Source organism: Domibacillus indicus, assembly GCF_023715895.1.
In the GTDB taxonomy this organism is placed as follows: domain Bacteria; phylum Bacillota; class Bacilli; order Bacillales; family Domibacillaceae; genus Domibacillus; species Domibacillus indicus_A.
This window is the reverse complement of the sequence record NZ_JAMBOO010000009.1, coordinates 1-115,343: the sequence shown is the minus strand read 5'-3', so window position 1 is coordinate 115,343 and position 115,343 is coordinate 1. Positions and strand designations below refer to the sequence as shown.

112 protein-coding genes, 1 rRNA gene, 4 pseudogenes and 3 riboswitches are annotated in these 115,343 nt (G+C 45.9%); of the genes and pseudogenes, 82 read left to right on the top strand and 35 right to left on the bottom strand.

The genetic code is table 11. The annotated features are described in order from the left end of the window. Positions 1–154 precede the first annotated feature (154 nt). Positions 155–1,957, top strand: coding sequence for an ATP-binding protein (locus tag M3221_RS14740; RefSeq protein WP_251272497.1), 1,803 nt, complete (start codon positions 155–157; stop codon positions 1,955–1,957). Positions 1,958–2,024: 67 nt separating this feature from the next. Here M3221_RS14740 and M3221_RS14735 read toward each other — a convergent pair whose 3' ends face one another. After that, a complete protein-coding gene (locus M3221_RS14735) occupies positions 2,025–2,609 on the bottom strand; it encodes an LOG family protein (RefSeq protein ID WP_251272496.1) in 585 nt (194 codons plus the stop codon). 165 nt (positions 2,610–2,774) lie between these two features. Between M3221_RS14735 and M3221_RS14730 the strand changes: the two genes are divergently transcribed. From M3221_RS14730 to M3221_RS14695, 8 genes are all read left to right on the top strand, one after another. Then, positions 2,775–3,263, top strand: coding sequence for an SRPBCC family protein (locus M3221_RS14730; protein ID WP_251272495.1), 489 nt, complete (start codon positions 2,775–2,777; stop codon positions 3,261–3,263). Positions 3,264–3,445: 182 nt separating this feature from the next. After that, positions 3,446–4,285 carry a KPN_02809 family neutral zinc metallopeptidase gene (gene ypfJ, locus M3221_RS14725; protein WP_251272494.1) on the top strand — a complete coding sequence of 280 codons (840 nt, stop codon included), beginning with the start codon at positions 3,446–3,448 and terminating at the stop codon, positions 4,283–4,285. 223 nt (positions 4,286–4,508) lie between these two features. Then, positions 4,509–4,826: a thioredoxin family protein gene (locus M3221_RS14720; RefSeq protein WP_251272527.1), complete on the top strand. Its 318-nt coding sequence runs from the start codon at positions 4,509–4,511 to the stop codon at positions 4,824–4,826. A 168-nt stretch (positions 4,827–4,994) separates the two neighbouring features. Continuing rightward, positions 4,995–5,429: a MarR family winged helix-turn-helix transcriptional regulator gene (locus M3221_RS14715; RefSeq protein ID WP_251272493.1), complete on the top strand. Its 435-nt coding sequence runs from the start codon at positions 4,995–4,997 to the stop codon at positions 5,427–5,429. 136 nt (positions 5,430–5,565) lie between these two features. Beyond that, the gene (locus M3221_RS14710) at positions 5,566–6,597 is read left to right on the top strand and encodes an NADH:flavin oxidoreductase/NADH oxidase (RefSeq protein WP_251272492.1); all 1,032 of its coding nucleotides are present in this window, start codon (positions 5,566–5,568) and stop codon (positions 6,595–6,597) included. A 128-nt stretch (positions 6,598–6,725) separates the two neighbouring features. Continuing rightward, on the top strand, positions 6,726–7,511 hold the full coding sequence (locus tag M3221_RS14705) for an enoyl-CoA hydratase-related protein (RefSeq protein WP_251272491.1): 786 nt from the start codon (positions 6,726–6,728) through the stop codon (positions 7,509–7,511). A 73-nt stretch (positions 7,512–7,584) separates the two neighbouring features. After that, positions 7,585–8,301 carry a YebC/PmpR family DNA-binding transcriptional regulator gene (locus tag M3221_RS14700; RefSeq protein WP_251272490.1) on the top strand — a complete coding sequence of 239 codons (717 nt, stop codon included), beginning with the start codon at positions 7,585–7,587 and terminating at the stop codon, positions 8,299–8,301. A gap of 135 nt (positions 8,302–8,436) precedes the next feature. Then, entirely contained in the window at positions 8,437–9,066 is a 630-nt protein-coding gene (locus M3221_RS14695) for a LysE family translocator (RefSeq protein ID WP_251272489.1), read from the top strand. 33 nt (positions 9,067–9,099) lie between these two features. On the opposite strand, the gene M3221_RS14690 is transcribed toward M3221_RS14695, so the two are convergent. Further along, positions 9,100–9,396 (bottom strand): hypothetical protein, encoded by a 297-nt coding sequence (locus M3221_RS14690; protein ID WP_251272488.1) that lies wholly within the window; start codon positions 9,394–9,396, stop codon positions 9,100–9,102. Positions 9,397–9,556: 160 nt separating this feature from the next. On the opposite strand from M3221_RS14690, the gene M3221_RS14685 reads away from it, so the two are divergent. Further along, positions 9,557–9,991 (top strand): DnaD domain protein, encoded by a 435-nt coding sequence (locus M3221_RS14685; RefSeq protein WP_251272487.1) that lies wholly within the window; start codon positions 9,557–9,559, stop codon positions 9,989–9,991. Positions 9,992–10,025: 34 nt separating this feature from the next. Here the strand turns inward: M3221_RS14685 and atzF are convergent, their stop codons facing one another. The 5 genes from atzF to M3221_RS14660 all read right to left on the bottom strand — a co-directional run bounded on the left by atzF (position 10,026) and on the right by M3221_RS14660 (position 18,424). Beyond that, positions 10,026–11,771 carry an allophanate hydrolase gene (atzF, locus tag M3221_RS14680; protein WP_251272486.1) on the bottom strand — a complete coding sequence of 582 codons (1,746 nt, stop codon included), beginning with the start codon at positions 11,769–11,771 and terminating at the stop codon, positions 10,026–10,028. Then, positions 11,731–15,387: an urea carboxylase gene (gene uca / locus M3221_RS14675; protein ID WP_251272485.1), complete on the bottom strand. Its 3,657-nt coding sequence runs from the start codon at positions 15,385–15,387 to the stop codon at positions 11,731–11,733. Before uca ends, atzF begins: the two co-directional genes overlap by 41 nt. Before the next feature lie 13 nt (positions 15,388–15,400). Next, complete coding sequence (locus M3221_RS14670) at positions 15,401–16,054, bottom strand: urea amidolyase associated protein UAAP2 (protein WP_251272484.1); 654 nt, start codon at positions 16,052–16,054, stop codon at positions 15,401–15,403. Then, on the bottom strand, positions 16,054–16,782 hold the full coding sequence (locus M3221_RS14665) for an urea amidolyase associated protein UAAP1 (protein WP_251272483.1): 729 nt from the start codon (positions 16,780–16,782) through the stop codon (positions 16,054–16,056). The genes M3221_RS14670 and M3221_RS14665 overlap by 1 nt, the downstream gene beginning before the upstream one ends. 84 nt (positions 16,783–16,866) lie before the next feature. Then, positions 16,867–16,973, bottom strand: a riboswitch (guanidine-I (ykkC/yxkD leader). Positions 16,974–17,062: 89 nt separating this feature from the next. Beyond that, positions 17,063–18,424, bottom strand: a complete 1,362-nt coding sequence (locus tag M3221_RS14660) for an APC family permease (protein ID WP_251272482.1) — start codon at positions 18,422–18,424, stop codon at positions 17,063–17,065. Positions 18,425–18,490: 66 nt separating this feature from the next. Then, positions 18,491–18,586, bottom strand: a riboswitch (guanidine-I (ykkC/yxkD leader). A gap of 184 nt (positions 18,587–18,770) precedes the next feature. Between M3221_RS14660 and M3221_RS14655 the strand changes: the two genes are divergently transcribed. The 3 genes and pseudogenes from M3221_RS14655 (at position 18,771) to M3221_RS14645 (ending at position 21,757) form a co-directional block, all read left to right on the top strand. Then, positions 18,771–19,946, top strand: coding sequence for an MFS transporter (locus M3221_RS14655; protein ID WP_251272481.1), 1,176 nt, complete (start codon positions 18,771–18,773; stop codon positions 19,944–19,946). Further along, positions 19,939–20,354, top strand: a pseudogene (locus M3221_RS14650) (ASCH domain-containing protein). Before M3221_RS14655 ends, M3221_RS14650 begins: the two are co-directional and overlap by 8 nt. 338 nt (positions 20,355–20,692) lie before the next feature. Next, positions 20,693–21,757: an ATP-binding protein gene (locus M3221_RS14645; protein WP_251272480.1), complete on the top strand. Its 1,065-nt coding sequence runs from the start codon at positions 20,693–20,695 to the stop codon at positions 21,755–21,757. 67 nt (positions 21,758–21,824) lie between these two features. On the opposite strand, the gene M3221_RS14640 is transcribed toward M3221_RS14645, so the two are convergent. Both M3221_RS14640 and M3221_RS14635 read right to left on the bottom strand, forming a co-directional pair. Beyond that, the gene (locus tag M3221_RS14640) at positions 21,825–22,475 is read right to left on the bottom strand and encodes a DsbA family oxidoreductase (RefSeq protein ID WP_251272479.1); all 651 of its coding nucleotides are present in this window, start codon (positions 22,473–22,475) and stop codon (positions 21,825–21,827) included. 133 nt (positions 22,476–22,608) lie between these two features. After that, positions 22,609–22,875 (bottom strand): YiaA/YiaB family inner membrane protein, encoded by a 267-nt coding sequence (locus M3221_RS14635; RefSeq protein ID WP_242235144.1) that lies wholly within the window; start codon positions 22,873–22,875, stop codon positions 22,609–22,611. Between the two features lie 160 nt (positions 22,876–23,035). Here M3221_RS14635 and M3221_RS14630 point away from each other — a divergent pair, with 160 nt between their 5' ends. From M3221_RS14630 to M3221_RS14605, 6 genes are all read left to right on the top strand, one after another. Further along, the gene (locus M3221_RS14630) at positions 23,036–23,776 is read left to right on the top strand and encodes a sulfite exporter TauE/SafE family protein (protein WP_251272478.1); all 741 of its coding nucleotides are present in this window, start codon (positions 23,036–23,038) and stop codon (positions 23,774–23,776) included. A 58-nt stretch (positions 23,777–23,834) separates the two neighbouring features. After that, positions 23,835–23,922, top strand: a riboswitch (cyclic di-GMP riboswitch). Between the two features lie 43 nt (positions 23,923–23,965). Then, positions 23,966–24,841, top strand: coding sequence for an amidase (locus tag M3221_RS14625; protein WP_311316146.1), 876 nt, complete (start codon positions 23,966–23,968; stop codon positions 24,839–24,841). Between the two features lie 195 nt (positions 24,842–25,036). After that, positions 25,037–26,218 carry a galactokinase gene (locus M3221_RS14620; protein ID WP_251272477.1) on the top strand — a complete coding sequence of 394 codons (1,182 nt, stop codon included), beginning with the start codon at positions 25,037–25,039 and terminating at the stop codon, positions 26,216–26,218. Further along, positions 26,215–27,216, top strand: a complete 1,002-nt coding sequence (gene galE, locus M3221_RS14615) for a UDP-glucose 4-epimerase GalE (protein WP_251272476.1) — start codon at positions 26,215–26,217, stop codon at positions 27,214–27,216. Before M3221_RS14620 ends, galE begins: the two co-directional genes overlap by 4 nt. Beyond that, positions 27,213–28,691, top strand: a complete 1,479-nt coding sequence (gene galT, locus M3221_RS14610) for a UDP-glucose--hexose-1-phosphate uridylyltransferase (RefSeq protein ID WP_251272475.1) — start codon at positions 27,213–27,215, stop codon at positions 28,689–28,691. The genes galE and galT overlap by 4 nt, the downstream gene beginning before the upstream one ends. Positions 28,692–28,709: 18 nt before the next feature. After that, positions 28,710–29,702 (top strand): LacI family DNA-binding transcriptional regulator, encoded by a 993-nt coding sequence (locus M3221_RS14605; RefSeq protein ID WP_251272474.1) that lies wholly within the window; start codon positions 28,710–28,712, stop codon positions 29,700–29,702. Positions 29,703–29,735: 33 nt separating this feature from the next. On the opposite strand, the gene M3221_RS14600 is transcribed toward M3221_RS14605, so the two are convergent. Further along, positions 29,736–30,257: a type 1 glutamine amidotransferase domain-containing protein gene (locus M3221_RS14600; RefSeq protein WP_251272473.1), complete on the bottom strand. Its 522-nt coding sequence runs from the start codon at positions 30,255–30,257 to the stop codon at positions 29,736–29,738. 217 nt (positions 30,258–30,474) lie between these two features. Beyond that, positions 30,475–30,801, bottom strand: a complete 327-nt coding sequence (locus tag M3221_RS14595; RefSeq protein ID WP_251272472.1) for a winged helix-turn-helix transcriptional regulator — start codon at positions 30,799–30,801, stop codon at positions 30,475–30,477. Positions 30,802–31,051: 250 nt separating this feature from the next. Here M3221_RS14595 and M3221_RS14590 point away from each other — a divergent pair. Both M3221_RS14590 and M3221_RS14585 read left to right on the top strand, forming a co-directional pair. Then, a pseudogene (locus M3221_RS14590) lies at positions 31,052–32,256 on the top strand (MFS transporter). A 103-nt stretch (positions 32,257–32,359) separates the two neighbouring features. Then, a complete protein-coding gene (locus M3221_RS14585) occupies positions 32,360–33,154 on the top strand; it encodes an aldo/keto reductase (RefSeq protein ID WP_251272525.1) in 795 nt (264 codons plus the stop codon). A 54-nt stretch (positions 33,155–33,208) separates the two neighbouring features. On the opposite strand, the gene M3221_RS14580 is transcribed toward M3221_RS14585, so the two are convergent. Beyond that, on the bottom strand, positions 33,209–33,511 hold the full coding sequence (locus M3221_RS14580) for a DUF3817 domain-containing protein (protein WP_251272471.1): 303 nt from the start codon (positions 33,509–33,511) through the stop codon (positions 33,209–33,211). Positions 33,512–33,715: 204 nt separating this feature from the next. Here M3221_RS14580 and M3221_RS14575 point away from each other — a divergent pair, with 204 nt between their 5' ends. Then, positions 33,716–34,765, top strand: coding sequence for an NAD(P)/FAD-dependent oxidoreductase (locus M3221_RS14575; protein ID WP_251272470.1), 1,050 nt, complete (start codon positions 33,716–33,718; stop codon positions 34,763–34,765). A gap of 216 nt (positions 34,766–34,981) precedes the next feature. Here the strand turns inward: M3221_RS14575 and M3221_RS14570 are convergent, their stop codons facing one another. The 3 genes from M3221_RS14570 to M3221_RS14560 all read right to left on the bottom strand — a co-directional run bounded on the left by M3221_RS14570 (position 34,982) and on the right by M3221_RS14560 (position 38,459). Continuing rightward, entirely contained in the window at positions 34,982–35,893 is a 912-nt protein-coding gene (locus M3221_RS14570) for a superoxide dismutase (protein ID WP_396120285.1), read from the bottom strand. Between the two features lie 74 nt (positions 35,894–35,967). Further along, a complete protein-coding gene (locus M3221_RS14565) occupies positions 35,968–38,082 on the bottom strand; it encodes a heavy metal translocating P-type ATPase (protein ID WP_251272469.1) in 2,115 nt (704 codons plus the stop codon). Between the two features lie 5 nt (positions 38,083–38,087). Continuing rightward, complete coding sequence (locus M3221_RS14560) at positions 38,088–38,459, bottom strand: ArsR/SmtB family transcription factor (RefSeq protein ID WP_251272468.1); 372 nt, start codon at positions 38,457–38,459, stop codon at positions 38,088–38,090. Between the two features lie 141 nt (positions 38,460–38,600). Here M3221_RS14560 and M3221_RS14555 point away from each other — a divergent pair, with 141 nt between their 5' ends. Further along, positions 38,601–38,924, top strand: a complete 324-nt coding sequence (locus M3221_RS14555; RefSeq protein ID WP_396120287.1) for a YnfA family protein — start codon at positions 38,601–38,603, stop codon at positions 38,922–38,924. Between the two features lie 57 nt (positions 38,925–38,981). Here M3221_RS14555 and M3221_RS14550 read toward each other — a convergent pair. Then, a pseudogene (locus M3221_RS14550) lies at positions 38,982–39,197 on the bottom strand (four-helix bundle copper-binding protein); the annotation flags it as partial. Positions 39,198–39,335: 138 nt separating this feature from the next. Here M3221_RS14550 and M3221_RS14545 point away from each other — a divergent pair. The 3 genes from M3221_RS14545 (at position 39,336) to M3221_RS14535 (ending at position 42,374) form a co-directional block, all read left to right on the top strand. Then, the gene (locus M3221_RS14545) at positions 39,336–39,656 is read left to right on the top strand and encodes a metal-sensitive transcriptional regulator (protein ID WP_251272466.1); all 321 of its coding nucleotides are present in this window, start codon (positions 39,336–39,338) and stop codon (positions 39,654–39,656) included. An 18-nt stretch (positions 39,657–39,674) separates the two neighbouring features. Continuing rightward, positions 39,675–39,881, top strand: a complete 207-nt coding sequence (copZ, locus tag M3221_RS14540; RefSeq protein WP_251272465.1) for a copper chaperone CopZ — start codon at positions 39,675–39,677, stop codon at positions 39,879–39,881. A gap of 78 nt (positions 39,882–39,959) precedes the next feature. After that, positions 39,960–42,374 (top strand): heavy metal translocating P-type ATPase, encoded by a 2,415-nt coding sequence (locus M3221_RS14535; protein WP_251272464.1) that lies wholly within the window; start codon positions 39,960–39,962, stop codon positions 42,372–42,374. A gap of 161 nt (positions 42,375–42,535) precedes the next feature. Here M3221_RS14535 and M3221_RS14530 read toward each other — a convergent pair whose 3' ends face one another. Both M3221_RS14530 and M3221_RS14525 read right to left on the bottom strand, forming a co-directional pair. Next, positions 42,536–43,330: a cytochrome c oxidase assembly protein gene (locus M3221_RS14530; RefSeq protein WP_251272463.1), complete on the bottom strand. Its 795-nt coding sequence runs from the start codon at positions 43,328–43,330 to the stop codon at positions 42,536–42,538. Beyond that, positions 43,320–43,799 (bottom strand): DUF2243 domain-containing protein, encoded by a 480-nt coding sequence (locus M3221_RS14525; RefSeq protein WP_251272462.1) that lies wholly within the window; start codon positions 43,797–43,799, stop codon positions 43,320–43,322. The genes M3221_RS14530 and M3221_RS14525 overlap by 11 nt, the downstream gene beginning before the upstream one ends. A 177-nt stretch (positions 43,800–43,976) precedes the next feature. On the opposite strand from M3221_RS14525, the gene M3221_RS14520 reads away from it, so the two are divergent. From M3221_RS14520 to M3221_RS14505, 4 genes are all read left to right on the top strand, one after another. Next, entirely contained in the window at positions 43,977–44,747 is a 771-nt protein-coding gene (locus M3221_RS14520; RefSeq protein ID WP_251272461.1) for an alpha/beta hydrolase, read from the top strand. An 18-nt stretch (positions 44,748–44,765) separates the two neighbouring features. Next, entirely contained in the window at positions 44,766–45,140 is a 375-nt protein-coding gene (locus M3221_RS14515) for a hypothetical protein (protein WP_251272460.1), read from the top strand. A gap of 104 nt (positions 45,141–45,244) precedes the next feature. Next, the gene (locus M3221_RS14510) at positions 45,245–46,237 is read left to right on the top strand and encodes a LacI family DNA-binding transcriptional regulator (protein WP_251272459.1); all 993 of its coding nucleotides are present in this window, start codon (positions 45,245–45,247) and stop codon (positions 46,235–46,237) included. A 340-nt stretch (positions 46,238–46,577) separates the two neighbouring features. Further along, positions 46,578–47,420, top strand: a complete 843-nt coding sequence (locus M3221_RS14505; RefSeq protein WP_251272458.1) for an HAD family hydrolase — start codon at positions 46,578–46,580, stop codon at positions 47,418–47,420. A 145-nt stretch (positions 47,421–47,565) separates the two neighbouring features. Here M3221_RS14505 and M3221_RS14500 read toward each other — a convergent pair whose 3' ends face one another. Both M3221_RS14500 and M3221_RS14495 read right to left on the bottom strand, forming a co-directional pair. Next, entirely contained in the window at positions 47,566–48,096 is a 531-nt protein-coding gene (locus M3221_RS14500) for a chromate transporter (protein ID WP_251272457.1), read from the bottom strand. Continuing rightward, positions 48,093–48,662, bottom strand: coding sequence for a chromate transporter (locus tag M3221_RS14495; protein ID WP_251272456.1), 570 nt, complete (start codon positions 48,660–48,662; stop codon positions 48,093–48,095). The genes M3221_RS14500 and M3221_RS14495 overlap by 4 nt, the downstream gene beginning before the upstream one ends. A gap of 231 nt (positions 48,663–48,893) precedes the next feature. Here M3221_RS14495 and M3221_RS14490 point away from each other — a divergent pair, with 231 nt between their 5' ends. Then, the gene (locus M3221_RS14490; protein WP_251272455.1) at positions 48,894–50,123 is read left to right on the top strand and encodes an MFS transporter; all 1,230 of its coding nucleotides are present in this window, start codon (positions 48,894–48,896) and stop codon (positions 50,121–50,123) included. Between the two features lie 71 nt (positions 50,124–50,194). On the opposite strand, the gene M3221_RS14485 is transcribed toward M3221_RS14490, so the two are convergent. Together M3221_RS14485 and M3221_RS14480 are read right to left on the bottom strand one after the other, a co-directional pair. After that, entirely contained in the window at positions 50,195–50,671 is a 477-nt protein-coding gene (locus M3221_RS14485) for an Lrp/AsnC family transcriptional regulator (RefSeq protein ID WP_242235200.1), read from the bottom strand. A 188-nt stretch (positions 50,672–50,859) separates the two neighbouring features. Further along, on the bottom strand, positions 50,860–51,252 hold the full coding sequence (locus M3221_RS14480) for a thiol-disulfide oxidoreductase DCC family protein (RefSeq protein ID WP_242235204.1): 393 nt from the start codon (positions 51,250–51,252) through the stop codon (positions 50,860–50,862). A 218-nt stretch (positions 51,253–51,470) separates the two neighbouring features. On the opposite strand from M3221_RS14480, the gene M3221_RS14475 reads away from it, so the two are divergent. Beyond that, entirely contained in the window at positions 51,471–52,265 is a 795-nt protein-coding gene (locus tag M3221_RS14475; protein WP_251272454.1) for an EAL domain-containing protein, read from the top strand. Continuing rightward, complete coding sequence (locus M3221_RS14470; RefSeq protein WP_251272453.1) at positions 52,222–52,434, top strand: EAL domain-containing protein; 213 nt, start codon at positions 52,222–52,224, stop codon at positions 52,432–52,434. Before M3221_RS14475 ends, M3221_RS14470 begins: the two co-directional genes overlap by 44 nt. A gap of 17 nt (positions 52,435–52,451) precedes the next feature. Here M3221_RS14470 and M3221_RS14465 read toward each other — a convergent pair whose 3' ends face one another. Beyond that, a complete protein-coding gene (locus tag M3221_RS14465) occupies positions 52,452–53,600 on the bottom strand; it encodes an MFS transporter (RefSeq protein ID WP_251272523.1) in 1,149 nt (382 codons plus the stop codon). A 120-nt stretch (positions 53,601–53,720) separates the two neighbouring features. Here M3221_RS14465 and M3221_RS26330 point away from each other — a divergent pair, with 120 nt between their 5' ends. Together M3221_RS26330 and M3221_RS14460 are read left to right on the top strand one after the other, a co-directional pair. After that, a complete protein-coding gene (locus tag M3221_RS26330) occupies positions 53,721–53,849 on the top strand; it encodes a hypothetical protein (RefSeq protein ID WP_285880619.1) in 129 nt (42 codons plus the stop codon). Between the two features lie 168 nt (positions 53,850–54,017). Further along, on the top strand, positions 54,018–54,164 hold the full coding sequence (locus M3221_RS14460) for a hypothetical protein (RefSeq protein WP_242235207.1): 147 nt from the start codon (positions 54,018–54,020) through the stop codon (positions 54,162–54,164). Between the two features lie 32 nt (positions 54,165–54,196). Here the strand turns inward: M3221_RS14460 and M3221_RS14455 are convergent, their stop codons facing one another. Genes M3221_RS14455 through M3221_RS14445 form a run of 3 tightly spaced genes read right to left on the bottom strand, consistent with a single transcriptional unit; the run spans position 54,197 to position 55,621 of the window. Next, complete coding sequence (locus tag M3221_RS14455; RefSeq protein WP_251272452.1) at positions 54,197–54,541, bottom strand: spore coat protein; 345 nt, start codon at positions 54,539–54,541, stop codon at positions 54,197–54,199. A gap of 6 nt (positions 54,542–54,547) precedes the next feature. Further along, positions 54,548–54,766, bottom strand: a complete 219-nt coding sequence (locus M3221_RS14450) for a spore coat protein (RefSeq protein ID WP_242235209.1) — start codon at positions 54,764–54,766, stop codon at positions 54,548–54,550. 15 nt (positions 54,767–54,781) lie between these two features. Beyond that, the gene (locus tag M3221_RS14445) at positions 54,782–55,621 is read right to left on the bottom strand and encodes a manganese catalase (protein WP_242235211.1); all 840 of its coding nucleotides are present in this window, start codon (positions 55,619–55,621) and stop codon (positions 54,782–54,784) included. 206 nt (positions 55,622–55,827) lie between these two features. Between M3221_RS14445 and M3221_RS14440 the strand changes: the two genes are divergently transcribed. From M3221_RS14440 to M3221_RS14395, 9 genes are all read left to right on the top strand, one after another. Then, a complete protein-coding gene (locus tag M3221_RS14440; protein WP_251272451.1) occupies positions 55,828–56,217 on the top strand; it encodes a tautomerase family protein in 390 nt (129 codons plus the stop codon). Positions 56,218–56,524: 307 nt separating this feature from the next. Beyond that, positions 56,525–58,249: an adenine deaminase gene (gene ade / locus M3221_RS14435; RefSeq protein ID WP_251272450.1), complete on the top strand. Its 1,725-nt coding sequence runs from the start codon at positions 56,525–56,527 to the stop codon at positions 58,247–58,249. Beyond that, complete coding sequence (locus M3221_RS14430) at positions 58,246–58,569, top strand: MGMT family protein (RefSeq protein ID WP_251272449.1); 324 nt, start codon at positions 58,246–58,248, stop codon at positions 58,567–58,569. The genes ade and M3221_RS14430 overlap by 4 nt, the downstream gene beginning before the upstream one ends. Before the next feature lie 109 nt (positions 58,570–58,678). Continuing rightward, complete coding sequence (locus M3221_RS14425; protein ID WP_251272448.1) at positions 58,679–60,109, top strand: FAD-binding oxidoreductase; 1,431 nt, start codon at positions 58,679–58,681, stop codon at positions 60,107–60,109. Further along, positions 60,106–60,645 (top strand): MFS transporter, encoded by a 540-nt coding sequence (locus M3221_RS14420; RefSeq protein WP_251272447.1) that lies wholly within the window; start codon positions 60,106–60,108, stop codon positions 60,643–60,645. The genes M3221_RS14425 and M3221_RS14420 overlap by 4 nt, the downstream gene beginning before the upstream one ends. Positions 60,646–60,922: 277 nt before the next feature. Next, positions 60,923–61,072 (top strand): hypothetical protein, encoded by a 150-nt coding sequence (locus M3221_RS14410; RefSeq protein ID WP_251272446.1) that lies wholly within the window; start codon positions 60,923–60,925, stop codon positions 61,070–61,072. A gap of 173 nt (positions 61,073–61,245) precedes the next feature. Continuing rightward, positions 61,246–61,671: a MarR family winged helix-turn-helix transcriptional regulator gene (locus tag M3221_RS14405; protein WP_251272445.1), complete on the top strand. Its 426-nt coding sequence runs from the start codon at positions 61,246–61,248 to the stop codon at positions 61,669–61,671. A 93-nt stretch (positions 61,672–61,764) separates the two neighbouring features. Further along, positions 61,765–62,391 carry an FMN-dependent NADH-azoreductase gene (locus M3221_RS14400; protein ID WP_251272444.1) on the top strand — a complete coding sequence of 209 codons (627 nt, stop codon included), beginning with the start codon at positions 61,765–61,767 and terminating at the stop codon, positions 62,389–62,391. A gap of 399 nt (positions 62,392–62,790) precedes the next feature. Next, positions 62,791–62,991, top strand: a complete 201-nt coding sequence (locus M3221_RS14395) for a cold-shock protein (protein ID WP_050183275.1) — start codon at positions 62,791–62,793, stop codon at positions 62,989–62,991. Between the two features lie 135 nt (positions 62,992–63,126). Here M3221_RS14395 and M3221_RS14390 read toward each other — a convergent pair whose 3' ends face one another. Continuing rightward, positions 63,127–64,233 (bottom strand): CAP domain-containing protein, encoded by a 1,107-nt coding sequence (locus tag M3221_RS14390; protein ID WP_251272443.1) that lies wholly within the window; start codon positions 64,231–64,233, stop codon positions 63,127–63,129. A gap of 385 nt (positions 64,234–64,618) precedes the next feature. Between M3221_RS14390 and M3221_RS14385 the strand changes: the two genes are divergently transcribed. Together M3221_RS14385 and M3221_RS14380 are read left to right on the top strand one after the other, a co-directional pair. Then, entirely contained in the window at positions 64,619–65,944 is a 1,326-nt protein-coding gene (locus M3221_RS14385) for an NAD-dependent malic enzyme (protein WP_251272442.1), read from the top strand. Positions 65,945–66,215: 271 nt separating this feature from the next. Beyond that, on the top strand, positions 66,216–66,605 hold the full coding sequence (locus M3221_RS14380) for a sporulation protein (RefSeq protein ID WP_251272441.1): 390 nt from the start codon (positions 66,216–66,218) through the stop codon (positions 66,603–66,605). Positions 66,606–66,619: 14 nt separating this feature from the next. Here M3221_RS14380 and M3221_RS14375 read toward each other — a convergent pair whose 3' ends face one another. Continuing rightward, on the bottom strand, positions 66,620–67,711 hold the full coding sequence (locus tag M3221_RS14375; RefSeq protein WP_251272440.1) for a TDT family transporter: 1,092 nt from the start codon (positions 67,709–67,711) through the stop codon (positions 66,620–66,622). A gap of 101 nt (positions 67,712–67,812) precedes the next feature. After that, positions 67,813–68,085 carry an acylphosphatase gene (locus tag M3221_RS14370; protein WP_251272439.1) on the bottom strand — a complete coding sequence of 91 codons (273 nt, stop codon included), beginning with the start codon at positions 68,083–68,085 and terminating at the stop codon, positions 67,813–67,815. A gap of 419 nt (positions 68,086–68,504) precedes the next feature. On the opposite strand from M3221_RS14370, the gene M3221_RS14365 reads away from it, so the two are divergent. Genes M3221_RS14365 through M3221_RS14345 form a run of 5 tightly spaced genes read left to right on the top strand, consistent with a single transcriptional unit; the run spans position 68,505 to position 70,731 of the window. Further along, positions 68,505–68,696, top strand: coding sequence for a YwbE family protein (locus M3221_RS14365; protein WP_242237172.1), 192 nt, complete (start codon positions 68,505–68,507; stop codon positions 68,694–68,696). Then, positions 68,693–69,001 carry an antibiotic biosynthesis monooxygenase family protein gene (locus M3221_RS14360; RefSeq protein ID WP_251272438.1) on the top strand — a complete coding sequence of 103 codons (309 nt, stop codon included), beginning with the start codon at positions 68,693–68,695 and terminating at the stop codon, positions 68,999–69,001. Before M3221_RS14365 ends, M3221_RS14360 begins: the two co-directional genes overlap by 4 nt. Next, complete coding sequence (locus M3221_RS14355) at positions 68,998–69,357, top strand: hypothetical protein (RefSeq protein WP_251272437.1); 360 nt, start codon at positions 68,998–69,000, stop codon at positions 69,355–69,357. Before M3221_RS14360 ends, M3221_RS14355 begins: the two co-directional genes overlap by 4 nt. Continuing rightward, positions 69,354–70,004, top strand: a complete 651-nt coding sequence (locus M3221_RS14350; RefSeq protein WP_251272436.1) for a cobalamin B12-binding domain-containing protein — start codon at positions 69,354–69,356, stop codon at positions 70,002–70,004. The genes M3221_RS14355 and M3221_RS14350 overlap by 4 nt, the downstream gene beginning before the upstream one ends. Continuing rightward, positions 69,991–70,731, top strand: coding sequence for an STAS domain-containing protein (locus M3221_RS14345; protein ID WP_251272435.1), 741 nt, complete (start codon positions 69,991–69,993; stop codon positions 70,729–70,731). Before M3221_RS14350 ends, M3221_RS14345 begins: the two co-directional genes overlap by 14 nt. Before the next feature lie 21 nt (positions 70,732–70,752). On the opposite strand, the gene M3221_RS14340 is transcribed toward M3221_RS14345, so the two are convergent. Continuing rightward, positions 70,753–71,709, bottom strand: a complete 957-nt coding sequence (locus tag M3221_RS14340) for an L-lactate dehydrogenase (RefSeq protein ID WP_251272434.1) — start codon at positions 71,707–71,709, stop codon at positions 70,753–70,755. Between the two features lie 375 nt (positions 71,710–72,084). Between M3221_RS14340 and M3221_RS14335 the strand changes: the two genes are divergently transcribed. After that, complete coding sequence (locus M3221_RS14335) at positions 72,085–73,479, top strand: M28 family peptidase (protein ID WP_251272433.1); 1,395 nt, start codon at positions 72,085–72,087, stop codon at positions 73,477–73,479. Positions 73,480–73,535: 56 nt separating this feature from the next. On the opposite strand, the gene M3221_RS14330 is transcribed toward M3221_RS14335, so the two are convergent. Beyond that, positions 73,536–74,327, bottom strand: coding sequence for a TIGR00266 family protein (locus tag M3221_RS14330; RefSeq protein WP_251272432.1), 792 nt, complete (start codon positions 74,325–74,327; stop codon positions 73,536–73,538). Between the two features lie 53 nt (positions 74,328–74,380). Then, positions 74,381–74,971: a uridine kinase family protein gene (locus tag M3221_RS14325; RefSeq protein WP_251272431.1), complete on the bottom strand. Its 591-nt coding sequence runs from the start codon at positions 74,969–74,971 to the stop codon at positions 74,381–74,383. A 95-nt stretch (positions 74,972–75,066) separates the two neighbouring features. Here M3221_RS14325 and M3221_RS14320 point away from each other — a divergent pair, with 95 nt between their 5' ends. Both M3221_RS14320 and M3221_RS14315 read left to right on the top strand, forming a co-directional pair. Then, positions 75,067–75,519, top strand: a complete 453-nt coding sequence (locus tag M3221_RS14320) for a MarR family winged helix-turn-helix transcriptional regulator (protein WP_251272430.1) — start codon at positions 75,067–75,069, stop codon at positions 75,517–75,519. Beyond that, positions 75,516–78,173 carry an MMPL family transporter gene (locus M3221_RS14315; protein WP_251272429.1) on the top strand — a complete coding sequence of 886 codons (2,658 nt, stop codon included), beginning with the start codon at positions 75,516–75,518 and terminating at the stop codon, positions 78,171–78,173. The genes M3221_RS14320 and M3221_RS14315 overlap by 4 nt, the downstream gene beginning before the upstream one ends. A 36-nt stretch (positions 78,174–78,209) precedes the next feature. On the opposite strand, the gene M3221_RS14310 is transcribed toward M3221_RS14315, so the two are convergent. Continuing rightward, positions 78,210–79,103: an AraC family transcriptional regulator gene (locus M3221_RS14310; protein ID WP_251272428.1), complete on the bottom strand. Its 894-nt coding sequence runs from the start codon at positions 79,101–79,103 to the stop codon at positions 78,210–78,212. 129 nt (positions 79,104–79,232) lie between these two features. On the opposite strand from M3221_RS14310, the gene melA reads away from it, so the two are divergent. The 11 genes from melA (at position 79,233) to M3221_RS14255 (ending at position 91,823) form a co-directional block, all read left to right on the top strand. Continuing rightward, positions 79,233–80,558 carry an alpha-glucosidase/alpha-galactosidase gene (melA, locus tag M3221_RS14305; RefSeq protein WP_251272427.1) on the top strand — a complete coding sequence of 442 codons (1,326 nt, stop codon included), beginning with the start codon at positions 79,233–79,235 and terminating at the stop codon, positions 80,556–80,558. Between the two features lie 101 nt (positions 80,559–80,659). After that, the gene (locus tag M3221_RS14300) at positions 80,660–81,727 is read left to right on the top strand and encodes a LacI family DNA-binding transcriptional regulator (RefSeq protein ID WP_251272426.1); all 1,068 of its coding nucleotides are present in this window, start codon (positions 80,660–80,662) and stop codon (positions 81,725–81,727) included. A 30-nt stretch (positions 81,728–81,757) separates the two neighbouring features. After that, a complete protein-coding gene (locus tag M3221_RS14295) occupies positions 81,758–83,020 on the top strand; it encodes an ABC transporter substrate-binding protein (protein ID WP_251272425.1) in 1,263 nt (420 codons plus the stop codon). A 102-nt stretch (positions 83,021–83,122) separates the two neighbouring features. Beyond that, a complete protein-coding gene (locus M3221_RS14290; RefSeq protein ID WP_375164547.1) occupies positions 83,123–84,019 on the top strand; it encodes a carbohydrate ABC transporter permease in 897 nt (298 codons plus the stop codon). Continuing rightward, on the top strand, positions 84,019–84,849 hold the full coding sequence (locus tag M3221_RS14285) for a carbohydrate ABC transporter permease (protein ID WP_251272423.1): 831 nt from the start codon (positions 84,019–84,021) through the stop codon (positions 84,847–84,849). Before M3221_RS14290 ends, M3221_RS14285 begins: the two co-directional genes overlap by 1 nt. A 281-nt stretch (positions 84,850–85,130) precedes the next feature. Further along, positions 85,131–85,319, top strand: a complete 189-nt coding sequence (locus M3221_RS14280) for a hypothetical protein (protein ID WP_251272422.1) — start codon at positions 85,131–85,133, stop codon at positions 85,317–85,319. Positions 85,320–85,475: 156 nt separating this feature from the next. Beyond that, complete coding sequence (locus M3221_RS14275) at positions 85,476–86,606, top strand: GntR family transcriptional regulator (protein ID WP_251272421.1); 1,131 nt, start codon at positions 85,476–85,478, stop codon at positions 86,604–86,606. 138 nt (positions 86,607–86,744) lie between these two features. Next, a complete protein-coding gene (gene araD / locus M3221_RS14270; protein WP_251272420.1) occupies positions 86,745–87,437 on the top strand; it encodes an L-ribulose-5-phosphate 4-epimerase in 693 nt (230 codons plus the stop codon). A 116-nt stretch (positions 87,438–87,553) separates the two neighbouring features. Continuing rightward, complete coding sequence (locus M3221_RS14265; protein WP_251272521.1) at positions 87,554–89,185, top strand: xylulokinase; 1,632 nt, start codon at positions 87,554–87,556, stop codon at positions 89,183–89,185. Between the two features lie 88 nt (positions 89,186–89,273). After that, positions 89,274–90,746 carry an L-arabinose isomerase gene (gene araA / locus M3221_RS14260; protein ID WP_251272419.1) on the top strand — a complete coding sequence of 491 codons (1,473 nt, stop codon included), beginning with the start codon at positions 89,274–89,276 and terminating at the stop codon, positions 90,744–90,746. A 66-nt stretch (positions 90,747–90,812) separates the two neighbouring features. Continuing rightward, complete coding sequence (locus tag M3221_RS14255; RefSeq protein ID WP_251272418.1) at positions 90,813–91,823, top strand: aldose epimerase family protein; 1,011 nt, start codon at positions 90,813–90,815, stop codon at positions 91,821–91,823. Between the two features lie 49 nt (positions 91,824–91,872). Here the strand turns inward: M3221_RS14255 and M3221_RS14250 are convergent, their stop codons facing one another. Then, positions 91,873–92,775 (bottom strand): ArsR/SmtB family transcription factor, encoded by a 903-nt coding sequence (locus M3221_RS14250; RefSeq protein WP_251272417.1) that lies wholly within the window; start codon positions 92,773–92,775, stop codon positions 91,873–91,875. Between the two features lie 283 nt (positions 92,776–93,058). Here M3221_RS14250 and M3221_RS14245 point away from each other — a divergent pair, with 283 nt between their 5' ends. The 14 genes from M3221_RS14245 to mmsB all read left to right on the top strand — a co-directional run bounded on the left by M3221_RS14245 (position 93,059) and on the right by mmsB (position 110,256). Continuing rightward, entirely contained in the window at positions 93,059–94,303 is a 1,245-nt protein-coding gene (locus tag M3221_RS14245) for an extracellular solute-binding protein (RefSeq protein WP_396120286.1), read from the top strand. Positions 94,304–94,366: 63 nt separating this feature from the next. Continuing rightward, positions 94,367–95,245, top strand: coding sequence for a carbohydrate ABC transporter permease (locus M3221_RS14240; RefSeq protein ID WP_251272415.1), 879 nt, complete (start codon positions 94,367–94,369; stop codon positions 95,243–95,245). Between the two features lie 79 nt (positions 95,246–95,324). Beyond that, the gene (locus M3221_RS14235; RefSeq protein WP_251272520.1) at positions 95,325–96,194 is read left to right on the top strand and encodes a carbohydrate ABC transporter permease; all 870 of its coding nucleotides are present in this window, start codon (positions 95,325–95,327) and stop codon (positions 96,192–96,194) included. A 36-nt stretch (positions 96,195–96,230) separates the two neighbouring features. Continuing rightward, positions 96,231–96,641 (top strand): hypothetical protein, encoded by a 411-nt coding sequence (locus M3221_RS14230; protein WP_251272414.1) that lies wholly within the window; start codon positions 96,231–96,233, stop codon positions 96,639–96,641. 42 nt (positions 96,642–96,683) lie between these two features. Continuing rightward, a complete protein-coding gene (locus tag M3221_RS14225; protein ID WP_251272413.1) occupies positions 96,684–98,171 on the top strand; it encodes an alpha-N-arabinofuranosidase in 1,488 nt (495 codons plus the stop codon). A gap of 12 nt (positions 98,172–98,183) precedes the next feature. Beyond that, on the top strand, positions 98,184–99,698 hold the full coding sequence (gene arfA, locus M3221_RS14220; RefSeq protein ID WP_251272412.1) for an arabinosylfuranosidase ArfA: 1,515 nt from the start codon (positions 98,184–98,186) through the stop codon (positions 99,696–99,698). Continuing rightward, a complete protein-coding gene (locus M3221_RS14215; RefSeq protein ID WP_251272411.1) occupies positions 99,695–100,783 on the top strand; it encodes a sn-glycerol-1-phosphate dehydrogenase in 1,089 nt (362 codons plus the stop codon). The genes arfA and M3221_RS14215 overlap by 4 nt, the downstream gene beginning before the upstream one ends. Beyond that, entirely contained in the window at positions 100,780–101,754 is a 975-nt protein-coding gene (locus M3221_RS14210; protein WP_251272410.1) for a glycoside hydrolase family 43 protein, read from the top strand. The genes M3221_RS14215 and M3221_RS14210 overlap by 4 nt, the downstream gene beginning before the upstream one ends. Before the next feature lie 128 nt (positions 101,755–101,882). Beyond that, a complete protein-coding gene (locus M3221_RS14205; protein WP_251272409.1) occupies positions 101,883–102,842 on the top strand; it encodes a substrate-binding domain-containing protein in 960 nt (319 codons plus the stop codon). 18 nt (positions 102,843–102,860) lie between these two features. Continuing rightward, complete coding sequence (locus tag M3221_RS14200) at positions 102,861–104,645, top strand: sensor histidine kinase (protein WP_251272408.1); 1,785 nt, start codon at positions 102,861–102,863, stop codon at positions 104,643–104,645. Positions 104,646–104,656: 11 nt separating this feature from the next. Continuing rightward, entirely contained in the window at positions 104,657–105,844 is a 1,188-nt protein-coding gene (locus M3221_RS14195) for a response regulator (RefSeq protein WP_251272407.1), read from the top strand. Positions 105,845–106,450: 606 nt separating this feature from the next. After that, positions 106,451–107,518 (top strand): multiple monosaccharide ABC transporter substrate-binding protein, encoded by a 1,068-nt coding sequence (chvE, locus tag M3221_RS14190; protein ID WP_251272519.1) that lies wholly within the window; start codon positions 106,451–106,453, stop codon positions 107,516–107,518. Then, positions 107,515–109,050 carry a multiple monosaccharide ABC transporter ATP-binding protein gene (mmsA, locus tag M3221_RS14185; RefSeq protein ID WP_251272406.1) on the top strand — a complete coding sequence of 512 codons (1,536 nt, stop codon included), beginning with the start codon at positions 107,515–107,517 and terminating at the stop codon, positions 109,048–109,050. Before chvE ends, mmsA begins: the two co-directional genes overlap by 4 nt. A gap of 60 nt (positions 109,051–109,110) precedes the next feature. Continuing rightward, entirely contained in the window at positions 109,111–110,256 is a 1,146-nt protein-coding gene (gene mmsB, locus M3221_RS14180; RefSeq protein ID WP_251272518.1) for a multiple monosaccharide ABC transporter permease, read from the top strand. 55 nt (positions 110,257–110,311) lie between these two features. On the opposite strand, the gene M3221_RS14175 is transcribed toward mmsB, so the two are convergent. Next, the gene (locus tag M3221_RS14175; protein ID WP_251272405.1) at positions 110,312–111,052 is read right to left on the bottom strand and encodes a class I SAM-dependent methyltransferase; all 741 of its coding nucleotides are present in this window, start codon (positions 111,050–111,052) and stop codon (positions 110,312–110,314) included. Between the two features lie 101 nt (positions 111,053–111,153). On the opposite strand from M3221_RS14175, the gene M3221_RS14170 reads away from it, so the two are divergent. The 3 genes and pseudogenes from M3221_RS14170 to M3221_RS14160 form a co-directional block, all read left to right on the top strand. Beyond that, positions 111,154–112,023, top strand: a complete 870-nt coding sequence (locus M3221_RS14170) for a LysR family transcriptional regulator (RefSeq protein WP_251272404.1) — start codon at positions 111,154–111,156, stop codon at positions 112,021–112,023. Positions 112,024–112,084: 61 nt separating this feature from the next. After that, positions 112,085–114,722: pseudogene (locus M3221_RS14165) on the top strand (cation-translocating P-type ATPase). 494 nt (positions 114,723–115,216) lie between these two features. Beyond that, positions 115,217–115,343, top strand: a 16S ribosomal RNA gene (locus tag M3221_RS14160); the annotation flags it as partial.

Sequence of the window (115,343 nt, the reverse complement as noted above, 5' to 3'; positions counted from 1 at the left end):
AAAAACACTTTTAGATCGTTGGGGGATGAAAAAACAGGGGAGAGCTTTCCCTGTTTTTTCTTTGACTTTTCTAAAGGGCTGGCGAAAAAATGTTCGAAACATGAGCCGGTTTCCTGTAGGATAGAAGAAACAAGTACATTTTACAGGTGATGACATGGCTTTTTTATTAATGGTCTTTTTTTCGCTTATTCCGCTTACAACGTTTGTCATTTTGTTTCGCCTTAAGTATCAGCGTGTCACCTATCCGCTTGCTGTTTTTTATTTAGCGGTTTCAATGTGGCAGATGAGCATTGCTGTTCTCTACGGTGAGGAATGGCTGGATCAGAGAACGATTGAGAGCTTGTTCCGCTTTTTTAGAATGGGAACAGTTGTTTTCGCTCCGCTTTTATTTTATATGGTGTATCAGCTGCTTTTTTTTGAGGAACTGCAGTTTGATGTCCGGAAAAAGAAAATACTCCAAAAGATGATCAATCGCTTTTCCTATATCGGGATGCTCATTTGGACTATTGTCATTTATATGATCAGCTGGACACCGCTTGGGATTGCTGGTTTTGATCGCCATTCTATCCCGCCGTTTAATGAAGAGTTTTACTATCCGATGGCGGGTCCGCTCGGCTGGACGTTCTCGATTCATATTTTATTGATCATTGTGATGGATTTGCTCGCTATTTATTTAACATTTAAAATCGTCGACAAGCATCGCCGCACGTTCTTAAGAGTCTTTTTCGTTTCTCTTTTATTAGCGTACTCATTCGGGGTAATCAATTTATCATCGGACAGCCCTTTGTTTCAAGCGATTTTGGCTCTTATTATTTTAGTAATGGGCATTTTCACAGCATACGTGAAATTGATTTACAACAAGATGGAGGAAGTAAACGGACAGCTGTTGATTCAGCAGCTTTTTCTCCGAAGAGTCATTGATGCGAATCCGAATTTTATTTATGCAAAAGACCAGTACGGGCGCTTTACGATGGCGAACGCCGCCATTGCTGCTTTATATGGCGTTTCTTCTGAACAAATGCTTGGAAAACGGGAAAGCGATTTTTATGCAGATCCAAAGCAGGCAGAGGAGATGGCAAAGGAAGATATGTACCTGCTGCAGAAAGATGAAGCAAAGATACAGGAAAAACAGTACTTGCAAACGCCGGATAATCGTATGTACACAGTACAAATAACGAAAAAACCGCTCTTTTTTTCAGCAGGGCATAAGGAACTGCTTTGTGTAGCGACAGATATTACCGAAATGGAGCAAAAGGAAGAATATATACGAAAAACAGAAAAGTTGAATATTGTCGGCCAGCTGGCCGCCGGCGTCGCCCATGAGATTCGCAATCCGCTCACTTCCTTAAAGGGATTTATTCAGCTGATTGATCAGGAATATTCCATTGATCCGAAATATACGAAGATTATGCTTGATGAGCTTGAGCGTATTGAGTTCGTTTCGAGCGAGATGCTCGTTCTCGCTAAGCCTGAAGTCATCGTGAAACAAAGCATCACCTTGAGCCATTTAATGAGAGACGTCGTTGACCTTTTAAATATGCAGGCTATCACCCAAAGCATCAATATTCAAATGGAGCCGTTTAAAGAAGAGGTCGAGCTTGAAGGAAATGCAAATCAGCTTAAGCAGGTATTTATTAATGTATTGAAAAATGCGGTGGAAGCCTCGCCGAAAAATAGTATCATTGCCATTGACCACGAGCAAATCCATAACAGGCTGGCCGTTTCTATAACAGACCGGGGAATGGGCATGCCAAAAGAGCGGCTGGAAAAGCTCGGGGAACCTTTTTATACGAGTAAGGAAAAAGGCACGGGACTTGGACTGATGGTCAGCATGAGAATTATAAAGGAGCACGGCGGCGATATGACATTCCAAAGCCATGAAGGAGAAGGAACAAAGGTAACCGTTTGGCTTCCGATTAAAGCGGGTGAGAAGGAAGAGAAAAGCGCAGGCGCCTGACATTCGCCCGGAAAAAAGAAGAAACCGCCCGAAAAGCATGCTTCCATAGAAAAGGAAGCATGCTTTTTTAATACATGGTTTTTTCTTTTTTATATGTTTTTACAGCTGGCGGTTCGTACGTATGAAACGAGCGGATCAGCTGTGCTGCCGAATCATGGACTAAGAGCATGGAACGGTACTGCTCCTGCAAAAATTGTTCAGTGGTCATATGGTCAAAGAAGGAAACAAGCGGATCAAAATAATGCGCAGGATTCAACAGGCCGATCGGCTTTTGATGAAGGCCGATTTGTGCCCACGTAAACACCTCAAAAAACTCTTCCATCGTGCCGGCGCCGCCCGGCAGTACAATAAACGCATCAGCAAGCTCGGCCATTTTCGCTTTTCTTTCATGCATCGACTCCACAACATGCAGTTCGGTAAGCTGGGTATGGGCAATTTCCCGCTCCTTCAGCAGTGTTGGAATCACGCCGATTACTTCGCCGCCTTCCTGCAAAACCGTGTCGGCTACTGTCCCCATGAGCCCCGCGCTCGATCCGCCATAAACAAGGCTGATGCCCCGCTTGGCCAGTTCTTTTCCTAGTGAAACAGCGCTGTCTGTATAGCTTATTGATGCGCCGCTTGCCGAACCGCAAAAAACTGCTATTCTCTTCATCCACTTAGCCCCGTTTCTTTTCTTTTTCTTCAAGTATACTTTGTTTGTTAGGAAAACAGAACAGTAGAGTCCCGATCTTTACAGGAGATTTACATCGGGCATGTACAATCCTCTTTATGTGACGTATAGTCAATAGAAGGACGTATTATGAAAGGGGATTGGGAGATGAACGTAGTTATTACAAAACAAGTACATGCACCGCAGGACCTTGTGTTCAGCATGTGGACAGACGGAAACCATTTGCTGCACTGGTGGGGATCGCCGGGTGTGAAGCTTGATGTTGTATCGATTGACGTGAAGCCGGGCGGGCTGTTTCACTACAAGCAGACGCTGCCGGATGGACAAGTGGTGTACGGAAAATTTACATATCATAAAGTAGAATCGCCGAACAAGCTTGCTTTTACCAGTTCATTTGCGGACGAACAAGGAGAGACGATACGGGCGCCATTCAATGAAAGCTGGCCGCTTGAAATTTTAAATACACTCAGCTTTTCAGAAGAAAACGGCGAGACGACGATCGAGATAGAAGGACTGCCGTTTAACGCGACAGAAGAAGAAAGAGCGGTGTTTCAATCCGCCGAAGAAGCCATTAAAAAAGGATTTTCCGGAACATTTGCACAGCTTGAAGCCTATATAGAAAACATCCGATCATAAAGAAACTTTTATAAGGGACGATTCGTTTTTTAATAAAAAGACGATTGGTCCCTTTTTTTATAGGGTATTTCCACATTTTTCTGTCAGCCCGCAGGCGAAAATGTCTTTTTTCACAGTCTAATGCTTCTCTCCGCTGGGTATAACACTAGTACGATCAAGGTTTGTCTGGAGGAGGGAATACAATGAAATGGCAGGGAAGAAGAGGCAGCTCAAATGTAGAAGACCGGCGGGGCATGGGCGGAAAAGCGGTGCTTGGCGGCGGGCTTGGCGGAGTTGGCTTAATTATAGTACTTATTTTTACGCTGCTTGGCGGAGACCCGTCTCAATTACTTGGCGGTATGTCGGGAACCAATACGGTTCCTTACGAAGAAACCGAACAAGATCAGGAGCTTGCCGAGTTTGTGTCTGTTGTGCTGGCTGATACAGAAGATGTATGGACCAAAGTATTTCAGGAAGAAGGCATGGTATACGAAAAACCGGTTTTAGTCTTGTATTCCGGCAGTGTAGATTCCGCCTGTGGAACCGCCACCTCAGCGGTCGGTCCCTTTTATTGTCCGGGTGACCAGAAGCTCTACATCGATTTAAGCTTTTATCAAGAACTGCAAAGCAAGTTTCAAGCACCTGGAGACTTTGCAATGGCGTATGTGATCGCCCACGAAGTCGGGCACCACGTTCAAACACTGCTGGGCACCTCTCAAAAAGTACATGCTTTGCGGGATCAGCTGAGCGAAGAAGAGTACAACAAATATTCGGTTAAGCTGGAATTACAGGCCGACTACTATGCGGGCGTCTGGGCTCATCATGCACAGGGAATGGATTTGCTTGAAGAAGGTGACGTAGAAGAAGCATTGACTGCGGCAAGCGCCGTCGGAGATGATACGATTCAAAAGCGCTCGCAAGGATATGCTGTACCGGACAGCTTCACGCACGGTACATCCGAGCAGCGGAAAAAATGGTTTTACCGCGGTTTTCAATCCGGTAATTTAGAAAACGGAGACACCTTTAACGCAAAGGATTTATAAAGGGCTTAGGCGGGTTTATGAATAACAGGGCCGGATGATTCTGCTGCATAGCCGGAAAAAGTTTTTACCGGCCCGGCAGCAGAATCACTCGGCTCACTATAAAAAATCCGGACGAGGCACGATAAAAGAAGAGGTTTCAACGGCCGTTGAAACCTCTTCTTTTTTCTTTCGCTTAAAAAGTCGTATAATGGGTTGTACATGAAAAAAGCTGGAGGGAATCATGATGGGAAAATTGCAATCAATGGATCAATTTGAGCAGTTGAAAAAAGAAGAGCGCGTTGTTTTTATGTTTTCAGCGGACTGGTGCCCGGACTGCCGGGTCATTGAGCCGATCTTGCCGGGTATTGAAGCGGATTATCCGGAATATCAGTTTATTTATGTAGACCGAGATGAGTTTATTGACTTGTGCGGTGAGCTGAATGTATTTGGTATTCCGAGCTTCGTCGCTTACCATAGCGGAGAAGAAGCGGGCCGGTTTGTCAGCAAAGACCGGAAAACACAGGAAGAAATCGAAGCGTTCCTTAACAGCTTATCCGCTTGATTGTCTTATGCCGCTGCTCGATTTGAGCAGTGGTTTTTTCATGGGCGCAGCCAGGTGGTAAAAACGAAGCGGCCCGCCTGCTGTTGAAGGAAGAAGCGGACATAGTATAATGAAGTATACTGCTTCATGCATAGGATGATTATTTTGCAGAAATAGGTGAACGTGAAGATGGAAAACGATCAAAAGGCGCCGCTGTTTAACGGGTGGCTCGCCTTGACCAGGATGCAGGCGGCTGTTGCACAGGATCTGGAGGGGGCATTGGAGCAGGAGCACGGCCTTTCGCTAAATGAATGCTACGTGCTGCTGTTTTTATCAGAAGCCCCTGAGAAAAAACTAAAATTGTATCAGCTGCAGGAAATGGTCGGCTTAAGTCAAAGTGCGCTGTCCCGCCTGGTAAACCGGCTTGAAGAAAAAAACTGCCAGGTTCTCAGGCGTCATAGCTGCGAGGATGACCGCCGTGCCATTTACGCTTCGCTTACAAAAGAAGGAGAAGAAAAGCTGGAAAAGGTATTAAATACTTTTTGCAAAACGCTTGAGTGCGCTTTTTCAAGCTCGGCTGTTCAAGAAAGTCTTCAGTCTGCATTTCGTCAGCTGAAAAGATAAGTGTGTTTAGGAAGCTTTCCATTTGGGGAAAGCTTTTTTGTATGCAATGCGCATTGTTTGACAGAAAAGTTTCGGTAAGGGATAATTTATATGCACGCGCATACATATAAAATGTGGAGAAAAGGAGACGAATAGCATGGAGCATTTGTTTACACCTTATAAAATAAAAGGGCTTGAATTAAAAAATCGTGTCGTGATGCCGCCAATGTGCCAATACTCGGTAGAAGCAAAAGACGGAATCGCAAATGACTGGCACTTTGTTCACTATGTCAGCCGGGCAGTTGGCGGAACAGGCTTTATTATTATTGAAATGACCGACGTAGAGCCGGATGGCCGTATTACAGACTTTGACTTAGGTTTATGGTCAGACGAGCAAATCCCAGCTTTAAAACGAATTATTGATGCTGTTCACCAGCACGGGGCAAAAGTGGCGATTCAAATCGCTCATGCCGGACGCAAAGCAGAGGATGCGGAGCAGCCGGTGGCACCATCTGCCATCGCTTTTGACGAGAATTCTAAAACACCAAGAGCATTATCGACGGAAGAAGTAAAAGAGATGGTCGAAAAATTCCGGTCTGCTGTCCGCCGGGCAGTGGAAGCAGGAGTGGACGCCATTGAGCTTCACGGAGCGCATGGCTACTTGATTCACCAATTTCAGTCTCCACTGACAAATAAACGGACCGATGAATACGGACAAGAGTTAACAAAGTTCGGAAAAGAAGTGATTGCTGCAGCTAAGAGCGAAATGCCAGAAGACATGCCGCTTATTATGCGTATTTCTGCAAGAGAATATGTCGAAGGCGGCTATGGCATTGAGGAAAGCATTGCCTTTTCAAAAGAGTATAAAGCAGCAGGTGTTGACATGTTCCACATTAGCGCAGGCGGCGAAGGTCCAATTGCCGCAGCTGGACGGCCGGGCACGCATGCCGCTTATCAAGTACCGCTGGCGCGGGCGATTAAAGAAGCGGTCGACGTACCCGTTATCGCAGTCGGGCGCCTGGATGAGCCCGTTTTGGCCAATGCGGTGATCGGCAACGAAGAAGCTGATCTTGTGGCGGTTGGACGAGGCATGCTGAGAAATCCAAACTGGACGCTTGAAGCAGGTGTTCAATTAGGAAAAGAAGCAGGTGTTCCTAAACAGTACCAAATGGGCTTCCCAAGAAAATAAAATAGAAGCAGGAGCGTTTGAACAAGTTTGTTCAGACGCTTTTTTGTGGGTAAATAATGAATGAAGACTCATTTCGGTTTTTGTACAATAAAATGAAAACAGGATGTTAACAAGGAGAGTGAATAGAAATGAAGCCTTTTTCTTTGATTCAAACAAAAGTGGAAAACAAGATCGCTTACATGATGCTGAAAAATCCGCCTGTGAATGCGCTGAATGAAAGATTGCTGGAAGAGCTGGAGCAGTGTATCGATGAGCTGAATAACAATCCGTCTGTCAGAGCTGGTATTTTAACAGGGGATGGCTCTTTCTTTGTGGCCGGGGCAGATATTAAAGAATTCACATCTTTGTTTGGACAGGTAGAAGAAGCAAAGAAAGCCGCACAGAAAGGCCAGGCATTATGTACAAAAATAGAGCAGTCCGAAAAACCGATCATTGCCGCGATTAATGGTGCCTGCCTGGGCGGGGGGCTGGAACTGGCGATGAGCTGTCATCTGCGGATTGCGGTACATGAAGCAAAACTCGGGCTTCCCGAAACAAAGCTTGGCTTGATTCCAGGCTACGGGGGGACGCAGCGCCTCACCCGGTTAACGAATACGGCAACGGCGCTTGAACTCATTTTAACCGGCCGGTTTATAGATGGACGGGAAGCAGAACGGATTGGTTTGGTGAACCGTTCTGTCGAGGCAGATCAGCTTTTGCAAGAAGCGGCCGGAATGGCGGAGCTCATTTCACAGAAAAGCCGCTTGTCTGTAAAAGCAGCGATGCAGGCTGTATTCGCGGGTGCAGAGCTGCCGCTTGAGAACGGATTGGCGCTTGAAGTAGAACAATTCGGTGCGCTGTTTGCTTCACAAGATGTGCAGGAGGGCGTAACGGCTTTTATCCAAAAGCGCCCGGCTGTATTTCGGGATCAATAAACCCTCTTTGTATGGAGCTCTATGTTTATTGTATAATAAACATAGATTGTAAAATGGAAAGCGAGTGTTCAGTGTGGGACGTAAATGGAATAACATTAAAGAAAAGAAAGCATCAAAAGATGCCAACACAAGCCGTATTTACGCCAAATTCGGCCGTGAAATCTACGTAGCAGCCAAGCAGGGCGAGCCGAATCCAGAAAGCAATCAGGCGCTTCGGATGGTGCTCGAGCGCGCGAAAACATACAGCGTGCCTAAAACGATTATAGACCGGGCGATCGAAAAAGCAAAAGGCGGAGCGGAAGAAAACTACGATGAGCTTCGCTACGAAGGATTTGGGCCAAGCGGCTCTATGGTGATTGTAGATGCTTTAACAAATAACGTGAACCGGACCGCTTCTGATGTGCGGGCTGCATTTGGGAAAAACGGCGGAAACATGGGTGTGAGCGGTTCGGTCGCTTACATGTTTGATGCAACAGCCGTGTTTGGCTTGGAAGGAAAAACAGCAGACGAAGTGCTGGAGCTGTTAATGGAAGCCGATATCGATGTACGGGATGTGCTTGAAGAAGAAGATTCCGTGATTGTGTATGCGGAGCCGGATCAATTCCATGCCGTGCAGGAGGCGCTGAAAGCAGCGGGCGTAACAGAATTTACAGTTGCGGAGCTGACGATGCTTGCACAAAACGACGTGACATTGTCAGAAGAAGATCTGGCACAATTCGAGAAAATGATTGATGCTATCGAAGATTTAGAGGATGTACAGCAGGTATACCACAACGTTGATTTAGGATAAGAAGAAAAAAGCAGCGCTCCAAGGAAGCAGCTGCTTTTTCTTTTGTCCAAAACGCTTTAGCAAGATAAACTGGATCATTTTAGGGTGTGCCTGCTATCATAAAAGAAGAATAAGAAGCAAAAGTGAGGGTGCATCATGTTTGATTTTTCAACATTGCTGACGTTTACGGCGGTTGTGATCGGCTTGTTTTTGGTTCCCGGTCCGGCTGTTTTACTAACGGCAGCACGAACGGTTCAAAACGGGCGGAAAGCCGGCGTTATTACCGGCCTGGGTCTTGCAACGGGTGATTTAATTCATACTATTTTTGCGGCGGTCGGCCTGTCGGCTATTTTAATGACATCTGCTTCCGCATTTAATATGGTGAAATGGGCTGGTGCCTTTTATTTATTTTATATGGGCATCCGGGCTGTTTTTGCTAAGGCCTCTCAAACGGAAATGGCAAAGGCATCGGCAGCTTCAGCCGGGCGCATTTATAGACAAGCGATTCTGGCAGAAGTATTGAATCCGAAAACGGCGCTGTTTTTTCTGGCTTTTTTACCGCAGTTTGTGGATCCGGCGCGCGGTGTGTCCATTTTTCAATTTATGACACTCGGTCTCATTTTCGTGCTGCTCGGCGTGATGTATACAGCGCTGATTGCGCTGACCATCGAACCGATCAGCGAGCGGATAAAGCGCATTTCCTGGCTGAACCGGGGCGGCGGTAATAAAGTGATCGGGGCGATTTATATCGGCCTTGGCGTTAAAATAGCACTTCAAGGGCGTTAAAAAACAGCCTCTGGCAGGAGAGGCTGTTTTTTATTAAGCGTGTTTCCATGTTGTAGATTGTCCGGATTTAGGGCAGGATGGGAAAGTATCGCCTTGTGCAAGCTCCACTTCGTCTTTGTCTTCATCTCCATACGTACCGGCTTCTGTCACGCGGTCGCCGGTATTGTGTATATGATCTTCATGGCGCCAGGTGGTCGGTGCATTTGTATTCGGGCAGACCGGAAATTGTTCGCCTTCCTTTAATTCTTCTCTTTTGCCAGCGGCACAAATGTAGGTGCCGGTTTCTTGAACGGGTTCATCTGTGTGGTGAAGATCTTTTATTGTGCTCATCGGAAAAGTCCTTTCTTTTTTTGGCTTAAAAGAGCTTTTGTGTAGTAGAATAGCCGGGAATACGGAACTTCAAACATTTTCTAGAAAAAAGAAGGCTTTAGAAAGGGGCAGGCGGGGAAAGAAAAGGAATAAGCATTCTTTAAAAAGGAGGACACTCTCAATGACGAGCCATAACGCTGCCGCATACTTTAAAAGCATTAGTCCACGGCAGATGATCATGCATACCACTGGAAAAGATTCCGTCTCTAATATGGATCTTACTGTTATTGCCGATTTAAATAAACGGTACCACCTGCGAGATGAGGTAATTAATGTCCTTATTCAATACATACTTTTGGCTTCCTTGTCTCTCAGCCACCCGTCGCTTTTTAAAATTGCGATGCATTGGAGCAGATTAAAGGTGGAAACCGCAGAAGAAGCAATGAATCTCGTTCAAAAAGAACATACAAAATATAAAACGCTTTGGATGACGGATATTCTTCACTCGAAGAAAAAAACCGTCCTCACAGTGGATATGATCCGTGGGGCGGCTGCCAGTAATTTAACAGATGAACAGCTTGGCGCTTATATTCGGGAGCTGTTTACGCGCTCATAAAAAAGCTTCAGCGGCTCGATGCCGCTGAAGCTTTTTAGTTTTGGCGATATCGCCATCCGCCGAGGGAAGAGATATCTTTTCCGGCCGCTGCTGCGCTTGCTTCACACAAGAATCCCTGCACATGTGTACCATCTTCGAGTTCAATAGTACCAAAACCAAGCGGCGACGGAATAAGGGAAACAAATGACCCTAATTGGGAAATAGGCATTTCCCACAATTCCAGTTCAATAGAGAAGCCATCCTCTGTTGTTCGAATGAGCCCCGGTTTTTTCGGCATGGTATCGAGCTCTACAAGCTTATAGTCGGGAGCCGTTTTTGCTTCCCGGACAAAAATGGCTTCGTGCTCGAGCATTTGCTTTTCAAGCGGAAATCCTTTCATATGAAGGCCGCAGACAGCAACGAGCGTCGTGGATGGTTTTTCAGGCGCGCGGCGGCCGTGTAAAAACAAGCCGGCGAAGCCCGTAATCAAATGCTCATCTCTTGGTCCTGAAAATAGTGTAATGCCAAACGGCACATTTTGGGCTGCATCTTCGGCCGGAATGTTCACAGCGGACAAATCGAGCAAATTGCAGTGATTTGTATAAAGCCCCATTTGACTGTTTGTTTGAACAGGGTTGTTGCGGACCTCTTCGCGTGTCCACGTACCGCCGGCTGTCGGCATAATCAAAACGGCATCTTGAAGCTGCTGATGAGCTTTTTGTTTAAACGCCTGAAGCGTATGCATTGCCTTGAAAACAGAGGCTGCATCATATTCCGGCTTAGCTCCGGATCGTAATACGGTTTCTGTTACCGGGAATACGGCGCTTTGATGTTCGTTAATGAACGAGCCCAAATCAGCCCAGCGCTCTGCTACCCACGGGCCGTCGTATAAAACAGCAGCTGCTTCGGAAAGGTAGGTGACATCGATCGATTCAACAGGCAGACCGAGCGCATGCAGCTTTTCTAACGTATGCTGCCAGGCTTGTTTGTATTGATCTGCGAATGGTCCGTAAAAAACCGGCGATTCGCTTGGTACTAATATTTTTTGGGGAAGCGCTGATGCCTGGCGTGTAATCTGTTTCGACCATGGGTCCCGGGCATCAAAGCCGCGGGCAGCTTGATCGACAAGATCTGCATCATCTAAGCTGTTGGCAAAAACCGTTACACAATCAAGGCTCGCACACGCCGGAACGACGCCTTTGACCGGCCATGCACCCAGGCTCGGCTTGTAGCCGATCAATCGGTTAAGCCCGGCCGGTACGCGTCCAGATCCTGCTGTGTCTGTGCCGAGTGAAAAAGCCGCCTGGCCGCGGGCGACGGATACGGCGGAGCCCGCGCTTGAACCGCCGCTGATTAAATCGGGGTTCAGCGCATTTTTCGTTTCGCCATACGGGCTTCTTGTTCCAACGAGGCCAGTCGCAAATTGGTCTAGGTTTGTTTTTCCGACTGGAATAGCACCGGCGTCAATCAAGCGCCCAACGACGGTTGCATGTTCATCGGGTGTGTAAGCAAATTCTGCACACCCCGCTGTTGTCGCCACACCGGCAAGGTCGATGTTGTCTTTAATGGCAAACGGAATGCCCCAAAGCGGTGCCTGGGATGGATCGATAGTCTTTAACCGCTCTACGTAAGGGCGGATGAAGCTCCAGGACGGCGGTGTAATCCAAATATTCATGTCCCGGTCAGTCTCAGACCGTTCGATAATTTGTTCAACGACCATCTCCGGCTTTAAGCTGCCAGATTGGTAGCCCTTCTTTAACTCACGAATGGATAACGTTTTCGGCAGGTTTATCGTCTGCATCAAAAGCACCTCGCTTTTCTTTTGTAATAGAAACAATCAACTGTCCCGCATGAACTTCATCTCCTGGCGCTACATAAACAGACTCGACAAAGCCATCACATGGAGCCGGCTGGGGAAACTCCATTTTCATGCTTTCTTCAATGATAAGCGTATCGCCTTTCTTCACTTCGTCTCCTGGAGAAACAAGAACCTTCCACACACTTCCAGGCATTGAGCAGCGGACCGCTTCCGCTCCTTCCGGAATGGTTTCTTCCGCTGGCTCTGCTGCTTCGTGTTCGGACACATATTCCGTAAGGCCAAGCTCACGCCAGCTTTCCCGCTCGGCATGGAAAGCAGCCTGCTGTGTTTGGCGGAATTCCTGGGCGCTTTCTTCAATGGATTCGAGAAAAGCTAAATAGTCGCCGAGTTTAAAGGTGGTTTCCGTAATGTCAATTTCAAAACGTCCGCGCAGAAAGTCTTCACGCATTTCAAGCAGTTCGTCCGCACTAACCGGATAAAATTGAATTTGGTCGAAGAAACGGAGCAGCCACGGCTTGCCAGCCTGGAAGCTTTCGGTTTCACGAAGCCGGTTCCAAACCTGTACGGTACGGCCGACAAACTGATAGCCTCCTGGTCCTTCCATGCCGTATACACACATGTAGGCACCGCCGATCCCTACTGCGTTTTCCGGCGTCCATGTACGAGCTGGGTTGTATTTAGTGGTCACAAGCCGGTGGCGCGGGTCGACCGGCGTTGCGACAGGGGCACCGAGGTACACATCCCCTAGGCCGAGAACAAGATAGTTGGCGTCAAATACGATACGTTTTACATCTTCGATGTCGTTTAACCCGTTGACCCGGCGGATAAATTCGAGGTTGCTCGGGCACCACGGAGCGTCAGGGCGGACGTTTTTCTGATAGCGCTCGATGGCCAGCTGCGTCGCTGGATCATCCCAGGAAAGGGGAAGTCGGACGATACGCGATGGCACTTCAATTTCTTCAAGCGGTGGAAGCTTTTCATCGATGGCTGCGAGAACTTCGCAAAGCTCCGTGATCGACATTTTGGAAGCATCGATATGAACCTGCAAAGAACGGATACCCGGCGTCAAATCAAGAACCGGAATGTCAGAGCGTGATTGAACGGCTTCCATTAAAGCGTGAACTTGAAAACGAAGCAGAAGGTCAAGCTCCATCTCCCCATATTCAACTAGTACGTGCTCGTCGCCTGCTGCCCGGATCGTCATCGGGAAGCTGCCCGTTGACTGCTCAACGAGAATCGGATAATCCGGCGTAAAGCGGGCCGCTTTTTCCGGAAGTGATGGAAGCGGAGAAGACGCTTCCTGTAACCCAATGGCATTCAAGTGCTCCTCCTGTGCCTGGCGAAGAACTTCGGCTTCCTGGAGCGTCAACAGCTGAAAACGGATGCGGTCGCCGGCATGCAGCTGGCCGATCTTCCAAAATTCTGCGGAAGCCGTTGTGACCGGGCAGACAAATCCGCCCAGGCTCGGCCCGTCCGGACCAAGTAAAATCGGCATGTCACCTGTTAAATCAAGTGTTCCGATGGCATACGCATTATCATGAATATTAGACGGATGAAGACCGGCTTCACCGCCGTCTTCACGTGTCCAGAGCGGGGCAGGCCCAATTAAGCGGACACCAGTGCGCGAGCTGTTAAAGTGAACTTCCCAGCTTGTTTCAGTGAGCTGCTCCAAGTATTCCGGCAATAAAAATTCGGTTGTACAATGAGGGCCTGGGATCACACCAATGGTCCATTCTTTTGTTAAAACCGGCTGTTTGTCTGCCGCAAGCGCCGCAGGAGAAGGAAGGGCAACAGGATGAACCTGCAAAACATCTCCTGTCCGCAGCGCCCGTCCGCCATGTCCGCCGAATCCGCCAAGGGTAAACGTTGCTGCACTGCCGAGGTGAAGCGGCATATCTAACCCGCCTGCGACGAGGAAGTAAGTACGCATGCCTGTTTCGGCTTCTCCGAACGTCAGCACCTGTCCGCGCTTTGCCTGCACAACCGTATACATAGGCACCGCTTCTTTATCCAGTACAGCCTTCATGTCCGCTCCTGTCAGGCAAAAAGCAGTGTCGCCGCGGAAACGGTAAGACCCGCCGCGAAGAGTCAGTTCAAGACCAGCAGCCCGGTCTTCATTCCCCAAAAGCTTATTGCCGATTCGGAACGAAAAAGGATCCATCGGTCCGCACGGAGGAACGCCTACATCCCAGTGGCCGACACGCCCCGGCCAGTCCTGCACGGTCGTTTGAATGCCGCCGTCAAGCACTTCAATCGCCTGTTCCGCCGGTGTAAAACTGTCGAGCATACGGGTATGAACGAGACCGCTTCGGCAGTCGTTTTCCTGCAGGAGCGCTTGAATGAATTGAAGGTTCGTTGTCACACCGTAAAGACGCGTTTCACGAAGTGCTGCGTGCAGCTTGTCGATCGCATCTTCGCGCGTATCGGCATGAACAATCACTTTCGCAAGCATAGGGTCGTAAAGAGACGTCACGTTCAGCCCGTCCCGCACCCATGTTTCAATGCGGGCTTGTTCAGGAAAGCGGACCTGGTCGAGCTGGCCGCCGCTTGGCCGGAAGTCGTTCAAGCAGTCTTCTGCATAAATGCGTGCTTGAATGCTGTGGCCTTTTGGCGCTTCGTACAAGTGGCTGAGCCCGTGTAATTCGCCTGCTGCCTCGCGCACCATCCATTCCACTAAATCAATGCCAAGCACTTCCTCCGTCACGCCATGCTCGACTTGAAGCCGGGTATTTACTTCAAGAAAATAAAACTGTTCTGCTTCTGGGTCATACAAAAATTCTACGGTTCCCGCACTCCGGTAGCCCACTTCTTCTGCAAGACGCTTGGCAGAGTCGAGCATTTGTTTACGGACCGCAGAAGAGAGGCAGGGAGCTGGGCTTTCCTCAACGACTTTTTGATTGCGCCGCTGAATCGAGCAGTCCCGCTCGCCAAGCGCGGCTACCTCACCGAATTCATTGCCGAAAATTTGCACTTCTACATGGCGCGCTTTTTGAATGTATTTTTCTAAAAACACACCGCCATTGTTAAAGTTGGTCTCGGCCAGACGGCAGACTGAATCGAAGGCGTCACCAAGCGCGGCTTCATCTCCGCAGACACGCATGCCGATGCCGCCGCCGCCCGCTGTGCTTTTCAGCATAACCGGATAGCCGATTTGTGCTGCTTCTGACAAAGCTGTTTGAAGATCTGTAATGAGTGCTGTACCGGGAAGAAGCGGGACGCCCGCTTTTTCCGCCATTTCACGGGCAGAATGCTTTAAGCCGAACAGCTCCATTTGTTCTGGTGTCGGGCCGATAAATGCAATGCCAATTTCGCGGCAGGCACGGGCAAAATCAGCATTTTCGCTTAGAAATCCGTATCCGGGGTGAATGGCCTGAGCGCCTGTTTGGATAGCGGTGTTTAAAATAAGCTCGGCATTTAAATAGCTGTCTTTTGCTGCGCCTTCCCCAATTAAAATCGCTTCATCTGCTAAATCAACATGCAGGCTGTCCTGGTCTGCTTTTGTGTAGACGGCAACAGAGGCGATGCCCATTTGACGAAGGGTTCGTTCAATGCGGACGGCAATGGCTCCGCGGTTGGCAATTAATACTTTTGTAAACATGGTCATCGCTCCTTTAGTTTTGATTCCAGATCAGCAGCTGAATCGGTGTCGGATTGAAGGCGTTGCAAGGATTGTTTAATTGCGGGCAGTTGCTGATTAGGACAAGTGTCCGGCTCACTGCCTGCATTTCCACGTAGTAGCCGGGAGCCGAAACACCGTCAGCAAAGGTTAACCCGCCTTCTGGTGTGACCGGTACATTCATGAAAAAGTTGACGTTAGGAGCTAAATCCCGCTTTGTAAAGCGTGGGTCGTTTTTGGAAAGCTGCAGCATAAACGTGTCACGGCAGTTATGCATCGGCAGCGTATCGTGTGAGTAGCGCACTGTGTTGCTTTGTGCTGAGCAGGCGCCGCCGAGCGTATCGTGACTGCCGCACGTATCAGCCACAATTTTGACCAGTTCTTTGCCTGATTCAGATAAAAGAACAGAGCCGGTTGTTAAATACACATTGCCCTGGCGCGTAATCGTGTTGACCGCACTGTAATGATCCGACAGATTATCAGCATCATAAAACAATGTGTCCGCTGCTTGATTTCCCTCCAAGTCGACAATACGAAGCACCTGTCCCGGCTCTAGCGTATACGTCCAGCCATCTCCCGCTGGGATGGTTTTATTGTAAAAAGCATCCTCTGTTTTTCGATCGCTCATAACATGATGTAATACCGCCATTATCGAACGCCTCCTTGAGTAAGCATTGTGTGGTCCCATGTATTTTCAAACGCGCGCCGGTTTTCCGGGCGGTGATTCAAGCAAAGGTCGTCTTCCTGCACCGGAGCTGCATCCGTAATTTCGGTTTTCACCGGTACAGAAGGGTAGACGGGGCTTGGGTCAAGCGGATTTGGCGTATTAGATAAAACGAGCAGAACATCTAATTCCGTCCGCAGTGTCACAGAGTCGCCTTTTTTGGCATGGCCGGAAACAAAATGCATGCGGCCGTCTTCCGTGCAGTACACTTTGGAAAACAAATTCACAACAGGGACGAGATCGCGTGTGGTGAGGCCGTTTCGGAATAGTTCAACGGCAAAGTTTTCTTCACCGCTTCGATACCAGTCGTTTCGTTTTTCCTGATAGGTTGTTCGTCCGTAGCGCTCGTCGACGACACGGCGTGAGATGTAACCGGAAATCGTATCATGCCAGCCGAGTGAGTCATCTGTGAGGCTGGCCAGCACGCGCCCGTTATCACTCATCAGCACGTTTCCTGTCGTTAAGTGGGCAGTGTGCTGAGCTTTTAATGTATCCGGCATATTGTAGCGCTCTGCCGTATCCACGGCGGAATAAAGAAGAAGAGAGACGTTAGCGCCATCCTCCATCGCCGTAAATGTAATGGACTTGCCGCGGCTGATCCGTCCGGACCATTTGCCGCCGGCAGGAATATACTTTGTTAACATATCAGTCATGTAAAACAGCCTCCTTTTGAATGAACAAAGCGCAGGGCGCTCATATGGAATCATGAAAAAAGGATAAAAGCCCAGGAGATGGTCGTCTCCCAGGCTTTTATCCTTCCGTGTATACAGCAGCAGCTGTACGCTCTCTCTCGGACCAGGCTTTAAAGAAGAACTCTTTAAACGGAACCCTAGACAGCTTTTTGTTTTCAACGCGATGTGAAAACCTTTATTGGTTTATGCAACAAGTATAACAATCTGAAAAAACTGAAAACAACTTTTATGTTAGATTATCTTACATCGTTTTTTGCTGGACAATCGGTTTTGTTTGAACATCCCGCTGTTTGCTTTGAGCTGACAGCCAGACTTTTCTAGCCTGCCAGTAAATGAAGCCGGCAATGACCCAGATAACTCCGTACGTCAGCGTATGCTTATCTAACAGCGTCAGAAGCCAGCCGATAAACCCGGCACCGACCAGTGGGAAAACAAGATACAAAAACGTTTCTTTCGGTGAACGCTTCTTTAACTTTATATAGTAATGGGCAATAACCGATACATTCACGAATGTAAAAGCAGTTAAAGCGCCAAAGCTGACAAACATAACGGCTGTATCCAAATTAATAAAAACAGCGGATAAAGATACGGCAGCGACAAACAAGATGTTTGCGACCGGTGTTTGATATTTCGGATGAAGAGAGGTAAACAGCTTCTCCGGCAGAATCGATTCACGTCCTAAAGCGTACATAAACCGACTGACACTAGTGACAGAGGAAACTCCTTGCGTAAACGTAGCGATGATCAATACCATAATAAATAACGAGCTTAAGAGGTTTCCGCCAACAAGCTGTACAAGGCTATAAGCGGCATTGTCGGGATTGGTAAATGTAAACTCAGGATAAGCAACCTGCGTTAAATACGAAATCGCAATGTACATCGCCGCAGCAATAAACACAATGAGGAAAATGGCTTTCGGGATCGTTTTATCCGCTTCGATCGTTTCTTCTGACATAGTGGTTACGGCGTCAAATCCGAGAAAGCAGAAGCAGATCAGTGCGGCACCGGAAAAAACAGCACCCAGTCCAGCATGTTCACCGAAAAACGGAGCGAGCGAAAACAGGGAGCTTGACCCAGTGTCGCCAGTCACAATATCTTTTACGATGAATAAGCAGAACAACAGGATAAATCCAATTTGTACGAGAACCGAAATACCACTGACGCGTGCGGCGGACTTGATGCCGACAATATTAACGACCGCAAGCACCACATTCATTACAATAATCCAGACGAAAACCGGAATGGCTGGAAACTCGGTATTCATAAAAATGCCAAATGTTAAGACCGCAATGATGGGTGAGAAAATATAATCCATTAATAGAGCCCAGCCGACTAAAAATCCGGCTGTAGGATGGATTGCTTTTTTCGTATAGGTGTAAGCAGAACCTGAAATCGGATACGCTTTGACCATGCGGCTGTAGCTGTAAGCAGTAAAGAAAATAGCCAGAAAAGCAACGATATAAGCAGCGGCCATCATCCCGCCTGCCGCTTCAAATGCAACGCCGTAAACGGTAAAGAAAATCATCGGTGTCATCCAGGCAAGCCCCATAAATACAACTTGATGCAGCTTCAGTGATTTCGCAAGTGTCGTTTTTTCAGTCATCTTCATTCACCCTCTTTTCCGAATGTAGCGGAAAAATAAAAAAGCCCGGGAGAATTTTATGTAAAATTCTCCCGGGCTTTTATCCCTCCGTGTATACAGTACATGCTGTACGCTCCCTCTCGGACCAGACGTTTTTCAACCGGAACCCTAGGCAGCATCTTTGTTCTTGATTGCGATAATAAGAACCCCTATTTGTTTGATAATACGGAGTATAAGGAGAAAAAAGAGTGTGTGCAACGAACATGTTAGATTTTATAACAAAATATTTCGAAAACTCTTTTTTGCGTTCCCTTTTTTCTTCTTTTCTTTGTACAATGGTCTGGACACAGAAAGAGGGGGACAAGAAATGAAACAGTCAAAATGGGGGGCATTAGCATGGGGCTCTATCGCTGTGTTCTTTGCGCTCAGCCTTTGGTTCAGTGCTTCCGCTGTGATCAATGATCTAACAGACCGATGGGGATTGACGGAAGCGGATAAACCATGGGTGTCGGCTGCCGTGCCGGCCGGTTTTGCAGCCGGCGCTTTGGTCAGTGCTGTTTTAGGGATTTCTGACCGATTTCCAGCAAGAAAATTATTTATGGTATCAGCGCTGGCAGGAGCGCTTGCCAACAGCCTGCTTTTGTTTGCAGACCATCCTTTTATCGGTATTTTGCTGCGTTTTGTGACTGGAGCAGCCCTTGCAGGCGTTTATCCGGTAGCCGTTAAGGTATTAACGCTCTGGTTTCCGAAGCACCGGGGCCTTGCGATTGGCATTGTAATCGGTGCACTCACTCTTGGCTCGGCCCTGCCGCATTTGCTGGCAGCCTTGACGATGAACGTAGATTGGAGAGGGGTTATTCTCTTAAGCTCTATTTTATCGGTGTTGTCGGCAGTCATTATGATTCGTTTTGTGCAGGACGCCCCCCAGCAGGGCACACCGTCTGTTTTCTCGATCAATATGATTGGCAAAGTACTGCGTAACAAGCCGGTTATGCTGGCAAACTACGGGTATTTCGGCCACATGTGGGAGCTGTATGCCATGTGGACATGGCTGCCGCTTTTTATGGCAGAAGGCGGCTTGGCACACGCTTCTTTTCTTTCATTTGTAACAATTGGCCTCGCTGGTGCAGCTGGGTGTGTGCTCGGCGGCTTGCTCGCAGATAAGGTGGGCCGTGCCCGGCTGACCATTTGGGCTATGGGGACGAGTGCTGTGTGTGCATTTATGATTGGCTTCACCTTTGAACATTCACTGCTGCTTATGATGGTAGTGGCTTCTATTTGGGGATGTTCTATTATTGCGGATTCTGCGCAGTTTTCAGCAGCCGTTTCTGAGTTTGCAGAGGGAGATTATTTGGGCACAGCACTGACATTTCAAATGAGTATCGGATTTTTGTTAACAATTATATCCATTAATCTGGTATCATGGATACAAGTGCATGCGGGTTGGGAATGGGCCTTTTTTGTTCTTGGGATTGGCCCTGTGCTGGGCATAGCGGCTATGCATCGGCTTCGAAACTACGAAGAGGCGGCTGGAAGTGAATAAAGCAGCAAAAACATATGGGAATTCATTCTGGAAAGGGGAAAGCGAACCGGCATTTGTATCGGCTTGGTCGTTTGGCGCCGATTCCGGCTCGGCTTGTCATTGGAATCAAAACGGCGACTTGTTTTCTATGAAATTGAACAGGAACGTCTTCCTGAAAAAGGAGATTCCAGTATTCTGTTAAACAGCCGGGAGGAACCGGCAGCTATTATCCAAACAATAGAGGTGCAAATCATGCTCATGAATGAAGTGCCGGCCGAATTCGCGGAAGCAGAAGGAGAGGGGGACCGTTCATACACATAACGGTACGAAACGCATAATAACTTTTTCACACTTGCTTTTCAGGAGCTGGACCGGGAATTTCAGGGCGATATGCTGCTCGTATGTAAGCGATTTGTTCTTTGGACATAAAAGAAAGCGCTTTAAAAATGGCGATTAGAGTACAGCAAGTTATATAATCATAGGGATAGGCTTATTTTTTGATTTATTTTGGACGTGGGTCTGATTGGTCATAAACAGGTATGCACAAAACGGAAGTCCTGATTGAAGACTGATGAATCAGAAGCAAGAAAAGAGATGTTTTGAGGTGGCGTCTGCCGTTTATATTTTCTTCTTCGCCAGTGATAATGGCGGCAGTGCCCGCATAAAAATAAGAAGTGTTTTTTTGAGCTTGAAAAGGAAAAAGCCCTGCGGATATCGAATTGTTAAGAAAGAAACAGGGGGAATATGGGAAAGAGGAGTGGGGGCAATTGACAGGTATCATGCCCGATCAAATCAATCAAACCATTGGTGAGCAAGAAGAAATGTATCAGAATATTATTGAATATTCGCTTGAAACAATTGTGATTCATGTTGATTATAACATTCTTTATATTAATGAATCCGGGACCGATTTTTTTCGGGCTCCAAAAGAAGCGATTATTGGCGGTAATATTCTATCCGTGTTTCAGCCATCATCACATGACATGATCAAAAAACGGATTCAAAAAGCCATGACGGAAGGTGTATTGTCTCCGCTTATTGAAGAAAAAATCATCCGTGCAGACGGCACTGTAGTAGAAACAGAGCTTTACTGCCGGCCGGTTACCTATGGAAACCGAAAAGTAATGCAGTCGGTTTTTCGGGATATATCCGTTCGCAAAGAAGCGGAAAAAATGCTTAAAAACCGGGAAAAGCTTGCTTCAGTCGGGCAGATTGCGGCCGGCATCGTTCATGAAGTAAAAAACCCGCTGACCGCTGTAAAAGGCTTTTTGCAGCTGTTGAAAGAATCTCATTCTCATCCGTATCTACAGACAATGGAAAATGAGCTTGATAAAGCATTAATGACATTGCAAAACTTACTGCAGGTATCAAAGCCGGACTTGCAGGACGAACCGCTTATACCGATTGATTTTTGCAAAGAGCTGCAATCATTAATGCTGTTATTTCAAGACAAGTTGTACAATGTGGAAGTGGAAATGGATCTGCGTAATCCGGGAAGCCGGATTCTTGGGAAGAAAAACCTGTATTTAAAAGCGTTTTTTAATTTAATCAAAAATGCTTTAGAAGCCATTCATGAAAAGGGAAAAATAAAAATCAGCCATTACTGCGACAACCAATGGGTGTATATTAAAGTGGCAGATACAGGCGTAGGAGTGCCAGAGGAAAAGCTTTCTATGCTGGGAACGCCTTTTTTTTCAAGCAAATCAGATGGAACGGGGCTTGGCCTGACACAGGTATATACAACAATTCATGAACATGGCGGGCATATTTCGGTTGAAAGCCGCCTTGGTGAAGGAACGACTTTTTCTATTCGACTGCCTATATCCCACTGAAAAAATGAAACGCCTTTGCACAGCATGCAAAGGAATAAAAAAGCCGTCCACGTACTGGACGGCTTTTTTATTGACACCCGTTTATACCACACGATGGTCCGTTCATAAGCAGTGTCACTTTTTTCTTTTTCGGTTTTTGTTCTTGGTTAATGAGTTGTTCAAGTGCTTCTTTTACGGGAACACCAGATAATTTCGTACAACCGGCGATAAGAGCAGGTACGCTTGTCACATTAGCTTCATTATGGGCACGGTCCAGCTCATTTTTATGTGTTTCTTCATACAGGCGCTGTTTGAGCGCTTCCTCATATGCCTGCTGATTCAGGCCAATTTCGGCAGCCAGCCGGGACAGCACTTCTACTTGGCCGATGTTTTGCTGCTCCTGGAAAAAAGCGTCCATCAGCCGGTCCGTATATTCACGTGCTTTGCCGTGCGCCTTTGCAAAATAATATCCTTCAGACGCAAGGCGGGAATTGGGATACGGCGTTACATCCGGCAGAGTAATAGGAACACCCATTTTTTCTGCGAGCGGATAAACAGTTTCTTTCCAATACAGAATGCGTTCTTCCTTTTGAAGGGTATCAGCTTGCGCAGACTGTTCGAAAGGGATCCATTGGATATCTATATCATCTTTTTCTTTAAGGGCTTCATAGAGTGATTGTTTTGTCAAAAAGCAAAGCGGGCAGACGTAATCAGAATATACGCTGATTTTTACCGTCAAAGCGACCTTCTCCTTTCTTCTCCCTTTGGGCTGATTATATAGCGTTGGAGCACGTCCGTCTAACAATCTGCATTTTGTGCATCGTTTCACGTGAAACAAAAAAGACGCCATACAGGCATCTTTTAAACTTTCTTTATTCAGAAGGAGGCTTTATGCCGCTGCGTCTGCGTTCTTCTTCTTCCGCAATAATCTCATTGTCTTCTGCGTTATCGCGTGTTACTTTCTGCGTCAAAATAGCACCGACAGCCACGAGAATCATAACGGCAATATAATAGCCTTTTTCATTCAGCTCCATATCCGCATTAAAAAGACCGATCGAAAACAAAGCAACACCCGCAATAAAAGTAAAGTAAGCCAAAAACGTAAAAGCAGGGGTATTTCTTCTTCGGTATCGCTGCATGCTGTCTCCTCCCTTAGCTTTATTAGAACCAGATACTAATACTATACCATAATTTTAAAAAAAGAACTATAAATGGCAAATATCAACCAAAAAAGCCTCTATGTTAAAATAAAGAGAACAACAAAGAGATTAAAGACAAAAAAAGCTGGAGATGAAAAAATTGTTAATCATGTTTACAATGTTATTGCTTGGCATGCTGTTTGGCTTTATCGGAGCAGGCGGAGCGGGATTTGTTATTGCTGTGCTGACTCTTTTCTTCAGTGTGCCGATTCATATGGCGCTTGGGACCTCTCTTGCGGCGATGGCCTTTACAAGTGTATCTGGCGCCTACAGCCATTATCGTGAAGGAAACATTCAGTTGAAAGTCGGCCTGATTGTTGGCGCCTTTGCGGCAGCCGGCTCATTTGGCGGTGCTAAAATTGCGGCTGTTATCCCGGAAGCATCTCTTCACTGGCTAACAGCGGGCATGCTGTTTTTGTCCGCTTTTTTGCTTTTTGTAAAGCTGTTCTTTTTAAAAGACACGTCCAAACGGTTAGATGAGAAAAGTCATGTTATTTGGATGAAGAGTATTTTCCTTGGATTGCTTGCGGGTACTTTGTCTGGTACATTCGGCATTGGATCGGCTCCATTTATTCAAATTGGCTTAATGGTCCTGCTTCACTTAACGATCCGGCAGTCGGTTGGAACGACAATGCTTGTAATTTTGCCGCTCGCTATTGGAGGGGGGATTGGCTATCTTTCAGAAGGCTTTATTGATTTCGCATTATTGCTGAAAGTGCTTGTCGGTACGGCTTTTGGCGCTTACATCGGAGCGAAATTCACCAATATTTTACCTCAGCCTCTATTAAAATCTGCGGTTATTTTAACACCAACTATGGCTGCGGTCCTATTATTAATGTAATCTTTCAAAAGTACTAGTCAAAAGAGCATGAAGGTTTTATAATATATTTATAAAATACATCTGAAAAAGGCAAACTACTCCGAAAGGGTAGGACGCAAAGCCGTGAGCCTAACTGCTGAAAAGCATATGGTCGTCAGGTTGCCAGGCTCTCATTCTGTGAGTCTAGGCTTACAGACTGGAGGGCTTTTTGTGTTGAAAAAAATAGTCGTCTTGTTGTCCCTTTTTGTTCTTTTGGCCGCTGGAATCCAGCAAACAAAAACGGAGGCAGCCGCTGCAGGCGATCAGGCGACGTGGCTGTGGAATCCGTGGATGATTGTCAATGATGAAGCAGGAACACTTGCTTTTTTAGAAAGCAAACAGCTGAATAAAGTATACGTACAAATTGACCGTGACATTCCTGCAGGCGTGTACCGCAGTTTTATTCAAAAAGCAGCTTCAAAAGGCATGCGCATTTATGCCTTGGATGGAGCGCCGTCTTGGGTAGCACCGAAAGGATATACGAGCCAAAATCAGCTGATGAACTGGCTTGGGCAATACCAAAGCGGATCAACCGCTGATCAAAAATTTGCGGGCGTTCATCTAGATGTGGAACCATATCTTTACAGCGGCTGGACATCCAATCAGGCTGGAACGATTAAATCATACCAGGCACTACTGCAGCGTGCGAAAACGAGCACTGCATCCTTGAAGCTTCCACTTGAAGTGGACATGCCGTTTTGGTTTGATGAAATTCGCTACAAAAACACATATGGAGCCGGTATGCTGGCAGAGTGGGTTATTGCAAATACAAACAGTGTAACCATTATGGCTTACCGCGATGATGCATCATTTATTATTGACGTTGTAAAAAATGAGATTGCGATGGCTGGAAAATATGGAAAAGCAATTGTAGTCGGCGTAGAAACAGGAGAAACAAGCGAAGGCGACAGCATCTCCTTTTTTGAAGAAGGAGAAGCTTTTATGCAGCAGGAGCTGACAAAAGTACAGTCTTACTATACAAATACACCAGGGTTCAATGGAACAGCTGTCCACCATGTGGGAAGCTGGATGACGATGAATCCGTGAAATAAAAAAAGATCCGTCTTTTAAAAGACGGATCTTTTTTTATTTGTAAAAGTTCTCGTTTGTGAAGTTATTTGGATTTTTGGTTAAAAAGCGAAGGCTGAAGTTTAGAAGCACTAAATCTCTTTTTATTTTACTAAAAATTATTTTGACTTTTACTAAAAATTAATTAAAATAAAAGAAAAAGGAGGCGCTTTCATGAGGATCGAAGAAATGGGACAACAATTTGCAGACATTTTTAGCAAACCAGCTGAACGAGTCTTTTTCGCACCCGGGCGTATTAACTTGATTGGAGAACATACGGATTATAATGGCGGGCATGTATTTCCGCTTGCGATTACATTCGGGACGTATGCGCTCGCAGCCAAAAGAGAAGACCGCAGACTTTGCTTTTATTCTGCTAATTTTAGTGAACGGGGAATTGTGGAAGGATCGCTTGATGCGCTTGACTACAAGGAAGAGGACGGATGGACCAATTACCCAAAAGGCATGACAAAACTGATGCAGGAAGCTGGCTGTGCAATCGACACCGGATATGATGTTCTTTTTTACGGCAATATTCCGAATGGAGCCGGTCTTTCTTCTTCAGCCTCCATTGAAATGGCAACGGGTGTGATGTTAGAAGGATTATTTAACTTGAGTATAGATCGGATTGAAATGGTGAAAATCGGCCAAAGGGTTGAAAATCATTACATTGGCGTCAACAGCGGGATTATGGATCAATTTGCGATTGGAATGGGGAAAACAGGAGCAGCGATCTGGCTTGATTGTGAAACGCTTCATTATGAGTACGCGCCAATCGAGCTTCCGAATGCAAGCATTGTTATAATGAATACGAACAAGCGCCGTGAGCTTGCTTCGTCTAAATACAATGAGCGGCGCAGTGAATGTGAGGAAGCGTTAAGCCGGCTTCAAAAACGAATTGATATAAAGTCGCTTGGCGAGCTGACACCGGACCAATTTGAGCAAAACAAAGCAGTCATTGGTGATGCTGTTTTAGAAAAACGTGCCCGTCATGCGGTTTATGAAAATGCGCGGACGATTGAGGCGCTGAACAAACTCAAAGAAGGAAACGTGGAAGCGGTGGGCCGGCTTATGAACCAATCGCATCATTCGCTCGAACAAGATTATGAGGTAACAGGAAAAGAGCTTGATACGCTCGTGCACACAGCGTGGAAGCAGCACGGCGTAATCGGTGCGCGCATGACAGGCGCCGGATTTGGCGGCTGTGCCATTGCGATTGTGAATAATGAAAACATCGAATCATTTGTCAGTGAAGTTGGAAAGCGGTATGAGGAGGAATGCGGCATTCGTGCCGAATTCTACATGGCTCATATCGGCGGCGGTGCGCGCGAACTAGTGAAGGAGGAAATAGGATGAGTATAGCTGTAATAGGTGGAGCAGGGTATGTAGGATCCCATGCGGTGCGGGCTCTCTTGGCGCAAAAGCGGGACGTTGTGGTAATTGATAGTCTTGAAACAGGTCATGCGGCTTCCGTGCCGGACGGTGTTTCCTTTCACATTGGAGACATTCGGGATCGTCAATTTTTAAATGATGTATTCGAGAAAGAACAGGTTGAGCAGGTCGTTCATTTTGCTGCGAATTCACTTGTAGGGGAGTCAATGGAAAATCCGCTCAAGTATTATGATAATAATGTATTTGGCACGCAGGTGCTGCTTGAAACGATGACAAAGCACGGAGTGAAGCATATTGTTTTTTCTTCTTCCGCTGCTACATATGGAGAACAAAAAGAAATGCCCATCACGGAAAAAGCGCCGAATGATCCAACAAGCGCATACGGGGAAACAAAGCTGGCGATGGAACGGATGATGAAGTGGTGTGATGCAGCCCATGGCATCAAGTTTGTTTCACTGCGGTACTTTAACGTGGCCGGCGCGAGCGAGTCGGGCGTAATCGGGGAAGACCACAATCCGGAAACACATTTGATTCCAGTCGTCCTACAGGTAGCCAATGGGCAGCGGGAACATATCACGATTTTTGGAGAAGATTACCCAACAGAAGACGGCACGTGCATTCGCGATTATATCCATGTGGAAGATTTAGTGGACGCACACGTTTTAGCGCTTGATTACTTGAAAGCGGGCGGCGAGAGCAACATTTTTAATCTAGGCTCCAATCAAGGATTTTCCGTGAAAGAAATTGTGGAAGCAGCACGTGCGGTAACTGGGCATCCTATCCCTGTGGTCATCGGCGAAAAGCGTGCGGGAGATCCGGCTGTTTTAATCGCTTCTTCTGAAAAAGCGCGGACGATACTCGGCTGGTCACCGTCCCGGACAGATATTTCAACAATTATCCGTGACGCCTGGAATTGGCATGAGCATCATCCACATGGCTACAAAGGAGCGGCTCGTTTATGATTTTTGCTTATGTGGAGGAGCTTATCCGAAAAGCCTGGCAGGCCGGGCTGATTGAAAAGCGCGACCAAGTGTATGCAAGAAACCGGCTGCTCGCTCTGCTCAAGCAAAACGATTTTAGTAAGCCGGAGGAAAACGTATCGGCATTAACCATTCCAGAGCTTGTAGAACGGCTGACAGAAGAAGCCGAAGCGAAGGGGATCGTGCCGCCGTTCCTAGAAGATAAAGAGATATTTGCAGCGGATCTTATGAATATTTTTGTATCCAAGCCATCGCAAATCGCCCATTCTTTTTGGGAACGCTATTCGGATGACCCGCAGCAGGCAACAGACTTTTTCTATAGCTTGAGCGAGGCGTCCAATTACATCCAGACAAAACGGATTGCCAAAAATGTTTCGTATAAAGCGGCAACGGACTACGGTGAACTGGATATTACGATTAATCTATCGAAGCCGGAAAAAGATCCGGCTGAAATTGCCCGGGCGAAACTGCGTCCGGAGCCGGAAACGCACTATCCAAAGTGTCTTTTGTGCGTGGAAAACGAGGGATACGAAGGGCATGCAAACCATCCAGCCCGCGCCAATCACCGGATTGTACCGGTAACGCTTGGCAGCGAGGAATGGTTCCTTCAATACTCTCCATATGTGTACTACAATGAGCACTGTATTTTGCTTTCAGGCGAGCATCGTGATATGAAGATTGATCGGGCCGGGTTTGATCGCCTGCTCGATTTTGTCCATCAATTTCCGCACTATTTTGCCGGGTCTAACGCTGACCTGCCGATTGTCGGCGGCTCGATTTTAACACACGACCATTACCAGGGCGGACGTTATGAATTCGCCATGGCAAAAGCAAAAGAGGAACACGTTTTTTCAATGAAACAGTTTCCGTCCGTACAAGGAGCGACACTATATTGGCCGATGTCTGTAATCCGGCTGAAAAGCGGAGACCGCAGCGAGCTGGCAGCGGCAGCTGAATACGTGCTCTCCACATGGAAAGCATATGATGATGAAGCGTGCGGCATTCGATCATGTACGGGGGACACTCCTCACAATACGATTACACCAATCGCGCGAAAACGCGGCGCCTTCTTCGAGCTCGACCTCGTGTTGCGCAATAACCGAACGACGGAAGAGCATCCGATGGGCTTGTTTCATCCGCATGCCGACATTCATCATATTAAGCGTGAAAACATCGGACTCATTGAAGTGATGGGACTTGCTGTGCTGCCGGCACGCTTAAAAGAGGATTTAGCCCAAGTCGCCACGTTCGTGGCCGGCGGATCGGAACAGGTTAAAAGTGAACACCGTGATTGGGCGGAAGAGCTCCGGTCAACGTACGACAGCCGAGTCGACGCTGAAGAATTTGTTCATCAGGCGGTTGCGGCTAAATTTTTACGAGGCCTGGAAGACTGCGGGGTATTTAAGCAGACAAAAGAAGGGAAGGACGGGTTTAGCCGTTTCTTGAACCGACTTTAACCGATTGGAATGAAAAAAATGGCTACCATTAAAGATATTGCTGCACGGGCAGGTGTGTCGATTGCGACAGTTTCGCGTGTGCTTAACTATGATCCACACCTGTCTGTCAGCGCAGAAACAAAACGAAAAATTTTTGAAGCCGCCGAACAACTTGATTACAAAAAGCGGCGTGTTCCAAAAAAACCCCCTCAAACGACGGCAGCGCTCGTTCACTGGTATACCGAGGAAGAAGAGCTGAATGACTTGTACTACAGGTCGATTCGTCTCGGTATTGAAAACAGCTGCCTTGAATCCGGTCTTCAATTGCAAAAAGTGCTGTACAATGAGCTGGAGCAGCTGGACAGGGAGGAAATCGAAGGCATTATCGCAGTCGGTAAATACAGCAGTGCCCAGGTTGAGCGGCTGAGCGAGTGGTCAAGTCGAATCGTCTTTGTTGATTTTTCACCCGAAGACGAAGCGTTCGACAGCGTCATTACGGATTTCTCGCGTGTAACAGAAAAAGCGCTCACCCATCTTTGGGAGCAGGGCATTGGCCGTATCGGCTATCTTGGCGGCCGGGAGCAGTTTGAAGACAAATCTGGTATGATCACGGACATGCGTGAGCAGACTTACCGTGCCTTCCTGCAGGAAAAAGGGGCTTTTGCTGAAGAAGATATGCTGGTTGGAACATACAGCGCGGATGACGGGTACCGGCTGATGAAAAACTGTATTGAACAGCGCGGCGAAAACCTGCCGGAAGCCTTTTTTGCGGCAAGTGATACGCTCGCGATTGGGGCACTGCGGGCGCTGCATGAAGCACACATTCAAGTTCCGGAGCGCGTCGGCTTAATCAGCGTGAATGATATCAGCGTATCGAAATATATGTATCCGCCGCTTACGACTGTGAAGGTACATACAGAATGGATGGGGAAAATCGCTGTAGAGCTTTTACTTGAGCAGCGGAACACAAAGCGTATTTCTAAAAAAGTCGTGCTGCCGTCGGAATTGATTGTGCGGGGCACGACAAAGTAAAAAACTCCACCATCTTAGGATGGTGGAGTTTTTTCATTCGGCAAGCTTGTCCGCAAAAGCTTTTACGTAAGGCGGAAGATCCGGCGGACGGCGGCTTGATACAATATGGCCGTCAATTGTAACCGGTTCGTCGTGCCATACGGCACCCGCATTGGTCATGTCATCTTTAATGCCAGGTGTACTTGTCACATGTTTCCCCTGCAGGATGTTAGCTGAAATCAATACCCAGCCAGCATGGCAGATTTGCCCGATCGGCTTTTGGGCTGCATCCATCGAACGGACAAATTCAAGTACTTCTGGATACCGGCGCAGTTTATCCGGTGCCCAGCCGCCCGGTACTAAAATGGCGTCGTACTCATCTGCACGAATATCTCCAAAAGCATAATCGGCTTCCGCCGGCACGCCGTATTTGCCCGTATATGTTTTTCCGGCTTCCTTGCCGACGAGGTGTACAGTCGCTCCTTCTTCCCGAAGCCGCAGAATCGGATACCAAAGCTCTAAATCTTCAAATTCTTCTTCTACAAGCGCGATGACTTTTTTGTTTTCCAGCCGCATCAAAACGCCTCCTTTTCTTTAGTGTAACAGAGGAATGGCGTGGGTGAAAATGAAAGCATCCATCTATCTTTGTGCATGGGAATTAAAAAATCAGAAAGTCCAATGATGGCAGAAAAATTAGCGGGCAGCTTTTATTATTATAGTTTGTGAGCGGGGGGTGTTTAAAACCGGTTCTTTTTCCAAAATAAAAAACAGCCAATTAACATTGGTTGTTTTTTTATTGAACAACTTCACTGCCGGTTAATTCGATATGACCTTCACCCCAGGCACACATTGCATCTAAAATAGGACGGAGCGACCAGCCATAGTCTGTTAAGGAATAAACGACTTTTGGCGGAACCTGATCAAAAACAGTCCGGTTTACAACCCCGTCTGTTTCAAGCTCACGCAGCTGCTGCGTGAGCATTTTTTGCGTGATATTCGGCATTAACTTTTTTAGTTCGCTTGTACGTTTTTCCCCTTTGATCAAATGGCACATAATGACCACTTTCCACTTTCCGCCGATTACATCAAGTGTTGCTTCTACTGGAATATTGTAAGCCATGTGCTTTCCTCCTTTATATAGGCACTTTTAAGTACCTACATTACTTTAAAGTGCGTACTTTTCTTTTGGATTGAGTGCACCCATAATAACATACACAGGAACGAAACAAAAGATCTTAAAAGATGGTAGATACTTAAACGTTCCTACAGGATAAAAAGGTACGTACCTTTTATTTTGATAGCTGCTATGCAAAATGGACGTACAGGGAAAACGGCTGGGCCCGCCGTTTTTAATAAAAGGAGGAAAAAAGATGAGTCACACTGTGCAGGCGGCTGTTAAACAGGAAGCCGCTTCAACAAACAGTCGATTTGCTTTATGGGCATTAGCTGTTAGTGCTTTTGGAATTGGAACTACTGAATTCGTTCCGGTCGGACTTTTGGCATCTGTTGCGGAAGATTTAAACATCGGAATTACGCTGGCAGGATTACTCATTTCTGGTTATGCGGCCGGCGTAGCGATTGGCGCCCCGGTGCTGACCGCTTTAACAAATCGATTAAACCGAAAAACGCTGCTTATATCTTTAATGGTGCTATTTATTACAGGCAATGTGGTGGCTGCCTTGTCCCAATCATTTGAATTGCTGCTTGCAGCACGGTTTATTACAGCTTTTTCGCATGGTGTTTTTTTCTCGATTGGGTCAACGATTGCGGTTCAGCTCGTACCGCCACATAAAAAAGCGAGTGCCATTGCCCTCATGTTTACCGGTTTAACCGTTGCAACTGTAACAGGCGTACCGCTTGGCACATTTATTGGGCAGTCGTTTGGCTGGCGCGCCACATTTTGGGGAGTGGCTTTGCTTGGCGTGATTGCCGTTGCCGCAAGTGCGCTGCTGATTCCGAAAAATTTAAAGCAGTCACAGCCGGCAAAATTTGTGGATATGATGCGGCTTATCACCAACAAACGAATTCTGCTTGGCCTGGCGATTACGGCTCTTGGATACGGAGGTACATTTGTAGCTTTTACGTATTTAACACCGATTTTACAAGATGTTACGGGTTTGAAGCCCGGTCTGGTCAGCATTATTCTTTTCGCATATGGAGCAGCTGTAGCGGTGGAAATGCAGCCGGCGGGCGTTTGGCCAATCATCATCCTATTAAAGCTTTGTTCTGGATGTTCCTTGCGCAGGCCGCCATTCTTGTGGCTCTATCCTTTATGATTCCATTTAAAGCGGCGGGCTTGATCGGCGTTGTTTTGATGGGGCTGCTTGCGTTTATGAATGTACCAGGCCTGCAGCTGTTTATCGTCCAGCTTGCGGAAAAATATGTTCCATCCGCAGTAGATGTGGCTTCTGCCCTGAATATTGCCGCTTTTAATATTGGTATTGCGGCTGGCGCGACAATAGGCGGCTTTGTCGTGAATTCGATTGGACTGGTCCATACCCCGTGGATAGGCGGTGTAATGGTGATGCTCGCCGTTTTGTTAACTACGGTTTCATTAAAACTTGAGAAATCGTAACGGGAATGAAGATGATGAAAAGCAACGAAGAAAAGTAAAAAGATGGAGGAGAAAATAAGTGAATAAACAAAGTACCTTTCAATTAAACCACGGAGAAAAACCGATGCCCTGGCTGGGCCTGGGTGTTTTTCAAGTCGAAGATGGAGAAAACGTTGCAGCTTCTGTAGAGGAAGCCATTGTACAAGGGTACCGCCACATTGATACGGCGGCTGTTTATGAAAATGAAGAGGGAGTTGGAGAGGGAATCCGGCGTGGAATGGAACGCGCCGGCATTATCCGTGATGAGCTGTTTATTACCTCTAAACTGTGGAATGCTGACCAGGGGTATGAACGTGCGCTGGAGGCTTATCGGGAAAGTACAGCACGCTTAGGGCTTGATCAGCTTGATTTGTACTTGATTCATTGGCCGGTTGAAAATAAATTTACAGAGAGCTGGCGCGCGCTTGAAGACTTATATAAAGAAGGAAAAGTCGGCGCCATCGGGGTCAGCAATTTCCAGATTCATCATTTAGAAACATTGCTTCAAACAGCGGAGGTTGTTCCGGCCATCAACCAGGTGGAACGCCATCCCCGGCTTGTACAAACGGAGTTATACAAGTACCTGACAGAGAAAAACATTCACCCTGTAGCATGGGCACCGCTGGCACAGGGAGGCATTTTCAATGAGCCCGTTTTAGTGGAAACGGCCGAAAGCCTGGGGAAAACGGTGGCGCAAGTTGTCCTTAAATGGCATTTGCAAACAGGATGGGCCGCCATTCCGAAGTCTGTTAAAAAGCATCGTATTTATGAAAATGCGGACTTGTATGACTTTGAACTGAATGAGGAGCAAGTGAAGACGATTAACGAAATGGACCAGCATCGCCGAGTGGGGCCGGATCCTGATAACTTCGATTTTTAAATGAACATTATACTTAAAAGAACCAGCCTGAAATGTGCTCAGGCTGGTTCTTTTTTATCTGTATACTTTCTCTAAATCATGAAGCTTTCTGTCTAATACAAAATTGCCAAATGGAATAAACGCGACAATGACTGAAAGAATAGGCCAGATTAGCTTCCAGCGTGTTTTCAGTGTCACATAAGCAATAATGACGCAGTATGTAATAAACAGGGCGCCATGGATAGAGCCGACGATACGGACGGCTTCCGGGATACCAAGCCAATATTTCATCGGCATGGCAATAAACAGGAGAACGAGCAGCGAAATGCCTTCAAAATAGCCTGCGAGCCGCAGTTTGCCAACGGATGTTTTTAACATAAAAGCCTCCTAATATGAAGAAGATCGTTTCTTTAAAGATAACGGATACATCCTTAAATTTCATCTCTTTTTATAGATGTTCATCAGATTGTCGTCTTTCCACTAAAAATAGAAGTGGAAAAGACAGGGATTGTTGAAAAAGAAAAAATAGTGTATCCTTTTAATTAATAATGAGAATCATTATTAATTAAAAGGAGGGTCATCATGCCTCAACGTGATCTGTATGACGTGACAATTATTGGCGGAGGTCCGGCTGGGTTATACGCGGCTTTTTACAGCGGTTTAAGAGGAATGAAAACGAAAATTATTGAATATCAGCCGAAGCTGGGCGGAAAAATTCATGTGTATCCTGAAAAACTGATTTGGGATATTGGCGGCTTAACCCCTATTACCGGTGAACAGCTGATTGGGCAGTTAACGGAGCAGGCGATGACATTTGATCCGAAAGTGATCTTAAATGAAAAAGTGGAGAGCATACACAAAACGGATGACGGCTTTTTTGAGCTTACTGCTGCATCGGGAACCGTTCACTTTTCCAAAACGGTGATTGCCGCTGTTGGCAGCGGTATATTAAACCCGCAAAAGCTGCCGATCGAAGGAGCGGAGCGGTTTGAAGTCACCAATCTGCATTATGTGGTGCAGTCATTGAAAAAGTTTAAAGGAAAAACAGTAGTGGTATCAGGAGGAGGCAATTCAGCTGTTGACTGGGCGAACGAGCTGGCTGCCGTTGCGGAAAAAGTCTATGTTGTATATCGGGGCAGTTCCTTAAAAGGCCACGAAGCACAAGTTCAGCAGCTAATCGACAGTTCAGCCATCTGTTTGATGAATGAATCGATTACGAAGTTAATAGCTGCACCTGATGGAAGCCGAATTGGCGAAGTGGAGCTGACCAACAGTGTCACAATGGAGAAAACCATTTTAGCGGCAGATGAAGTGGTCATTAATCATGGCTTTGACCGGGATGCTTCGCTTTTGCAAAACAGCACCTTAAATGTCGAGCTCGAAGATGATTTTTATGTAGCGAGCCAGCCATCAGGTGAATCTTCTGTACCAGGCTTTTTCGCGGCAGGTGATGTACTCAAGCATAAAGGCAAGCTGCATTTAATTGCCGGCGCTTTTCAGGATGCCGCCAATGCGGTAAACAGAGCCAAGCAATTTATTGATCCAGCTTCAAGAAGCAGCGCTATGGTTTCGTCTCATAATGATGTATTTAAAGAAAGAAATAAACAAATCGTGCAGGCGATGATTCAATAAATAGAAAAACCAGCTTCTTTTAGCTGGTTTCAGGCTGTTGACAAACGCCCGCTTTCGGCGTCACTTGCCGTCTGCGAATGCTCATGACCCGAAAAAGGTCACTCCGCTTCCCAGCCAGCGGCGTTACTGGAAAGACAGACGTTTTCAATCAGCCTGCTTTCTTACTTTCTTTACACTCTCAAACCAGCTTTTTTTAGCTGGTTTTTTATTTTTCTCTTAAAAAGGCTCCCACGTTAGATTTTTCGCTTGGGCGAACCGGTGTTCAACTTCTTTCCAATTAACCACTTTCCACCAGGCATCTACGTATTTCGCGCGTTCATTTTTGTATTGCAGGTAATAAGCATGCTCCCACACATCGAGTGGAAGCAGCGGCACTACATCCCACTGGCTCAGGTTTTGGTGCTTTTCAGCCGTTAAAATCTCGAGGCGGTGGGAGCGTGGGGACCAGACGAGAATGGCCCAGCCGACACCTTCCGCGTTTTTCGCGGCTTCTGAGAAGTGCCTCTTAAATGCATCAAAACTCCCAAAAGAGTTTGTTATAGCTCTATTCAGCTCTCCTGCCGGGAGGCCGCCGCCACCCGGGGTCATTACTGCCCAAAAAATCGTGTGCAAATAGTGACCGGCACCGTGAAAGGCGGCTTCCCGCTCCCAATGTTTAATCAAGCTGAAATCGCCGCTCCGGCGTGCTTTTTGCATTTCTTTTTCGGCTTTGTTCAGCCCGTCTACATAGCTTTGGTGATGCTTATCGTGGTGCAGCTTCATAATTTCCTCAGAAATCACCGGCTCCAGGGCATTGTAAGCATACGGAAGTGGAGGCAGGCGGTGCCCGCCGATCGGAACAGGCTGCTTCGGCTTCAATTCCTGTTTTTCCTGTTTGGCAGGGGACGGCGGCTGCAGTAAGTGGGGAAGCTGATTGTATAAAGCAGCAGCCTGGCTGCTTAAAGAGAGTGGGTCAACCGGATGTTCTTCTTCTGCATTCTTTTTTAAGGAAAGAAAAGCTGCTTCCCACTGATCCAGTGCTTTTTTATCAGCTGCTACCGCTTTTTCCCGAATAGATTTCCATTGCTGCTCTACATGCTTGCACCAATTTAGCAAAGTTGCCCGATACGCTTTTTCATGTGAAAACACTGCCTTACCTCCTTCATTTGCCTGTTAACAGGGTATGAATAGGAGGAGGGCAGTGTTCACGTAACAGCCGTTCTTTACTTGTATCTGGTCTTCATAAGACGCATAGAATTTAACACTACGATTAAAGTGGAGCCGACATCCGCAAATACAGCCATCCAAAGTGTAAGCCAGCCTGGAACGATTAGCAGCAGAGCGAGCAGTTTCAAACCGAATGCAAAAGCGATGTTTTGCTTAATAATCTGGAGCGTTTTACGGCTGAGCGCAACCGTATAAGGGAGCTTCTCTAAATCATCCGCCATCAAAGCTACATCCGCTGTTTCAAGTGCTGTGTCCGTTCCAGCACCGCCCATCGCAATGCCAACTGAGGCACTGGCAAGAGCAGGAGCATCGTTAATGCCATCGCCAACCATCGCCACATGGCCGTACTGGGCACGAAGAGACTTAATGGCATCCAGCTTGTTCTCGGGCATTAATTCCGCCTGCACATCGGTTAAGCCAAGCTTTCTGCCGATGGAAGCCGCCGCTGCATGGTTATCACCTGTCAGCATCACCGTTTTTTGAATGCCCAGCTTAGTGAGTTTTTCTAAAACCGCCAGGCTGCTTTGCCGAACCTGGTCAGCTGCGGCAATATAGCCTTTTACTTTTTCATCCGTTCCAACGAGCATCACCGTCTTTCCTTCTGCCTGCATTGCTGAGATCGCTTCCCGGACTTTTTCCGTTACAGCAGGACCATTCTCAAAAAGAGCCGGGCTGCCAATGTAATAAATGGTTCCGTTTAAAGAAGCTTTCGCACCTTTACCCGTAAGAGATTGAAAATCATGGGCTTCAAGCAGCAATGCTTTTTCAGCAGCCGCTTTGCGTAAAATGGCGGAAGCGAGGGGGTGCTGGGAAAACGTTTCAAGAGAAGCGGCGACGGATAAAAGCTCCTGCACGCTCATATCGGAAACGGAAGCAATGTCGGTTACCTCGGGCTTTCCTTCGGTTAACGTCCCGGTTTTATCAAAAGCGACTACTTTTAAACGTCCCGTTTCTTCCAGGTGAATGCCGCCTTTGATTAACACACCGTTTTTCGCTGCATTCCCAATTGCTGTGACAATGGCAACCGGTGTGGAAATCACCAGTGCACACGGACATCCCACGACAAGAACCGCAAGACCGCGGTAAATCCATTCCTGCCAGTCGCCCCCCATAAACAAAGGAGGCAGGACAGCGACCAGGAAAGCAATGGCCATAATGGCCGGCGTGTAGTACTTGGCAAAACGGTCGACGAACGCCTGAGAAGGAGCACGCTCAGCCTGGGCTTCTTCAACTAAGTGGATAATCTTAGCGATTGTTGTATCTTCGGCAAGCTTTGTGACGCGTACTTCTAAAAATCCTTCTTCATTGAGGGAGCCGGCAAACACTTCATCGCCTTCTTCCTTGGACACCGGAATGGATTCACCGGTAATCGCCGCCTGGTTAATGGATGAACGGCCGCGAATGACCTCGCCATCCATGGCAACCTTTTGTCCGGGCTTCACGATCATAATGTCTCCGATTTGAATATCTTCAACAGCCACTTCAAATTCACTGCCGCCCCGTTTAATCAGCGCGGTATCCGGTGCAATATCCATAAGAGAGCGGATAGACTGGCGGGCTTTGTCCATTGAGTATCCTTCCAGCGCTTCGCTTAGGGCAAAAAGAAACACGACAACAGCGCCTTCTCCCCACTCGCCAATAATTGCTGCCCCAATAATGGCAACGGTCATTAACGTTTTCATATCGAATTCAAAGCGGATTAAATTATTTAAGCCGACTTTGAATAAATCGAAGCCGCCGATGAAGATGGAAAGCGCAAAAAGAGTAATGGTTACGATACTACTTTCACCAGCGGAAAAAGTGGAAATATAGCCGCAGAGCAAAAAGAACAACGAAACGATCGTATTTTTATTTTCATGCTTTTGCCAGAATGGAACTCTTTCTTCCTTGACCTTTTCGCGCTCGGGATATACTTTGATTCCATCAAACGCACCAGCAGCTTCAAGCTGTTCAACGGACGCATCGCCGATAATCGCCACTTTCGATGCGCCAAAATTCAGCTGGACATCTTCTACTGTTTCTATATCGCGGATGTTTTTTTCAAACTTGGCCGCGCAGTTGGTGCAGGACAATCCCTGAAGCCGGTAAACATGTTTCCTTTCCTCACTCATTTTCCTCAGTCCTCTCTGGAATGCTCAAGGGCAATGCTGACAAGCTGATGGACATGGTCGTCTTTAACAGAGTAATACACCATTTTTCCTTCTTTCCGATACTTGGCGAGTCCCATGTTGCGAAGCAGGCGTAAGTGGTGGGAGGCGGTAGCGGTAGTAGAGCCAATAATTTGCGCCACATCGCAGACACACAGCTCTTCTTCGAGCGTCAGTGCGTATACGATTTTTAAGCGGGTGGCATCAGACAAAGCTTTAAACAGCAGCTCTACACCGGTTACTTCATCTATTTTCGGCTGGACCCGGCTGACGACTTTTCCATTGAAACAATTTGTTTCACAGGCATCATTTAAGGACTTTACAGTTGTTTTTTGGGTCATTTCAGCACCTCATTCAAATAGTTGTTTGATTGTATATTTTTAGTGTATGCTGGAGGTGAAAAAAAGTCAATTTTACATTCAAATAAATGTTTGAATGTAAACGAAAGACGGAACCAATCAAAAGAAAGTGTGAGAAAACTGCTGTATACATGGATGATGTTTTTATTAGCTGGAGCAGCTGAAATTGGCGGGGGCTACTTGATTTGGCTCTGGCTGAGAGAAGGAAAACCGTTCACATGGGGAATCATTGGCGGTGTGGCCCTTGTGCTGTACGGCATTATCGCCACCTTTCAAACCTTTCCATCATTCGGACGCGTGTATGCGGCATATGGCGGCGTATTTATCGTGTTATCCGTTTTGTGGGGCTGGGGTGTCGATAAAAAAACGCCGGATGTATATGACTGGATCGGTGCTGCTATCTGCCTTGCGGGTGTTGCCATTATGCTGTGGGCACCGCGTTCGTAGCATAAGGAAACAAAAGCTGGAGAGGTATATCTTCTCCGGCTTTTGTACAGATAATCATCAGGCTGCCATCTTCTGGCATGCTTCTGCACATTTAAAGCACGCCTGTGCACATGCCTGGCAATGGTTGTGATCGTGCTTTTGGCATTTGTTTCCGCATGTTTCACAAACATCTGCGCAAAGCACACAAATTTAAGCCATAAACGGGCTGTTTCGCTGCATCGACTGCACAGCCAATGCACAAAGATCTGCACATTCGCGGTCCAGTCGAATGCAGGTGAAATAAATGAAAAACTGGCTTATCCCCTTGCTGGGCATATGGCTATTGGGCAAAATAATAAACAAATAAATCGAGCAAAACAGTTTACATACGGTAGAGGGGTATGGTAAATTAAAACCAAGGAGGCGGGGTATATGGAAGAAATGAAGACTCGTACCTGTGGCGAATTATCTGAACGAAAAAGCCATCATTCTGAAGCAGTAAAGAAAAATTTAATTACCAGGCTGAACCGGATCGAAGGTCAAATCCGCGGTATTAAAGGACTTATTGAAAAAGATGTGTATTGTGATGATATTATTACCCAGATTTCTGCTACGCAATCGGCGCTGAACAGCGCAGCAAAAGTCTTGCTTGAAGGCCATTTGAAAAGCTGTGTAGTCGAACGGATTCAAGAAGGCGATGAAGAAATTGTAGAGGAGCTTCTTGTGACGATTGGGCGGTTAATGAAAAAATAACGAAACGGAGCGATTAACATGGAACAAACAACATTAAATGTACAAGGCATGTCATGCGGACATTGTGTGAAAGCAGTAGAAGGAAGCGTTGGTAAATTAGAAGGTGTCGAGTCTGTTGCCGTTTCTTTAGAAAACAACCAAGTAGAAGTAAAGTACGACGAGTCAAAAGTGACACTTGACCAAATTAAAGAAGCGATCGATGACCAAGGATATGACGTCGTTTAAAAAAGTGCGTGCTGACTTCCATCAGCACGTTCTCTTCGGCAAAAAATATACCCCATGTGGGTATTAGGGGGAAATAAAATGAGTGCCTCGCAAAAAGAAACAAACATGCAGATTACAGGGATGACCTGTGCCGCCTGTGCCACCCGGATTGAAAAAGGGCTCAATAAACTGGACGGTGTTGACCAGGCAACGGTGAATCTGGCGCTGGAAAAGTCAACCGTTCGATATGATCCGTCCAAAATAACCGAAGCTGATCTGCAGAAGAAAGTTCATGATCTCGGTTATGAGGTTGTCTTAGAAAAAGATGAATTTTCGATTACGGGGATGACCTGTGCCGCCTGCGCCACTCGAATTGAAAAAGGATTAAACAAGCTGGACGGCATTCAAAATGCGACCGTTAATCTCGCTCTTGAACGTGCAGCCGTTCAATATAACCCGTCGGTTTTATCATCGGCAGACATTATCAAAAAAGTGGATTCACTTGGTTACGGTGCTGTGTTAAAAGAAGAAAGCGACAAAGAATCTGTTGATTACCGGCAAAAAGAAATCCAAAAGCAGACAACAAAGTTTGTTGTTTCCACTCTTTTATCTCTGCCGCTTTTATGGGCGATGGCCGGGCATTTTGGTTTCACATCGAATCTTTACGTTCCAGTACTTTTCATGAATCCTTGGTTTCAGCTCGTTCTCGCCACGCCGGTACAATTTATTATTGGCAGCCAGTTTTATGTTGGTGCATACAAAGCTCTGAAAAACAAAAGTGCCAATATGGATGTTCTTGTGGCGCTTGGTACCTCGGCGGCGTACTTTTACAGCTTATATTTGTCGTTCGCGTCCTTCGGACACAGCGGCCATGCACCAGAGCTTTATTATGAAACAAGTGCGATTTTAATTACGCTAATTCTGCTTGGGAAATTATTTGAAGCAAAAGCGAAAGGGCGTTCATCCGAGGCGATCAAAAAACTGATGAGCCTGCAGGCAAAAACAGCGATTGTCGAACGCGGCGGAAACGAAATAGAAATACCGCTCGAACAAGTGGTGACAGGCGACTTGATTCATGTTCGGCCTGGTGAAAAAGTGCCGGTTGATGGCATCGTTACAGAGGGACAGTCGGCGGTCGATGAATCGATGCTGACGGGTGAGAGCCTGCCGGTCGATAAACGCAAAGGCGATGAAGTGATTGGCGCTACGGTCAACAAAAATGGCTTTTTAAAAATAAAAGCTACGAAAGTCGGACGGGACACCGCGCTTGCGCAAATTATCCGCACGGTCGAGCAGGCGCAGGGATCAAAAGCGCCGATTCAGCGGCTTGCGGATCAAATTTCCGGTATTTTCGTTCCTATTGTCGTCGGCCTGGCTCTTTTAACATTTCTTATTTGGTTCCTCCTTGTTGAACCAGGTAATTTTGCCCAAGCACTTGAGAAACTGATTGCCGTGCTTGTGATCGCGTGCCCGTGTGCCCTTGGTCTGGCTACTCCAACATCCATCATGGCGGGTTCAGGACGGGCAGCAGAATACGGGATTCTCTTTAAAGGCGGCGAGCATTTAGAAACGGCGCACAAAATCGATACGATCGTGCTCGATAAAACGGGAACCGTTACAAACGGGACACCTGTTTTAACGGATGTGCTCCCATATGAAATAGAAGAAACGGTTCTTCTTGCGCTGACAGGTGCGGCTGAGAAACAGTCGGAGCACCCGCTTGCCCAGGCAATTGTAAAGGGTATTACAGATAAAGGCATTGCATTGAAAATGAGCGAGCAGTTTGAAGCGATTCCGGGCTATGGCATTCGAGCCATAGTGGAAGGAAGAGACGTGCTGGTCGGAACGCGTAAGCTGATGAGTGAGAAAAACATCAACATCCAAAGCGCCGGAGAAAGCATGGCAGCTCTTGAGGGGGAAGGAAAAACCGCGATGCTTGTGGCTGTGGATGGACGATACGCGGGTATTATTGCGGTGGCAGATACCGTAAAAGAAACGTCAAAAGAAGCGGTACGCCGCTTAAAAGAAATGGGTCTTCATGTTGTGATGATGACAGGAGACAACGAGCAGACCGCGCAGGCGATTGCCCGTCAGGTCGGTATTGACTACGTTATCGCGGAAGTACTGCCAGAAGGCAAAGCGAACGAAGTGAAGAAGCTGCAGCAGGAGGGACGGCATGTTGCCATGGTTGGCGACGGCATTAATGATGCACCAGCGCTTGCCACAGCCGATATCGGCATGGCGATCGGCACCGGAACCGATGTGGCCATGGAAGCGGCCGATATTACTTTGATCCGCGGCGACCTGAACAGTATTGCGGATGCGATCCTGATGAGCAAAAAAACAATTCGAAATGTGAAGCAAAATCTATTTTGGGCATTCGGCTATAATACGCTTGGGATTCCGATCGCAGCACTTGGCTTTCTGGCTCCATGGCTTGCCGGCGCAGCTATGGCTTTTAGCTCGGTTTCAGTAGTCGTAAACGCTTTGCGTCTGCAAAAAGTAAAACTGTAAAAAGAAAATTTAATGATGAGTCTATGGCCGAATTCTAGTCCTTGATGGCCGGAAAAAAGAAAATCCGGCCATGCTGTAACACTTTCCGGCTAGAGAAGAACCTTAAAAGTGTAAATGAAGTTCGAAAGCCGCCTCTGTAAAAAGAGGCGGCTTTTTTATCGTTAAAGCTGAACGGTTTTTGAGCTGGCGGCTTTTCTTGGCCGGGCAGCGTGAAACCATTGCGCACAAAACAGAATGACCAGGATAAGATCAACTGCATCACCGCCGTAATACATGAGCATGCTGCCCATTTCTGCCTGAGGGGAAGAAACACCGGCAGGAGGATGCGCATAAAGAAATTTGGATAAAATGCTGTGCCCGGCCAGTGCGAGCATAAGAACAGCAGCTCGGAAGTGAAAAGACCTGCGATGAGGCGCCGGGTCAATGCAAAGAATAGAAGCAGTAAATACGTAACCAGCCAAAAACACATGGAAATGAATAAACATATGAATCAGCACGTTTTCCTGCATGTGTGCATACAAGCTGGTTGTATAAAGCAGCCAAAGTCCGCCGATGTTTAGCACAAACGCCGTTATAGGATCTATGGCAAAACGAAGCGGCCGGCTTTGAAGCAGCCGGGATACGCGCCGCGCCTGCTCTACAGGCAGTGTCCGCAAAAGAAGCGTGATGGGCGCGGCCAGCACCATAAAAAGAGGAGCCAGCATGCCAAGAAGCAGATGACCGGCCATATGAGCGATAAAATTTGTATGGGCTTTTTCCGCTAAAGGACCCATAACAACTGCCAGGGAACAAAGGATGCCGCCTGTCCATAAAACAGTGCGGAAAACCGGCCAGGACGAATAGCGGCGGCTCGAATGAAAGGCGGCCCAGATGTATAAGAGGAGTGCGGCCGCAAAAGGTAAAGTGAGCCAAAGGGAGGCAGACAGAGCAGCCTGCACATGATGATCATTGTGCATTCCGTTTACCTTTTTTCGTGCGGACAGCAAGAGCCGCTCCAATTACCATTATCAAAACGGCGGTCGTGTTCCACACAAGGTCATACATCCATACATTCTCTACGTAACGAATTTGGTGAAGGCGCATAAGCTTGTGCTGAACGGTACCGTCGTAAAGCTGGAATATACCGGCACCCAGCAGCATTCCACCGATCCACTTTTTTAAGAGAAGCCTATTACGACGGCGCAGATCTGCAAACAGAAACAGCCCGCCTACAGTAGCGAACCAGCTGAACGCATGAAAAAAGCCGTCAGAAACGAGCCCGGCGCTTGTGGTGGATTTGTCATAAAAGTGATGCCAGTGAAGCAGCTGGTGAAAAACAGCTTCATCAAAAAAAGCAACAAAGCCAATGCCAAATAAAAAGCCGGACCAGAGATTACGCCTGGAAAGATGGGAAGAGCTGCGGACTTCCTTGGATTGGACAGCCATAGAAAACTCCTTTCTGCCGTTCGTGTAATCAGTCTATCTGTTTTTGTTGTACCCATACACTGGAAGGTTCATTCTTTTATACGGTAAATTATTTCTCCTAAAATGAACCATATGTCTATCAGAAGAATAAAAGAGAATGATATAATAAAAATATTCCGAAATTAAAAGGGTGAAAAAATGGCGCTTCTTCACTGTCAATTCTACTCCGACGTTTTACAATTAAGTACATCCATGACGGTTATTCTTCCCCAGCAAACCCACTCACAGATCGGTATGCAAAGCCAAAAAAACAGCAGTAAACATCAGACACTTTATTTGCTTCATGGACTGAGTGATGATGATACGATCTGGACACGCCGGACTTCTATCGAACGGTATGCAGCACCGCTCGGACTTGCTGTTGTGATGCCGCAGGTGCACCATAGCTTTTATACTGACATGGCGTACGGAAGCCGGTACTGGACGTTTTTAACAGAGGAACTGCCGGCCATAGCACAATCTTTTTTTCCGTTATCCGATGCCCGGGAGGATAATTTTGTCGCGGGGCTTTCAATGGGAGGCTACGGGGCGTTGAAATGGGCGCTGTCACAGCCGGAGCGGTTTAGCGCAGCAGCCAGTTTGTCCGGGGCAGTCGATATTGTAAGCCGAGTGGAAGAGGGAAGCCGTGACCGTTTGTTTGAGCTTGTTTTTGGAGACGGGCAGGTAGCCGGCACGAAGCACGATTTGTTCACACTGCTGGAAACAGCGCAGCACGCCCCCGAAAAACCGGCCCTGTATCAATGCTGCGGCACAGAAGACTTCTTGTATGAAGACAACCTCCGTTTTAAAGAAGCATGTGACAAGACATCTTTTGATGTAACGGTACAATTTGATTCGGGATCGCATGAGTGGGGCTATTGGGACCGGAAAATTCAAGATGTGCTCCGCTGGCTGCCACTGAAAAACTAACTGCATGGGGGGAAAGCTATGTCAACAGCACGCGTTATAACGGGAATTTGGAGAAAGCATGAAGAAACAAAAGAAAATCCGAAAGAATCCTCGCTTAAAACCCGCTATTACCGGAAAAGCCGCGAGTCGCTTTTTAACGACATAAAGAAGGTTGTTCAAAACGGTAAGCTCGCCGGATGGGCGCTGTTGAATGAAGACGTAGCGAGGGGAGAAATCATGCTTGAAAAAGGAGCATATGGCATGGTTATCACCATTTATAAAATTACACCGATGCAATCTGCCATTGATGTCTACTGCTCAAAAGAAGGAATGCTTGGCGACTTTGGAAACAGCTATCGGTACATTCTTGAATTTTTCAACGCGCTCCGGACAGAAGCAGAGCCGGAATCCTAAAAAAGCAGCTGGGTAAAGCCCAGCTGTTTTTTTGTGTCCTTGCATGGAGATTTAAATAAGCGCTACAATGTACGAAATTAGAATCAAAGAAAGAAGGAAGCAGGATGGCAACCATTTTAGATGTAGCGAAGAGAGCCGGTTTATCGAAAACAACCGTATCCCGTGTAATCAACAATCAAGATTATGTATCCGAAGAAAACCGTGCCCTTGTGCTGCAGGCGATGAAAGAACTCGATTATCATCCAAATCCGGCTGCCAGAAGATTAAGAGGACAGCTGACGATGACGATTGGGGTTGTGGTTCCAGCTGTTACCGACCCCTTTTTCGCTTCCCTAACCGCAGCTGTTGAGCAAACGGCGTATGAAAAGGGCTATAAAACGATGATATGCCAGAGCAGCGGAGACAAAGAAAAAGAACGGCTTTTTTTTAATCTGCTGAAAACAAAGCAGGCAGACGGTATGATCATAGGCGCTTTAGAAAACGATTGGAAGGACGTTCAGCCGTTTACGAAGCACGGCCCGATTGTACTGTGCAACGAAGATATTCCCGAACCGTCTGTTCCAGTTATTAAGTTTGATCAATTAAGTGGAACGTATGCAGGCATTAAACATTTGATTCAACAAGGGCATCAAAGAATTGGTTATTGCACCGGCGCTCTTTTTGCTGAAAAAGGAAGAGACAAGGACCGCAACCAGGGCTACCAAAAAGCAATGGCAGAAGCAGGACTCTCTATTAATCCTGCATGGATCTTCGTCGATCGGCATACAACCGAAGATGGAAAGCAGCTGCTTACTCATGTGATGAATATGGAAGATCGGCCTACTGCTGTTTTTACGGGAAGCGATGACATTGCCGCCGGCATGATCACACAAGCAAACGAGCAGGGGGTCCGCGTTCCAGAAGATCTGGCGATTATGGGTTTTGGCAACCAGCCGATAGCTCAGTGGATCACTCCGACATTAACAACAATCCAACAGCCTGCTGACGGTATGGGTCAAAAAGCGACCCAGGTCATATTAGAGCTTCTTCACAATAACCAGGCAGAGATGGAGCAATATGAGCTGCCGAGTGACATTATTGTTCGAAAATCTACTTAATTGCGGGATTTTTCCCCGCAATTTTTTAAAAAACAGTATGGGAACGATACCAAAACTGATTTTATAGGGGTTATATTTTTAAAAATAGTTTATTCCAATTTATTGAAAAAGGGAGTAAAAGAGCCGAAAAACCGCCTCTGGGAACGATACCATAGGTGGAGATGAAGGCTTTAAACTAGTTTTATAACTAGAAAAGCGGGCTTTTTCATAAAAGGGCTGGAGAGAAGGTCTGTTTCCCGAAAAATGAGCTTTTTCTCGTACAATTAAAATAGTGGACATTCTTTGGAGGAATACGTACATAATGAGAAAGAGATCGAGATGATATTGAGGTGACGGGATCATGTATAAAGCAATTGTTTTAGATTTGGATGGAACAACATTAACGGAATTTAACACGGTGAACGATACACTGACCGATTATGTGGCAGAACTTCGGCAAAGCGGCATGCTCGTGTTTATTGCTACGGGCAGGACATTAAAAGAAGCGAGGGATGTGCTGCCGCCGCGTTTTAAAGTAGACGGCATCGTGACAGCCAACGGCATGTCCGCTTTTTTAGGCGAGAAACAAATTTCACAGCACGCACTGCCGCCGGAACTGGTGCAGAAACTGGCCTTGAAGGCAGGAGAATGGGGCATTTATTATGAAATTCATCCGAACGAGGGACCGCGGACGGCACTTGAGAAAGACCGGGCGTTTATGACAGAGATCGCAACAGAGCCGAAGCCTGAGGCCGTTCACGAGAATGAATGGCTGTCCCGTCAGGAAGCGGTTCAGTCTAAGATCCAGTGGACGAGTGGGCTGCATGCCGAGAATGCAGCGAAGATTTACTTTTTCAGCCGGGACAAAGCGGTAATGGATGGATGGAAGGCAGAGTTGGAACAAGTAAAAACAGATGTCGCTTTTACGACTGCTTCGTCTACACACCATAATGTGGAGGTGACAGTAGAAGGAGTTTCAAAAGCAACGGGTGTGAAAAAACTGCTTGATCGCTTTCATTTGAAGAGAGAAGAGATATTAGCAGTAGGCGACGGAGAAAATGATCTGCCGCTTTTCGAGCTGGCCGGTTATTGTGTGGCCATGAAAAACGCCACGGATTTTGTGAAGAAGCAGGCAGATGAAGTAACGGAGTTTTCTTATAAAGAAGATGGGCTGTATCGCTTTTTAAAGAAAAAGCTCGGCTGAAATATAAATGAGAAAGCTTGGAGGAAGCCAAGGGTTTTTTCTAGCTAAGTTGTGCCGGGAAAAAATGATGTATATTCAAGCAGAGGCTCAAAAAAAAGCGTGAATGATGGCCGCCAGACAGCGGACCTTCATTCACGCTTTTCGGTTAGGAAAGAAAAACAGCTCCATAAATGAGCGAAGAGAGGACGACCAGGCCGGGATGGATTTTTCTTTTTTCCATCAGCCAGTAGCTGCCTGCCGCCAGAATGAAAATATGCAAAGGGCTGATTTGAACGTATGAGTCGAAAAAAGCTTGAAATGCCATCACGCCAAGTAAAATAGCAATAGTCGGCTTTACATAAGCGGTCATTCGTTTTACACGCGGGGAGGTCCGGTTTTTATACAAAATGCCCATTAAAGAGATCATTAATAGGAGAGAAGGCAGTACAGTGGCCAGCACCGCCAGCACGGCACCCAGCCAGCCTCCTTCCTGGAAGCCGATATAACCGCCCATCTTCGTGGCGATGGGGCCGGGCAGTGCATTGCCCATCGCGAAAGCTTCGTTAAATTCCTGTACGGTCATCCACCCATAGCGTTCCACGACTTCTTTTTGAATAAGCGGGATTGTAGCTGGGCCGCCGCCGTAGCCAAGCAGATTCGTCATGAAAAATACCCAGAAAATATGCAAATAAATCATGCGGGCCGTCCTTTCTTTTTGTCAGCTGCTTTATCTTTAACCGGCTTAAAGAAAGCAAACAGCAGCAAAGTGGCAATTAAAATAGCAGGATGAATATGAAGAAACTCAATCAATAGAAGTCCAATTACAACATGAACAGCGACCGTTCCCCACTTCAAGCCTTTCATCGAGCTTTGAAGAAAATCTTTTGTCAACACGGCCAGCATGATGCCGACGACGGGCAAAACCCCCCGTGTCATTCCCTGCACCCAGGCCAAATCTTTAAAAGCCGTTAAGGTCGTCAGCAGAAAAATCATTAATAAAATGGTCGGCAGAATGGTCGCTAAAATCGCATTGATCGTGCCGAGTATCCCGCCGACCCGGTATCCAATATAGCCGGCCATCTTTGTATTAATGGGGCCTGGAAGCGTGTTGCCAATCGCTAAAATGTCTCCAAATTCTTCATTATCCATCCATTTAAACCGCTCGACCACTTCTTTTTGAACAAGTGGGATAGTCGTCGGGCCGCCGCCGTAGCCGAGCATGCTGCTGCGGAAAAAAGCGATAAAAATATCGAGCTGCTTCATAAAAACATCCTTTCTATCATCGTGGTGAAAGTGAAACACGTTCAGGAGAGATTTTGTATTGCCAAACCAATTGTATTGTTTAATACATCTTAACATTCGAATTGTAATAAAAAAAGATAAAATGATTACGTTTCGAATAAAATCTATGGGAGATTTTCTGCCGAAAATGAACAAGAGGCTGTTTTTTTTCTTTATGCTGTTCCTATCAATTTATGAAAAGGGGCACCGTACATGAAAAAAACACATCCTGCAGTTGTTATTTTTCTTTTTTTCCTTGGCTGGGTCTTTATGTATGCAGACCGGAATATTCTTTCACCTGTTATGGGAAGTATCGGCGAAGAGTGGAGCCTTGATAAATCGCAGCTTGGCTTAATGTCAACGGTGTTTTTCGCTGCTTATGCTGCGATGCAGATTCCAACCGGCTTTTTGGCAGACAGGTTTGGCCGTGTAAAAGTGCTAGTCATTGGCTATTTAATATTCGGCGTGGCAACTTATTTAAGCGGGATGGCGACAACCTTTCTTGTATTTTTAATGATGCGCGCGCTGACGGGGCTTGGGGAAGGAACGTATTACGGCTCCCAGTACGGCATTTCTTCTACGATTACACCTAAAAAATACCGGGGCCTTGTATCGGCCCTGATCAACAGCGGGATGGCCTTCGGTATTTCACTTGGTTTTATGGCATCCAGTTATTTTACTTACACTTTAAATAAAGGGTGGCAGTATCCGTTTTACGTGTTTGCGGTACCGACTATTATCGTTGCCATTTTAATTGCGGTTTTTGTACGGGATGACACACATAAGAAAAAAGAAGCATCAGCGGAAAAAGCAGAAAAGCTGGATATGAAAAAACTGTTTACGAAAAATCACATTCTTGTCTATGTGCTTATTTTCTGCTCGCTTTATGGATTTTTCGGCATGCTCACATGGCTGCCTTACTATTTGCAGACGGTCAGAGGCGTAGAAGCTTCCCAGACAGGCATCATTGCTTCATTGGTGCCATGGGCTTCCATTCCAGGCGCTATCTTATTTGGCTTTTTGTCCGATAAAATTAAAAACAGAAAGCCGTTGATTATTTCACTGGCACTGGCCGGGGCTATCTGTCAATTCGCCATTCCATATACGGAAAACTACTCGCTTTTGCTTGTAGGTCTTGCCCTGTACGGACTGCTTGGAAAACTGGCACTAGATCCGGTGCTGATCTCGTATATGGCTGATATTACACCGCCTTCTATGTATTCAAGAGTGTACGGTTTTTTTAACTTCAGCGGCATGCTGTCTTCAATTTTTGCTCCCTACATTACCGGCTTTTTTGCAGATGTGACCGGGAAATTGGAGTTTGGTTTTTATTTATCAGGGGCACTGCTTATTTTCGGAGCGATTATGTTCCTGTTTACCGATCATAAAGGCAGCCAGGAACAAGAAGATCAAGAATTTACAGAAAGTGAGAAAGTGGTGTAAAGAAGGGAGACAACAAAAAAAGAGGCTGCCCAGCAGCCTCTTTTTCATATGTGAAAATCGTTTGCTATTGATTACAGTTTCATGCCCATTCGGCTTTTGTACCGTTTAATTAAAATCTGGCAGTCAACACTTACGACGCCCTGAAGCGGATACAGCTTTTCTGCTAAAAAGCGCTCCATCTCCTGATTGTCTGTAAAAATCCCGTGCATATGAAGCTTGCTGGGACCGGTCATATGATACAAGCTTGTCACAGCCGGCTCATTTTGAAGGTGGTCAGCCACTTTTTCTAAAAACTGAGGCTCTACTTCTACATTGAAAAAAGCAGATACGTGCATACCGATCTTTGCCGGATTAATGACGGTTGTGAATTTTTCAATGACACCCTGCTCCATTAAGTTATTAATTCTGGCTTGAACAGCAACACGGGAGAGGTCCACTTGCTTTGCGATGTCCGTGTAGGAAATGCGGCTGTTTTCATGCAGAATAGACAAAATATGTTTGTCTATTTCGTCAATATTCAAGTCGGGAATGCTGTATTTTGATAACATACTGTGTCAGCTCCATTATAAAAGTAGTGCGCGTTTAGTGTATCACGATCTGTTTATGTGTATAAACTTTTAAGCAGAAAAAGACCGACCGCCAGCTTCTATCATAGTGGAACAAGAAAAAAGAATACACCCGTTTGGCAGGTTTTCTGTCCATAAAAAAGAAGAACCTGCCTGAGCAGGTTCTTTTTTTATAAAAATCGCTGGCGCACTTCCGGTGATGGAAGCATACAGTGGTCGCTCTTTTTGCCAAACCATTTGTACCGGTTTGCCGCCACATAATCATATACGAGATTACGAAGCGGTGCTGGAACGGCTACCAGCGCATAAAGCAATTTCCATGCTCCATCCAGGCGGCGTGCTACCCTTAAAGCAGCAGTTGATTTAATATAAGCCTGTCCATCCTCTACAAGCACAAAACTATCAAGGTCTTCCGGTATATTGTGCTCTTTTAGCAGCTTTTGGCCGACATCGCTTTGAAGCGATGCGTAATTAAAATAGCCTTTCGAATCACGCTGTATAATAAATTGAACGCTGGCATCGCAAAAATTACAATCCCCGTCGAATAAAACGATTGCTGTCATGATTAAATTCCTCCTCATTTAAGCAGTCTGCTCTTATTAGTCTAACCGATTTTTCCCCTCTTCAAACTATAGACCAAAATGGAGGCGATTTAGGACAAAAGTTTAATTAAAAAATACTCATTATTTTTCCGATAAAGTTTACGAGGCGCCCAAAAAGGGGACTTAAGTAATATTCGCTATTTTTAGTGTTTATTTTTGATAAAAAGGAGTATATACACATGCCGGAAAGCTGTATTGAATGCCGGGTTCCCATTCGATTTTATGAACCGGGCCGCCTGTTTATTTCAAATGAGAAAGATTGGTCATTTATCGATTTTCAAACGATGAAAGAGGCGGAGAAAAAGCTTCAAACTGTTCAGGAGAAGCAGGAAGGGACGTTAATAGGCGGGATCGGGCGCCCGGATGACGAGGCGCCGCTTCGCACCGCACCCATTAGAGAAGTGGCAGAATGGTTTTCTCACCAGGAAGTGATCCGTGTCATTGAAAAGAGCCAATTTGTCAGCTTTCTCCAGCCGATTGTTGACGCAGGCACCGGCAGCATATACGGATATGAATCGCTTCTGCGGACGAACAAAGAAGCTGCAATCCCGCCGGGCCGTCTGTTTGCTGCCGCTCAAAAGCTGGGCATGCACTCCTACTTGGATAAGCAGGCAAGAGAAAGTGCCATCATTGCCCGTAAAAAATACATCCGAAATGGACAGAAAAGCTTTATTAACTTTTTGCCTTCCACCATTTACAATCCGGAATTCTGCCTGCAGCATACGTTTCGGATTATCGAAAAATACAATGTAAATCCTGGCGATCTTGTGTTTGAAGTGGTTGAAACGGAGAAGATAGAAGATATTGAGCACCTAAGAAAAGTGCTGAATGTTTATAAGCAAGAAGGCATTAAAGTAGCGCTTGACGACGTCGGGGCCGGTTTTTCTACGATTGAAATGCTTGAGAAGCTAAGGCCGGACTACATTAAAATTGACCGTTCGTACGTCTCGTTTTGTGGATCAGGACGGGGATAAACAATTATTTATTGAAAGAGCGCTGAAAACGGCGTCAAATCTGGGAATTAAAACACTCGCAGAAGGCATTGAGCGCAAAGAAGAATATGAGTATTGTCTTGCGGCAGGCATCCCGCTTGTGCAAGGATATTACTTTGGAAAGCCCTCTGCAGAACCTGCAGCGGGTTAAAAGAAAAACCGTCCGGCTTAAGAGCTGCTGGACGGTTTTTTGAGTGATTGGCTAAACACGAACACGCCTGCTGCTACAAGAAGAAAGCCGGTCCCTATGAAGCCTTGCAGCGGGGAGAGAGCAAGAGCGCCGGTTACGGAAGAACCTGCCACCACGCCAAGTGAGAAAAAAGCATAAAAGCAGCCATACGCCCTGCCTCTGCTTTCCACTGTGACAGCGTCCACAAGCAGGGAATTAATCGAAGGAAATAAAAAAGCGAAGCCAACTCCATATATGGCCATTACGCTATGAAGAAGGACAGGCACTTCCGCCTGGCTGATAAGCAGAAGGCTCACGCCCATCATGGCCGCTCCGAACGGAAACGTTTTTTCCGGCCTTAGCCGGTCAAACAGCCGATTAACCGGAGAAAGAAAAACGACAATGGCTGTTAATCCAAACGTGCTGAGGAGCAGGCCGCTTGTCTGCGCTCCATAGCCAAGCCGTTCCACTTTAAGCGGCAGCATATAAGCAAGCACCCCCTGGGAAAACATAAGCAGAAAAGCGCCGATAAATGCCTTGCGTACGAGGGGGCTTCTGAAAAGGACAAGAAGCGGAACGCTCGCTGTTTGGGATGAATGAGGAACAGCGGGCCGCTTTTTCTTCAGCATCACCATGGCCGTGCTCCCAAGTACCGCCATTACCATCCCTATGACGGCCAACACATATATTTCACTTGTGCGGCTGGCTAAAATGCCGCTGAAAGCAGGACCGGCAATGGCTGCTATGCCGATAAAAGCACCGGAAACAGCAGCGCCCTGGCCTTTTTTTTCATTTGCCGTATGATTGGCCAAATAAGTAAAAGCGGCTGGCGTAATGAACCCGGCAGCCAGGCCATGAACAAAACGAATGAAAAGCAGTGTCCATGCGTTTACAGCTGCCCCATAAAAAAACAAGGCTGCACCGGTCGACAGCAGGCCGATAACCAAAACGGTAAAAGGCCCGAGCTTGTCCGCCCAAAAGCCGGACAGTATATTGCCGATTGTATTAGAAAAAGAATACATGCCAACAGCCAGTCCTATTAAGAAGGGCGCCGCACCGAGTGATTCGGCAAGCGGGCTTATAATAGGCAGCTGGGCAAAAAGGTCAAAAAAAGAAAAGAAGACAATAAGATACACAAACGCCCGCATCATCGGCCGCCTCCGTTCGATCAATCGCTCATTTTACTATAGCATGGGCCAGGAACAAAAAGAAAATGAAACAGACTCCGCCAATGGAACGTATAAAAAAATAAACGAAGGCGGGAGGCAATGGATAAAAAAGCAGAAAAAAAGCGCAAAGATAAGTGGGATAAAGCCCATGTTTTGCTTGAACTCATTACTTCTGGCGGGGAACTCATTATATATGGGATCCGGGCTCTCGTGCGCTGGTGGAATTAAAAACGGCTTTGTATAAAAGAGAAAAAGCCCTTTATTCAACGATTGTTATTGAAGTGTTTTGAAAATACAGAGTTTAAAAACTTTACATGACGGTGAATATTTTCCTTTCGATTGGGTAATTATTACTAAAAGGCTAAAAAGAAAAGTCATGCAAAGGAAGTGACAGCCATGGGAATAGCAGCAGATCGGTGTATTTTTAAGCAGGAGCTCACATTGTTGTACATGGACTATGCACGCTGCCACAACGGCGCTATCAAAAAACAAATTGCCAAAGACATTGAATTGCTTCAAAAAGCGATCGCGCTTATTTTATAGAAAAAAGCATCCGGCTTTCACCGGATGCTTTTTTATTTGCTTTTTGACTTTTTAGCAGAACTGCTTTTGCCTCCGCTGGATGATTTAGCGGAAGGAGCAATAGACAGTGCTTTGTCTGCTTTCTCAAGATCGTGTGTGACCTGCTCTTCTATGTCATACGCGTGATACATTTCATTATCAATCATATACTGGGCCATTTTATCATGCAGATCAATTGCGTTATCAAGTTCTCGACGCAGCAGCTGCTTCACTTCTGGCGTAGCCGTTTCTGTAATGGCTACGGCTAAATTTCGTACACCGGCTTTAGCCGTAATAAGAAAATCAGTCGCGATGGCCAGGTCGTCGAGTACCACATCTTTTTCACTTTTTTTTGCCATCCATGCTTACCTGCCTTTCGCTGTTTGTTTTTGGTCGTCTTCGAGCACAGATTGTAAATCTTTAATCGCTTTTTTAGAAAGCTTAATATCTTCCTTCAGCAATTTTTTTAGATTTGAATCCTTGACAAGGTCAAGCATGGCGGTGCTTTTTGTCAAGCAGGCTGTTTTAAATAAAAGAACTTCATGAACTTCCAGCTTCTCATGCATTGCTAACGATTTGGCCATGCTCATCACTCCTTTTTATTTATCGGTTGCTTTTCCGTCTAGATCATGGTGAATCGCAGTCGGAGGAACAGCCGGCATCGGTTTTTGACCCTGCGGCGCTGGATCTTTTAAATAGACATAGTCACCGGTTCCATCTGGTGCACTGCCTTTTGCCCAGCGTCCTTCAGCAGATTCCGATCCTTCTGAAAGATCCCAGAACTCAAACGCGTGCGGCTGTGCTTCCTGCTCTGCTTCTGGAGGGAAGGAGGCCGGCACGGCTACGCCGTTTTTCTCTTCCAACTCCGCAATGGCTTCCATCCATTGATATTGGTGATAGCGGTCACGGGCGAGCATTTTACGGAATACAGCCCGGACGCCTTCGTCTTTTGTCATATGGTAAAGGCGTGCAACCTGCAGGCGTCCTTGAGATTCAGCGTGCAGATTGGAGCGCATATCAGCAAGCAGGTTGCCGCTCGCTACAATATAGTTTCCGTTCCACGGCACACCGTTTGAATTGGTTGGCAGGCCGCCAAGTCCGCTGACAAGCAAGTGCTGCGGATTAATACCGCCCATAATGGCAGCGATGGCGGGGTCTTCCGCTGCTTCGGCCTGTGCCTCTGGCGATGCCCCATCTAGAAGCTGGCTGATCAGGGCGCAAAGCATTTCCACGTGCCCAATTTCCTCTGTACCGATATCCATCAGCATATCCTTATACTTTTCTTCTCCCCGGCAGTTAAAGCCCTGGAACAAATATTGCATCATGACGGTCATTTCACCAAACTGGCCGCCGAGCACCTCTTGAATCTGGCGGGCAAGCAGCGGGTCTGGACGTTCTACTTTTACTTCAAACTGTAATTCTTTCTGGTGACGGAACATAAAAAAATCCTCCTTCAGCATAATAGAATGTTGTGTCTTTATTTGTCGTACCCTCCTTTCCTGCTCCAAAATCCTTAAGTCGAAAAAATAGGAAAAAAATCACTTGCATAAACAAGTAATAAATTAATTAGAATTGCATGAACATTGTGAAAGAAGGGTAACCATGATAGAGTGAAAGTGTACATAAGAATTGGAGGGACTCTGTTATGCCATTGCTTCGTTTTGATGTCATCGAAGGAAGAACTGATGAAGAGCTGAAAGGGCTGCTTGATGCAGCTCACCGGGGGATGCTCAAAGCATTTCAAGTACCGGAACGTGACCGCTATCAAATTGTTCACCAGCATCCGGCTCATGAAATGATTATTGAAGACACCGGACTTGGGTTTGAACGCTCAAAAGATGTCGTGGTAATCAGTATTGTAAGCAAGCAAAGAACAGAAGAACAAAAACAGAAGCTGTATCAGTACATTGTGGAAGAATTGCAGGAAAGCTGCGGAATCGATCCAAAAGATGTCATGATTTCTCTTTCCATCAATGGAGATGCCGATTGGAGCTTCGGATTTGGTAAAGCGCAGTTTTTAACAGGTGATCTTTAACCTGCCATCCATTTCAGATACTTTCTGAAATGGATTTTTTAATTGCTTTTTAAAAGCGGCTCTTGCCCTTTTTGGAGGATCGAGCCGGAAGTGGCGGGAATGAACGGTCCGTATATAAATAAACAAAATCATTTATTATAAGAAGAAGTACAAACAGGCTTTTTTTTGTCAGCGCTGACAAAAAAGAGCCTGTTTTTTTAAAGTAAAAAATCATTTGCAACCATATTTTTTTCCGAGTAAAATATGAAAAACTAGTGAGGGAATTCACAAATGCCGACAGAGCAGAAAAAATAAAGGGGGAAGCGGCATGACAAATGCACTAAAAAGATTGATCGAAACAGCACAGCGCCCGGAGGAAGCGGATATTATTATTCAAAACGGGACAGTGGTAGACGTTTTTTCACTTGAAACGTTTCAAGCGGATGTTGCGATCAAAGATGGCTGCATTGTCGGCATCGGCACGTATCCGAAAGGAAAAAAGATCGTAGATGCGTCGGGCAAGTATGTGATGCCGGGCTTTATCGATGGCCATATCCATATTGAATCAACGATGGTGACACCGTCGGAGTTTTCGCGGGCTCTTATTAAACACGGCGTGACGACCGTTGTAACAGACCCACATGAAATTGCCAATGTGGCGGGACGAGTTGGCATCGACTTTATGCTGGAGGATGCAGCCGGGACGGATGTTGATATTTTAATGAAGCTGCCTTCCTGTGTACCGGCAACCCCGTTTGAGCAGAACGGTGCCACGTTAACGGCGGATGACCTGCGCCCATACCTGCCTCACAAAAATGTGATCGGCCTGGCAGAAGTTATGGATTATCCTTCTGTTTTAAATGGAGATACAGGCATGCTTGCCAAAATTAAGATGACAACAGAAGCAAATTTAACTGTAGACGGTCATGCGGCGGGACTGCCGGATGCAGCGTTGAACGTTTACAGCACAGCCGGCATCCGCAACGACCACGAAGCCGTAACAGCAGAGGAGGCGGTTGCGCGTGTACGCCGGGGGATGCATGTTCTTGTACGGGAAGGTTCAGCTGCTAAAGACCTGCTTGCCCTCCTGCCAGCTATTCATGAGCGGAACAGCAGCCGGTTTTCTTTTTGTACAGATGATAAACATTTGGATGAGCTGGCTGAGGAAGGAACTGTTAATTTTGCGGCACGCCTGGCAATCAAGCATGGGCTCGATCCACTGATTGCCATTCAAATGGCGACGATCAATAATGCGGTATGCCACGGCTTGAAAAACAAAGGAGCCATTGTTCCTGGATACACAGCAGATATTTTGATCACGGGCAGCTTGAAGACACTCCAGCCGGAAACGATTATAAAGGACGGCCGGGTACTGGATCTAGCTGCTTCTAAAAGCCGCCGTGCCGCCGTGCCAGAATCGGTTCAATCATCGCTTAATATAAAGAAGGTTACGAAAGAATCCTTGCAGATTCCGCTGAAGGACGGACAAAAAGCCATGATCATCGGCGTTGTACCGGGACGGATTATTACAAATAAAATAGAAGCCGATGTAAAAGTAGAAAATGGCTTTTTCGTGCCGGATGCAGCGCGCGATCAGCTGAAAATTGTGGTGTGTGAGCGCCACCATGCAACCGGCAGCATCGGCGCAGGTATCGTCAGCGGGCTCGGACTGAAGCGGGGTGCGATTGCGTCAACCGTCGCACATGATTCACATAACCTTGTCGTAGCCGGAACAAATGATGAAGATATTTTGGCAGCCATTGAAGCGTCAGAGTGCATGCAGGGCGGCCTTGTCATTGTAGAAAACGGAAAGGTTCTGGCATCAGTTCCTCTTCGTGTCGGCGGCATTATGTCAGAAAAGCCGTATGAAGAAGTGATCGAGGAGCTGCATCACCTGCATGAACAGCTGTCTCTTGTAGCGGAGGAGTCACAAAATATTTTTATGATTTTATCTTTCCTGTGCCTGCCCGTTATTCCAAGCTTAAAGCTGACAGACAAAGGATTGTTTGATGTAGATGCTTTCCGTCATATTGAAGTAGGAATTCCGGAGTGACGCCATTTACAGAAGACGTCGTTCGTGTACTTAAAAGTATTCCAGAAGGTGTTGTTGTCACATATGGACAGGTAGCACGCCTGGCCGGAAGTCCCCGTGCTGCCCGCCAGGTAGTCCGCATTTTGCATTCGATGGGTGAGAAACATAATTTGCCCTGGCACCGGGTTGTAAATGCTCGGGGTGAAATAAATGTGCCGGGTGAAGAAGCAAAAGCCGAACAGCGCCGCCGTTTGAGGGAAGAAGGCGTTTCTTTTACAGAAGACGGGCGCGTTGATTGGAATAAAATAACTGAAAAAGCGGATCAGCCAAAAAAGGGCTGATTCGCTTTTTGGGCTGTTTACAAGCCTGCCCGGCAGCTCCACCCTTTTTTTGGTATAGTGGAAGTGAAAAAATATGGAAGTTGAAGTTTGGCAAAAGGGGCGCAAAAACATGAAAAAAGGGTTATTCTTTTGCTTGTACGGTGTTTTATTTACCGCTTCTGTTTATCTTTACAGCCACGTTTATTCCCGGCCAGCCGTTGAAGATGCAGGGCGTCTCCTGCCTGCGCAGGTGAAAACAATTGAGCGGGCGGGTGGTGAACAAACGTTGAAGAAAATTGTACAGGAGGCAAACCGTACAGGGACTCAGCTGACGATTGCAGGAATGCAGCACAGTCAGGGCGGACAGACCTACTATCCGGGAGCCGTTATGATTGATATGAAGCCTTTTAATAACGTTATTGACTTTGATCCGGAGGAAAAATGGATTACTGTTCAAAGCGGAGCGACATGGGATGATATCCAGCGGTACATCAATCCTTACGGCCTTTCTGTAAAAGTGATGCAGTCCCAAAACATTTTTACGGTTGGCGGCTCATTAAGCGTGAATGTACATGGCCGGGATATTCGGAACGAGGCCCTTATCACAACAATAAAATCATTTCGGCTGTTAAAGCCGGACGGTACCATTATCCGCGTCAGCAGAGAGGAAAATGCAGAATGGTTTCCTTACGTGATTGGCGGCTACGGCTTATTTGGTATTATTTTAGATGTTACGCTTTCTTTGACGGAAGATGAACTGTATCAAAAAAGAACGAGAGAACTTGACTATCGAGACTACACCCGCTATTTTGGGCAGCAGGTAAAAGAAAATGAAGCGGTAAAAATGCATTTGGCACGTATTTCGGTCGCCCCTTCTTCTTTTCTGCGCAGCATGTATATAACAGATTATATAAAAGCCCAAAATCAGGACATGCTGACAAGCTATAACGAGTTGAAGGAAGAGCGGATTGTGGCGCTGCCAAAGCTTTTCCTCGGCTTGTCCCGTTACAGTGAATGGGGAAAAGAAACGTTTTGGAATATTCAAAAGCAGTATATGCTTCAAGAAGATGGCTCACTTGAATCGAGAAATAACGTTATGCGTTCGGAAACGGATTTTATGGACTATGAAAGCGGCGAGAGAACCGAAGTGCTGCAGGAGTACTTTATTCCTACAGATGAATTTGCTTCTTATATTGATGATATGCGGAACCTTCTTGAAAAAAAAGACGAGTTTAACCTTTTGAACATTACTATCCGCTACGTGGAAAAAAATGATCAGGCTGTTCTATCCTATGCAAAGGAAGACATGTTTGCACTTGTACTTTTAATCAATCAAGGAAAGTCAAAGCAGGAAGTGGAGCAATCAAAAGCGGTTATACAGGCAATGATTGATATCACCTTGAACCACCGCGGCAGCTATTATCTGCCCTATTACTCCTTTCCAACGAAGGAACAGCTGAGGAAAGCGTATCCGCTTGCTCCTGCTTTTTTTAAGAAAAAGCAGGAGATGGACCCAAAGAAGCGGTTTACAAACTATTTTTATGAGGAGTACCAACAATGAATTATCGTCGGTTTGTCACGTCTCAAAGTCTCGTTTTAATGGCAGGGAGCATGATTTTTCCATTTTATGTTCTGCTGCTGAGGAATGTGGGGGACAGCTACTCACAGTTTGGCTGGGCGTATGGCCTTTTTGCGTTAACGTCTGCCCTCGCTTATCCGGTGATTGGAAAAGCGGCAGACCGATTAGGAGACCGGGTCCTGCTCATTTTTTATTCAATGGCCATGGCTGTGCTGCTGCTGTTTTTCCCGCTTGCCACAAGTGTATGGCAGGTATATGGGCTTCAAGTGTGCATGGGGGTGCTGGGTGCTGTGCAAAAAAACACTGAAAAAGCGGCCTTGGCCCGGCAGGCAGATCAAAGTCAGGTCGGCGCCGATATAGGCCGCTATCACTTCTGGACTTCTATTGCCGCAGCCGCGGCGGTCATCTTTACCGGTTACCTCGTTGATTTTTTAACCATTGCAACCATTTTTTATCTGGCATCTCTTATGTACGTTATGAGCGGATTCATCATATGGAAAGAGCCGAAAACCGGCTGATGACATCAAACCCTTCTTGCTTATAAGTACAATGCCGCTGCCAGAACAAGCAGATGAAAGATTTGGTCTACAATAATCCCAAGCCAGCCCGATTCAGGTCCCTGGGCTTTCATAATGGTCCGCAGCCACCAGGCAACGAGGGTCCGGCGGTCAATGGTTACATGAGTGAGAAAAATAAAAGCGATAGCCAGCGGAGAGAGGCCGCTAAACGTCAGCCAGGAAAACAGGGAAACAAGAATGTGTAGTCGAAAGTCGCTTTTTTAACGAACTGAATGAAATGGGCGTCGTCATTAAAGTCGGATTGTTTACAGGGCCGACGATCGCGGTTAATGCGAACGGCCTGCTTGATTGTTTTGAGCATACTGTGAATATGGCTGCACGTATTCAGCAGCAAAGCGAAGGCGTCGATATTATAGTCAGTGCCTAGGAATGGGAACGGGAATCGTTTGCCGGGATCGCGAAGGAATTTTCATTCAGTGCGAAAAGCACGATTAAAAAATTATTCGGTATTCAAAACGAAGTGCAAATTGTGCAGCTCACGCCTATACCAGGGGCTGGTACATGTGCGGTTTCTTAAGACCGGATGATGGAGGACTGATTATGGATATTAAATTAAAAGATTACATCAGCATTTTTATTCACCAAACGGATTTAAAAATCACAAACTGTGTAAAAGAACGCCTCGCCCCATTTCAGCTCGCCCCGGAGCAGAATTTGATTATGATGCTGCTTTGGGAGCGGGACGGACGGACTCAGCAGGAGTTGTCCGAGCAGCTTGAAAAGGACAAAACAAATATTACCCGCATGGTATCAAGCCTTGAGCAAAAAGGATTTATTAAACGGGTGACCGAAGCCAGCGACCGGCGTTCCGTGCGGATTTTTCTTACCGAAGCCGGCACAGCTCTTCAAGATGATGTGATACCGGTTGTTGAATCCTTTCATCGTACTGTTACAGCAGGCATTACAGCAAAAGAGCTGGAGGAAGTGCGCAGAATTTTAACAAAAATGCGGACCAATATGGAATAAAAAAGTCCGCATTAAATAGTTGCTATAGCAACTAATTGTGTGGTACAATCCTTTTAATAATTAAAAGTAACAAAATAACTGGAGGAAACAAAAATGACAAACGTTTTATTTGTAAAAGCCAATTCACGCCCAGCGGACCAAGCAGTGAGCGTGCAGCTATATAATGCATTTCTAGAGGCGTACCGCGCTGAGCACCCGGCGGATACGATCACAGAATTAGATCTTTTTGCAGAAAACCTTCCGTACTACGACAACGATAAAATTAACGGCATGTTCAAATTAGCACGTGGAATGGAATTAACAGAAGGTGAAAAAGCAGCAACAGAACTTGTTACAAAATACTTGAATCAATTTTTGAAAGCAGACAAGGTGGTTTTCGCTTTCCCTCTTTGGAACTTCACGATTCCAGCTGTGCTTCACACATACCTTGATTACCTTGGCCAGGCGGGGCAGACGTTTAAATATACGGCGGAAGGCCCAGTCGGTCTATTAAAAGATAAAAAAGTAATGCTTTTGAATGCACGCGGCGGTGTTTACTCAGAAGGTCCAGCGGCAGACGTTGAAATGTCTGCAAAATATGTACAGACCATTATGGCTTTCTGGGGCGTAGAAGATGTGCAGACTATTGTTATTGAAGGACATAATCAATTCCCGGACCGTTCAGCAGAAATCATTGCAGACGGCATCAAGCTCGCAGCAGAAGCGGCGCGGACATTTTAATTCATGAAGCTGTTCCTATTAAAGGAACAGCTGAGACTGTCGACAAAGTCGACAGTCTTTTTCATGAAAGTTTTCAACGCCGAAACGGGCAGGGGACTTTTCGGGAAATATCGCTTCTTAAAAAGAATTGATAGGGGAAGACAGCCGGACTTCGCGCATCTTAGAGCAGTGCGGGAGCCTCCTCGGTACACACGCCTATGGGGAAAATCTTTTTCCGTAAAAAGGAAATGAAAACATTTTCTTTTCGAATCGCTTGCTTATTTTTTGAAAAGCTGTTATGATAAATGAGAATTATTTTTGTTCGAGAGGTACAAGTGCTGTAAAAGCTTATTGTCTTGATATTGCTTTGAGCAGGAATAGTATTATATTGTGCAGATGCACAACGGGAGGCAACATAACATGGAACAAGGTAAAGTAAAATGGTTTAACGCAGAAAAAGGTTTCGGCTTCATCGAGCGCGAAGCTGGAGACGACGTATTCGTTCATTTCTCAGCAATTCAAGGCGAAGGCTACAAAACTCTTGACGAAGGTCAAGAAGTAACATTCGAAGTTGAACAAGGACAACGTGGTCCTCAAGCAACTAACGTACAAAAAGCATAATTTTATATAACATCATAAAAAGGCAGCCTCTTTGAGGCTGCCTTTTTTGTTTGCTCGCTTGAGCGAAAGTTCCTGTTCCATGACGAGCAAAAGAAGCGTTCCATAAAAAAAGCCTGCCGCATAAACGGATCAGGCTTAGTTATTAAAAAAGTTTTCCGTGAAGTAAGGCTGGTTTTCGCCGTTTAGCGCAACTCCTACTCCTAAGTAGTGGAAATCACCATTTAAAATGTTTTTTCGATGGCCGGCGGAGTTCATTAAGCCCTCGTGAGCAAAAATACTGCTGAATTGCCCATAAGCAAGGTTTTCACCGGCTGTTGTAAAGTGAATGCGGTCTTCTTCCATCCGGTCAAATGGTGACTGGCCTTCAAGGTTTGTATGATCAAAATACACGTGCTGGGCCATATCCTGGCTGTGCTCCCGTGCGGTGCCACTGACCGGATCATCCCATGTGAGTACCGGCAGTCCGTGCACAACCCGGGCGGCGTTCGTCACATCAAACAGCTGGTATTCAAACCCTTTACGCAGTGCCGCACTGTTTTCACCATACATGCCCTTTTTTTCTGCTTCTAGATCTTCATCTAAAATAAGAATGGCTGTAACGGTATCCTGTTCGTGTACATCATAAAAAATGGTTACGTAGCTGTCGTCCATATGGTAGTAATCATGTTCATTTGTTTCATTTAAAATATAATACGTCAGCCCTTTACGCATTTTATCCATTGGTTCGCCAAGCTTTTCACGGACGTTTTCCTGAGGTATATTCAAGGCAATACCATTTTTCGAGGAAATCAAGTTGTGGTTCGTATAAAGCCCGTTTACGCGGTTTTCTTCGTCATAGGACACCATCAAAAAGTTTTGATAATTTTCGTGATAAGCATACCATTCGGTTCCATACTCATTTTGGGAATGGCGTTTCGGTGCCCCGACTTCCTGCTCCACCTTTGAACGGCTGTCCCCAATTTGAATATTGTAAACGGAAAACGTCTGGGATTCCGGAGCAGCCAGCGCCGGCTGTTCAGCTCTCTCTACAGTTTTTGGCGCTATGCCCACGAGGCTTTTTACTTCACTTGTCACTCTATCTACAGTACCAGTTACAGCAGAACTTTCTCTTATGTCCTCCAGCTCGTCGCTGATCACGTCCATAAAAGCCAAATTCACATACGGCTCAGCATATTCTTCCCACAGCGGCCGTGTATTAAAAGCCACAACAAGCAGCAACACAACAGATAATAATTTTTTCAATCATTCACACTCCGTTCTTTCTTTATTTTAACGGAAATATGCTTATTTTTCACGCAAAGCGGCAGCAGCTGAGCAGGAAGAGCGTGTGGCCTAAAACGGACCCGGCTTCTTTTAAGCAGTTTAACAGATGGATTCGCACCTTTGATATCGATAGAGTACATTCAAGGAAAACCATAAGGCAGAAAATAAGCTCATTTTTATTAATATAGTTTTTCCATTGGAAGAATCATTATACATAACGGGCAAAAATCATCAGAAGAAAGAGATATAGATTTACATGTGAATAAATTCACATAATTTTTTAAGTTTTTTATGCAGAAAAATTAGATTGAAAGCGCTATGATAGAGAAAGGAAGTTTTTTATTTTAATGGAGGTACAACAAGCATGGCATACAATAAGTTAATTCGTACGTTAATGATCGAAATTCCATCCGTTCCGGGCAGCCTTGGAAAAGTAGCAACGGCTATCGGGCTGCGTGGCGGTGATATCGGGGAAGTAGAAACGATTAAAGTAGGCCCGGCTTACACGCAGCGGAACATCACCGTGCAGATTGAACAGGAAGATCAGCTTGCAGGCATTATTGAAAGCATCAACGAACTGGAAGGATTCCGCGTGCAGGCGGTATCGGACGAGGTGCTTCGTGCCCACGAAGGCGGCAAAGTACAGATGAAAAGCCGGGTGCCGATCCAGACACTTGCAGACTTGAGCCGCGTGTACACACCAGGGGTTGCGGATGTGTGCAAAGTGATTCAGGCAGAGCCGGAAAAAGCAAAAATCTATACGAACATCGGCAACAGTGTGGCCGTTGTCACAGATGGAACGGCCATTTTAGGACTGGGTGATATCGGCCCGGTTGCCGGCATGCCGGTGATGGAAGGGAAAGCGGCGCTGTTTGATCAATTAGTGGATATTAACGCGATTCCGATCCTGCTCGATACGAAAAACCCGGATGAAATTGTCGAAACAGTGAAGCATATCGCACCTGGCTTCAGCGGTATCCTGCTGGAAGATATCGGCTCACCGCACTGCTTTGAAGTAGAAGAGCGGCTGAAAGCGGAACTCGATATTCCGGTTATGCATGATGACCAGCACGGCACAGCGGTTGTGACACTGGCAGCGGTCATCTCTGCCTGCAAAAGTGCCGGCGTAGACTTGAAAGAAGCCACAGTCGGCCAGATCGGGCTCGGTGCAGCCGGTCTTGCGATCTGCCGCATGCTGATGGCGTACGGCGTAAAATCGGTGTACGGTGCAGACCTGTCAGAAGAAGCGAAGCAGCGGCTCGAGCAGTATGGCGGCACACCGGTTAACGACCTTGGCGAACTCATGGGCCAGTGCGACATTGTCATTGCGACAACAGGTGTGCAGGGGCTGATTAAAAAAGAATGGGTGCAGCAGGGGCAGATTATTCTGGCGCTTTCAAACCCGAATCCGGAAATTGCGCCGACAGAAGCGCTTGAAGCCGGAGCGGCTTACGCGGCAGACGGACGCTCTGTCAACAACGTACTAGGGTTCCCGGGTATTTTCAGAGGCGTATTGAATGCAAGAGCAAATGATGTCACGCACCCGATGCTCGTAGCAGCGGCGGAAGCCATCGCATCCTGCACAAAACCGGGCGATCTTGTTCCGCATCCATTAGATCGGACCGTTCATGAACGCGTAGCAGCAGTGGTGGAACAAGCAGCGGCTGCGGAGAAAATTGCGGTGAAGTAACCAGTAATGGACAAGGTAAACGAAATCAAGTATGATATGACTATACAATCGAACGAAAACTCCTAAAGGGGAGTAGCTTTAGCGGATTGGTCGTCATTTCAGAGTCTTGACTCTCGGCTTTTCCGGCAGCAATAAGCTGTTAGCGAGACCTTTACCCAGCCGGTAAAGGTCTCTTTTTATGAAAAAAAAACCTTTACTGGCATCGGTAAGGGTTTTTTTCTATTTTATTTGTCCATACTAATTCCAAACAAAAGGGTGGAGGAACATGATTATGATGCTGCGAAAATATATGTCACTGCTGGGGATTGGCTCAGCTCAAATTGACCTCGTTCTGCCGAAGCAGACGTACAGACCTGGAGAACAAATTGAAGCCTACTTTTTAATTCAAGGAGGAACGATTGAACAGCGGATCAACCGGATCGATTGTGATTTGATGCTGGAAAACCATGCGGATGAAACAAGCAAAACGATTGAAAGCCGCACGATTCTATCGAGCCGCACCATTGCTGCGGAAGAATTAAACAAAGTGCCGTTTACATTCCGGCTGCCAGAAGTCCTGCCGGTTCCGGGCCGTGATGAATCCTATCGATTTAAAACGAAGCTGACATTTGACCAGGGCGCAGAAAGCGTCGATCAGGATTGGATCAAAATTGTCGTGTAAAACAGCGCGTCCAACTAGGCGCGCTGTTTTACGTGATCCCGGCTTTCTGACCACGGAAGTGAATCTTTGAAAAACAGCATACATTCCGCCAGAAGAAGCAGAATAAGAACGGGAATGCCGGATTGAACGATCAGCTGCTGTACCGTCACAAACGGGGCAGGTGCATGGGTAAAATCAATATGTATAGTAAACATGTAAAATGTGCCGAATGTAAAATTACGTGCCCATTGGGAAACATGGTAGCGGCCAATCGCTTCATGAAGAGAATAAGCTTGAAGACGGGCAGCCATACGCCATAACTCAATGCTTTCAATAATGAAAAATAATAAAGCCGCCCATATCCACATCACGAGTATAACTTCACGTGTAAAAGCTCCTGAAACAATCGCTGCTATACCTGAAATAGACATGGCCCCGTGTATGATACAATTCGTATTTTTCCAGCCATTGAGAATATCTCCCCGTCGAAAACGCTGAAAGCGGATTATAACAAGAACGAGATTTAAAAAATAAAGGAACAATCCGCCGGCAATCACAAATCGGCTGAGTAACTGCAAAACCGGTGTTTGAAAAAGAGTATTAAATAGTATCACAAGTGATTGTGTACTCACTGTCGATAAAAAAACGATGCCGTGAATCCGTGTATAATACTTAGCGGAAAGGATCACCTTGTAACTTTTCAGACAGAGCACCATATAAAACGCCCAAAGTCCTGTATTCAAGAGGGCAACAGTGAAAATAACCGGCTGTAAAAAAGGGAATTGATGAAATAAAACAAGACATAAAATCGATGTAGCGGCTACCCATGTGCCAACGGCAAAGCTCTGGACGGGATGGGTTAAATACCGCTTTCGAAAAACACCCCTCAGTGCTGCTTTCATAAAGGAAAAAATTAAAAACAGCCAAATAAAAAAAAGCACTACATCAATCAAATAGGAAGGCAGTACGAGCGGAATAGGAAGCTGGGGGAAAACCCCGATTGAGAAAATGCCAATGGCCATAATCATCGCACCATAGGACGCATCTATACGGGTTCCCCGAAACAAGGGAGATTTAATAATTAAAAGAAGCAAAAATAAAAGCAGTCCAAAGAACAACCGATACATAACAACAGTCTCCTTTTTCCTTTTTCGATCTGTTTACTGGGTTTTTAGGAAAACAAGTACCAAAAATACTTGTTTAATCATAGCAACGGAAAAAAAGAGTGTCAATACTTGATTCGAAAGGAAGTAAGAGACTCTAGCGGTACACGTTCCTCTTCAATATGATGAACTTTTGCAAAGGGGTTTCCTTTTTTTAAATCTGCCATAAAGGCGTCCAGCTCTGCCGGGGAACCCTCTGCATGAACAGCGACTGTGCCATTATCAAGATTTTTCACCCAGCCGGAAACACCATGATCGGCAGCAGTCATTTGGGCAAAATAGCGAAAACCAACTCCCTGTACTTTTCCAGAAGCCGTTAAATGACGAGCCTGTTTCATATAAATCCCCCTTTTTGCACGTTCATTTATCCAATAAAAACCCTATTCAAAAACAATGATGTTCTGTTACTTTGGCGATTATTATAATACCCGTTTTGGGCAAACAGGTAAACAAACTGCCAGACAGCAAGCAAGTAAAATCGTTTGTCAGCATATCCCTTTATTTCTTTTGCACGCAAGGAGTGCGGCTGGTTGGATAGAAGATGATAAGGCGGCGGGCGACTTCCCTATAGGCCCTTTTTAAAAAGTGATGCTTCCTGAAAAGCCGCTTGCCTGCTTTCTAACTTTGTCTACACTTCGAGACAGGTATAACCTGTCTCTTTTCTTTGTTTCTGGAGGTTTGAGCCGTTTTTCTTCGATTATTGAAACAAAAACCTTTATACTAGTACTAATAACTGGAACAAAGAGGGGTATGAGTGATGAACGGACAAAACAGGAGTGAGATTAAACCCGGCTTGAAGGTCAACATCATTTTAAAGAAGGACCAGCGGACGGGCAATAAAACAAGCGGTACGGTCAAAGACATTTTAACAAAATCCAGTTTTCATCCGCACGGCATTAAAGTCCGTCTTGAAGATGGGCAGGTCGGACGAGTGTGTGATATTTTATGAGCTATATTGTTCATTCCATTGTCAACGTGCCGCCGGATAAGATTGATGAAACCATTTCTATTTATCAAAACCGGTCCAAGCTTGTGGACGAGTATGAAGGCTTCATATCTTTCGGGCTGCTTCAAAATGAAAAGCGCCCATCTGAATTAACCGTTCAGCTCGTCTGGGAATCAAAAGAGGCTTATATGAAATGGGTAACAAGCGAAGCTTTTCAAAAAGTGCACGATCTAGAAAAGAATTACCCGGATCAGGAGCTCGCCTCGATTGTCCCGAAAGTGCAAAAGTATCGTGTGGTGGCTACATGAATCAAAGCCGGATTGACCAGTGTATTGATGTAATTATGAATGGAATGTACCGTGATTATCCAGAGCTTGAGGAACGATTTGGTGAGTATGGGAAAGTAAAATGCCGCGAAGACAATCATCACCATTTTCACCATTTAAAAACGGCTTTTACGCTTCAAAATGGACAGTTTTTCATTGACTATGCCAATTGGTTAACGAATCTGCTCGTTTCACGTGGAATGAAAGCGGCGCATGTGATCGATAATTTTGAACGAATCTATCATGTTTTGGAAGAGGAGCGTTCAGACGAGGCGGTATTTTACCGCACGGTGTTGACAGAGGCGATAGCCGATATTGAAAGAAGGGAAGCGAAATGAACACAGAAGCAGCGAAACTAGCCCATCTGCTGCTTGATGGCGATGTGGATGCAAGCTTTGCTTTTTTATGTGATCTTCGCGAAAAAGGGTGGACGTCGGTCGATATTTACCAGTCTATCGTCGGTGGGGCGATGCAGCATATTGGGTCTCTGTGGGAACAGGATGATATCTCCGTGGCAGATGAACACTTAGCAACGGCTACGTGTGATTTTATGATTTCCCGTTTTCATGCACAAGCGAAACGAAAAACGTCCAGCCGTAAAGTGATGTTTTTATGTGTAGAAGAAGAGCAGCACACGCTCGGCATGCGGATGGCATCGCTGCTGTTTGAAGAAAACGGCTGGAAAACGCGGATGATGGGGGCGAATTTACCACTTGAACACGCCGTTTCTGCTGCAGAAAAGTGGAAGCCGGACGTGATTTGTTTATCCGTCACGATTCTGTATCATGTACCGGTCTTGAAATCGTATGCAGAAGCATTGGAGTCCTTGCCGTTCCGCCCGAAAATCATTGTGGGAAGCCGTCTTTTATCCATGTATGATTTATCACTTTATTGCACGCCGAACACGCTTTTTATAACGGATTATAAAAAGTTAACTGACTGGATGAATGATCAAAGCGAGGGGAAAGCAAGTGGGGCATCTTAAGTCTATGCCGCTGCCGACTTTTCGAGTAGATCGAAAGCTGAATGTTCTTGAATGTTCCGACTCGGCACAATGCCGATTCGGGAATCAGCAGAATTTGGAATCGATCGTAGATGAAGGAAGCCAGCGGAAATTAGCAAAACTGCAAGAACAATCAACAACGATTGAACTGGCTCTGTTAACTGTTGGGTTAAAGCCCGAAGCTTTTTCAGTGTCCGTTCAATGGGACGAGCATGAAGGGTATCTGCAGTGTGTCGGGCTTGACCGCCGGCTCGCCCGTTTGGAGAAAATGGTGCACCAGCAGCAGATGAGGCTTGCTGAAGCCGATTTTCAGCTTCTTGAAAAAAAAGAAGAAGCCGAAGCCGCGCTCATTAAAATGAAGAAGCGCTCTGCTCCGCTCATTGCGCTGAGCAGCACGACGGCACTCATTCCAATGTTTGGCGATCTGGACACCGCCCTGATGGAGCACACAAAAGATGTATTATCACAATGTTTTTACGACGGGAATTATGAGTACCTGTACATCGATTTTACAGCAGTGGATTTGATTACACTGTCCGGTATTGAGCAGTTTAACCAGCTCGTTGACATTCTGCTCTTACTTGATGCGAACATTCGAATTGTAGGAGTGAAACCTGCCCACGCGCCGTTTTTAAAAAAACATCGGCACAGCGGCCTTGTTTATGCCAGCTCCATTCAAATAGAAAGCGAAAGCCTGTCGGAGAAATAAGGCTTTCGCTTTTTTCGTGCATTATTCTTTCCAAAATGGCTCCTGAACTTTTTTCAATGTTTGCACGCTATGATCAAATAACTCTTTTTCACGTTCACTAAGTGGAATCTCCACTACATCCCGGACACCATAGCGGTTAATGACAGCCGGTACGCCGATATAAACATCATGATGGCCAAACTCTCCTTCGAGAAGAGCAGAGACAGTCAGCACGACGTCCTGATTTTGCAGGATTGCCCGGGAAATACGAGTAAGCCCCATTGCAATTCCGTAGTAAGTAGAGCCTTTTGCTTCAATAATTTCATACGCCGCATCCCGAACCTGTACGGCAATTTCCTTCATTTTTTCTTCCGGGTTTTCATGCTCATCCCGCGCGAGGTAGTCTTTCAGTGGAATCCCAGCAATGTTGGCGCTGCTCCAAACTGCTACTTCGGTATCACCATGCTCGCCAATAATAGATGCATGGACGCTGTGCGGCGCAACACCGAAGTTTTCGCCAAGCAGGTAACGGAAGCGGGCCGTATCTAAGATTGTACCAGAGCCGATGACACGCTCTTTTGGCAGGCCGGAAAATTTCCACGTCGCATACGTTAAAATATCCACTGGATTTGTAGCAATCAGAAAAATGCCATCAAAGCCGGAAGCCATTACTTCACCAACAATATTTTTAAAAATCGCCATGTTTTTTTCAACCAGTTCAAGGCGTGTTTCACCGGGTTTCTGGTTAGCGCCTGCGCAGATCACGACGAGAGCTGCGTCTACGCAGTCTGTATATTTACCAAAGCTTACTTTTGTAGAAGTAGGAGCATAGAGGACACCATGGTTCAAATCCATTACATCGCCCATTGATTTTTGTTCATTTAAATCAATCAGGACAAGCTCATCGCATACACCCTGGTTTAACATGGAAAACGCATAGCTTGATCCTACTGCACCTGTACCAATAAGAACGACTTTGTTGCCTCTGATTTCGATCATCCTAAAACACTCCTCTATTTGATAAGTAAGGGCATTGAATTATTAATGTGAATTTATTCACAAACTTATTATAAAACGCCGAAATTCAAATTTCAATCCCGTTTTTTAAAGATTGTGACAGTGTACGTTTACATTTAGACACACTTTTTACATTATCCCCCTAGTTAAGGCTAAATAAAACAATGAAAAAGACATGGGGGAATAGATACAAGCAAGCTGAATAAAAAGAAGCGATTTCCGTTCGAAATCCTCTTTCTTTTTTAACAAAAACTTGTAATCTATGGAACTATATGTAAATAATGAGAATAATTCCTCTTTTCAGAAAAAATGTGATTATTTTAAAATAATAGTAATTTTCAGAGGGAGGTTCGCAAGATGAAAAAACCTGTTTTAAAGCTGACAATAGCCGCTGCCATTACAGCCGGTGCATTTAGCTTTCAAGCTGCAGCAGTCCAGGTAGAACCTGTTTATGCGCAGCAGCCGGTAAATGTTTTGGATCATAAGATTGTTCAACATTTTAACGTGGAAAATGTGTATCAAAACATTGATTATTTATCGAAAGAACCTCGTATTGCTGGAACGGAATCAGAAGAAAAAGCAGTTCAATACATTCAATCTCAATTTCAATCCTACGGTTATGAAACAGAGATTCAGTCTTTTACGTTTTTAAGTTACACGGAGCCTGAATCTATTTTTCTCTCCATCGAAGGCTCTGATGAAACATTTACACCAGCTGCTTTTACATACACAGTGAGCGGCGGCATCACAGGAGAGCTGGCGGTGGCCGGTCTTGGTAAAAAAGAAGAGCTTGCGGAATTGGATTTGACGGGAAAAATCGCTCTTATTCAGCGCGGAGAAATTAGTTTTGCCGAAAAAGTGCTTAATGCAGCCGAAAAAGGCGCTGCCGGCGTGATTATCTATAACAATACGGATGGTGCCCTAAATGGAACATTAGGAGAAGCGAATGATGCATACGTTCCGGCTGTTTCTTTAACAAAAGCCGAAGGAGAAGCGCTTGCTGCGAAAGCAGCAGCGGAAACACTGACGGCTTCCCTGACCGTTGAAGGAGCAAGCGTTGACGAAAAAACCTCGCATAATGTGATCGCGGTGAAAAAGCCAGCAAATCAAACCAAAGCAACGAATGACATTATCGTCGTTGGTGCTCACCATGATTCTGTACCGGGCGCTCCCGGTGCAAACGATGATGCGTCCGGGTCGGCCATGACGCTGGAGCTCGCTCGGTTGTTTAAAGATATTCCAACCGATACGGAGCTTCGCTTTATTACATTCGGAGCAGAAGAAGTCGGGCTGCTTGGTTCCGAGTACTATGTAGACGGGCTGCCGGAAGAAGAGGTGTCGCGCATGATCGCGAATTTTAATTTAGACATGGTCGGAAGCAGAGATGCCGGTGATCTGGTGATGATGACAGCGGATGGTGAACCCAATCTGGTAACTGAGCTGGCACAGGCATCGAGCACGCGCTTGAATGGAGAAGCAATCCCTTATCTTGAAGGCGGCCGCAGCGATCATGTTCCATTCGCGGAAGCGGGGGTTCCTGCTGCTCTGTTTATTCACGATCCAGCGGAGCCTTGGTACCATACACCGGATGATACAATTGATAAAATTAGTAAAGAAAAGCTTCAGGACGTGGGTGAAATTGTTGGAACGGCCATTTATGAAAAAGCTCGTTTTGATAATCAGGGGATCAAAGTGAAGAAAGCGAGTAAAGTAAAAGTTCCTCATTTATACCATAACGAAGACATTCAGTAAGACGTAAAGCAAAAAAGCCGGTGTTCCCGATTCGGAACACCGGCTTTTAGTATAGATCAGTCGCCGTCGCCGCCGATAAAATCAAACAGTCCGGACAGTCCGCCCTCCCCCTTTGATCCGCCGTTTTGCGGCATTGCCGCAAAAACACGGCTGGCCAAGCGGCTGAATGGAAGAGACTGTACCCATACCGTCCCAGGTCCCCGAAGCGTCGCAAGGAACAAGCCTTCACCGCCAAACAGGGCTGTTTTTACGCCGCTAACTGCTTCGATGTTGTAATCAACATCACCAGTCATAGCGACCAGGCAGCCCGTATCTAAACGAATCAATTCGCCCGGAGCAAGGGTTTTTTCATAAATCGTTCCGCCGGCATGAACAAATGCCATACCGTCGCCTTCGAGCTTCTGCATAATAAAGCCTTCACCACCGAAAAAACCGGTGCCGAGCTTGCGCTGCAATTCAATGCCGACTGATACGCCTTTTGCTGCTGCCAGAAACGCATCTTTTTGGCAGATAATCTTGCCTTGATGTTCACTTAAATCCATTGGAACGATTTTTCCGGGATACGGTGAAGCGAATGAAACATGTTTTTTGCCGCTGCCTTCATTGGTAAAGGTCGTCATAAACAAGCTTTCGCCTGTCAGCATACGTTTCCCTGCACCGAGCAGCTTGCCCATCAAGCCGCCGCGGTTTGAGGAGCCATCGCCAAAAATGGTCTCCATTCGAATGCCATCATCCATCATCATCAAACTGCCGGCTTCAGCGATAACCGTTTCCTGCGGATCAAGCTCCACCTGTACAAACTGCATATCATCGCCAAATAATTGAAAGTCAATTTCGTGATTGTTCATGATTTATCCTCCTTATGATCAGCTAAATGTACGATTTGTTCGTGTGAAAAGTTTCAGTTCAGGGCAGAAAGAATTGTAAGATCGTCTCCGCCTGTTCCACTGACCACAACGTCTGCGGAGCCAGCGGGGTTTTGTTCACGCATATACACTTTCTCTGCCGGCATCCACAACTCCTCCCAAAGATGCCGTTTTTCCTCGCCGTCCCGCTCAATCCCACGCTCGAGCCGAAGTTCTTCCGGGCTTTCCACCCATATTTTAAAGTGATAGTAAGGCAGAAGAGGCTGAACCATTGTATAGCAGCCTTCTACAATCACAAATCCGCCTGCCGGCACATCGTGTGCTTCTGCAAGCTGGTCCGTTTCCCAGTCATATCGTTCATACCGGGCCGGCTTGTTTTGACTGAGCGGTTTTAACACCTGTTCTTCGAGCCGCTTTAAATCCCAGCCGCCTCCAATTTCGCTGCTTCGCCTGCTCGACAGCGCATAAAAATCATCCGCATGAACAATTACGGCTCCGCTGCCAAGTGATTGCTGTAAGGCGCGGGCGAGCGTGCTTTTTCCAGCACCGCCTCCGCCATCAATCGCAACCAGATAGGTGTGCTGTTCTTTCTTGCTAAATAAAGCGGTTAATCCATTGATATCCATAAAAAAACCCCTCCCCCTAGAAATTATACCTTATCTCTTGACGGAAAACCGTTTACCTTCTAAACTAAATGTAAGAAGTTTAGGGGGTAAACAATATGGAGAAACAGCTGCGTGAAGCGGTGGAATTGTTTGAGGAAGTGATCGTTTACGGAACCGAGCGAATCCTTAAGTCGATTGACGATCCGATTGTGCATGAATTTTCACCGGAACAAATTCAAATGATGAAAATTATCGAAAAGCATGGGCCCATTACATCAGGCAGCCTGGCGGTGATGCAGGGGGTGCATAAAAGTGCTATTTCCAATCGCATGAAAAAGCTGGAGGAAAAAGGACTGATCCAAATGGTGAGATCAGAAAGCGATCAGCGGACAAAATGGGTAGAGCTGACCGAGGAAGGCCGGGAATTTATTCGAAAAACGAGAGAATGTGTTTCAGACTTTATTTCTTCGCTCCTATCCAGTCATATTGATGAACAGGAAGTGGAGCAGTTTGTGAATATGTTCCGCAAGCTAAAAGAAATTATAAAGATAGGTGAGGATCATAGATGAGAAGGATCATTCAATGGCGCTGGCCGATTTTTGTCAGCCTGCTCGTTTTAACAGCAGCCCTGTTTTTACTGGCGCCTAATTTATCCAAGCAGGCCGAACAGGCGGGGTCATTCCAGCTGCCAGGTGACGCAGATTCACAGCGGGCAGCCGACCTGCTTGAGCAGGCAGGAGCTGGAGAAGAAACCATTTCGCTTGTTTTCCAGCTGGATCAGCCGCTTACGGAACAGGCACAGCAGTCCATTACCGAAAGTGTAGCATCCCTTGAGAAAATGGACGGTCCGATTACAGATGTAATGGATCCGTTTGAAAGTGAAGAAATAAAAAAGCAGCTTGTATCAAAGGATCAAAAAACCGTTCTTGTGCCAGTTACAGTGGATGGAACGCAGGATGAGATTAATCGTCTGGCCGATGAGATCCGCGCGGAAGTACTGCCGGATGATCTGACTGCATATGTAACGGGCGAAGCCATCATCAATAATGATGTCAATAAAAGCTCGCAGGAAGGGCTTAAGCGGACTGAGCTCATTACAGTTGGGTTGATTTTCGTTCTGCTTTTAGCTGTTTTCCGGTCGATTGTCACACCGCTTATTCCGCTTGCGGCTGTCGGCTTTACGTACCTGCTCAGCCAGTCACTTGTGGCATTTTTCATCGACTGGTTTGGGTTTCCTGTTTCAAACTACACTCAGATTTTTCTTGTCGCGGTGCTGTTCGGAATTGGAACAGATTACTGCATTTTGCTGCTCAGCCGGTACAAAGAAGAGCTGCAGGCAGGTCATTCGGTTGAAGACTCAATCGTGAATACGTACAAAACAGCCGGACGTACGCTTTTGGTCAGCGGCATTGCTGTTTTTATCGGCTTTTCGGCGATCGGCTTTGCGGATTTCCCGATTTTCAAGTCAGCAGTCGGCGTTGCCGTGGGGATTGCCGTGCTTATTGTTGTGCTGTTTACCCTTGTGCCGTTTTTTATGGCTGTTTTAAGAGAAAAGCTGTTTTGGCCGTCGAAGAAGTCTGCTTCCCATAACGACAGCAAGCTTTGGGCCTGGTTCAGCAAATTATCTGTTCGCCGTCCGCTTCTTTCTATGCTTGTTGTTGCCGTTATTACCGTACCGCTTCTGTTTACCTATGACGGCAAGCTTTCATTTAACACGGTAGATGAGATTGGCAGTAACTATGAATCTGTGAAAGGACTGGATGCGATTGCGGAAGGGTTTGGCAGCGGCGATTCACTTCCAGTTACCGTGCTCATAAGCGGGAAAGAAGATATGGCAACTGAAGAAACGGTTCCGTATCTTGAATCCATCAGTAAAGATATTTTAAAAGTCGATGGTGTAAAGTCGGTGCGGACCCTTACCCGGCCAACGGGTGAAGCACTTGATGAGCTATATGTAGATAACCAGCTGGGCACACTGACAGATGGTCTTGTGGATGCGAGAGACGGCCTGCTGCAAGTGCAGGATGGCCTTGCGGATATTCAAAACGGGTTAACACAGGCAGAGGGACAGATTCCATCCGGAAGTGAAGCTGCTTCTGGTGCAGAAGGGCTGCAGCAGGCAGCATCGGGCATCGGGCAGGTCAACGAACAGATCGGCCGTATTTCTGCCGGCATTGAGCAGTCAGGCAATGCAGAGCAGGCAGCTGCCCAGCTTGGAGCTGTGCAGCAGCAGCTTGGCAAAATCGGCCAGGGAATCAATGCAGCGGCAGGAGAACTTGAAGGAACTGCCGGTCAGGTCGGCCAACTTGGCGGAGGACTATCCCAGCTTGCCTCTGGAGTAGGGGATGCAAACGATGGGCTGACAGAGATTGCACAAGGTCTTACAAAAGCCGCTCAGACGACCCGGTCTATGAGCCAATCGAAAAGTGTCCACGATACCGGTATCTATATTCCTGATGGTACATTGGAAAGAAAAGAATTTAAAGATGTGCTCGACCGCTATACATTAAATGACGAAAAAACGATTAAACTGGAAGTAGTGCTGTCTGAAGACCCGTATTCTCCTCAAGCGATTGACAGCACAGAGGAAGTGAAGCGGGCTGTGAAACGGGCATCCATTGACACCCCGTTTGAGGGAGCAACATTTGCTTACAGCGGCATTTCCAGTGTAAATAGTGATTTAAAAGATATTTCATCGAACGATTTCAGCCGTACAGTAATCATTATGCTTGCCAGTTTGTTTATTGTTCTGACGCTGCTGTTCCGTTCGGTTATTATGCCGCTTTACATGATCGGTTCGCTGCTTTTAACATATTATACATCCGTTGCTGCAGCAGAATTAATTTTTGTAAATGGGCTTGGCTATGACGGCGTCAGCTGGGCCGTTCCGTTTTTCGGATTTGTGATGCTGGTGGCGCTCGGTATTGACTATTCGATTTTCCTCCTTGACCGTTTCCGGGAAGAAGCGCGGGATGGTGTCAGCGTTCAGCAGGCGATGTCTGTGTCCATGGCTAAAATGGGCACTGTGATTATTACGGCAGCGATTATTTTGGCCGGCACCTTTGGCGCGATGATGCCGTCTGGTGTGCTCAGCCTAGTTCAAATCGCGACAATCGTGATTACAGGACTTCTCCTGTATGGACTCATTGTTCTGCCGCTGCTCATTCCGGCGGTGACCGTCTCCTTTAACCAGGGAGTCTGGTGGCCATTCAAGCGAAAATAAAAAAGCTGCTCCGCTATGGCGGAGCAGCTTTTTGGCTTAATCAATAATAACGTGCTGAAAGTCTGTCATTTTTTTGTCACGGCGGAAGCTGTCAGCAGACATGCCGATCATTTTCTTAAATACCTTGCTGAAATAGTTCGCATTGTCATAGCCGGTTTGAAGAGCGATTTCATGAATGGTTTTGTTTGTGGTCGTTAATAGCTCCATCGCTTTTTGCATGCGGACTTTAGCCAAGTGCTGAATGGGTGTTGTGTTCATATATTTATGAAACTTGTTTGTAAAGTAATACTTGGAAAGCCCCGCATGATGGGCAATCTCATCAAGAGACAGCGGCTGGTCGTAATGGGAGGCCATAAATTGCAGGGCCGTCCGAATGTCATCCGGAACGCTTGCTTTTGGCTGGTCCAGTCCTTTGGCAAACCGGTATAGTCCCATAATAAAATCGTACGCACGGGCAGAAGACGTAAACGTGTCTTCAATACCTTCTTTCAGGGCAAATTGATAGATTTTCTGCAGCAAAAAAACAAGTGGAGAGGCGTCTTCGAGCTGAATAATCGGGCCGAGCTCGTTTGTTAACTGAGTCCAGCATTCTTTTACTTTCGTCCCTTCCAGTGTAATAAAGAGAAACTCCCATTCTGGACTTTCCGCCGGCAGGTAGTAACAATGGTCACTTGGAACCTCTAAGATAAAGGCTTGCCCCGGCCGGACCTCCATTGTCCGGTCTCCGATCTGGATTTCTCCCCAGCCCTTTACGGTATATTGAAAAATAAACGTATTATGGTCGTTCGGCCGCATGCGCCCGTCCCAATAGTAATCGGTGGAGGTGCGTTTTTCAAAGCCGATCGAAGCAATGCGGGCTGAATCTGTTAAAGGTTCCTTTGAATGGTGATAAACAAAACTATGGTGAGGATCATCTGGGAGTGAGAACAATATATTACCCCTTTTCCGATTTTATTTACCATTGTTCGAAAAATGAAAGCGTTATATTATTTGGTATAAGAAATACATTAATTAAAATTTACTAAAATTTCAACATGAACTTTTAATGGAGGCGGGCAAATGAAAAAAATTACGTTTATTGGCGCAGGAAGCACAATTTTTACGAAAAATGTGTTAGGTGACTGCATGATGTCCCCGGCACTTCAGGACTTTGAATTTGCACTGTTCGATATTGATGAAAATCGCCTGTCAGAGTCGGAAGTGTTGCTTAAGGCACTGAAGAATACGCTGAAGTCCAGTGTTACGATCAACACGTACACAGACCGGAAGGAAGCGCTGAAAGATGCCAAATATGTAATCAACGCTATTCAAGTTGGAGGCTATAAGCCAAGTACGGTCATTGATTTTGAAATCCCGAAAAAATATGGCTTGCGCCAGACGATCGCGGACACCATTGGTATTGGCGGCTTGTTCCGGGCGCTGCGCACCATCCCGGTTATGCTTGATATTGCAAAAGATATGGAAGAGGTATGCCCGGATGCATGGCTTCTAAACTACACCAATCCGATGGCTACATTAACAGGTGCTGTTTCCCGCTACACAAATGTAAAAATGGTTGGGCTTTGCCACAGCGTGCAGGTATGCACAAAAGACCTGCTGAAAGATCTCGGCATCCCGCATGAAAATATTGAAGAGCGCATCGCCGGCATTAACCATATGGCATGGCTTCTTGAAATTAAATCCAATGGCAAAGATTTGTACCCGGAAATTAAAAGAAGAGCAAAAGAAAAGCAGCAAACGAAGCATCATGACATGGTGCGGTATGAGCTTATGGATAAATTCGGCTTTTATGTGACAGAATCTTCTGAACATAACGCTGAATATCATCCGTTCTTTATTAAAGAAAAGTATCCAGAGTTGATTGACCGCTTCAATATCCCGCTTGATGAGTATCCACGCCGCTGCGAAGAACAGATCGAAAACTGGCTGAAAACAAAAGAAGAGCTGATGAATGACCAAAACTTAACCCATGAACGCTCTCACGAATATGGCTCGCGTATTATTGAAGCGATGGAAACGAACGAGCCATTTGTATTTGGAGGAAATGTGTTAAATACGGGCGGACTTATTTCAAACCTTCCGGAAAAAGCGGTAGTAGAAGTGCCGTGTATCGCCAATCGAAACGGTATTACTCCGGCTTATATGGGTGAACTGCCTGAACAGCTGGCGGCGCTGAACCGCTCTAACATTAATACGCAGCTGTTAACGATTGAAGCAGCGATTACAAAATCGACAGAAAAGATTTATCAGGCAGCCATGCTTGACCCGCACACAGCAGCAGAGCTGTCGATGGACGACATTATCAGCTTGTGTGATGACTTAATTGAAGCACATGGCGACATGCTGCCGGAATACCAATTATCTAAACAGCCGATCAGACAGTAAAACTGTCTGATTTTTCAAAAAACATTTTGTAAGCGCTTGTCATCCGTGATATGATCGTTTTGAAGAGTAAAATTTACTAAACGATCAGTGAGGGATGCCGCATGGTAACAATCAAAGATATTGCTAAACGGATAAATGTATCTCCTTCAACCGTATCGAGAGTGTTGAATCACGACGAAACACTTTCCGCTTCTCCGGAAACAAAACAAAAGATTTTTGACACAGCAAAAGAGCTGAATTACCGGACGGTTAAAAGCAGACGGCTGCAAAGCCAGGTACAGAAACAAGAAGGAACTAAAAACGAAACGTTTAACCTCGGTATGGTACTGGTGCAAACACAAGAGGAGGAAGCGAGTGACCCCTACTGGCTGTCTATCCGTGAAGGTATCGAAAAAGAATGTGCAGTCCGGGGAATCAGCTCATTAAAGCTGATCCGCCTTCAGCATATGGTAAAAGCAAGAGAGGAGCTGGCTGAACTTGACGGTCTGCTTGTCGTCGGCCGGATCGACTATCTGATTTTGCAAACGATTCGCGAATACAACCGCAATATAGTGCTCATTAATCAGCATACCTACGAAGATCAATACGATTCGATTATTTTTGATTATGAAAAAGCTGCCAGCCAGGCAATGGACCACCTGGCGGCGCAAGGATATAAACGAATTGGCTATATTGGCGGCACAGAACGAATTTCCGTCGAACAGGAGCAGTCATTAAAAAAAATTTATACGCCCGATGCGAGGAAAACGATTTATGAAAGCAAAATGAAGGAGCGTGGCTTGTATGACCCAAGCCTGCTATTTGTTAAAGAGTATTCCATTCAATCCGGCTACGATTTGATGAAAGAAGCCATTGGGCAGGGAAACGTGCCGGACGCTTTTTTCATTGCCAGTGATTCGATGGCCATTGGTGCGATGAGGGCGCTTCATGAAGACGGTATTCGGGTGCCGGATGATGTCGCGATTGTCAGCTTCAACGATATCAAAATGGCTCAATTCACATCTCCGCCATTGACCACCGTTAAAATACCGACCGAAGAAATGGGGCGGCTCGGTGTCCGAACAATGCTTGACCGGCTGGATGGCCGGGAAATGCCCATTAAAATTATGGTGCCAACAGGGCTGGTTGTCCGTGAAAGCTGCGGAGCACTGCGCCAGCAGGAACGATAATAATATTCAATAAAAATCGGAGGGAATTCCATGAAAAAACGAGTCACATTATCTGTTCTTTCTTTATCCGCCATGATGGCATTGTCGGCTTGCGGCAAGGACAGTGCAGAGAGCGGTGAAAATGGAGATCAAGTCAAACTGACAATGATGTCAGGAGCAACATCAAAAGCGGATCAGGCTATTTTTAAAGAAGTCGTTGCAGACTTTGAAAAAAAGCATCCGGAAATTGATATTGAAGATACCTACCCAGGTGACGGCTATGAAGATTTGGCACGCGTTAAAATGGCTGCAGATGACATGCCAGATCTTTTTGACACGCACGGCTGGGCGAAAAGCCGGTACGGGGAATATACAGAAGATTTAAGTGATATGGATTGGGCGAAAAACCTCGATGAAGCGATGAAGCCGATCCTGACCGATGATAAAGGAAAGCTCCACGCGTATCCGATCAACCAGGCATTGGATGGAATGTCTTACAATAAAACGCTGTTGGACAAGTATGGAATCGAGCCGCCGAAAACGTTCGATGAATTGATGGCGGCGCTTGAAGAAGTGAAAAAGAAAAGTAAAGGAGAAGTCGTACCATTCTGGCTCGGTGGCTCTGAGAAAAGCCAGTTCGGACAGTACTTTGATGAATTCGCCACAACTCTTCTCATTACAGATAAAGAAAACAGCCATGGTGAAGCATTGCTCGACGGATCATTTGACTGGTCCAACTATACGTATCTCCCTGAAAAGCTAAAAGAAATGAACGATAAGGGCTTATTGAACAAAGACGTACTGACCGCTCAAGTTACACAAGGACCTGAACTGATGGCGCAAAACAAAATTGCGTTCACAATGTTGAATGGATCAGTCGGGCGTGAAGTATCCCAATTAAATCCAGAAGTTCAAGTTGGGACAATTCCGGTGCCAGCCATTCATGAAGGCGACTCACCAAGCTGGATTGGCGGCGAACGGTTTACTCTTGCAGTTTCAAAAAATTCCGAACACAAAGAAGAAGCCAAGCAATTTATCGAATATCTCGCTCAGCCGGAAGTGGCTAAAAAGCTGGCAGAAGGCACCTCTCTTCCAGACGCGCTGACAAACGTAGATGCAGACAACTATTTTGCCGAGTTTTATAAACAGTACGAAGGCACGCAAATTCAGCCGTACTTCGACCGTGTCTATCTGCCAAGTGGCATGTGGGATCCAATGGGAGCAACTGGACAGGAACTGATCGCTGGAACAATGAATCCGAAGCAGGTATCTGGGAAAATGGAACAGGAATACAAGCGTCTAAGAGCAGAATAAGGGCTGGAACAGGGAGGCAGGCAGCTGCTTCTCTGGCCGACCGGCTCGTAAAGGAGATGGATAAAAATGGCCGCACTGACGAAAGCACCCGAAAAAACAAGCATGAAAACAAAAAGCGCCAAGTTGAAAAGAAGCCGCCGGGAATCGTCTCTTTGGTGGATGTATCTGCCCAGTGTCCTAATCGTTGTTTTGTTTATTGTATATCCGTTTATAGATGGAATCCGTATTTCCTTTACCAACTGGAACGGATTCTCGCAAACGTACGATTACATTGGGCTTGATCAATATAAGCGTATGTTCGCCGACCCTGACACATGGCTTGTTGTAAAAAACACATTGCTGTACGGCATAGGCAGTACGATTTTACAAAACATTGTCGGGCTGGGTTACGCTTTATTGCTCAATCACAATTTAAAAGTACGCTCTTTCACAAGAACGGTTATTTATCTGCCTGTTATTATCAGCCCGCTTATTATGGGCTACATCTGGTATTTCTTCTTTGCGTTTCAAGGAGGAGCATTAAATGATATTTTCCTTCTATTTGGAAAAGAGCCGATTAACGCGCTCGGCAACCCCGCTGTAAACCCGTATATTATTGTTTTTGTGAACACTTTCCAATTCGTCGGTATTGCCATGATTATCTATTTGGCAGGACTGCAAAGCATTTCAAAAGATTATTACGAAGCAGCGAACATCGACGGAGCAACTGGCTGGCAAAAGTTTAAAAACATTACGATTCCGCTTCTTATGCCGTCTATTACTATTAATATGGTACTGAATATTATTGGCGGATTAAAGCTGTTTGATGTAATCGTCGCTTTGACAAATGGCGGACCGGGGAATGCTTCCCAGTCGATGTCTACTTTTATGTACAATCTTTATTTTTCACGCCAGGATGCAGGCTATGCGGCGACCCAGGGGGTTTTAATGGCGGTTATTATTTTAGTCATCAGCATGGCGGCGCTCATCTACTTTAAACGAAAAGAGGTTGAAGCATAATGGAACACATATCTTCAAGAACAAAATGGCTGCTGACCGGGCTCGCTCTTGTCATTACGCTTTTTCACCTCGTCCCGTTTTATATACTGATCACCACATCGCTGAAAAAAGTGGGGGATTTTACGTCAAAATGGGCGTTTCCCACTTCCTTTGATACTGAAAATTTTGCGCTTGCCTGGGAGCAGGCAAATCTCGGCAACGCGTTTATCAACACGGCGATTATTACTATTTGCTCAGCCGTTTTATTGATCTTTTTTGGCTCAATGGCGGCGTATGCATTGGCACGCCGGACAACAAAGCTGAATAAATATGTGTACATGCTGTTTGTTGGAGTGATGGTAATTCCACCGCTAACAGCACTTGTACCCCTGTACCGGCTTGTTGTCGATGTCGGCTTGATGAACACCCACCTTGTTGCGATCTTAAATAACGTGGCAGCTTTTATGCCGCTGACGATTTTCCTTTATGCCGGCTTTATCCGTTCGACGATTCCGAAAGAATTGGAAGAAGCAGCGCGAATCGACGGAGCGAGTACACTTGGTGTTTTTTTCAGGGTTGTATTCCCGCTTTTAAAGCCCATTACAGCGACGGTGTTAATCATTTCCTCCGTTTATATTTGGAACGACTATCAATTTGCGATTTTCTTCCTGCAGGATTCGAGCGTGCAGACCTTAACGGTAGCCCTGGCTGGTTTCTTCGGACAAAACTCAAGCCAGTTGAATTTAGTAGCCGCCGCCGCCCTTATGGCTTCGCTGCCAATGGTGATTGTGTTCTTGTTCCTGCAGCGTTTCTTTATTGAAGGACTTGCAGCAGGCAGTGTAAAAGGATAATACAAACGGCCTTCTTATGAGAAGGCCGTTTAGTGTGTAGAAAAAGTCTTTCGCTTTTAAAAAAGAGCCGGTAAGTGAAGCCTGCCGGACTTCGCGTTCCCCGGGCAGTGCGGGAGCCTCCTCGGTTGCGCCTGCGGGGTCTCCCGACTCACTGTACTTCCAGCAGGAGTCTTCGTCCGGCGGGCTTCACTAAGTGGTATTGAAGATCCATAAGCAAGGAATGAATAGGCATTTTCTCTTTTTTAAACAGAAAAACACGACTTTATGAGCTCCATAGAATCTTGTCGCAAGCCACTTGGCGGCGGGAGGGCGGCGCAGATTCCTATGGGACTAGCGGGCAGCAGAGACCGATGGAGCCGCCAGGCGAAGCCGGGCTCAGCGCCTGCCCCATGGAAAGCGGAGCTGCCTGGACGCCGCCGATCCATCTCATTCATGTGCACGGTCATCCATATAATTTGTCTACAGTCTGAAAGGCCTTCTTATGAGAAGGCCTTTCTTTTTTTTGGACGAATCAGCGGGAAGCAGGCTCTTCGTTGACTGAATAAAACTACATACATCTTATTTTTCTTGTGATAATATATACGTATAAGTTATAGGGAAAAGAAACAAAACGGGGAGGTGATCGCTTGGCAACCAAACACAGTATCGTGAAACAAGCGATTCAATCGCGCATTTTGGATGGTACATTTTTGCCTCACCAAAAAATCAGTTCGGAAAGTGAGCTGATGAAGGAGTTTGGAGTCAGCCGCCATACGGTCAGGCTTGCAATAGGCGATCTTGTCAACAAAGGCTGGCTTTACCGGGAGCAGGGAGCAGGCACGTTCTGCGCTGACCGGCAGGCAAACGGTGCGGTTTTGGACCCGGCTGGACAGAAAAACATTGCCCTTATTACAACGTATATTTCAGATTATATTTTTCCGTCCATTATTCGAGGTGCGGAATCTGTATTAAGCGAGCAGGGCTATCATGTCACACTTTTCAGCACAAACAACAATCATCAAACAGAACGGGAGATTTTAGAGAAAATACTGTCCGGTTCATTTGATGGAGTGATTGTTGAACCAACCAAAAGTGCATTCAGCAATCCGAATATCAACTATTATTTAAATTTGGAACGGCAGAACATTCCCTATGTGATGATAAATGCCTACTATGATGAGCTTGAGCCTCTTTATGTCGCAGTGGATGACGAACGAGGCGGTTTTTTGCAGACAGAGTTTTTAATTAAGCAGGGTTACCGGAATATTGCCGGGTTTTTTAAAACCGACGATATCCAGGGGGTCAAACGGATGAAAGGCTTCCTGAAAGCACATCGGAAGCACCGGATTCCCATTGAACCGCAAAATATTATCACGTATTATACCGAGGAAAAAGAAAGCAAGCCGGCTCGGGAGCTGGAGCAGCTGCTCAAACAGCAGGGAGACAGGGCACTGGATTCTCTTGTATGCTACAATGACCAGCTGGCGCTCAGCCTGCTGAACCTTCTGCGTGAGAAAAAACTTCGTGTCCCGGACGATATCGCCATGGTTGGATACGATGACTCCTTTTTAGCGGATGTATCTGAAGTCAAGCTTACCACAGTTACACACCCAAAAAGTGATCTTGGCAGGGAAGCGGCTCGGCTCGTTTTAGAACTTGTTCAAGAGAGAAAAGGGTCAGCAGCACAAAGGGAACCAAAGCAGGAATCCATTTTATTTGAACCGGAGCTTCACATTCGGTCATCGGTTAAAATAGCAGAAGAAGCACATAAACAGTAACTTGTTTATGTGCTTTTTGTTTTTTCTGCAAGTTATTGAAAAATTATCATAATAGATATTGATTATGCGTACATATTGTACTATTATGAATCTTAAGAAGTTAATATATACGTACAAGTTGGAATGAGGAGGCTTATTATGCTGGATCAATTAAAACAGGAAGTGCTGGAAGCGAATTTATCTCTTCCGAAGCATGGACTCGTTACTTTTACTTGGGGTAATGTAAGCGGTTTCGACGAAAGGGAGCAGCTCGTTGTTATTAAACCGAGCGGCATTGCGTATGACCAGCTGACTGTAGAAGACATGGTTGTCGTAGATTTGGACGGAAATGTAGTGGAAGGGACGTTAAAGCCTTCATCAGATACAGCCACGCACTTGATTCTATACAAGCATTTTTCGGGAATTGGCGGCGTGGTTCATACTCACTCTCCCTGTGCTACAAGCTGGGCGCAGGCGGGCAGAGCCATTCCGGCGCTTGGAACTACACATGCTGATTATTACTATGGAGAAGTTCCCTGTACCCGCCCGCTGACAAGGGAGGAAATTGAACAGGCATATGAAGTGGAGACCGGTAATGTCATTATTGAAACTTTTACACACCTTGATCCAAAAGCGATGCCTGGTGTTCTCGTGTACGGACATGCGCCTTTTAACTGGGGAAAAACGCCGAGCGAAGCGGTTCATAATGCAGTTGTACTGGAAGAAGTGGCTAAGATGGGCTTGAATACGTTTCAGTTGAATCCGGACACTGAGCCGATTGACCAATTTTTGCTGGATAAGCACTATTTGCGGAAACACGGAGTTAACGCCTATTACGGGCAAAAAGGATAAACCGTTATGGCGTCGTTGATAAGGGCTTCGGGACCTGACTATAAATGAACCCTTCAGCACCCGGCAAAGTCTAATGAGGAATCGTACATTATCGATTAAAAGGAAGTGGCTGAATGATGAATAAGCTGGATCTAATAAAAGCTGATATCGCTAGCAGTCGAACAGCTTTAGGTATTGAGTTTGGTTCTACTCGCATCAAGGCCGTTTTGATTGACTCTAATCACTCGCCCATAGCTTCTGGAAGCTATGAATGGGAGAATCGTTTGGAAGAGGGAATATGGACATATTCTCTTGATGACATTTGGAAAGGTCTTCAAACAAGTTATCAAGAGATGGCAAATGAAGTGAAAGAAAAGTATGGAGTAATCCTTCAAAAGGTTGGCGCCATTGGCTTTAGTGCGATGATGCACGGCTATATGGCATTTAATAAAGACGGAGAGCTGCTGGTTCCATTCCGTACATGGAGGAACTCGATCACTGAACAGGCAGAAAAAGAATTAACAGCCCTTTTTAATTATAATATCCCGCAAAGATGGAGTATTGCTCATTTATATCAAGCGATTATAAACGGAGAAGAACATGTAGAAAATATTGATTTCTTCACAACATTAGCTGGCTATATCCATTGGAAACTGACCGGCCAAAAAGTTTTAGGGGTTGGAGATGCTTCTGGTATGTTTCCAATTGATGTGGAAACAAAGGATTACGATACAAGGATGATTCAAGCTTTTAATGATTTGATCATTCAAAAAAATTATCCATGGAAGTTGAAAGAGATTTTGCCGCAGGCGATGCAGGCGGGTGATGAAGCCGGGCAATTATCAGAAGATGGCGCCAAGCTATTAGACGTGAGTGGAAACCTTCAAGCTGGCATTCCGCTATGTCCTCCAGAAGGCGACGCAGGAACGGGTATGGTTGCAACCAACAGTGTTGCCCAGCGTACAGGAAATGTTTCAGCAGGAACGTCAGTATTTGCGATGATCGTGCTGGAAAAAGAATTGAAAAAGGTTTATCCAGAAATCGACCTCGTGACCACGCCTTCTGGAAGCTTAGTTGGTATGGTTCACGCGAATAATTGTTCCTCTGACATCAATGCCTGGATGAAGCTGTTCGAAGAGTTTTCAGAAGCCCTGGGTTATCAAGTAAATAAGGATAAACTGTTTGAAGTCTTGTTCAATAAGGCTCTTGAAGGGGATAAGGATTGCGGAGGACTACTGTCTTACGGTTATTATTCTGGTGAGAATATTACAGGAATGAGAGAAGGCCGGCCGTTATTCGTCCGTTCGCCAGAAAGTAATTTTAACCTTGCAAACTTTATGCGTGTACATTTATTTTCGGCACTTGGCACTTTGAAAATCGGAATGGATATTCTTTTACATGAAGAAAATATTGGGATCGACAAGATTTTGGGACATGGAGGTCTGTTTAAGACCAAAGGTGTTGGACAGAAGATCATGGCCGCAGCCATGAATGCGCCTGTATCTGTTATGGAAACTGCTGGTGAAGGCGGTGCTTGGGGAATTGCGCTGCTTGCATCTTTTACAGCTAATAAAGAAGAAAATGAATCATTAGAAGAGTATCTGGATAAAAAGGTATTTGGCGACAATGTCGGCGTGGAAGTAGAGGCAGACGAAGAAGATGTGGAAGGTTTTGAAGCCTTTATGGATCGTTATAAACAAGGACTTGCCATTGAGCAAGCAGCTATTGATCATTTACTCATTCAGAAGAAGGTGGAGCAGCTGGTTTAAAGAAAAAGTTTCTTAGGCCGGTCTTGAATGAATCAAATATATTGAATGCACCTGTTAGGGGCGAAAATAACTCAAGGGAGCGAGAAGTATGTTAGCAATAGATAAGAAAGAATTTTGGTTTGTTACAGGAAGCCAGCACTTGTACGGAGAAGAAGCGCTGCAAGAAGTTCAGAAAAATTCAGAGGAAGTCGTAAATGGACTAAATGGAGAGGCTGAGCTGTCTTACCCGATTGTTTTTAAAGAAGTACTGACAACATCCGGAGATATTCACCAGTTGATGCAACAGGCGAACAGCGATGAAAACTGTGCCGGCATCATTACCTGGATGCATACTTTTTCTCCGGCGAAAATGTGGATTGCTGGTTTGAAAGCGCTGCAAAAGCCGCTTCTTCATCTGCATACACAGTTTAACCGTGAGATCCCGTGGAGCAGCATTGATATGGACTTTATGAATCTAAACCAGGCGGCACACGGAGACCGTGAGTATGGATTTATCGGTACACGTATGCAAATTGGCCGCAAAGTCATTGTCGGCCACTGGCAGGATGAGTCAGTTAAGAAAAGCGTAAGCGACTGGATGAATATCGCCGCCGCGGTAACAGAGGGGCCGAATATCCGGGTTGCCCGCTTTGGTGACAATATGCGGAACGTAGCCGTTACGGATGGTGACAAAGTAGAAGCGCAAATTAAATTCGGCTGGGTCGTAGACTATTATGGCATTGGTGATCTTGTAGAAGAAATGAATAACGTCACACAGGACCAAATCGATTCTCTTTATGAAGAATACAAGCAGCAATATATATTTGAAGAAAGTGATGATATTTGCGCGGCGATCAAAGAACAGGCACGAATCGAGATTGGGCTTCGTTCGTTCTTGGAACGGGGAAATTATAACGCGTTCACAACAAACTTTGAAGATTTGCACGGCATGGAGCAGCTGCCAGGCCTTGCTGCACAGCGGCTGATGGCAGACGGCTACGGATTTGCCGGTGAAGGCGACTGGCGCACAGCCGCTCTGCTCCGCATGATGAAAATCGCGGCAGGCAACAAACAGACATCGTTTATGGAAGATTATACGTATCATTTAGAAGCCGGCAATGAAATGATTCTTGGCTCGCACATGCTTGAAGTGTGCCCGACTGTTGCCGCCTCGAAACCGCGTATTGTTGTGAATCCATTGTCCATTGGAGGCAAAGCAGACCCGGCCCGCCTTGTGTTTGATGGTATGAGCGGCCAGGCAGTTAACGCATCACTTATTGAGATGGGCGGGCGTTACCGGCTGATCGTCAATGTGGTAGACGCGGTTGAGTCACCGCAGCAAACGCCAAATCTGCCGGTTGCTAAAGTGCTGTGGAAGCCGCAGCCGTCTTTGAAAACAGCCACTGAATCCTGGATTTACGCAGGCGGAGCCCATCACACTGTTCTTTCATTCGCTGTCAGCGCTGAGCAGCTGTATGATTTTGCAGAAATGGCCGGCATTGAATGCATCATCATTGATAAGGACACAAAAACCTCCCAGCTTCGCAACGAGCTGAAGTGGGGAGAAGCAATCTGGAAGTAAACAAAAGGGAGAGGCTGTCTCATTCGTGGGCTGGCCTTTTTTCTCATAAGGAAAGGAATGGACATTATGACAGGCACCATTAATGGCATCAATATAAAAGAATTTACGCTGTCAAATAAAAATGGCATGACTGTGTCGTTTTTGGATTATGGCTGTATCATTACGAAAATCGTTGTGCCGGACCGGGAAGGAAAGCTGGAAAACGTTGTACTCGGCTATGAGAATGCAGATCGTTATGTTCAAAATCCGTGGTATTTGGGAGCGATAATTGGCCGGTTTGCCGGACGGATCGGCAGCGGATCGTTCGAGCTGGACGGAAAAACGTATACACTTGAACAAAACGATGGAAATAATCATCTGCATGGCGGCAAATCCGGTTTTGACAAAGTAGTTTGGAAATCGGAATGTATAGCAGGCGGTGTCCGGTTCACCCATGAAAGTCCTGATGGGGAAGGCGGGTATCCGGGGAATGTGAAAGCAGTGGTTACGTACACGCTGAATGATGAGAATGAATTTGCGATTCATTACGAAGCAGTTTCGGACCAGCCGACTCTTCTTAATATGACCAACCATACGTATTTTAATTTAAGCGGCGATTTAAAGCGGGATATTACCGACCACGTGCTCCAGCTCGACAGCGACCGGTATGGGGAGCTGAATAAGGAACTTCTGCCGACCGGCATGCTGCGGCCGGTTGAAGGCACGGCTTTTGACTTCCGCCGCGGCCAGCCGATTCGAGCCGGTGTAGAGTCAGGTGATCCGCAGAATAAGCTGGCGGGTGAAGGATATGATCATCCATTCTTGTTAAACGGGCAGGAGGATATCATCCTATCAGATGAGGGAAGCGGCCGTGTGCTGCGCATGAAAACGGATCAGAACTGTGTTGTTTTATATTCTGGCACGCAAATAACAGACGGAGAAAAACTGGATGGCGGAATTTCCCGAAAGTATGCAGGTCTTTGCCTTGAAACACAGGGACTGCCAGATTCTATTCACCAGCCGCACTTTCCGCAAAGCATTATCCGTGCAGGAGAAACGTATACAGCCCACACGATTTATCAATTTAGCATCCAATAATGTTAAAAAGCGGACGTTTCATGTGAAATGTCCGCTTTTTCTCAAATGCTTATAAATAGTAAAGTTTAAATACAATATCCTGGGCATGATTTCCGAATTTTTTTCCAAAAAGGGTAGCGCCTCCAACATGTTCGGCATCTTCCTTCACTTCGATTCGAAACGTCCATCTGTCACAGGTCGTATCCAAGTCTTCTACAGAAAGATCGGATAACGGATCGCCATCAATATATGTGCCGTGTTTGGTAATCCTGATTGTCTTCAACAGTCCATATTGATTGATGTTATGCGGCCACCAGTCGGGCGTGTATTTTCCTCGTGTATCCGCAAAATCGCCAGGGCTTACCCACGTGCCCAGCTCGATTCCATTCAGAGTAAATGTAATGTCTGAAGGCCAGACATCGTTAGAAAAAGGAAATTCCGAAGATAGTTCCAACGCAATCTCCAATTGCTGCAATGTTTCACCCGGTTTTAAAAAGTTGGCTGTATTGTATTGAACAAACCCTTGGGTAAACCAGAGAATTTCTGCATCCACCCGCTGCGGATCCATAAAATACTGCGGTTCATCCACCCGGCCGATAAATTCTTTTTCCGTTGCAAGCCCGCACGTCGGCTTTACATTGAAATCAGTGTAGTGGCCGATTGGAATGGAAGACTCATACGAAGCAAACGAGTGAAAGATCTTTTTCGGGAAGTTAATCTCAATATGATCAACTTTTAAGATGGAGATTTTTTGCTGACCGGATTTTCCGGGCACTTTTTCCGTTTTAATGATTCCTGCTTCTTCAAGCTTTTTAATATGTTTGGTGACGATCGGGCTGCTGATGCCGAGTTCCTCAGCCAGCTCTTTAATATTCATCTTATTCCGTGAAAGCAGCTGAATGATCTTTAAGCGGACTTCGCTTGCCAGCGCCTCATAAACAACGAGCGAAGAGCTGTCGATTTCTAATTGCATAAGCACTCCTTCTTTCTGTCGGAACTATGATTAACATAAACAATAACTTTATAATGATTAATTAAAACATAAAATAATTAAAAAGTTAATTATTTTTTTTATTTATATTTTTTTAGCTATATAATTAACATATTTATTAATCAAATAAAAATAATTAAATACATAATTTATTAATAAGTTATTGACAGCGTTTTCAACATGAAGCTATAATATGACTAAGTTAATTGATCAAAGGCCGAAAATCAATTGTCTAAACAGAAATGGGATGAATGAGGAGGAGAACATTTTGAAAAAAAGCTTTAGCCTTTCGTTGATCATTGTTTTTCTTGTAACAACCATTTTGGCGGGGTGCAGCGGCAGTGATAAAAACACCATCACATTTTGGACGCCGCTGACTGGAGAAGACGGTGCGTACATGGATGAGCTTGTTAAAGCCTATAACGAAACAGATCCAGAAATTAAAGTAAAACATGTTGTCACAGCGGATATGTACACAAAAATGTCTACTGTCTTGAATTCTGGCAAAGGTGTACCGGATCTATCCATTATTCATGCAGACCGTGTACCAGGCTTTGTTAAACAAGATGTATTAAAGCCGATGACCGATATTATCTCCTCAAAAGAAGGGTTAAAAGAAGAAAACTACCTGCTGCAGGCCTGGTCATCCGGCAACATCGATGGAACACAGTATACAGTACCACTCGATATCCACAGCAGCGCCATGTACTACAACAAAGATCTGCTTGAAAAATACAATGCGACAAGTTTTCTTGATGATAATGTCGTAACGATCGACGAAATGCTTTCTCTGCAAGGCAAGCTTGATAAAGGCGATTATGTTGTCAACGATGCACTTCTTGGCTGGGTAATCTTAGCGCAGATCCAAAACTTCAATGGAGACATTCAAGAAAACGGCAAACCGGCAGTTAATACAGATGTAATGAGAAAAGCGCTTGAATCTGTAAAAAGCTTGAATGATGCGGGAATCATGACGCCGTACGGGGAAGATGGATATTTAATGTTCCAATCCGGCAACGTATTATTCTCAACGGATGGAACGTGGAGCTCTACCGCTCACGCAGGTGTTGAAGGGTTGAACTTCGGCGTTACAAATGTGTACTCTCCTACTCCTGAGAAGTTTACAAACAGAGCATCTTCGCACTTGTTCGCGATGCTGAAAAATGAAGAAAGAACAGAAGAAAAAGAAAAAGGGATTGCCGACTTCCTTGATTTTATCCGCAAAAATTCAATTAAATGGGCGGAAGCCGGCCAGATTGTAGCGAGTAACGAAGTAAACCAAAGCCCAGAATACAAGAAATTTACGCAGTCTTTCTTTACATCAAATGAAAAAGAAACACAGTCGCTTCATATTTACACATATGAATATTATCCGTATGTGGCTGAAGCGGTAGACACTTATGCACCAGACATTGTCCGCGGTGAAACGGACATCGATAAAGGGCTGAAAACGATGCAAAAATTTGTTGAGGATAAGATTTCAGAAGGCGACAACGGAGCAGCAAAGTAGAAAGTAACAGGTGATGTGCCCGATTGCGGCACATCCCTTTTCTAAAAGGAGAACTGAAAGCCTATGAATAAAAAACTGAACGCAATCCCTCTTTTCTTTGTAGGTCCGCATGTGATTTTGTTTGCTGTTTTTATTTTCCTGCCGACTATTTACGGTATTTATGCTTCGTTTACTCAGTGGAATTTAATGAGTGATCCCGTATGGGTAGGGCTGGAGAATTACCGGACGATTCTCTTTGATCAAGAGTCGACCTTTCATGTTCAATTCACAAACGGCTTGAAAAATACCTTGATTTTCGTTCTTCTGAGCGTACCGCTGCTGATTGTTATTCCATTAATGATTGCTGTGGCGCTGGAACATAAAGCAGTAAAAATGAAAAGCCTGATCCAGTCCGTTATTTATATACCGGGTTTGATCTCTATTTCTGCTGCCGCTCTGATCTGGTCATTGATTTTTAATAAGCAGCTGGGCATCACCAATAATGTATTCGGTTCCGAAACGGTCTGGGCTGCAAACCAGCCGTATGCCTGGCTGATCATTATTGTTTTAACAGTATGGGGCGGTGTAGGTGGAAATATGATTATCTACCGTGCTTCGATTAACGGAGTATCAAAAGATTTATATGAATCAGCAGATATTGATGGTGCTGGACCGATTCGGAAATTTTTCAGCATTACACTGCCATCTATTCGTTTCCCGCTTATTTACACGTTCGTTATGACGACTGCCGGTGCTTTTAACGTTTTCGGCCAGCCGCTTATGATGACAGATGGAGGTCCGCATCAAAGTACAGCCGTGTTAATGATGTACATCCGCCAGCTGGCATTTGGGCATGGAGAGTCGATTGCAGGGATGGCTTCAGCGATGGCTGTTTTGTTGGGGCTGGTTATTTTGGTGATTTCCGCATTGCAATATTTTATCATGAACCGGAATGCGGCTTAAATGTTTGATCATGAGCTGGAACTACAGAATAGAAAGGCAGGGAAGCAAGATGTCAAAGCATGCAACGATTTCTAAAGAAATGGGAAGAAGCGCCGTTCGCATGAAGCCTGGAAAAATAAGCGTCTCCAAGTATTTAGCGTATTTGTTTTTAATCGCCGTTTGTGTGATCTGGGCCATTCCCGTTTTATTTGGGATTACTACATCGTTTCGTTCCCAGACAGAAGTGGTATCTACCGGATTCAGCCTGCTGCCGGTCAACTGGATCGTCGATAACTACGTAGCCGTTTTGCAAAATACATCCACGGCGCCGATCTTACGTTGGCTTTTAAACTCAATGTTTATTGCAACAATGCATACACTCCTGGTGATTGTTGTGATTTCCATTACCGGCTACGGCTATTCCCGTTTGAACTTTAAAGGAAGAGATACATTATTTTTCACTCTTCTCGGTATTTCCTTTTTTCCAGGCGTTGTCAATCTGATTCCTTCCTATAAGATTATTGATGCACTTGGATGGGTGAATACAGCCTGGGCCATGATCATCCCGGGTCTTGCAGGTATGGGAAATATCTTTCTTGTTCGACAGTTTATGAAAGGGATTCCAAAGGAGCTTGATGAATCAGCCCGGGTAGACGGCGCCAGTGAATTTAGAATTTACTACTCGATTATCCTTCCTTTGATTAAGCCAGTATTAATTGTTTGCGGACTGTTTTCGTTTACCGGGTCGTGGAATGATTTTCTCTGGCCGGTTATTGTGTATACCGATGTAGAAAAAATGCCTGTTACAGCTGGTCTTCTTTTGCTTCAGGACATTTACGGAAACTACCGGATGATCGGGCAGCTGATGAGCTCAGCGATATTAGCCATCATTCCGACGTTGCTTTTGTTTATATTCGCGCAAAAATATTTTGTTCAATCTATTAACTTGAATTCCGGCGTAAAAGGATAAGGATCAAAAATTTGGTTTAAAAGGTGAGGAACACGTATGAACAGAGGATTAGAAAGAAAGCTGCTGACAGCAGGCTCCCTGTGGAATGCATTGACAGCGATTGTAACGATTTTCGGCTATTCAACCTGGTTTAAAACAACAGGAGCGCAGGGGCTTCAAGGGGCTTCTGTTGAAAATGCAATGGCGGGCGCAACGTTACTGGACAATGTATCAAAAGTGATTGTGACGTTTGGTTTGTTTATTTTTGTCGGGGCTATTATCAATTTTTTGATTGCCAGAAGCATAAAAGACAACGCCATTCAGCCGAAAATCGTCGTTTGGATTGCTTGCTGGGGCATCTTGCAGCTGCTTGTGATGGATGTAGTCGGATTTGTCCTCTTTTTACTTGCGTTCATTGTTTACTCAGCCAAAAACAAAGCGATTAAACTGTCCCGGCAGGCTTACTAGAAAAGAACTGAACACGTATTGAACGAAAAAGGAGAGATTGGGATGACCAACGTTGTACTCAATGCCGATGTAACAAAAGGAACAATCAATAAAAACATTTACGGACATTTTGCCGAACACCTTGGCCGCTGTATTTATGAAGGAATCTGGGTAGGAGAAGAATCTTCGATCCCAAATACAAACGGCATTCGCAACGATGTGCTGCAGGCATTAAAAGACATTCGCATTCCGCTGCTTCGCTGGCCGGGCGGCTGTTTTGCAGACGAATACCACTGGCGTGATGGAGTCGGGCCCCGTGAAGGGCGGAAGCATATGATCAACACACACTGGGGTGGTGTGGTAGAAAACAACCATTTCGGTACACACGAGTTTATGATGCTGTGTGAAATGCTTGAATGCGAGCCTTACATTTGCGGCAACGTCGGCAGCGGCAGCGTGCAGGAAATGTCAGAGTGGATTGAATACATGACATTTGACGGCGAGTCGCCAATGGCCAACTGGCGCAGGGAAAATGGCCGTCAGGAACCGTGGGACTTAACGTATTTCGGCGTAGGAAATGAAAACTGGGGCTGCGGCGGCAATATGCGGCCGGAATACTATGCCGATTTATACCGCCGTTTTCAAACGTTCGTCCGCAACTACGGCGATAATAAAATTTACCGCATTGCCGGTGGTGCCAACGTCGATGATTACAACTGGACTGAAGTGCTGATGCGTGAAGCGGCGCCGTTTATGGATGGGCTGAGCCTTCACTATTACACGATTCCAGGCGACTTCTGGAAAGGAAAAGGCTCTGCGCTTGATTTTGAAGAATCCGAGTGGTTCGTGACAATGAAAAAAGCATTACATATGAACGAGCTCATTACACGCCATTCAACGATCATGGATAAATACGATCCTGACAAGCGTATCGGCATGATTATTGATGAGTGGGGCACATGGCTTGATGTGGAGCCGGGTACAAACCCAGGCTTCTTATACCAGCAGAATACGATCCGCGATGCGCTTGTAGCGGCCGTACACTTCCATATCTTCCACGATCATGCGGACCGTGTGCAGATGACCAATATCGCTCAAACCGTAAATGTTCTGCAGGCGATGGTGCTGACGGATAACGAAAAAATGCTTCTTACACCGACTTATCACGTATTTGATATGTATAAAGAGCACCAGGGAGCACAGCTCCTTGATGTAAGTGTTAACAGCGGAACGTATGAAATGGAAGGGGATATGCTTCCTCAAGTAAGTGCAACAGCATCGAAAAATGCAGATGGCGTTATTCATCTCAGCTTGTATAACATTGACCATCAGCACCCAGCTTCCGTTTCCATTGATATCCGGGGTATTGCTGGCGGCTCCTTATCTATTGAAGGGCGCATGTTAACAGCGGATGAAATGAATGCGCATAACACATTCGAAAATCCGGAGCGCGTAAAGCCAGAAGCGTACACCGATTTTACAGTGGAAAACGGCCAATTAACGGCACAGCTGCCGAACATGTCTATTATCCAGCTCACAATCCACTCTTAAGGAGCGTGCAAGATGAAAGCGACTATGATTGTTGAAAAAGATTTTAAAATCGCAGAAATCGATAAACGGGTATACGGTTCATTTATTGAACATTTGGGGCGTGCTGTATACGGCGGTATTTATGAACCGGATCACCCTGAAGCGGATGAGCACGGGTTTCGCCGTGACGTGATCGATCTCGTAAACGAATTGCAGGTACCGCTTGTCCGTTATCCGGGCGGTAACTTTGTATCCGGCTACAACTGGGAGGATGGGGTTGGTCCTAAAAGTGAGCGTCCGAAAAAATTGGAGCTTGCATGGCGCGCGCTTGAAACAAATGAAATTGGCACAAATGAATTTATGGAATGGGCAAAGCGGGCCGGAACAGACGTTAACATGGCAGTGAATCTGGGAACGCGCGGTATTGATGCAGCCCGAAACCTCGTAGAATACTGTAATCATCCAGGCGGCTCTTTTTATAGTGATCTGCGCATTTCGCACGGCGTAAAAGACCCATACAACATTAAAACGTGGTGTTTAGGAAATGAAATGGATGGCCCATGGCAAATCGGGCACAAAACCGCACACGAGTACGGTCGTCTTGCCGCAGAAACGGCTAAAGCAATGAAGTGGGTAGATCCGACGATAGAGCTTGTTGCCTGCGGCAGCTCGCACCGGAACATGCCGACATTTGCCGAATGGGAAGCGACAGTGTTAGATCATACGTATGAGCATGTGGAGTTTATTTCACTTCACCAGTATTACGGCAACCGCGATAACGACCTTCCAAACTACCTGGCTCAAACGATGGAAATGGATGACTTTATTCGCTCGGTTATTTCGATTGCCGACTACATTAAAGCGAAAAAACGGAGCAAAAAGCACATTCATCTTGCTTTTGATGAGTGGAATGTATGGTATCACTCGAATGAGCAGGATAAGAAGCTGGAGCCATGGACTGTGGCACCGCCTCAGCTCGAAGATATTTATAACTTTGAAGATGCACTGCTTGTGGGCGGCATGCTCATTACCATGCTCAAGCACGCCGACCGATTAAAAATCGCCTGCCTGGCACAGCTTGTGAATGTCATCGCACCAATTATGACCGAGCAAAACGGGTCAGCCTGGAAACAAACCATCTATTATCCGTTTATGCATGCATCTGTGTACGGACGCGGCATAGCGCTCCATCCGATTGTTTCGTCACCGAAATACGACAGTAAGGATTTTACTGACGTGCCTGTGCTTGAATCAATGGCGGTTTACAACGAGGAGCAGGATCAGCTGACTATTTTTGCGCTGAACCGCGAGGTAAGGGAGCCGCTTCAGCTTGAATGTGATATTCGCAATTTTGAAGGCTACGAGGTGGCAGAGCATATTGTGCTTGAAAACGGCGGCAACGTGAAACAGTCGAATTCCGCCGGTTCTGCACCGGTTAAGCCCCACTCAAACGGTGATGCTTCGATTGACGGCGGCACTGTCACAGCATCGCTTCCAGCGCTTTCCTGGAATGTGATTCGCCTGCAAAAAAGAGGAGAAAGAGGATGAAGATCGAGCCGATTGTTGTGGAACGGGATGCGTTTCAACAATGTGCGGAGCACCTGAAGTCGAAGAGCTGGACCAGCGTGCTGCTTATTGCCGATCAGTATACGCAAAAAGCAGCCGGTCATGATCTGGCAGAACAGCTGACCCAGGCAGGGGTCAACGTAAAGACGTGTCTTATTGAGCCGGATGAGCATGGTGATGTTAAAGCAGATGAAATCTCTCTCGTGCAGGCACTTATTGCGATTGATCAAAGCCTGGATGCACTCCTGGCTGTTGGGGCAGGAACCATTCATGATATTACCCGGTTTTGCAGCGACAAAACTGGAGTTCCATTCATTTCGATTCCGACTGCTCCGTCTGTGGATGGATTTACATCGGTTGGTGCACCGCTCATCGTCCGTGGAAAGAAAACAACCTTTAAAGCCGCGTCACCGGTGGCGCTTTTTGCGGATATTGGCGTCTTAACCGCTGCGCCGCCTGAAATGATTGCAGCCGGTTTCGGCGACATGACAGCAAAGTTTACATCGCTTGCGGACTGGCGGTTCAGCCATTCAACAGCAGGCGAGCCTTATTCGGAGGAAGCGGCAGCCATAACAGAAAAAGCCTTATGGCAATGCGTTCATCATGTGGAGCAAATTGCTGCAAAAGAAGAAGAAGGCATCCGGATTTTAATGAATGCGCTCATTGAATCCGGGAAAGCGATGCTTTTGTTTGGGCAATCGCACCCAGCTTCTGGAGCAGAGCATCATTTGTCGCATTTTTGGGAGATGGAATTTATCCGAACAGGGCGCCCGCAAATTTTGCACGGCGCGAAAGTGGCAGCAGCGACGGTGCTCATTGCTTCTATCTATAAAAAATACCAATCAGAAATTGAAAAAGCAGGAGCAGATGTAACAACGCCCGATCCGAATTTTATTGCTGAGCTGTTAAAACGTGTAGGGGCTCCGGTTTCACCGGCTGACCTTCATATTGAAGAAGGCCTTGTAGCCTCCAGCCTTCAACACGCCCACAGGCTGCGGGACCGTCACACGATGCTCCGATTTTTAAATGAACAACATATCAAATTTGAAAGAGAGGTGCTCCAATGACTGTTTATGAAAACCCGCTGCTGTTAAAGCAGGCAGATCCGTTTATCTATAAACATAAAGATGGTTTCTACTATTTTATTGCATCAAGTCCACAGTTTGACCGTATTGAACTGCGGCGTTCAACGACTATTGATGGTCTCCGTACAGCAAATGCTGTAACCGTCTGGACAAAGCATGAGGAAGGTCCGCTAAGCTGCTTGATTTGGGCACCAGAGCTTCATTATATAGAAGAAAGCTGGTACATTTATTTTGCAGCGGCTCCAAGTGAAAAAGCACATCCGGAGCATAAAACGTTTCAGCATCGCATGTATGTGATCCAAAATAAGGGTGAAAATCCGCTTGAAGGCGAATGGGAAGAAAAAGGGCAGATCAAAACCGACTGGGAGTCATTTTCACTGGATGCGACTGTATTCGAGCATAAAGGCACATACTTCTATGTATGGGCACAAAAAGATCCAGCCATTCTAGGAAACTCGAATTTATATATTGCGGAGATGGAAAACCCGTGGACACTGAAAGCCAAGCAAGTGATGCTGACAAAGCCTGATCTGGAATGGGAAATGCGTAAAATTCCTGTGAACGAAGGGCCGGCTGTGCTGAAGCGGAACGGAAAAATCTTTATCACCTATTCAGCGAGTGCGACCGATGAAAACTATGCGATGGGGATGCTTGCGGCAGACGAGGAAGCCGACCTGCTTGATGCGGCGTCATGGGAAAAAGTGCAGCAGCCTGTTTTTCAAACGAGTGAACAAAACGAAAAGTTTGGCCCGGGACATAACAGTTTTACGGTTGCCGACGACGGCATAACCGACCTGCTTGTGTACCATGCCCGCGACCGTAAAACGGGCGGCGGAGAAGCGTTAAATGATGCCGGCCGGCACGCCTGCATTCAGCCGTTTCATTATGACGAAAAAGGATATCCGGTGTTCGGGGAGCCGGTTCCAAATGCAGCACCGGCTTCTACTGTATAAAAAAATGTGCGCCTTTAAAGGCGCACATTTTTTTATGCAGGCACTCATTGTAGAAAAAGCATAAAAATGCTATCTTGGAATTACGTTATACGTACAAGTTAATGCTTCCTTTGAAAGGGGCTTGCTCAATGAAAAAGCTGCTTGCTATTTATGTAGTATTAATCATCGCATTCGGTCTTTATTTTTATTTTTATCAAACGAGCGAAAGAGCACTTCAGCATTCATCACCGGAATCGCTTGATGAGAAATATGTAATGGTGACGTTTCAAGCCGGTATTGATTATTGGAAGCCGGCAATCAAAGGATTTGAAGACGCAGCAGAGGAATTGGGTGTTTCGATTGAATATAGAGGAGCGCCACAAGTTGACGCTTATGAACAAATTACAGTCCTTGAGCAGGTCATTGCCCGTAAGCCTGCCGGCATCGCCATATCAGCAGTAGATGCAGAAAAGCTAAATCCAACGATCAAACAGGCTGTTGAAGCCGGTATTTCAGTTGTATTGTTTGATGCAGATGCGCCGCAAAGTGGTGCAGCTTCTTTTTTAGGCACGGATAACAAAGAAGCAGGAGCGGAAGCGGCTCATAAGCTTGCGTCTCTTATGAACGAAAAAGGAAAAACAGCGGTCATTACCGCACCCGGCCAGTTGAATTTGCAGGAACGCACAAAGGGTTTTACCGAAGCCATGAAGCAGCATTACCCGAATATGCAGGTAGTTGCTGTTGAAAACGGAAGACGGGATGAAAAAACAGCCAGACAGGCAGTTCTAAATTTGTTTAAGAAGCATCCGGATATTGGCGGCTTTTTTTCAACAGAGGCAAATGCAGGAGCAGGTATTGCACAGGCAGCCAGGGCAGCCGGCCGGGATGTGAAAATCATCGGGTTTGATACATACAAAACGACGCTCGATTTGATTCAGTCGGGAGAAATCGATGCAGCCATTGCTCAGGGAACATGGGAGATGGGCTACCAGTCTCTGCACTTTTTGGTTCAGCTCCATCAAGATTCGGATTCGTCTATTCCCGCCCGTGTCAATACAGGGGTAACGGTCGTTACAAAAGAGAATGCCGCCTCCTATTATGCATGGTAAAGGAAAGAAGAGATAAATATGAAAATAACTAAATGGAAATTGAATAACATTCCGATTAAGCATAAGCTGGTCGCGCTGCTGCTCTTTATTACGATCATTCCTGCCATTGTCCTCAGCCTGCTTATTGCCGTGACGGTTGAACGTGTGATTGAAGATCAAGTAACCGAAAATACGCTTCAGCTCATTGGGCAGGTCAATAAATCAATCGAGTACTATGCAGGAAATATGCAGAATGTCAGTTACCTGCTTTCATTTGATCCTGAAGTAGAGGCGTTTTTAGATGGGAAACGAACGGAAGAAGGAGAGTATTCAATTCGGCAATTTATGCAAAGGCTTACAACGCTTTATCCTGAAGTAGCCGGTATTTTAGCCGTAAACAGCAAGGGAGAAGCCGTCAGCAATGAATTATATGCTCAGCCTGATTGGGATCTTGCGAAAGAAGACTGGTACAAGCAGGCGGTCGAAGGAGCCGGGATTTTTAAAATGATCGGCCGGCCGAAAAACCGCTCCATTACGAGCCATGTCCATTACAGTGAAGAGGAAGTGGTATCGGTTGTGCGGGCTATTGTAGACCCGGACACAAAGAAAGTAAAAGGTGTGATTTTAATTGATTTAAAAATCCGGGTGATAGCAGAAGCGGCTCGAAATATTAATACAGGAAAAGCGGGTTACTTAATGGTGCTTGATGAAGCCGGCCGGCCGATTTATTCGCCTGAGCCCTCGCTGCTTAAAGGCGTTCCTGTTGAGCGATTCAAGGCGAAGAAAGCCGGTTCTTTTTCGTCTATCATAAATGGAGAAAAAAGACAGTTTATTTATCAAAACCAGCCCTTTACCAACTGGACCACCGTCGGCGTTTTTTCAACACAAGAATCTGTTCGAGAAGTGCGGACCATTAACTTTTTCGTTGTTTGCTTTATTTTTCTTATTTTTTTCATTGCTATTACGGCTGCTTATATCTTATCAAACTCAATGGTAAGACCGATTGAGCGAATTATTTCATTTATCCAAAAGGTAGATGCAGGTGATCTGGCGGTTCGCTACAGGGATAGTCGGAGAGATGAAATTGGCATGCTGGGCAGAAGCTTAAACCGAATGTTAATGCGCATCGAAAAACTGATGATGATGAACAAAGTGCAGGAGCAGCAAAAGAGGGAAGCGGAGCTGCGCAGTCTGCAGGCACATATTAAGCCTCATTTTTTATATAACACGCTCGACACTATTAATTGGATGGCCAGAAAGCAAAAAGCATACGATGTGGCAGAGGTTGTGGAATCACTGTCTACATTGTTTCGGATTGGCTTGAGTAAGGGGCACGATATTATTTCTCTGCAGGATGAAATCACACATATTAAAAGCTACTTGAGCATTCAAAAAGCCCGATATAAGGATAAACTCCATTACACGATCCATATGGCACCTGAAGTAGAAAACGCGTCCGTGCTTAAACTCGTTCTTCAGCCGATAGTGGAAAATGCGATTTACCACGGAATAAAAGAAAGGCGGGGCCCGGGACATGTCCGCATTTCCGCTTGTGAAGAAAACGAACGGCTTTTGTTAACGGTAGAAGATGACGGAGCCGGCATGACAGAAGAAAGGCTGGAACAAATCCGCGCCAAGCTGGCATCCGTCCAGACTGAAAAAACGATGCAGAAAACGGATTTTGGCTACGGCATGATGAACGTACAGGCAAGAATTCAGCTCGTATTCGGCTCCCAATACGGCATCCAAATAAAAAGCCTGCGGGGTGCTGGCACAAAAGTGGTGGTTGTGCTGCCGCTGAATCATCGTTTAACAGGAGAATAAGGGGGAGGACTATGAAAAATTGGAAGGTGCTTATTGCAGACGATGAACCAATGATTCGGGAAGGGCTGCAGGAGTCCATTAACTGGACAGAACTCGGAATGGAAGTAACAGCATTGGCGGAAGACGGAGAAGAAGCACTGGAACTCGCCCTTGAGCACGATGTTCATATCGTACTCGCCGATTTAAACATGCCTATTATGAATGGAATCGAAATGATACGCGCCTTGAAAAAACAAAAGCCAGACTGCCAGGTCATTATTATTACCGGGCATGACGAGTTTACGTATGCGCAGGAAGCGCTTCGCTTAAATGTAACAGACTATATTTTAAAGCCGGTAAAACCGGAGCAGCTGCTTGAAGTTGTTACCCGTGTGCGTGACCAGCTTCAGCAAAATGAACGAGAATCCACCCGTGTAGAAAGAATGAGTGCGCAGCTTACCAAAAATAAACTAACACTAAAGGAAGCATTCGGAAGGGAATGGATTGAGCAGAAGTTAAAAGAGGAAGAAGTCAGGGCGCAGCTGGAGTTTTTTGGGCTTCCTGCTGAAATGCCGGGGGAAATTGGCATTATTAGAAGTCAGGCATACCGTTCTGGCAAGCCGATTTTAACGGATAACGACCGCCGAATGATGCTGTTTGCTATAAAAAACATTGCAGAAGACTGGCTGAAGGAAACGGAGCATTTATTATTTTCAAACGAAGAACATGTTGTGTTAATTACATGGGTTTCCCTTTCAGAAAAGCTTGTTTGGGAGATAGAGGAAGCGTTGAAGCAATATATGAACATACATAGCCAGTTTTACCGGGAGAACATCAAGGAACATGTAGTACTTGCTTATCAAAAATGCCTGCAGCGGGCAAACCAGGATGCCTTGGCGTCCCCTATAGTCCGCCGGGCAAAAGAATATATTCATGAGCATTTTGAAAATCCGGAGCTTTCACTTGAATCTACTGCAGAAGCCCTGCAAGTCTCACCGGTTTATTTAAGCAGGATTATAAAGCAGGAGCTTGGCATTTCTTTTGTCCAGCTTGTAACAGGGAAAAGAATGAATAAAGCTGTTCATCTGCTTCAAACAACGGATCTGCCGATTTTGCATATTGCGGAAGCCGTCGGCTATGAATCCCAGCATTATTTTAGCACTGCTTTTAAAAAAGCTGTGGGTATGTCACCGAATCAGTACCGCAAAAATAGCGGATAACAAGCTGCCTTTTGAGGAAAAAGGCCGTCAGACTGTAGACAAATGATATGGATGACCGTGCACATGAATGGGATGGGTCGGCGGCTTCCAGGCAGCTCCGCTTTCCATGGGGCAGGCGCTGAGCCCGACTTCGCCTGGCGGCTCCACCGGTCTCATCTGCCGGCTAGTCCCATAGGAGTCTGCGCTGCCCTCCCGCCGCCAAGTGGCTTGCGACAAGATTGGATAGAGCGAATAAGGTTGTATCTTTTTGTTTAAAAAAAGAGAAAATGTCTATTCGTTCTTTGTTTATGGATTTTCAACACCACTTAGTGAAGCCTGCCGGCCGAAGACTCCCGCACTGCCCTAAGGGGCGCGAAGGCAGGCAGGCTTCACTGATCGGCTCTTTTTTAAAAGCGAAAGACTTTGTCTACACACTGACTGCCTTTTAAAGAAAAAGGCAGTTTTTTTATATGTTTATGAAAGCGTTTTTATAAAAGTTGAATTTTTATAAAAGAAGGTAATTTATTGAAAAGACGCATATCAGGTGCGGTGCTATAGTCAAGGTAAGAAAACAAGGAACAAAAGGGGGAGCATCAAATGAGAAAGTGGCTTTCGGTTCCAATCCTTATGCTGCTGATGTTGTTTTTATCCGCATGCGGTGTCATTGATACAAGCGAAAGCGAAAAAGGGTATATCGGTATTTCCATGCCGACTAAATCATCAGAGCGCTGGGTGAACGATGGAGAAAATATGAAAAAGCAATTTGAAAAGCTTGGCTATAAAACGGATCTTCAATATGCAGAAGATGTTGTGGAAAACCAAACAGCTCAAATTGAAAATATGATCACAAAAGGTGTGGATGTTCTGGTGGTCGCGCCCATTGATGGGCAGGCAGCATTAACGACGGTACTTGAGCGGGCGCACAAGCAAGGCATTAAAATTATAGCTTATGACCGTTTGATTCAATACAGTGACTACATTGATTATTATGCGACATTTGATAACTTTCAGGTTGGTGTCCTGCAAGGCCAGTATATTGAACAAAAACTTGGGCTGAAAGATGGAAAAGGTCCATTTAATATTGAAATTTTTGCCGGCTCGCCAGATGACAATAACGCGTATTTCTTTTTTGACGGGGCTATGTCCATTCTTCAGCCGTATATCGACAGCGGCAAGCTGGTGGTGAAAAGTGGACAAACAAAATTTAATCAAGGTGCGACTCTTCGCTGGGACGGAGCGGTGGCGCAAGCAAGGATGGATAATTTGTTAAGCGCTTACTATACGAAAGACCGGCTCGATGCGGTGCTGTCCCCGTATGACGGAATCAGCATCGGTGTGATTTCTTCCTTGAAAGGAATCGGGTATGGTTCAGCCGGAAAGCCAATGCCGGTTATTACTGGCCAGGACGCTGAGCTTGCTTCGATAAAATCGATCATTCATGGACAGCAGACCCAGACCATTTTTAAAGACACACGCCAATTAGCGGAAAAAGCGGTGAATATGGCGACAGCGGTGCTTAATGGTGAGAAAGCGGACGTAAATGATACAAAAACATATGACAACGGTGCAAAGATCGTTCCTTCGTTTTTATTAAATCCTGTCTCAGTGGACCGAACCAATTATGATTCCGTGCTGGTAGGCAGCGGTTATTATACGGCTGAGCAGCTTGGCCAGAAAGAAGAGGTGGTACAATGACAGACATCATTCTCGAAATGCGCGGTATTACAAAAGAATTTCCCGGAGTTAAAGCACTTTCCAATGTAAACCTTCAAGTTAAAAGAGGTGAAATTCATGCGTTGTGCGGAGAGAACGGCGCAGGAAAATCTACGCTCATGAAAGTACTCAGCGGTGTTTATGCGCATGGTTCTTACACAGGTAACATTTTGCTGGACGGAGAGGTATGTGAATTTAAAAACATCCGTCAAAGTGAAGAGCGGGGCATCGTCATTATTCATCAGGAGCTTGCCCTTATTCCATATTTGTCGATAGCCGAAAACATTTTCCTCGGTAATGAGCTGAGCCGCAATGGCGTGATTGACTGGAATGAAACGATGATGAGAACAAAAGAGCTTTTGCAAAAAGTCGGATTAAAAGAGTCGCCGCAGACAAAAGTAGAAGATATTGGTGTCGGCAAGCAGCAGCTTGTAGAAATTGCTAAAGCGCTCGCAAAGGATGTAAAACTTTTGATTTTAGATGAGCCGACTGCTTCTTTAAATGAAAATGACAGTGAGAACCTATTGAATTTACTGCTTGAATTTAAGAGCCACGGCATGTCAGCCATTATGATTTCTCACAAGTTAAATGAAATTGAGCGGGTGGCGGACTCCATGACGATTATTCGGGATGGGCAGTCTATTGAAACGCTCGATATGAAACGGGATAACGTTAACCAGGATCGAATCATTAAAGGAATGGTCGGCCGTGACCTGACAAACCGGTATCCAGAGCGCACACCAAACATTGGTGAAACGGTTTTTGAAGTGAAAAACTGGACGGTGTATCATCCGGCGCACGCCGACCGGAAAATGATTGACAATGTCAGCTTCCATATCCGGCGCGGGGAGATTGTCGGTGTTGCCGGATTAATGGGCGCAGGGCGCACAGAACTAGCGATGAGTATTTTCGGCAAATCATACGGAAAAAAAATCAGCGGCCATCTTGTGAAAAACGGCCGGGAAGTTCAGTTTCCCAATGTAACAAGTGCGATTAAGCAGGGGATGGCGTACGTATCGGAGGATCGGAAAGGCAACGGTCTTATCTTAATGGATGACATTAAGCAAAATATTACGCTTGCAAGCCTCGATAAAATTTCCAAGCGAAGCATCATTGATGAAAACAAAGAAAAGATCGAAGCGGAGCATTACCGTAAAAAACTCCGGATCAAAACCCCGTCTGTTTTGCAGAAAGCCGGCAACTTAAGCGGCGGGAACCAGCAGAAAATTGTACTGAGCAAATGGATTTTTTCAGAGCCGGATATTTTAATTCTGGATGAGCCGACACGTGGCATCGATGTTGGTGCAAAGTACGAAATTTACTCGATTATCAATGAATTGGCCGCAGAAGGAAAAGGCATTTTGCTGATCTCCTCTGAGCTGCCGGAGCTTCTTGGTATGTGTGATCGCGTGTATGTTATGAATGAAGGATCGATTACAGGTGAAGTCGCAAGAGAAGAGGCCAGCCAGGAAACATTGATGATGTATATGACCAAAAGAAAGGTGAGGGGATAATCGATGCAGTCACACGCTCAAAAACAAAGAAATTACTCGTCGCTTCAGCCAGAGTCACCAATGAAAGAGCTTTTAAAAAATAATATGCGCCAATACAGCATGATTTTTGCATTGATCGTCATCATGATGCTGTTTCAGGTGCTGACAAGCGGCTTGCTTCTTCAGCCGCTGAATATCACCAATTTAATCCTGCAAAACAGTTACATTTTAATTCTGGCGATTGGCATGATGCTTGTCATTATTACCGGCCATATTGATTTGTCTGTCGGTTCGATCGCTGCGTTCGTCGGCGCAATTTCAGCTATTTTAATGGTCAATTACGAAATGTCCACATTTGGCGCTGTCGTGATTTCTCTTTTGATCGGTGCTTTGATTGGCGCCTGGCAGGGCTTCTGGGTCGCTTATGTGAAAATTCCGGCTTTTATCGTGACGCTTGCCGGCATGCTTTTGTTCCGCGGTTTGACGATGATTGTATTAGAAGGGAAGTCAATCGCTCCATTCCCGGAGGCGTTCCAAAAAATAAGCTCCGGCTTTATTCCGGATGGAAGCGCCGCAAACGTAGTAACTCTTTCCATTGGTGCTGTGTTGTCTGTCGTGCTTGTGATCAGTCAGCTGAGAACACGCCGCACACAAATAAAGTTTCGTTTTGATGTACAGCCGAAAGGAATGTTTATCTTAAAGCTTGTCAGCATGATTGTACTGCTGAATGTGTTTACCTACGTACTGGCTTCCTACGAAGGCATTCCGAATGTGTTAATCCTGCTTGGCATTTTAATTGTCGTTTACACATATGTCATGAAAAAAACAAAAGCTGGACGCCATATTTATGCAATTGGCGGAAATGAAAAAGCGGCACAGCTGTCGGGGATTAAAACAAAACAAATGACATTTTGGGTATTCGTCAACATGGGCGTTCTTTCTGCGCTGTCCGGCTTGATTTTTGCGGCCCGCTTAAATGCTGCCACTCCAAAATCTGGAAACTTATTTGAGCTTGATGCCATTGCGGCCTGCTTTATCGGAGGTGCCTCTGCGTACGGCGGTATTGGAACTGTCCCGGGTGCGATCATCGGCGGCCTCGTGATGGGAATCATGAATAACGGGATGTCCCTCCTTGGCCTCGGCATCGACTGGCAGCAGGGTATCAAAGGGCTTGTGCTTCTTGCAGCAGTTGCATTTGATATTTACAATAAAAATAAAGCAGCGTAAAAAAAAGGAACGGCAAAATAAAAAATAACCGGGAAGCCCAAAGAGGGCTTCTCGGTTATTTTTTTGTTCCCACTACACGAATCCGCCAGTAATCCGCGATCCAATGATCTTCATAAAACCGTTCTTCCATCAATGTGGCTACAGCCCCGGATATGATCCGCTCTTTTTCTTCCGGTATCTGTGCGCCCATGACCACATCACCAAACATATGAATCCAATTCCGCATCCCGTCTACACCTTCAAGACGGGTCGGCCGTTCAAAGTGCTCGGCAAACGTGACATGAAAGCCGGCTTGTTCCATTAAAGAAGTGTATTCTCCAATCGAAGGGAAAAACCATGGATATTGGTTATGGTCGTAATGATCAATTTGCCCGATAATAGCCCGGGAAATAGAAGCGACGTTTCCTTTGGCACCAAACTCTGCCACAAACCGGCCGCCCGGCTTTAAACTCTTAAATATACCGCCCAGCACTTGTTCGGGCTTTTTCATCCAATGAAGAGCGGCGTTTGAAAATACCGCATCGAATTTTTTCTCAAACGGGAGGTTGTGCGCGTCTTCTACAAAAAATGGGATATGAGGGTATTTTTGTTTTGCTTCTTCGATCATGGAGGCAGACTGGTCAATGCCAGCCACATGAATTCCTTTGTTGCACAATGAAAAAGCCAGATCACCTGTGCCGCATCCAACATCTAAAATCGCTTCGCCGGCTTTTGGTGCAAGCAGGTCTACAACATCCTCGCCAAATTTTGAGACAAATTGGTGTTTTCCATCATATAACTGTGCATTCCAGATCATATTCACTTCACTCCTTTTCATTTAGTATAGGGTTTTTCCTATATAATGAAAATTAGTTAAAAATGAGAAATTTGATAACGAAGTGGAATAAGGAGGAACGTATGAATATTTATTGGATTAAAACATTTTTAAAAGCAGCGGAAACAGAAAATTTCCGGCAGGCTTCAGAAGAATTGTTTATTTCCCAGCCGGCCGTCACAAAGCATATTCAACGGCTGGAGGACCGGTTGGATATCTCTTTGTTTGAGCGGCATGGGAAAGCGGTCAAGCTGACACCGGCCGGCTTGTTTTTTCTCCCGCGTGCAAAGGAAATCGCCGATTCATTTGACCGGAATATAAGTGAGTTTGACGCCTGGAAGCAGGGATATACAAAAAAGCTGGCAATTGCCTGCGCACCACAGATTGCCTCGTCCTTTCTGCCCCCGGTCCTTCAGCAGTTTATGGCCCGCTTTCCGGAGATTGATGTACAGATCGACATTCATAAGTCTTATGAAATCGGCGAAAAAGTAGGGAGCGGTGAGGCAGACATTGGACTTGCGCGAATGCCTTCCGCTTTTGCCGGTACATCTGTCAGTATCATTCATAGTGAAGCGGTTGTACTGGCCGGGCCGGCGGCTGAAAAGATCGATGAAGCTTTTCTCTTAAAAAATTACCGGGTTCTGGCGCATAACCATCCGGGTTACTGGGAAGAGCTTTTAAAAGAACTGAAAAAGAAACATCCCCACTTGAAAATCATGACCGTCAGCCAGATGGATGTAACAAAGCGATTTATTGAAGCGGGTCTTGGGGTGTCATACATACCAAAATCAATGGTAAAAGAAGAGCTTGTTTCGGGCAGGCTAAGCACCTATCCGTCTGAAACTGCAGAAAAACAAGCATCCCATACGTATTTAATTGAAAAAACGATAACAGAGGAAGCGGACTTGTTTAAACAGTTTCTCTTGTCAGTACAAGATGGAAAAAGCGGATGATCTGGACGGATGTTTAAGAAAGCAAAAAACAAAAGCCAAATAACAGAAAGGAGCTGACTCATTGGAAACCTATCGCAAAAGTGCAGATGATGTGATCGCAGAATGGAATACAACCAGTCAGGGATTAACAACCGGGGAAGCGATCAAACGACTCGAAGAGCATGGCTATAATGAGATTAAGGGCAAGAAAAAGGACCCTGTTTGGAAGCTTTTTTTAGCCACGTTTAAAGATGCCATGGTAATTGTTCTGCTTGTAGCAGCCGGCATCCAGCTTGTGCTTGGCGAGGCGGTAGAGTCCGTTATTATTTTTCTTGTTCTTTTGTTAAACGGCGTAATCAGCGTCATTCAAACAAGAAAAGCGGAAAGCTCCCTTGATGCACTGCGTGAAATGTCCGCCCCGTCCGCAAAAGTAATGCGTGATGGCGTGAGTCAAACGGTGCCCGCAAGAGAGCTGGCAAAAGGGGATGTTGTTCAGCTTGATGCAGGTGATTATGTACCGGCAGATGGACGGCTGATTGCCAGTGAATCATTGAAGGTAAACGAAGGAATGCTGACTGGAGAATCTGAAGCAGCCCAAAAAAGCACGGATACGTTAACAGAGCAAGTACCTGTTGGTGATCGGCTTAAGTATGGTACATAGCGGCTCCTTAGTCGTAAATGGGCGCGGCCGTTTTGTAGTAACGGGAACGGCCAATGAAACAGAAATCGGAAAAATCGCTAATATGATCGCAACTGCGGAGTCTAAACAAACCCCGCTTCAGCGGAAGCTGGACGAATTCAGCAAGAAGCTTGGAATCGGTATTCTCGTTTTATGTATTTTGATTTTTGCGGCCCAGGCATTGCGCATTTGGTTTGGCAATGAGCAGGTAGATACGACAGAAGGAATGCTGAATGCGTTTATGTTCGCGGTCGCTGTTGCCGTAGCTGCGATTCCAGAAGCTCTTTCTTCTATTGTAACCATCGTCATGGCGGTTGGAACAACGAAAATGGCGAAACGGCAGGCGATTATCCGGAAGCTGCCAGCAGTAGAAACACTCGGGTCAACGAGTGTGATTTGTACAGATAAAACCGGCACGCTCACCCAAAATAAAATGACCGTTACAAACACCTTTCTGCCGGGAGCAGGGCAGACATTTACTGAAGCGCGTGAGGAAAGAAACAAGTCTGAGCAAATGCTTCTTTATATCGCCTTGCTTTGTAATGACTCATACGTAAATAAAGAAGGTCAGGAAATTGGGGACCCGACTGAAACGGCACTGCTTCATTTCGGGAAAGAGATGAATGAACCTCCTGAACAGCTGCGGGATCAGTTTCAGCGTGAACTGGAACTGCCATTTGACTCTGAACGTAAGCTTATGTCAACCGTTTATACGATTGAGGGGGAACGGCTGATGCTTACAAAAGGCGGCCCCGATGTAATGTTCAAGCGATGCCGCTTTATTTTAACAAACGGCAAAGAAGAGCCGCTCACTGAAGAAAAGCTGAACAAAGTGAAAGAAGCAAATGAAGCTTTTTCAAATGATGCGCTTCGTGTTTTGGCATATGGCTATAAAAAGCTTTCTGCTGAAAAAGCTTCTATTGCGGCAGAGGATGAAAATGATTTGGTGCTGGTCGGTTTGACGGCCATGATCGATCCGCCGCGTGAAGCCGTATACGGAGCTATTGAAGAAGCGAAAAGTGCCGGCATCCGAACGATTATGATTACAGGTGATCATAAAACGACCGCGAAGGCAATCGGGCGGGATATCGGTTTAATGGATGAAAATGATATTGCTTTAACCGGCCAGGAACTGGATCGGCTTTCAGACGAAGAACTGGATGAGAAGCTGGAGAATATCTCAGTTTATGCACGTGTTTCACCCGAAAATAAAATCCGTATTGTCCGCGCGTGGCAGCGAAAAGGCGCCATTACAGCGATGACGGGGGATGGCGTCAATGACGCACCTGCTTTAAAACAAGCGGATATCGGCATTGCGATGGGAAGCGGGACGGATGTAGCAAAGGATTCAGCCGCCATGGTGCTCGCAGATGATAACTTTGTTTCGATTGTGAATGCCGTCGGTGTTGGACGTACGGTGTTTGACAATATTAAAAAAGCGATTAGTTATTTGTTTGCTGGAAACCTCGGCGCAATCATCGCTATTTTATTCGCAGTATTTTTTAATCTTCCGAATCCATTTACAGCGCTGCAGCTCTTATTTATCAACTTGATTAATGACTCGCTTCCGGCATTGGCGCTTGGGATGGAAAAGGAAGAACCGGGGGTTATGAAACGAAAGCCGCGCGATATAAACGAAGGTATCTTTTCTGGAGGAACGCTAAGAGCGGTGGTTACCCGGGGGCTGCTGATTGGAATCGCGGTTATTGTCTCTCATTACATGGGGGTGCAGACGTCGGCAGAAATGGGTATCGCCATGGCCTTCACTACACTGATCTTGGCTCGGACGCTTCAAACTTTTGCAGCCCGTTCCAATACACAAACAGTATTTGGAATAGGATTTTTCAGTAATAGATATGTTCTTGGTGCCGTAAGTGTTTGTTTTTTACTGTATGGATTAACGGTGCTGCCAGGCATACGAAACATTTTTTCGATTCCGCCTTCGTTTGGCTGGGATGAGTGGCTCGTTGCTGCAGGACTTGCCTTAGCAGCGGTTGTGCTTATGGAAGTAATCAAGCTTATCCAAAATAAAAAATCCTAAAGGGAAGCCTCGGTTAAACACACGACCGGGGCTTTCTGTATAAGCGGGGTAGAGATGTGAGGAAAGGTGAAAAGAATTTTTTATATTTTTTTCGAAAAATGTATTGACCATATAGATTGATAGATGCTATATTATTAAACGTCGCTAAGACATCAAGTGAAAACACAACTGAATTAAAGTGAAGATTACCAATCATTTTTACTTTAAAAAGAAGTTGACTTGCTTTTGAGAAATGCGATAGAATAAAGCCTGTCATTGAGGAGTTCTTCTAGTTAAAGCGAGAGGAACGTAAAAAAGGTTAATAAACTTTTTGAAAAAAGTTGTTGACAAACAAAAGAGCTTAATGATATGATGTTATAGCTGTCGCAAAGACAGTGTGAGCAAATTGAACATTGAAAACTGAACAAAATCAATAAAAACGTCAACGTTTTAATTTTTATCTTCCATTAAAAACACCCCGTGTTTTAGTGGAAACAAATGAGCAAGTCAAACACTTTTTGGAGAGTTTGATCCTGGCTCAGGACGAACGCTGGCGGCGTGCCTAATACATGCAAGTCGAGCGGACAGAAGGGAGCTTGCTCCCGGAAGTCAGCGGCGGACGGGTGAGTAACACGTGGGCAA

Coding starts and splice junctions, on each gene's coding strand:
- M3221_RS14695 (WP_251272489.1), top strand. CDS start 8,437: ATGTTTGATTTTTCAACATTGCTGACGTTTACGGCGGTTGTGATCGGC.
- M3221_RS14670 (WP_251272484.1), bottom strand. CDS start 16,054: ATGGCGGTATTACATCATGTTATGAGCGATCGAAAAACAGAGGATGCT.
- M3221_RS14585 (WP_251272525.1), top strand. CDS start 32,360: ATGCCCTGGCTGGGCCTGGGTGTTTTTCAAGTCGAAGATGGAGAAAAC.
- M3221_RS14605 (WP_251272474.1), top strand. CDS start 28,710: ATGGCTACCATTAAAGATATTGCTGCACGGGCAGGTGTGTCGATTGCG.
- M3221_RS14660 (WP_251272482.1), bottom strand. CDS start 18,424: ATGACTGAAAAAACGACACTTGCGAAATCACTGAAGCTGCATCAAGTT.
- M3221_RS14340 (WP_251272434.1), bottom strand. CDS start 71,709: ATGATCGAAATCAGAGGCAACAAAGTCGTTCTTATTGGTACAGGTGCA.
- araD (WP_251272420.1), top strand. CDS start 86,745: ATGCTGGATCAATTAAAACAGGAAGTGCTGGAAGCGAATTTATCTCTT.
- uca (WP_251272485.1), bottom strand. CDS start 15,387: ATGTTTACAAAAGTATTAATTGCCAACCGCGGAGCCATTGCCGTCCGC.
- M3221_RS14545 (WP_251272466.1), top strand. CDS start 39,336: ATGGAAGAAATGAAGACTCGTACCTGTGGCGAATTATCTGAACGAAAA.
- M3221_RS14195 (WP_251272407.1), top strand. CDS start 104,657: ATGAAAAATTGGAAGGTGCTTATTGCAGACGATGAACCAATGATTCGG.
- M3221_RS14175 (WP_251272405.1), bottom strand. CDS start 111,052: ATGATCTGGAATGCACAGTTATATGATGGAAAACACCAATTTGTCTCA.
- atzF (WP_251272486.1), bottom strand. CDS start 11,771: ATGCAGACGATAAACCTGCCGAAAACGTTATCCATTCGTGAGTTAAAG.
- M3221_RS14210 (WP_251272410.1), top strand. CDS start 100,780: ATGACTGTTTATGAAAACCCGCTGCTGTTAAAGCAGGCAGATCCGTTT.
- M3221_RS14225 (WP_251272413.1), top strand. CDS start 96,684: ATGACCAACGTTGTACTCAATGCCGATGTAACAAAAGGAACAATCAAT.
- M3221_RS14215 (WP_251272411.1), top strand. CDS start 99,695: ATGAAGATCGAGCCGATTGTTGTGGAACGGGATGCGTTTCAACAATGT.
- M3221_RS14740 (WP_251272497.1), top strand. CDS start 155: ATGGCTTTTTTATTAATGGTCTTTTTTTCGCTTATTCCGCTTACAACG.
- M3221_RS14735 (WP_251272496.1), bottom strand. CDS start 2,609: ATGAAGAGAATAGCAGTTTTTTGCGGTTCGGCAAGCGGCGCATCAATA.
- araA (WP_251272419.1), top strand. CDS start 89,274: ATGTTAGCAATAGATAAGAAAGAATTTTGGTTTGTTACAGGAAGCCAG.
- melA (WP_251272427.1), top strand. CDS start 79,233: ATGAAAAAAATTACGTTTATTGGCGCAGGAAGCACAATTTTTACGAAA.
- M3221_RS14530 (WP_251272463.1), bottom strand. CDS start 43,330: ATGCACAATGATCATCATGTGCAGGCTGCTCTGTCTGCCTCCCTTTGG.
- M3221_RS14410 (WP_251272446.1), top strand. CDS start 60,923: ATGGGCGTCGTCATTAAAGTCGGATTGTTTACAGGGCCGACGATCGCG.
- arfA (WP_251272412.1), top strand. CDS start 98,184: ATGAAAGCGACTATGATTGTTGAAAAAGATTTTAAAATCGCAGAAATC.
- M3221_RS14255 (WP_251272418.1), top strand. CDS start 90,813: ATGACAGGCACCATTAATGGCATCAATATAAAAGAATTTACGCTGTCA.
- M3221_RS14355 (WP_251272437.1), top strand. CDS start 68,998: ATGAATCAAAGCCGGATTGACCAGTGTATTGATGTAATTATGAATGGA.
- M3221_RS14720 (WP_251272527.1), top strand. CDS start 4,509: ATGGGAAAATTGCAATCAATGGATCAATTTGAGCAGTTGAAAAAAGAA.
- M3221_RS26330 (WP_285880619.1), top strand. CDS start 53,721: ATGGATAAAAAAGCAGAAAAAAAGCGCAAAGATAAGTGGGATAAAGCC.
- M3221_RS14290 (WP_375164547.1), top strand. CDS start 83,123: ATGAAAACAAAAAGCGCCAAGTTGAAAAGAAGCCGCCGGGAATCGTCT.
- M3221_RS14500 (WP_251272457.1), bottom strand. CDS start 48,096: ATGATTTATTTGCATATTTTCTGGGTATTTTTCATGACGAATCTGCTT.
- M3221_RS14455 (WP_251272452.1), bottom strand. CDS start 54,541: ATGGCAAAAAAAAGTGAAAAAGATGTGGTACTCGACGACCTGGCCATC.
- M3221_RS14705 (WP_251272491.1), top strand. CDS start 6,726: ATGAAGCCTTTTTCTTTGATTCAAACAAAAGTGGAAAACAAGATCGCT.
- M3221_RS14400 (WP_251272444.1), top strand. CDS start 61,765: ATGACAAACGTTTTATTTGTAAAAGCCAATTCACGCCCAGCGGACCAA.
- M3221_RS14420 (WP_251272447.1), top strand. CDS start 60,106: ATGAATTATCGTCGGTTTGTCACGTCTCAAAGTCTCGTTTTAATGGCA.
- M3221_RS14505 (WP_251272458.1), top strand. CDS start 46,578: ATGTATAAAGCAATTGTTTTAGATTTGGATGGAACAACATTAACGGAA.
- M3221_RS14665 (WP_251272483.1), bottom strand. CDS start 16,782: ATGACTGATATGTTAACAAAGTATATTCCTGCCGGCGGCAAATGGTCC.
- M3221_RS14480 (WP_242235204.1), bottom strand. CDS start 51,252: ATGACAGCAATCGTTTTATTCGACGGGGATTGTAATTTTTGCGATGCC.
- M3221_RS14575 (WP_251272470.1), top strand. CDS start 33,716: ATGCCTCAACGTGATCTGTATGACGTGACAATTATTGGCGGAGGTCCG.
- M3221_RS14495 (WP_251272456.1), bottom strand. CDS start 48,662: ATGAAGCAGCTCGATATTTTTATCGCTTTTTTCCGCAGCAGCATGCTC.
- M3221_RS14200 (WP_251272408.1), top strand. CDS start 102,861: ATGAAAATAACTAAATGGAAATTGAATAACATTCCGATTAAGCATAAG.
- M3221_RS14475 (WP_251272454.1), top strand. CDS start 51,471: ATGCCGGAAAGCTGTATTGAATGCCGGGTTCCCATTCGATTTTATGAA.
- M3221_RS14315 (WP_251272429.1), top strand. CDS start 75,516: ATGAGAAGGATCATTCAATGGCGCTGGCCGATTTTTGTCAGCCTGCTC.
- M3221_RS14690 (WP_251272488.1), bottom strand. CDS start 9,396: ATGAGCACAATAAAAGATCTTCACCACACAGATGAACCCGTTCAAGAA.
- M3221_RS14295 (WP_251272425.1), top strand. CDS start 81,758: ATGAAAAAACGAGTCACATTATCTGTTCTTTCTTTATCCGCCATGATG.
- M3221_RS14380 (WP_251272441.1), top strand. CDS start 66,216: ATGATGCTGCGAAAATATATGTCACTGCTGGGGATTGGCTCAGCTCAA.
- M3221_RS14560 (WP_251272468.1), bottom strand. CDS start 38,459: ATGACCCAAAAAACAACTGTAAAGTCCTTAAATGATGCCTGTGAAACA.
- M3221_RS14385 (WP_251272442.1), top strand. CDS start 64,619: ATGGCATACAATAAGTTAATTCGTACGTTAATGATCGAAATTCCATCC.
- chvE (WP_251272519.1), top strand. CDS start 106,451: ATGCTGCTGATGTTGTTTTTATCCGCATGCGGTGTCATTGATACAAGC.
- ade (WP_251272450.1), top strand. CDS start 56,525: ATGACAAATGCACTAAAAAGATTGATCGAAACAGCACAGCGCCCGGAG.
- M3221_RS14375 (WP_251272440.1), bottom strand. CDS start 67,711: ATGTATCGGTTGTTCTTTGGACTGCTTTTATTTTTGCTTCTTTTAATT.
- M3221_RS14425 (WP_251272448.1), top strand. CDS start 58,679: ATGAAAAAAGGGTTATTCTTTTGCTTGTACGGTGTTTTATTTACCGCT.
- M3221_RS14395 (WP_050183275.1), top strand. CDS start 62,791: ATGGAACAAGGTAAAGTAAAATGGTTTAACGCAGAAAAAGGTTTCGGC.
- M3221_RS14350 (WP_251272436.1), top strand. CDS start 69,354: ATGAACACAGAAGCAGCGAAACTAGCCCATCTGCTGCTTGATGGCGAT.
- M3221_RS14535 (WP_251272464.1), top strand. CDS start 39,960: ATGAGTGCCTCGCAAAAAGAAACAAACATGCAGATTACAGGGATGACC.
- M3221_RS14230 (WP_251272414.1), top strand. CDS start 96,231: ATGAACAGAGGATTAGAAAGAAAGCTGCTGACAGCAGGCTCCCTGTGG.
- M3221_RS14595 (WP_251272472.1), bottom strand. CDS start 30,801: ATGGCTTACAATATTCCAGTAGAAGCAACACTTGATGTAATCGGCGGA.
- M3221_RS14240 (WP_251272415.1), top strand. CDS start 94,367: ATGAATAAAAAACTGAACGCAATCCCTCTTTTCTTTGTAGGTCCGCAT.
- M3221_RS14730 (WP_251272495.1), top strand. CDS start 2,775: ATGAACGTAGTTATTACAAAACAAGTACATGCACCGCAGGACCTTGTG.
- M3221_RS14365 (WP_242237172.1), top strand. CDS start 68,505: ATGAACGGACAAAACAGGAGTGAGATTAAACCCGGCTTGAAGGTCAAC.
- M3221_RS14205 (WP_251272409.1), top strand. CDS start 101,883: ATGAAAAAGCTGCTTGCTATTTATGTAGTATTAATCATCGCATTCGGT.
- M3221_RS14285 (WP_251272423.1), top strand. CDS start 84,019: ATGGAACACATATCTTCAAGAACAAAATGGCTGCTGACCGGGCTCGCT.
- M3221_RS14485 (WP_242235200.1), bottom strand. CDS start 50,671: ATGTTATCAAAATACAGCATTCCCGACTTGAATATTGACGAAATAGAC.
- M3221_RS14710 (WP_251272492.1), top strand. CDS start 5,566: ATGGAGCATTTGTTTACACCTTATAAAATAAAAGGGCTTGAATTAAAA.
- M3221_RS14445 (WP_242235211.1), bottom strand. CDS start 55,621: ATGTTCCGTCACCAGAAAGAATTACAGTTTGAAGTAAAAGTAGAACGT.
- mmsB (WP_251272518.1), top strand. CDS start 109,111: ATGAAAGAGCTTTTAAAAAATAATATGCGCCAATACAGCATGATTTTT.
- M3221_RS14235 (WP_251272520.1), top strand. CDS start 95,325: ATGGGAAGAAGCGCCGTTCGCATGAAGCCTGGAAAAATAAGCGTCTCC.
- M3221_RS14250 (WP_251272417.1), bottom strand. CDS start 92,775: ATGCAATTAGAAATCGACAGCTCTTCGCTCGTTGTTTATGAGGCGCTG.
- M3221_RS14515 (WP_251272460.1), top strand. CDS start 44,766: ATGTCAACAGCACGCGTTATAACGGGAATTTGGAGAAAGCATGAAGAA.
- galE (WP_251272476.1), top strand. CDS start 26,215: ATGAGTATAGCTGTAATAGGTGGAGCAGGGTATGTAGGATCCCATGCG.
- M3221_RS14580 (WP_251272471.1), bottom strand. CDS start 33,511: ATGTTAAAAACATCCGTTGGCAAACTGCGGCTCGCAGGCTATTTTGAA.
- M3221_RS14565 (WP_251272469.1), bottom strand. CDS start 38,082: ATGAGTGAGGAAAGGAAACATGTTTACCGGCTTCAGGGATTGTCCTGC.
- M3221_RS14620 (WP_251272477.1), top strand. CDS start 25,037: ATGAGGATCGAAGAAATGGGACAACAATTTGCAGACATTTTTAGCAAA.
- galT (WP_251272475.1), top strand. CDS start 27,213: ATGATTTTTGCTTATGTGGAGGAGCTTATCCGAAAAGCCTGGCAGGCC.
- M3221_RS14715 (WP_251272493.1), top strand. CDS start 4,995: ATGGAAAACGATCAAAAGGCGCCGCTGTTTAACGGGTGGCTCGCCTTG.
- ypfJ (WP_251272494.1), top strand. CDS start 3,446: ATGAAATGGCAGGGAAGAAGAGGCAGCTCAAATGTAGAAGACCGGCGG.
- M3221_RS14360 (WP_251272438.1), top strand. CDS start 68,693: ATGAGCTATATTGTTCATTCCATTGTCAACGTGCCGCCGGATAAGATT.
- M3221_RS14265 (WP_251272521.1), top strand. CDS start 87,554: ATGAATAAGCTGGATCTAATAAAAGCTGATATCGCTAGCAGTCGAACA.
- M3221_RS14405 (WP_251272445.1), top strand. CDS start 61,246: ATGGATATTAAATTAAAAGATTACATCAGCATTTTTATTCACCAAACG.
- M3221_RS14510 (WP_251272459.1), top strand. CDS start 45,245: ATGGCAACCATTTTAGATGTAGCGAAGAGAGCCGGTTTATCGAAAACA.
- M3221_RS14465 (WP_251272523.1), bottom strand. CDS start 53,600: ATGCGGGCGTTTGTGTATCTTATTGTCTTCTTTTCTTTTTTTGACCTT.
- M3221_RS14490 (WP_251272455.1), top strand. CDS start 48,894: ATGAAAAAAACACATCCTGCAGTTGTTATTTTTCTTTTTTTCCTTGGC.
- M3221_RS14520 (WP_251272461.1), top strand. CDS start 43,977: ATGGCGCTTCTTCACTGTCAATTCTACTCCGACGTTTTACAATTAAGT.
- M3221_RS14300 (WP_251272426.1), top strand. CDS start 80,660: ATGGTAACAATCAAAGATATTGCTAAACGGATAAATGTATCTCCTTCA.
- M3221_RS14170 (WP_251272404.1), top strand. CDS start 111,154: ATGAATATTTATTGGATTAAAACATTTTTAAAAGCAGCGGAAACAGAA.
- M3221_RS14460 (WP_242235207.1), top strand. CDS start 54,018: ATGGGAATAGCAGCAGATCGGTGTATTTTTAAGCAGGAGCTCACATTG.
- M3221_RS14370 (WP_251272439.1), bottom strand. CDS start 68,085: ATGAAACAGGCTCGTCATTTAACGGCTTCTGGAAAAGTACAGGGAGTT.
- M3221_RS14525 (WP_251272462.1), bottom strand. CDS start 43,799: ATGGCTGTCCAATCCAAGGAAGTCCGCAGCTCTTCCCATCTTTCCAGG.
- M3221_RS14635 (WP_242235144.1), bottom strand. CDS start 22,875: ATGCAGCGATACCGAAGAAGAAATACCCCTGCTTTTACGTTTTTGGCT.
- M3221_RS14335 (WP_251272433.1), top strand. CDS start 72,085: ATGAAAAAACCTGTTTTAAAGCTGACAATAGCCGCTGCCATTACAGCC.
- M3221_RS14685 (WP_251272487.1), top strand. CDS start 9,557: ATGACGAGCCATAACGCTGCCGCATACTTTAAAAGCATTAGTCCACGG.
- M3221_RS14320 (WP_251272430.1), top strand. CDS start 75,067: ATGGAGAAACAGCTGCGTGAAGCGGTGGAATTGTTTGAGGAAGTGATC.
- M3221_RS14450 (WP_242235209.1), bottom strand. CDS start 54,766: ATGGCCAAATCGTTAGCAATGCATGAGAAGCTGGAAGTTCATGAAGTT.
- M3221_RS14655 (WP_251272481.1), top strand. CDS start 18,771: ATGAAACAGTCAAAATGGGGGGCATTAGCATGGGGCTCTATCGCTGTG.
- M3221_RS14440 (WP_251272451.1), top strand. CDS start 55,828: ATGCCATTGCTTCGTTTTGATGTCATCGAAGGAAGAACTGATGAAGAG.
- M3221_RS14325 (WP_251272431.1), bottom strand. CDS start 74,971: ATGGATATCAATGGATTAACCGCTTTATTTAGCAAGAAAGAACAGCAC.
- mmsA (WP_251272406.1), top strand. CDS start 107,515: ATGACAGACATCATTCTCGAAATGCGCGGTATTACAAAAGAATTTCCC.
- M3221_RS14600 (WP_251272473.1), bottom strand. CDS start 30,257: ATGCGGCTGGAAAACAAAAAAGTCATCGCGCTTGTAGAAGAAGAATTT.
- M3221_RS14330 (WP_251272432.1), bottom strand. CDS start 74,327: ATGAACAATCACGAAATTGACTTTCAATTATTTGGCGATGATATGCAG.
- copZ (WP_251272465.1), top strand. CDS start 39,675: ATGGAACAAACAACATTAAATGTACAAGGCATGTCATGCGGACATTGT.